This is a genomic window from Dorea amylophila (assembly GCF_025567265.1).
GTDB classification, from domain to species: domain Bacteria; phylum Bacillota; class Clostridia; order Lachnospirales; family Lachnospiraceae; genus Dorea_A; species Dorea_A amylophila.
The window spans coordinates 22,181-137,523 of the sequence record NZ_JAOQJW010000006.1 but is presented as its reverse complement, the minus strand read 5'-3'; the positions used below and the strand labels follow the sequence as shown (position 1 = coordinate 137,523).

Genomic DNA, 115,343 nt, shown 5'->3' with positions numbered 1-115,343 from the left:
GCCTGAATCTCTTTCAATACAATCCTTTTCAGCACCTCTTCCGGAATACTGTGTCTGGTGCAATCTCCACCTTTATTTTTTGTCTGGCAAATATAAAAGGCTTTTTTCTTTCCCTTATACTGATTTACCCTGCGTATCATCGGTGTATGACAATCTCCGCAAAATACAAAACCTGAAAAAAAGTTTGCACTGTCCGATGTTTTCGATGCCCTGCCATCATACTGAAGTAGCTTCTGCACCACATCAAAATCATTCTGCCTGATTATTGCCGGATGCGTATTTTCTACTTTCACCCATTCTGATTCTGGCTTATCCAGACGTTGCTTTACCTTATAGCTGATTCGTTCCTGCTTACCCTGTACCATGTTTCCAATGTAGACCTCGTTGGTCAGAATCCTTTTTATCTGCACTGCTGACCATTTCGGTGTGTCTGAACTATGGAATCCGGAATTGTAATTTTCACCATTTGCCTTTTTATATTCTTTTGGTGACTGCACATGACGTACATTCAATTTTTCTGCGATTGCTCCAAGACTGAACCCATCAATTTTCCATGAAAATATTTTTCTTACAATATCCGCTGCATAAGAATCAATCACCAGACAATTCTTATTCTCCGGATCTTTGCAGTAACCATACGGGGCAAATGCTCCAATAAATTCACCTTTTTCACGTTTGATTTTCTGGTGGCTTCGCACTTTACCGGAAATGTCCCGGCAATAGCTTTCATTTACAAAATTTTTGATTGGAACAACAAATGACTTTTCTGAAAAATCTGCTGTTTTACTGTCAAACTGGTCTGTAACTGAAATAAAACGCACATTTAAAGCCGGGTAGGTCTTTTCGATCCATCGCCCGGCTTCTATATACTCTCTTCCGAATCTGGATAAGTCTTTTACAATCACGCAGTTTACTTTTCCAGCTTCTATATCAGTTGTCATTCGTTTAAACTCAGGTCGGTCAAAATTTCCTCCTGAGTATCCGTCATCCACATATATATCAAAAATCTGAATATCCGGCTGGCTTTTTACAAAGCTCCGAAGTAACTCTCTCTGATTTGCAATGCTGTTGCTCTCTGACTTCGCATCGCCCTCTTCCATATCATCTTTCGATAATCGAAGATACAATGCAGCATCGTATATATCTGGCATATTCATTTGCATCTGTTCCATTTTACATCGCTCCCAACTTACTTATTCCATTGAATAGAAGTCAGAAACCATGTATCACGTTCATTTTCCCTGACCTCACATTAACATAACATCTGTAGCTTCGCAAGATGTTTTTTTCAAGACTTGCATCTAATACATCAACTCCGTTCTTTTTCTAAGATAATCGCTAATGGCATCTGTGGCATCCATTTCTCCTGTCATCTCCACAACCACTACATATCCTTCATTCATGTGGGCATACGGCTGATCGCCGGATTTATCCAGAAAAGTTTCCACTTTCTCAGAAATAGCTTTATCCATATCAGGAATTAAATCTTCAATGTCCTTTAACTGCTCCAGATCAACACTGGAGTCTATTACTGACTGATTCACCATGATGCTCACCTCTTTTCCAACATATTCTTTGTATCAGTTGTCCTATACCTGCAATTTTCTCAATTGCATCACCTTACCTTTTCGTATTTTGTTCTCACAGTTTATCTATTGTTATAGCATTGCATATTCCGTTCGGCGTGTTGGCTTCCATTCGTATAATCTGCTGTCAGCGTTACTGCCAACCTCTATCAGAATATTTCTGAATGCTGGTAGCTTCTTCGCAAACTTACCAGCCGTTTCCGGAGTATCTTTGACGCTCGCCCGTAAAATCCTTTACAGGGTTATGGCATCTGTGGAATCAGATTATACAGCTCATGTAATTTTCAAGGTACAAAAGAGAGTTTTTTGAATATCCTTTCACTTATTACAGCCTAGAAACACCAAAATGTTGTTCTCTTCAAAAAAATCCTCTCACTAATAAAGCCTGACAGAAGGATTTTACAACCTCATTTTGCAATAATTTGCAAATAGTATTTATCCTCATCTGTACATTCGCTTTCATGCGAACCTTTATCGTACTGTCATTTTAATTCGCATTCATGCGAATGTCAAGTGTTTTATTCGCTTCAATGCGAATCTTTCTGTTTACATTCACTGTTTTTGGTAGTAAAATGGATTTATCAAAAAGAAAGTGGGAAATCTGATATGACAATCGGTGATAAAATAAAAAAAATCCGGACATTCCGGAATATGACACAGGCAGAACTTGGTGCTGCCCTCGGCTGGGGCGATAAAGGTGCAAACCGCCTTGCCCAATATGAAACGAATTACCGGGTTCCCCGCAAAGATCTGGTAACTGAAATGGCTAAAATTCTGGATGTGAATCCACTGGCACTGCATGAGCCTACTACTATGGATGCTTCTGAACTTATGGAAATCCTGTTCTGGATTGACGAATTTAATCCGGCAGCTATCAATCTCTTTCAGTTAGAAACTTATCCCGGAGAGAAATGCAATTCCAGCGAAGATACCTCTGTCCGTTACCATGATTCAGATAACTGGCCTGCTCATCCACCTGTTGGTATGTGGTTCAATTATGGAGTTCTCAATGATTTTATGAAAGAATGGGTTCTCAGAAAGAAAGAATTAAAATCTGGCGAAATTACCAGAAATGAATATTTTGAATGGAAAATCAACTGGCCGCAGACCTGTGATGGGTGTGAGAAATTTGAGCCGAAAAGGCAGTGGCGATCTGTTAATGCTGAACTTAGTGAAACTTAGCAAAACTTAAATTTATTATGTTTTTTCTCGTTAGTCAAAGAGAAGGCACTGTAAAACCAATAATTCAGTGGTTTTCAGTGCCCTTTTTCATATTGCTCTATTGAATTTTCCTCATCCCGCCTATATAAGTGAAACTTAGCGAAACTTAAATTATGCCCAATATGGAATATACTTTTTATATCTTGGTGCAGTATCCGGATCCATTACTTTAATATAGCCTCCGTCAACAGCACTGGTAAGAAGTCGAGATGCTTTCGCTTTCTCTTTTTCTCCCAATCCAAATATTTTTCGAATATCTGAGTTAGAAATCCCCTCAAAATTGACATATGCCAGACATGCCTGCATATAACAAGTACGCATCCGATCTTCTTTCGTGGTTAATTCAAACGGTACTTTCGCAAACAATATTGCTTTTGTAAATTGATTGTTTTGATTTTCAATCCTCGGTGCAAGTAATTCATTTTTACCGGTTGCTTCAACAATCTTATCATATCCACTGCCACGTTCCTCACAAATACCACATTTATGCATAAATCCGGCAATATTTTCATTTCTGGACACCGGCACCGAATCTACAATTCTTTCAATTGCTACCAGTGGTGCGCCAGCATTTGAAAATTCAATTCGATTTTTAAATACTTCTACCATCGGATTTGTACCTCTTTGCTGCAGATCCTGATGTATCATAGCATTTGCCAACAACTCACGGATAGCAATTTCCGGAAAACTGACAACAGATTTCCTTGTTGCCTCTACAATAACCTCTTCCTGCGGAATAATTGTCATAATATACTGCACGATTTCTTCATGCGAAAATGCATAGCCCGCACAGAACTCTTTTTCTCTGATAGCATCCAGTCTGGAATTCTCCTTATACCATATCACCCTCACAGTTCTTCTATGCAAAGATTCAAATTTCTTCAAATCCTTTGCGATCATCAATGCTCCCATATTCGTGATATCCCATGTACCGGCATCATTTCTCTTTATGAACTTTTCATGCTGTAAATCTTCCAATACTTTATCCCTATTTCTCGGAATTGGCATTTCCAGTTTATCATAATACTTTGAGTAATCCAATAATAACACCATTTCATCTTCATCTAAATTTCCCATCGCAATTCGGAGTTCATATGGTGTAGAATCGAATGTTCTCCATAATTCTCTTTCTTTGTCAGGATACTCTTTTAAATTCTTTTTGTTCGTTCCAATTCTTATAAATTCCCCACCGGCGAACTGTACCGGCTGTTTTTCCGCACAAGGAATCTCCATCAGCACAACCATTCCTTCATCCATCGGAACCTCAAAAAATCGGAAATTAATTCTTGGTGAAAGCATTCTGGAAAGCCATGCTTCCAATTCCTCATTCCCTTTTTTCATTTTACGATACTGAAATTCAGTTCCTACAATTTTATGCGTTGCATCATCTACCCCCCAAACCAAATATGCTTTTGGTCGTTCGCACAACGCAGCTGAATTACTGAGAGCAGAAATATATTCGCCAATCATCTGTGGCTGCTTGTTATTACATTTAAATTCTACCCATTCAGTCTCATCTGGAAGCTTTGCAAGCTCTCGGACAAGACTTTGCAGATATTCTACTGATCGTATTGCCATAAAATCACCCTCTAACTTTGCAATTAAACATCATTTTGAAAGAACATCTCGAAAATTATCATGAACAATCTTAATAATGTCTGGTTCATTATAATACCGTGCAACTAACTCATATATTTTTATCAAATTATTAAATGTGTACTTTTTCCCATCAATCTTCGTGAACGGCCCATCACTTTCAATCAGTACTCTTGTTTTTGGTATCAAATACAATTTTTCTTTGCTTTTTTCATTTGTTACCATATTGGAATTGAGCGAAAAATAGCAGCCTATATCCAGTAATTGTTGCAATTGCTCTCTGCTCCCATTAAACCAATGAATAATACACCTACGAGGACGATATTCTTTTAAAATAGATATTGCTTCTTTTTCCGCTCTTCTAAGATGCACTGACATCAATTTATTCTTTTCTGCACACACTTTTGCAATTTTCTCAAAATATATACATTGTTTATTACACGAAATATAACTTTTTTTTGAGAAATCAAGTCCAACTTCTCCTACATAATTGGTTTCATTGATTAATTGTATAAAACTATAAAAATCTGTATCATTTAATGATGTCTCCTGTGGATGGAAACCAAGTGCAAATTTCAAGTATTTTGTTTCTGGATACATGCGTTTGCAAGACATATAGACCCCAGGTGAGTTCGTCATACACAATGTATATTGTTTTTTTTCATTAATTCCAGCATATATTTTCTGATGATCCTTGTAATGATCCAAATGGAAGTGTGTATCAATAAGATGTTGAATCATAACCCAAGATACTCCTTCATCCTCTGATCTCCAGAAAATAATTGTACCAAATCATCTATACTTTTCTTATATAAAACTAAAAATTTTCCAACTTCCTCTTCTGTTAATTCTCCGACACACCTAATATCTCTTTTTAATTCTTTATCTGAAGAATGTTTGCAACGATAAATACTTCCAAGTACTGCTCTTAAATCAGCACTTTTTTCACTTTCTTCATATGCCATAAGGAACTCATAAGCTTCTCCCTTATAGGAATATTTTTTTATCTCGTCTATATCCAAAAGTGAACTCTTACGAATCAAACAAGGATAACAATATCCACAATTTATAGGATATTCTTTTGAACCATTTTTATTGTACCGTGCTAAACAAGGATGTGAACATGAAATCGTATCTGCATAACAACTTTTAAATGCATTGGTATCTTTAACCTGCTGTACAATCTCTCTTTTAGTATTATAAGCAAAAAAATTTATAATAGTATTTTGTATTCCTACTTGCTTTAAAACGTCGTTAAATTGTCGCAAAAAGTACGGATGAGTGGTACGTGTACTACATGTTCCTTTTCTTCCTCCCGTCAACGGAATATTAAGTCCTATAAATCCATTTTCAGGAATATATACCGGAACATTTCTTCCTAAAATACCAGCTATACTAAGTGCTGCACATAAAAATAATAGTGATCTTCCTCGAGAGGTATTTTCGTTTCCCTTTAAACCGCCTTCTTTTTCGCTAATAGGAGCCCTGGAATTCGCCGTAAAACTAATAAATTTAACAGATTGTTCTGGATAAAAGTTCTGAAAAGTACTTGTAAATAACCTCTGTCTTTTGGCAAGTTTAGGATATTCATTATGTCCAACCAGGCAAGGAGAGCCCCCTTCTTCTAATAGTCTAATTGCACCACAAAAAGAATCCAAACCTCCCGAAAACAAACATACACAATCACAATCCTGAACATTCAAATGAATCCTATTTGCATGCTCTCTATAGCTATATATTACTTCACTTTTCCTAAATATAATATGCCAATGATCTCCCGTTAAAAATCCAAGTATTTTTTCCCATTGTAAGCTCGTATCCTTCCATTTATCATATTCCAATACCGGAATAGATACATTTATATCTCTAGTCCAACAATCTTTAAACCTTCTTCTGGATACTCTTTTGTCTAAAGCAAAAATACTCAAACCTATTATAAATAAATCCTCATATATTGCAGGAATCTGCATTTGATCCATCCGGTACCAGCTGTCTGTTATATTTGTAAATATCGTACTATATTTTTTTCGATTAATCGAAAAAACATATGCGTCTTTCCATTCGTCATCTGGCTTTTTCTCTTGTTCCTTATCAACCCAAAACCGCATTCCTAATCCTCCCCATAATACTTTTCAAACACAGATAACGCATCTCTCAATGCATCTTCTACTACTTGTGCTGTTCCCATATTAGAAAAATCAACTGTTCTCAAATTATCCAAGTTTAAATCACCATCAATGCTATTTTCTATATATTCATGCATGTCATTTAAAATTTCGGATGTTTGTGCCGGTGTTTTTCCTTTTGATATTTTTTCTTCATATCGAAAGTCAAAATTTTCTTTTATGTATTCCTTCAACATTTCTTTTAACAGTACATCAACTGAAACATTCCCTATATCTGCAATATCTTCAATTTCCAAATTATCCATAGCCTGTGACAATGCATCTGCTGCCATATTATCTTCTACCGATGCTCCAGAATTTGTAAATTCATGCAGTAATTCTGTCCAAACAACTTCTGACGGCTTTCCTACAAGGTCTTCCCTATTATATTCACGCAATGCATTGTCCAGTCCACCCGATGCAACTTTTTGTGCAAAACCTAAAGTTCTTGCAGCTGCTGATTGGAAACTACCACCTGTCGACATGTCTGTTTTCATTGCTGTAGCATATTTACTAGCAGCTTTTGCTTTCGAATCATAATCTCTATTATTTATAAATGACGTCACTGCTCTTTTCGCTTTTGACCAATGCAGTGTTGTTGGTGCTATATATCCTTTCGATGTACCCATATTAGCTTTTCCTCTGTTCTTTTATTTCTGTAATCTGCTCATCTGTTAACGTTCCTTTTTTTACCATTATTTCTAATACAGTATTCATACTTCCTGTATCACTATTATACATTGTTCTTAATGCAGCCATATCACCCGCTTTTATTGTGACTGTTGATTTTCCAATTGCCTCCACTATTTTTCCTTTATACGTATCAAAATTCAAAAATAAATCTCTTATAATAAAAAATTTCATTTCGCCTTTTTCGATCTTAGGTATAATAATCTTAAATGTATCTGCAACTTCTTCTGCATTTAATTCTTTCATATCTTTTATAATAGCCGCCATTTGGCCAGCTTTAGATCGTCCAATTCTTTCCAAAATTTCTTTCGTATTTTTACTGAATCCAGATTCATCAATGCTAGAACTTTTCAGATTTTCTCTTGTTAAATAAAAATATTTTTCTAAACGATATTTTTCCAAGTCAACAGGTTTACATTCTATCCACTTTTTCATTTGTGCCGTATTCCACGGATTTTGACTATCCATATTTCCTTCCTGGAATTCTGTACGAATTTGCTTGAATTTTTTATTTTCAGTATCAAATTCTTTACTCCATTCATTTAGCTGTATAAACAAGTCATTATCCAATTTTTGTAACACTAACAACTTCGCCAAAATAGAAATATCAATTTCATCACCATAATAAATTTTTGCCAACTGGCGTTTAGTAATAAATGTATTCAGAAAGCGTTTTGCCTGACGTGGATTCCCTTTCAGCGTAGAAGCAACAATTTCTCTTATTTCATCAATAATCTTTGCCGTTTCATTAAAAGCTGACTTATCCCCGTCCCTCCAACTCAGGTTTAATTCATCAATCAAATTATTAATTTCTTCTAATGTAATTACATCACCAGAAACTATCATTTTTTCTTCAAATATTTTAGCTATTAGGCGACTAAAACTTTCCTGTTCCAAATAACTTTGTGCAACCAGTAATAATAGATAATTTTGTATGTCCTTTGCAGATAACTCTGGAATATATATCGGCAATTGAATAATTTTTTCAATATATTCTTTGTCTAGTTCTACATCAAAACCATTCATCGGTGGATACTTTTCACGAATGGAATACTTTATAACATTTTCATCCGCAGCAATAATAAATGTTGTCCTATCAACAGCTAAAAACAACTTAATCACTTCCAATATTTCAATTATTCGTTCTGGGCGGCATCTGTCCAAATCATCTACCATTACAACTATATTTTCGATATTGTCATTTTTCAGCGCATCTGAAAACTCTTCTCTAAATTTTCTTATATTATTTATTGTACTTTCATCGGTCGAGTCATCTTCATCTTTCCAATATTCATCTTTCAACGATTGAATTGAATCTGCTGCATTTTTGACAGTATTCCCTATTTCTTCTGCACTTCCAGTTACGTTTAATAACATAGGTAATGGATTTCCTGTTGCTACACTTGCAACTACCGGTGCAAGTGTAGATACGGCTTTCGTTCCTAATTTAAACCAATTTACTCTTTTAATTAATTTTCCAAATTTCTTTTTTACCTCTGCAGGAACTTCTTCTTTTAGTTCCTGCAATAAGGCCTCCATAATTGCAGTTTTCGCATCATCATATGATTCAAACATCCATGCATTAATGGTCACACAAATAATACCTTCTTGATTTTCAAGTTTTTTATCTATTAACTTCAATAAAGTGGATTTTCCAGCACCCCATAGTCCAAACACTCCAATTGTCAATGGGTTATATTCTTTATTTTTAGCAATATCTGCAATTATTCTTGCATATGGTTCATAAAATAGAATATCAATATCTGACGCATTATCTAGCCACATAAAAACCCTCCCTTGTTTTGACACAATTTTATAACATCATATTTTCTTCACTATTTTCCATATTTAACTGGTTCTTCCGCTACCATTTGCACTTGCTCATCTCTCTCAATTTTCCGGTAATCCACAGTCTTTTTAGAACGCATTTCCCTGTAAATCACTCCCGCCAGTGCACTCATTACAGCATCATACTTACTTTTGTCCTCAAATAGAGAACCATAGCTGTCCTGCGCTTCCATATAACTTTCCATTGCTGCATTTCCAAAAGCAGAAGGAAAAATGCTTTCCGTAAAAATTCTTGGATCTGAAGTACGTGCAGAACTTGCCAGTCTATCATCAGCAATCAGCTTATCGTGTAACGCACCAAGCATCACCCGATCTCCATCCGTGAACTGCCCTTTATACTTCTCGTTAATCTTATCCAAGATTTCATCCAATGTGCTTTTCTGTCGGATCCCCTGTGCCCCCTGCTTTTTAGATGGAACATACTGCCCGTCAACTTTTTCCAGTTTTATTGCACCCTCAAAAGTCTTCTGCAATTTATAGTATTCCAATTTCAGCTTTCCATCTAAATCAATCGGTTCTTCCTTTTCTTCTGGCAAGAGTCCAATTAAATAGCTAAGGAAGAGATATTCCTTATGCATATCAGCGTCAAACATACGAACTACTTGTGTTATATAACTATACCATCGTAATAATTTTCTTACCTGTCTTCTGAATTGATACCGTTCTTCTGGGTTTTTCAAATTATATCTGTCCGCTACCGGTTTTAATACACTTGTCATTTTTCCCATTGCAGTTGCATCCTGCTTACCAGGATGATTCCATATATCAATAAATGCCTTGATATCATTCTCATTATAAATTGCATAATCCAAAAGTTCTTTTTCTGTCTGATAAATCAAATCTACATTTACTTCCTGCTCAAGGCTTGTCTCCTGATAAAATGGCTGAAATGCTTCCAGAATATCCTCTTTTTTGTTTGCAAAATCCAACACAAATGTGTCCACCTTTCCAGGGCATGTTCGATTCAAACGCGATAATGTCTGCACTGCTTTCACATTTTTCAATTTTTTGTCAACAATCATTGTATGTAACAATGGTTCATCAAAACCAGTCTGATATTTTTCCGCTACTACCAGAACATTAAAATTATCGTGGAATTCTTCCTTTGTCTGACTTTCTGATATATGGCTTCCATCTTTCCTTACGTTCAGCCCGGCTTCTGTATACTCTTCATCTCCATCCTGCACCGTTCCGGAAAATGCAGCCAAAATATCCATATCTACATAATGTTGTTCTCTTATATATCTTTTGATTTCATGGAAATATCGAACTGCTGCCAATCTCGAATCTGTGACAACCATCATTTTTCCTTTTCCACCGATTTTTTGTTTCGTAGTCTCTCTGAATGTTTCTACGATAATCTGTGATTTCTGGCTGATATTATATGGATGTAATTTTTCATATTTCTTTATAATTTTTGTTGCTCTGCTTTCTGGAAGCTCTGGATTTTCCGGCGTGTCTTTTGCAATTTTGAAACAGGTACTGTAAGTCATATAATTCTGCAAAACATCCAGTATGAACCCTTCTTCTATCGCCTGTCTCATGCTATAAATATGAAATGGATGGAAACTTCCATCTGTCCATTGACTTCCAAACATCTCCAATGTTGCTGGTTTCGGAGTTGCAGTAAATGCAAAAAAGGATAAATTTGGATGTTTCCCATGTGTCAGCATCTCCTGCACAAGTTTATCATTTCTGTCTATTTCATCTTCTGCTTTTCCTTCTATTTCTGCATATTCTCGCAATGCTGCTTCTGTATCAGCCAACGCCGCTTTCAGTTTCATTGCAGAACTTCCCGTCTGTGAAGAATGAGCTTCATCTACAATAATCGCAAAGTTTCTTCCGGCAACCTTATCTACTTCCTGATAAATCACCGGGAATTTCTGTAATGTTGTTACAATAATTCTTGCACCGTTATTGATGGCGTCTCTTAAATCTTTTGAGTTCTTTTTATCATCAATTGTCTCTACCGACCCTATCGTGTGATCAAACCCTGAAATGGTTTCCTGTAACTGTTCATCTAACACGGTTCGGTCTGTAACTACAACCACACTGCTGAAAACAGATTCATCATTCGAATCATGTAAGGAAGCCAGTCTATACGCTGTCCAGGCAATAGAATTGGATTTTCCAGAACCTGCACTATGTTGAATCAGATAATTACGACCTGCACCTTCTTTTTTCACATCTGCAATTAATTTACGTACAACATCCAATTGATGATATCTTGGGAAAATCAATCTTTTCTTCTTCGTGACCTGCTCTGATCCGTCAGGCATTTGTTTCTTTTCTTCCTTTACCTGCAGATGAATAAACTTTTGGATAATATCCATCATACTATCTTTCTGGAATACATACTCCCAGAAATATGATGTCGGATATCCGTCTGGATTCGCAGGATTTCCCTTACCGCCATCATTTCCTGCACCGTTCGATCCCTGATTGAACGGAAGAAAATATGTATTTTTTCCTTCCAACCGTGTTGTCATCCAAACTTCCAACTGATCAATACAAAAATATCCTAAGATTCTCTTATTGAACTGAAAACATATTTCTCTTGGGTCACGATCATACATCCACTGACGCTTAGCATTATCAACGTTTTGTCCTGTATACTGATTCTTTAATTCAAGGGCAAATACCGGAATCCCATTTACCGACAGAACCATATCAACAGAATTATGTATATCACTGGAATAAAACCATTGTCTGTTGCAAGTAATCTCATTCTTTTCGTACAGTGCCTCCGCTGTTTGATTCAGGCCTGATTCTGGTTTAAAATAACATACTTTGAACGGAATACCTCTATGTTTAAATCCGTGCCGCAGTACAGAAATGAGCCCATCCATATCACATGCATTGTTGAAAGCAAGGCAGAATTTTCGTTCTGGATCCACTTTATTCTGCAATAAAAAGCGTTTCCACTCTTTCGGCTGTGTTCTTTGTACAAATCTCAATAGAGTATCTTTATAAACGCCAAGCTGTGGATCATACATATCGTTATTATGTGTGTATCCACCTGCCGGTGATAGAAAAAATTCTTCAATATCTGCTTCGAAACGTTTCTCTGTTGTAACATCTATACTCAAAACTCTGGCACCTCCTTTTTTCCTGTGACATACTCATAAATCAAGGATTTTTTGTAATTTTCAAGTTCAACTAAAAACTGTTCTTTTTTCTGGATAATCTTATCCATTTCAAAAATTTTCCTGTTAAGATAAGAAGCAATTTCTATCTGTTCATCCCATGGCGGAATAGGGAATAATATAGAGAAAAACTGTTCAGGATATAGTCTCAATCTAGATGCTGTAATACCTGTTGAATAGGACGCATAAGTTGCAATCAACGGTGGAATTCTCAGAAGATACTCTAAATAATCCGATACATATTCATTATTCCGTTGGCGATAAGTATTGTATGAAGGACTTATCACTCCTTCATACTTTGAAACGCCAATTGCACCTTGCCACATCCACATTGTATTTGCTGCAAGATCCCCTTTGTGACAGATTTTGTAACCTACTAAAGATTCAGACATGAACATATTTACGTTTTTCTCACTCCTCGGTGTAATGCCTGTAATATGAGAAACCGTCAGCAGTTCTTCTGCTCCGGTATTTGAAATCTCCTTTGTCTCTATAAAAATGTTCTTTCCCCTCTCTACACGCCAGTCATCCGGGATATGTGTGAGCCAACTAATGCCACTATCTTTCATGAGCCGCTCTTGGCGAACACCTTTTGTAACAGCTTGGGTAATAACTGCCTGCTTCAACTTCTTATATTCTTCAATGCTATTGCGAGTCTTTTCAAGGACAGCATCAATATGAGCACATTTTTCATCAAGAAACGAAACTATACGTTCCTGCTCTTCAGCAGACGGCCATGCTATAACCTGTTTATTCCACAACGACGCTGACCATGTTGCAAGACTTACTGAATCCACTACTACTGACGCTATACTACATTGTAATCCGTATTGTACAAATCGCTTATTTACACTTGCATTCATAGTCACCCTTATAATATGGTCTGTATAGCAAGCATTTGGATACGGTATATAAATATAGGGTGTACCATTTCTAGCTAATAATAAATCATTTTCACTTGTATATTTCCATTCTGGGAAATCCTCATAGTTTGTCCTAATAGGATTTATTCCAGCGGTATAGAATAATCTGTCAGTTGGTTCATTAGACCAAAAATTTTTATCAATTCCTTCTCCTGTATTCATACCACCATGCAAATACTTAAATTTAATAGTATTCCACGGCATAGGAATACTTCCTATCCAATCAATACCTGACTCTTTCATCTTTCTACTCATATCATTTCTCCCCAAACAAAGCATCCAAACTGCTCTGAATATCCAACTCCAATTCATGTAAGCGTACCGCAATTTCTTCTACTGGTTCCGGTGCCTGATATTCATAAAAGTACCTTGTCATTGGAATCTCGTATCCTTTTTTCGTTTTCTTTTCATCTATCCATGCTTCTGGTGCATATGGTAATACTTCTCTCTTGAAATATTCCTCAATCTCTTCTGTCAGCGGTACCTTTTCCGTATCACGCAGGGACACATCTGCCACTGGTTTTCCCTTCTTTAATATGATTTCGCCATTTTCATCTTTCTGTGGCTGTTCTACTACAATCTTCTGATATCCAAATTCCTCTGTATCAAAAATCTTACTCTGACAGTAAATACCATCTTTCTCGCCATATATAGTTCCATTTTCAAATGCACCATATGCCTTTACAATCAGATCACGGCATTTATCAGTAATGTCATTTCTTTTTGTTCCGATACTTTTTCTTCTTGCTTCAAAACAATGCGAAGCATCAATCAACTGTACTTTTCCAGCTCTGTGTATTGGTTTGTCTTTAGAACAAATCCAAATATACGTGCTGATACCAGTATTCATAAACATATCTGTACCTAACTGCACAATCGCATCCAACCAGTCATTTTCCAGAATATATCTTCTAATCTCTGACGGTCCACTTCCTGCATCTCCTGAAAATAATGGTGATCCATTCTGAATAATAGCCATTTTCCCATTTGGAGCTAGCTTAGAAAGTCCGTTCAATACAAACAACTGCTGTCCATCTGATATCTTCGGAAGTCCGGGTGCAAATCTTCCCAATTCACCTTTTTTCGCTTCTGCTTCTACTGCTGCTTTTTCTCTTTTCCAGTCAATTCCGAATGGTGGATTTGAAATAATATACTGAAACTGATATCCGCTAAACTGATCTTCAGATAGGGTATCTCCAAATCTCATATTATTTGGATCACCCCCACGAATCATCATATCCGCTTTTGCAATCGCAAATGTAGAGGGATTAAACTCCTGACCAAAGCAGGTAACTCCAATCTCCGTGTTTAGTTCCTGAATTCTTTCTTCCATGCAGCTAAGCATCTGAGATGTTCCCATCGCCATATCATACACTGTTACATTTCCACCCTTACTCAGATCTGCATCTGATAAAAGTAAATCCGTCATTAAATAGATAATATCTCTACTGGTAAAATGTGCCCCGGCCTCTTCACCAAAAGATTCGGAGAATCGTTTTACTAAATCTTCAAAAATATATCCACAGTCTACTGCACTGATTTTATCTGGTCCCAGATATCCTTTTTGTGAATTAAATTCTTTTATGACAAGATACAAGGTATTACTTTCTACCATTCTGCGGATAATGTTATCAAAATCAAACTTTGCCAGCACATCCTGAACATTTGCAGAAAATCCATTCAGATAATCTCGAAAATTTGCTTCGATATTTTCCGGATCAGCTAATAAAGATTCAAATGTATATTTGCTGATGTTATAAAATTGATAACCGGAAGCCTTCGTCAGAAATCCATCAATTACAGCAAAATTCTTCACCTTTTCATACTGTTCCAATACTGCTTTGTGTGTCGGTAATAAACAATCATGAAATCTTTTTACTACTGTCATTGGCAAAATTACCAATCCATATTCATGCGGTTTAAATGGACCACGGAGCATATCTGCTACATTCCAGATCATTGTCGCTTTCTCTGCTATATTAGTTCCAACTACATCAAATTTATTATTTTCATCCATTTATTTTTCCTCCGTATAAATATGTTCTAATTCTGCTGTTGCCTTTTCTAATTTGTATTTCAATTCTTTTATTTCATTTATCTTGGCGTAATATTTATCTGCAATTATCTTCTGACTTTTTAAGTCAGGCAATGGAATTGTTATTTTTTTCAATCCTTCAACCGGCAGATTTAATAAAGTAGCCCCTACTGCTACTCTAGATAAGGCTGCTTTTCCATTTTCACTTTCCAAATATGCTTTCAAAAAGTAAGGATTTATCTTATCTTCATCTAACTCAATAACATAAAGATTACCATTTGCTAAAATCTTATTTCCTTCTTTTACGGATGCAATTGCCATTTTTACCGGAGATACATTTTTAGAAATTACGAGACTTCCATTTTTAATACAATATTTCTCGTATTTAGGATTCATTTCTTTCAAATAAGGAAGATCATCACTAATAATACCATCCTTTATATTTGCCAGCATCAAATACTGCATGTTCGTTGGTTCATCAGATACAATTTCATCTAAAATCGTTGCTTTAATCTGTGCTCCTCTTGTTATGTTCTTTATCACAGATTCAAATGCTACACCGTTTTTTATGGGCATCTCTTTTTGAAGATATCTTGACGGATTAAGAGTGTATTCATTTTTTGCCACCTCTTCACCCAAAACTAGCTTTGAGTTATCGTCATCTGTATTCAACAATTCAATAATTTTAGAAATATTTTCATCACTAAGAACATTCTGTCTTCGTCCAACTGAGACCATCTCCGTTGCATCTATCATTCTTATATTTTTATTATTTCTGCTTAATACCAGTAATGAACAGGCAATTCCAGTATTCGAATACAAATTGGATGGAAGTGCTATCACCGCCTCGACAAATCCTTTTTTTACAAATTTTTCGCGGATTACTGTATTGATTCCTCCGTTCCAAGTCACTCCATTACTCACCGAAACAACCGCTTTTCCATGTTTGTCGAGATGATTCATGACATTTATAATAAATACCCAGTCTCCCGCAGTTGCTTTCTGTACTTCCGGTATAATATTATATATCGCTTCTAATTCCTCGTTGTTTCCAATGCTCTCTTTCACCCTTATCCCCCAAGGATAATCACAGAATATTTTATCAAACATCAAATTGTCATCTATGTCCAGAACTGATTTTTGCTCAATTTTCACCCGATCAGAAATTAATTCCGTTCTAATTTCTGCTACTTCTTTGACCTCGGTTACAAGCTCTACGCCATAAAACTGTGATTCTGGGTTTCTTTCTATAGCATTCACTAGAAATGTTCCAATTCCACTACAGAAATCTGCTGTTTTATCATTTGAAATTTGAAGTATCTCATTTGCCAACTTTACAACACTCTGTGGGGTTTCGCATTCTCCCATAAATTTATTTCCTTGCAATGGCCACCACAATACTACTGCTAAAAGTGTTTCTTCTGAATATGCTTCTCCGATTTCTATTGCCACATTCCATAAATTTTCAATATTTCCTTTTATGAAACTGACTCTCTCCGGTGAAAAAGTCAGTTCCATATATTTTACTAACTGATATACATCGTTTATCTTATTTTTTAAAGATAAATACGCTACATACGCTAAGCAAAATCCTCCATACATGGATGTAGATGTATTTCCTAGTCCAAGTTCTCTCATCCTGTTTGAAATATTCCAACTAATTTCTTCAACTTTCGAGCCTTCTTTTTCTTTTAACTCTTTAACTGAAATATTCAACCCTGTTTCCTCCTTTGGTTATTCACAATCAATTTCCTTGTGTTCACTATAGCATTTGTTTATTTGATTGTCAATAATCAAATTTGATTTTTAATAACCATGACGCGTTTTAATATAATTCATTAGTGTCATGGTAATAAATTCTTATTTCCATGGTAACAATATTTATAATTCCTAAGAGTAATATAAGATTTATTGGAATATACTTTCTCACCACATCACCTGTTACAGCAATCGATGTCACGCTGATAAGCAGAATCCATATAGAATATTTATCCCATGCTTTTCGATACTGCTCTATCTTCCTCAACACAAATATCTCACCACTTATTCCTAGTCCAAGAAAAATAAGAATAGCCATAATTCTCAAAAACCACGACCATCCTGCTGAAAAATACTCTCGCTCACCTAAAATATTTAATTCTGATGGATGGATTAACCACTCTATATATCTATACCAAAACCTCAATGGAACAGTTATGCAAGCAAATAGATCTTTTTGAAATACTGTATTTTTTATTACTGTCAACAAAACCAAGATTATATAAGCTATCATCCAGAATGTTTCCTTTTCTTTCGCTTCATTTTTCAACTTTTTTATTTCACAATCTGTTTTTTTCTTCACAGTCTTTACTTCTTCTTGTGCCTTATTAAACTGGTATTCTATTGTTCTAGCCTTTTTCTTTGCTTCTTTCTGTTTCTTCTGTGCTTCATCTACTGCCTCAACAGATGATTTATTCACCTGTATCTGCAATTTAGAGTTCTGGTCCCGAACGTCTTTTATTTCTTCTTCGAGCTGCTCTTGTTCGCTCCTGCTCTTCAAGCCGTTTCTGTTCCTCAAATCGTCGTTGCTCTGCTGAAGCGATCGATTCAACTTCTGCGTTTCGGACAGTTCGGTTGTCAAACGATGAATTTCGTCGTTTAATTTCCGAATTTCGTCTTGCATTTCGTGATTCTCGAAGAATAAATTCTGTTTTTCCATTTTCAGCTTGTGTGTCCTTTCCTGAAATTTCTGGATAAACTCGTTCATCTTCTGATTTCTCACCTGTAACTCGTCTCTCTCTTCCGTCACTAGCTCCAGTGAAGCCGCCTGCTCCTTCGCAAGCCGCTTCCACTTGTCGGTAGTATCCGGCAAGCTCTTCATCTGCTCCGTTTGTTCGTTCTGCTTCGGCTCGTACCCTTTCGTAATTTCCATTAAATTCATTCTCTAGTCCCTCCTTGCTGATATCAAGATGAAATGTTTTTGACAGATTGCTGTCTCGCACTTTCTTTCCATCCTGATTCTGAAATGTGATGTGCTTCCGTTTATCTGTCCAGTTTACGTTCCATCCAAACTGTTTCATTTTTTCTATAAACTTTTCTTTGCTGATACAATTTTCCAGTGCCTTTAATACCGCCATTGCACAGTCCGCTACAAAACTTTCCTTTACCTGTTGACGGAACAAGTTATATTTATCTTTGCTCCATGCAATGACTTCCCCTTTTTCAATCTGGCTTCCATCAAAGTGCTTTCCTTTCTCGGCAACTGTCAGTCCACGTTCCCGGCACATCTGGTTGGTAAGCTGTTTCATACGTTCCAGATCTTTTCTGGTATTATGCAGTTTTCTTCCATCTTCATAACTCACTGAATTAGTAACCAGATGGCAGTGGATATGATCTTTATCCTTATGCACAGCCACTAAGGTCTGGAATCCGCTGAACCAATTTTCTGCAAACTCTTTTCCAAATTCTAATGCCTGCTCCGGAGTAATCTGCTCGTCCTTATGCCAGGAAATAATGTTGTGAGCGTACATTCTCCCAGAATCTTTATCCCACATCTTCTTTTCTTCTAAAAAGGTTCTATACACCAGATCATAGTTAATCTCATCATGGCAGTACGGACCTGTTACATAAGTAAGCAGTTCACTTGTCTTGTCCTGTCGCAAAACATATTCGATGCAGTTTCTCATTGCTCCATGTGAATTTGTCCGCTTATTAATCGTCTTATTAATAGCCATATCTTTTCACTCTCCTTCCGGTACTTAAGAATATTTTTATTGAGGAAATACAGTGTACTGTCATTTGGAACTTCTCCATCTGTATGCAGCTTTCTTGCAATCTGATTGATATTTGTAGTAGCTCCACGAAGCTGACTGAGAATATCTGCAAACATCTGGTTCAATCTTTTCAGTTCTTCCACTTCCTCTGTAGAAGCTATCTTCAAATCTGCGATTGCTTTTATTACAACTTCCTGCTGTGTTCTTCCGGATTCTTTCACTTTGTTTTGAAGCAGATTATATTCCTCGTTATTCCTCCGTATGGTTACTGTATGATTTCGTTTTCTCATAGGCTTTTGTCTCCTTTCTTGCTTCATTTTCATTCTTTATCAACAGACACAGCGTTTCGGCTAAAATTTACAGGGATTCCATAAGGGGCAACGCCCCTTTGGTGGGTGCAGGGTGAAACCCTAGTCAATCAGTAAGTGTTCCGTAGGAATGTCCGGTGGAGATTTCGCAGGGATACTTACGCCATTGACGTGCCGGGGTTCCAAGGGGCAGAGCCCTCTGGCAAGTTTAGGAACAGCCCAAAGGCTGGCTCCGGTGCAGAGTGGCTTGCCACTTTGCGAAACTTGCCTGTCATCTCCCCACCACTGAACCGACACCCACCAAGCCATATTTTCCACCCTACGTTATCAGATCAAAATGGAGATGACGGTGGTTTTGTGGTGCAGGGACAGCCTGTTTCAGAAAGAGAAAAGCTCCCATTTCGATAGATTTTCTCTTTCTGAAACAGGCTGTTCATGCATCACTCCGATGCGAAGTATCGGACAATCATGTGCCGTATCCGGCACTCTATATTTCTTCTTTGCCTTGCTTATACAACGTTTTCCATCTGCAAATGCCTCTCTGCCATATTTCGCTGTTATTTCTGCTTTTCTTTTTCTGAATCACTTTCCATTTCTGCTGAAAAGCATAAAAATAGCAGTCATGAACATTTCACTGATTTTTACCAATAGAAATGCCATCACTGCCATTACCTTTTTCTGCTATTCTGTTTCCGTAAAGCTTTCCTTACTGTCAGTCTATTTTTCTATTACTGCTATTTTATTTTGTCGCAAATTTCAAACAGGTCATGCAATAAATTCTCCAGTTTCATAAGTCTGCGATGCTGATACCAGATCAATCCGGGAAGTCCCACTGCAAGGAAGAACGAAGCACATAAAATCTTTATTGCCTGTCCTCTGCTGCTTATCCCTCCATATCCAAATCCACATACCAGATTCACGAATAAAACATAGAAATATCCACAAAATAAAACAAATTCAAAAATCCACACCAGCACCTTTTTCACTTTCTCTTTCACTCTGTACTTCTCCCTCCTGCATTTTTAAATTCAGTGTAGCGAATTTCTCGCTATATTTCAATAGTGAATATCTCGCTAAGTTATTATTATGCTAGAGGTGAAACGCATGTATCAGAGAATACGGGATCTGCGTGAAGATCGTGACCTTACGCAGAAGAATATGGGTGAAATTCTGAATTGCAGTCAGCGTATTTACAGTAATTATGAATGTGGTGATGTCGATATCCCTACTCACATTCTGATTAAACTGGCTGAATTTCATAACACCAGCGTTGACTATCTGCTAAACCTGACAGATGATAAACGTCCTTACCCAAGAAAAAAGAATAGCTCCACTTAAGGCAGTCCGATTTATTTTATGCAAACCGGACTGCTTTTCCTTTTTACAGACAGCTAAAAACTATCCGCAAAATCCAGTGCTGCATCCATATCAGCTTCTTTCTCCCAGTCCAGATTATCTTCTGCGATCTCTCCATCCGTTTTCTCCATTGTTAGTGTTCTGTCCGGCAGATTAATTTCTCCTACCGATTCTTTTACAAACGGTACAAGTATTTCCATCAGATTCTTCGCTATAGCCATCGGGACGGATTCTTTCACTCCATCCCGGATAGCTGTTTCCACCCTTTCCAGAAACACATCTTCCTTTTCTCTGGTTTCCAGATACGGATCTGCTTCATTCCTGTACTCTCTGGAAAAATAATCGTTTAAAGCAACTACAACTGCTCTGGTGTACGATTTATATTTTTCCCTGTCCATCGTCTGCAAATATTCCCATGCCTGCCTGTCCTGTTCATCACAAAGATTCAAACGGATATTTGTGTTGATGATTTTCCGTTCTTTTCTCATACAAGCATCCCTCCGTTTCTCTGGATTTTCCTTACGGTCATTGCTTCATAGCCTTTCGCTGTGGCACAGATGTCCCGTACAATTGTCACTCGGCTCTTCTCATATTCTCCAAAATTCTGGATCATACAACCGCCACCGCCGACCACATACAGACGCATCAGTTCTGGATTATATTCCCGATCTCTCAGCTTATGGAAGATTTCTTTTGTATAATCTCCGGCAGCTTTGCGAATGACTGCCAGATATTTCTCTCCAATATCTGCTGTCCCGATACGGATGACCTGCTCAATCACCAGATCGTCTACCACTGTTCCAAGTTCTTTCAGCAAAGATTCCCTGACTGCAAGCACACACTGGTGTGTTCCATATTTCTCTGTAAAGCATTTCTTCTCTAATGGACGGGAATTGTTGATATACATGATGTTCATAGTTCCGTTTCCAATATCCACAAGCATATTGATTCCTTTGAAATCCTGTAAGCGGTAAAAGGCTGCTGCAAATCCCTGTGGGTAAATATCAGCTCCTGCAAACTCCACATGATATTCTTTATTACGGAATGTGAAATCTACACATTCATTCTGGAGAAGATATTTCTGGAAATCTTCTTTCTGTGTAGCTACCCAGGTAAGGGGAAGTCCGGCTGCGATATGTACCGTTGCCCGGTTCATACCTTTCCCATCCAGTTCCCTTGCAATAGCTGCCAGTGTCAGCACATAATAGTCCTCATCCTGCGTTTTCTCTGCACAGAACTCCTTGTGTTCCTCTCCGATCTGGTAATACATGCCATTGTAAACAAGAAGATTGTTCTGAAAGATTGGCTCCTTGTCATATCTGGCTACACCGGATGGAAAACATCTGGTGGCAGTTTTCATGTTTCCATAACCATGATCAATCCCGATCACCATAACTGTTTCATTATTGTTGTTTTTCATCATTCTCATAATCATACCTCATACTTTCTTAATGTTTATTTTTGACTTTTTCCCAAATTCGGGAAAAACCTATATTTGTATCAGCTAAAATGTTGATACATAAAAAGGGCAGTCAGTGTAAAAAAAGCAAAATTTTATGTACTCTGGCAGCTATCTTTGTTATTTCTCCTGCTCCGGTAACATTTCTTTTTGCTTATTTTGCCCTAAATGCCCTTAATTCCCTGATTCATATTTAACTGTAACTGTTTATAATCTGTATCTGTTTCTTCAAAAGGTATTCTTTCTTCTGGATCTACAGGACAAAAATCTTCTTCCTTAACTGCAATATCCTGATAATAAAACTCACCATTGTACTGTTTCAGAAGGAAACCTTTATCTGTCATATTCCTGAAAAAGTTGGATTTACCATGCCCCTGTCGGCCATTCTCTTTGCAGTATTCCTCATACATATGGAACACTTCACTTCGTTTCAGACGTTTTCCTTTGGCACGCACCAATGACTCATCAATAAAAGCACAGATACTATCTGACATCCGTTGCACTTCTCTTACACATTCTTTGCTGTGTTCGCTCTCCGTGAACTTTCCCTGTTCGTACAGATTTTTCAATGCAATCGTCGCCATATGAATTGCATAATCGGATTCTGCCTGTACCTTTTCCTTTAAGTGCAGATCTTTTTCACCACTTTTTACTACCCGGTTCATATCAAGAATCAGTAGTCTGCGATAAAAAGCATCCGACTTATCCTCAAGATTCTGCGGCATTTCATTGGTAGAAAAGAGTAACTTTGCATAAGAGTGAAAATGGATTGCATCCTGTCCCTTTTTCTCATAGATCAGTGTATCTTCACCGACTGCTTTCTTTAATACATCTGTGTTCTCCATTGCTTTGCAGGGAATATCCGCACAGGCATTTAGTAGCTTTCCGTACATTCCTGTGGCATAGAATCGTTTGTTCAAATCCTGTAGAGAAATGCTGGACATATTGGTGATTCCAACCACATACTGGATCAGTGATACTGCCACAGACTTTCCGGTTCCACCATTTCCTTTCAGTGTAAGGAATTTCTGAAACTGCGTATCCTGTGTCATGCAGTATCCAAAATACTCCCAGAATGTCTGCTGTTCTTCTTTATTTGGAAGAGACGATGCAAGATACTTTTTGATATTTTCTCCACCTTGTAACACCTGCTCACAATCCTCTGGATAATAGGGAAATGGAATCTGATTGATTGTCAGATAATCCGGATTGTGTTCCAGCATTTCACCCGTAACCGGATCATAATATCCATTTTTGAAGTTGATCCACCGCACAGGTTGTTTATTTAGTTCATATGCCTCTCGGTGAACTTTTGGCTGTGCGATCAGCAGATTATAGATTCTTTTGATCACTCCACTCTGTATCTGGTCACGATAGATCAGCTTCTGGATACGGTATTTCATTCTTACCCCATCATGGTCTTCCAGGAAAACACCATGCTCATAATAATACGATGTGATTCCCACCACAAAAAACTGAACATTCTCCACCAGGTAATCTACAATCTCCATATCCCGGACACCTTTCACATTTCCTTTTGCATCAAATAAGTGAAAACGGCTCAGTTCCGGTTCTTCTTTCAGATCTCGCTCAAACCGAAGAATATACTTTTCTAGTAATTTCTCAACTTCTTTCTGATTATCCAGTTTGCCAAGGTACTCCTTCTCTTTGAACAACTGCCAGCCCGCTTTTCCATCAAGACCAGCGTTTTTGAAAAATGTCAGTAACTTATCATTTACCCACTTCACCGTACAGGAAGCCACATAATGATAGGCACACTGACAGCTGCCAGTAAACTGAATAGCTCTCATTTCCTCTATAAAAGAATCTGCACTGAAATAATACCCGTCATCTTCCTGCACCAGACAAAGTGCCTGATAACCTGACATTACAATATTTAACGCTATATCCTGATTGTCCACCAAAAAGATATAGGTCTGTGCTGTCCCTTCTGGATTGGTGTCCATATAATGCTTCAAAAACTTCTTGTTCAAACTTATCACTTCCTTTCAGGCAAAGAAAAAGACGCAAGCCATATTTTATGACTCACGCCTTACTTCACTCACAATATTCTATTTTTATCAGTTACCTGCCAGATTGATTACTGGCTATCCTTATACATAAATCAATTCTTTCAGGATAATCTCTTCTGCAATCGCTCTGTGCTGATTGGCAGCTCTTACCCATGCCATCTGATCTTTCTCCTTATCCGGCAGTGGTTCTTTTTCTTCCAACTGTTTCAAAATCACTTCTTCCCGTTCCCTGGCTGCCTTGTCCACTTCTAGAAGATGCTCTCCAATGGTATCCTGTAAAAGCATCACCTGATACGTTGAATTTCGATGGTCCTTCAGATAATCTCTGCGTAAAAATCCATATTTGCCAAGCTGCTCCATCTGCTCACCAGATTTATAGGTGAGATTGGGAATCAGGTATCCATTTACATTTGTATAAGTCAGTTTCATATCCCTATGACCTCTCTTTCGTTTAAACTGTTGTCTGTAACAGAACCAACTGTTCATGTTACGTCATTGCTACAAATCTTTCTTTCCATATCATTTTGAATCCAACCCGGGCAGATTTTCTTCAAAATCATGGTGAAAGTGCTTCGTTTCTGTGTTGGGAAAATGAACGGAAACACTTGATTTTACTGACTTTCTTCAATGTAACCTTATTATAACGTCCTCCCCATACCCCACTTCCTCATTCGGATACTCGTCAAATCCCGGTACTTTTTTCGCTCCACGTCTCAGATACGCCTTCACCTTTTCCCCATATAGATATGGATCGTTTCCTCTCACAATCCCCCATTCCATCAAAAGCGCTGCACTTCCTGTCACAAATGGCGTGGCAAAGGATGTTCCTGTAAATGCCGCATATCCTCCGCCCACTGTTGTTGTCATAACTTCCACTCCCGGTGCCACAAGATCCGGTTTCACCATATTTGTAAGTCTGGTAAATCCTCTTCCCGAAAAATCCGCATATGCAAATGTCCTTGCGTCATATGCTCCTACGGATATTGCACGGCTGGCAGAAGATGGAATTGTGAGCGTCGTAGCATCTGTTGGAAACAAGAATCCTGTTCCACGGTTCAATACATTGTCGCTTGGAAGCCACATTTCATATTGTCCTGTCACGATCTTCCCAGCACTTAGAACAATTCTCCATATTCCTTCTGTCAGATAACTTTCTACCGGAAGCAGATCTATATAGATTTCCTGGGAAATGCTGTAAGGACTTGGTTCCCCATAATAAAGCAGTATTTCTGTCTGACCAATTCGGAAGCGATGTGGTCCCAATATCTCCGGTACCGGTCCGACCCGCACTCCCGATGGATTGATGATCGAAATCTCTATTTGATCTGTATATTCTTTCCATATCTGGATACTGATCGATGACTGTCTGCTCTGAATTGCAAGCTGGATTGTCTCTTCTCCTTCTGAAATAATTCTACCGGAAGTATGCCCGGCACTTGCCGCTTCATTTCCGGTTCCGATGCAAAATACACTCTTCCATATATTTGACACATCATCGATATAGCGCTCCAGAAGTGTCGTCCCGTCATGTCCGCCGTATGTATTTCCAAAACTGATATTCACAGCTACAGGCATCCGAAGCTCCAGTGCCTTTCTTATTATATAATCGATCCCCATCATTAGCTCTGTCGTTCTTGGGAATCCTTCCTGTATGGGATTACCAAGTTTTACAACGATCAATTCACTCTGCATGGCAACTCCGGCATAACGTCCTCCACTGTTTCTTCCATTTCCTGCTGCTACTCCCGCCACTGCCGTACCGTGTCCGGAAATGTCCTGGCTTCTCACAAGCCTTCTCTGTTCTGATACAGTTTGTGCATTTAATGCTTCATCTATTTGTCCTTTCGTATACTCCACACCGATGCTGTATCCAACCGGTGCTGTTTCCCCATCTGCCGGATTCAGAGACTGATCCCACAGATACCGAATCCTCGTGCTTCCGTCCGCATTTCGAAAATCTATATTCGCATAATCGATTCCCGAATCTATGATTGCAACCAATATTCCCTGTCCATACAGAGAAAGGCGTGTATCCTGTACCGCATTGATACAAGACACACGCCTTCCTTCTGCTGCCTGAAAGAACAGCCGTTTTGGTTTTTCTACATATTCAACTTCCGGAATTCCTGATAAGATGTCGATTCTGGATTCTGTAATTCGGATGACTGCATATTCATTTTGAAGTTCTGTTACTTTGGATGCTATCTTCCTGACTCGGTCCAAATTTACGGAATATTTGATGATCAGATCCCATTCCCGGTCAAGCGGATCATATCCAACATTTAAATTCAAGGATTTTTCCCGCTCATCTTCCGCGGAATTCAGTGCAAGATTTAAAAGATTTTCTAGTTTCTGACTGGTCATACATTAACTCCAGATGCTTTTGTTATTAATATATGTGCTTTGTAAGCCATAGGGGACACTGAAAAAGCCACTTTTTCACGTCCCCTATGGCGTCATCACTTCTCCCAGCACTCGACCCACTGCCCCGGCAAAATCATTAATATTCTGAATCTGCACCAGTTCTCGGTCGAATATCTCTCTTGCTGCCTCTCTGGATTTTGCACTTCCCATGAAGATTCCTATGACCTGGATTCCTTTTTGCTTTAACCTCTGAACTTCCCTTGCTGTATCCTCTATTGCCGGCTGGTCAGTATATTCCTTGTTCGTATAAAAAGCTCCCTCACCGATATTCTGGTCGTCCATAGGGTTTGCATCCGTCAGTACAAGTAAAATTCTTTTTGCTTTCTTACTTGCTTCCATCAAATATCCTGCTGCACGCAGAGCCAGTCCGTCCCGGTTGTTTCCTGCCGCAACATATCCGAATAATTCATTTCCAACCTGTTCTTCTTCATAATCTTTAAAGATCCGCATCACCGTAAAGCCCCGGATACTGCAATAGGAATATATCTGTGCCGGTATTCCACACTCTTCCAAACTTTCTGCCAGGACATATGCCTGTGCCGCAATCTGTTCCTGCATCTGCTTTCTGGAAGACGATGCATCGATCAGCATATCGACTGAAAATCCCGGAATCTCCACTTCTTCTTTCCGTTCGAATACTCTTGGATTATCCAGATAAACTGCTTTCCATACTTTTCTCGGATTGATCTTCCCGTGCGTTGCCATTTCTGGAAATGTCTCGTCCTGTGTCTCCAGACAGATGCGTAATTTCTCTGTAAGTTTTCTTATACTGTTTCTGTATATTGCACGATTCTTCTCATAATACTGTTTATTTCTCTCATATTGCTGGGCAGATTCTTTTTGAAATTCAAGGATTTCCTGTCGTTCTCGTTTTCTTTCTATTTCCGAAAGTTCTTTTAATTTTGTTTTGCTCTTCTGCTTTTCTTTCCATCCTGATCTTCCTCTTGTAAAGAGTACATGACAATTCTTATGTTTATCCACACATATCTCCCGCTCTATTCTTTCCTGCTCAGTCTGCGGGTACATATTCTTGCCAAAGCAGGCTTCTACATATATTCTTGCCTCCCCCGGATCATTTTTTAATGAGAACTGCACCAGATAATGCTTTGAACGCTCTATAACTCCTGTTTTTTCCTCACTGCCAGCGTCTTTATCTTCATAATGCTTCGCCCGTACATATGTGGCACTCACTTTTCCAACAGAATGGAATGCTCCGGCAACTTTCTGAAGAAAGTAAACACCTTTTCTTTTCGCAGCTTTTGACGGACGATAAGAAAAATATTTCCACAGATTCTCTCGTGTCTGTTCCAGAATCTCATCCGTTGTCATCTCTTCCGTATAGGAAAATGCATGCAGAAGTTCTTCCTCTTCTGTAGTTAGTTCGGATGGCTGTCCCAAAATTTCTCTGCAATGTGCATTCCGGATTTGTTCTATCCTTGCATATTCTTTATAATTCCTGTAACGGTTCAGATTATCCAGCGCATACTCCCTTCGCAGTTCTTCCATTACTGATCTTATTTTTCTTTCTTTTTGGTACAATGCATTCTCAAGTCCGATCCAAAGAAGACCTTCATACAGTTCCCGGTCTTTTCCTCCCAGCTGATTAAAAAAATCATCTATTTTCTCCTGATCGTACCATTTGTAAGTCAGACCGATAATCAGATTCAGATACATATCTGCCGTTCCGTTCGATGCAAATGCAAGGAAAAGTGGTTCAAGTTCATAATTTTCTGCCGCCGCCCATATAAAATTGCGTGCTCTTTTTGCTTCTCTTAATTCTTGTTCTTCTATTTCCGCCATGCTATAACACACTACTTTCCTGCTACTTCACAAACAAATCTTTCTTCACCATTTTCTTCGAGATTCTTGTACGGATCGTATCACGAATCAGGGTCTGTTCATAGGCATCAAATGTTTTATTGGTAATTCCCATATCCAGTGCCGTAAATATATCAAGTCCTTTTTCCATCAGACCGACTGCTCCTAAGAGACCACGCAGATCCAGAGCCTTGGAAGATATCTCTCCATTTTCACATTTCTTATGTAATTCCAGAAACATAAATGTCAGTTCTCCTGCTCCTTCTTCCCTGATGTCCGGATAATGCTTTCTTATTAATTTAATCAGACTTTCCTTTGAAATCATCGGCATCTGGATTACGACAAATCTGGATACCAGTGCTTCATTCAGTTCTTTTGTACCCGCATATCCGTAGTTCATCGTTGCAATGAATCTTGTCGCCGGATGTAATTCCATACGTTCGTATCCTGGAACATCAATCGTCCGCCGGAAGTCCAGTGTCGCATGAAGTACTGCCATTGCTTCACTTTTTGCCATGTTGATCTCATCTAATATGGCAAATCCACCGGCTTTTGCCGCTGTATACACCGGCCCCGGTCTGAAAGATACCTCTCCCCCACGGAATGTATCCATACCAATCAATGAAGCTGCATCCATATTCACATGAAACGACACATCCCACCGTGGTCTTGCAAATACTCCCGCCAGATTCTCTGCAAACAGACTCTTTCCCGTTGCTTTCGGACCTGCCAACAGAATATTCTCTCCACACAAAATTGCGGTAATTGCCTGCTCCCAGACTTCTTTTCCATAGTAAAATTGTTCCAGTTTCGGAATTCTTGAACCATATTCTTGTTCTACCGGGTATGTTTCCCTATATTCTGTTATCTCACGGATCAGCTCATCTCTGATTCCAAGTTCTCTTAATTTTTCCAGCAATTTCTAAGGCTCCCTTTCTGAAATGTTGTTATTTATAGATATACACTATCCACTTCTCCATATTTTATTACTTAAAAATACACGAATCAAGGATTTTCCCTTTTTCTTACAAACTGCAGGAATTTCTTCACCGCTACCGAAGCATTCTTCTCATTCTTTACCGCGATCACAATCTCCCGGTGCAGCTCCGGTTTCAGACTTCTTGTTACGATATGATAATCGCATCTTTTCATCACCAGTTCCGACAGTATCCCGATTCCCAGCTCGTTTTCCACCATAGACATCACTGCATAATCGTCCCCGGAATAATAAGAAATGTGCGGTGCGATCTTATTCTTTTTGAAATGTTCTTCGATTTCCTGCTTGCCGCCTTCCTGAAGCAGTACAACTGACTCATCCTCAAATGCTTTTAATGGAATCTCTGTTTTTTCTGTCATTGGATGCTTTTCTGGAAGAACGGCCAGCATTTCATCCGTCATAATGTCAATGGTATCATAGTCCGTCCGCACCGGCCGGATCAGGAATCCGAAATCTACCAGCCCCTCAGCAATCCACTGCTCGATTTTGGAATAATCTCCCGTATGCAGTTCAAAATCAATTCCCGGATATAATTTTCGGAATTCTTTCATCACCCCCGGCAGATAGTGACACGCAATACTGCTGAATACCCCGATCCGGATCAGTCCCCGGTCCATTCCTGTGATTTCTCCGGCTTTTTCCCACATTCTTTCTTCTGCCATTGCCAGTTCCCATATATAGGGGATGAGCTGTTCTCCGTCTGAAGTCAGACACACTCCTGCGTGACTTCGTTTTAATAATGTCATCTGAAGTTCCGTTTCCAGAGACTTCACAATCTGTGTGACTGCTGACTGAGAGTATTTATAAAAATCTGCTGTTTTTGAAAAGCTCTCTAATTCCACTACTTTTAAGAAAATTGTATATTTTGAATATCTCATGATTCTACATTCTCCTTATGTCTTTTTTGATTATTTTTCAAAATATTTTGTTTTCTTATTCTCATCATGATAAATATGAATTTTACTTATATTCTATTCTACTATATAATAAAAAACAAGAAAACTATTACATAGGAGGAATCGCCGATTATGTCGACAAAAAAAGCCAATCTGATTCTTACAACCTGCTCTATGGCATGGGGAACTTCTTATATATTTATGAAACTTGGAATTGAGGGACTTTCCCCTCTGATGCTGATGGCTCTGCGTACAGGAATCGCATTTCTGATTCTGGTACTTATATTTTTCAAAAGGTTACTGAAAGTTAATAAAAGACTTTTACTCTACAGTGCCATCACCGGCTTTCTGCTTTTTACAAACCTTACGCCAATCCTTTACGGATTAAATACAATCACTGCTTCTCAGAGTGGATTCATCCTCAGCACCACCGTTGTGCTTGTTCCGGTCATTCATGCAGTTATTTCCCGGAGACTTCCGGAGCATCATGTCAGGCTTGGAATCATTATCGTATTAATCGGAATGGTACTGATCAACGGCGGTGATATATTTGCTGTCAAGCCCGGAACGTTGCTTTGTATGCTTTCGGCTTTCAGTTATTCAATCAATATTGTATTAAACAGCTATTTTACCAGACAGGTAGATCCACTTGCACTCGGAGTCTACCAGCAGGGCTTTACCTGTCTTTATTCCATAATCGGTCTGCTGGTGTTCGGATCCCCGATATTTCCGAGCACCGCGTTGGACTGGATCTCCGTTCTTGGACTTGCTCTCTTGTCCTCAGCTTACGGATTCGTTGTACAAACTGTTGTGCAGCAATATACAACACCGGAGAATACCGGATTCCTGTTCTCCCTGGAACCGATCTTTGCAGCGATTTTTTCCTTCATCTTCTTGCATGAGAAGCTCACGGAGATGGGATATCTCGGGGCCATTTTCATTCTTGCAGGAGTGTTTACCGCTATCGATGCCAAAAGTACGGTAATGGAATTAATCACCGGGAAATCCGTTGCAGAAGTTACATCCAAAAGATAGCAGAAAATCCGTTGTCTTATCCTGATATGTTCCCTTTACCGGAACTCCAGTAAAACAGGACATACCATTGACTGACAACGGATTTTTATCTTTTCTATAAAATCTCTGCTTCTAATTTTCTATAAATCGCATCTGCAAGAATCTTATGACTCTGTCCATCCATATGCTCCTGATCTGCTTCCGACGGACTCGCATAATCTGCTGCCCGCATGAATCGTTTGCCATACTTTCCGGCCACTTTTTCATATACCAGTTCTAATTTCTTTGATACTTCTACGGATTCTGGCGAAAATTCCTGATCATATCCGTCCTGCCATACCTTTTTTCCCAGATAGATCGGAGATATCACAAGAACCTTCATCTTATCTGCATACTGATTAATCTGTTCAAGTAGCCTGGCAATTCCTTTTCCGATGATTTCTGCTGACGCTCCGAATATGGTTTTGCAGTCATTCGTTCCAAGCATTAATACGACTGCATCCGGCGTGTGCGTCTCCAATAATGTCGGAAGCAATTCTGTTCCCCGTCTTCCCAGGCGAAGCGGATCTTCAAATATGGTCGTTCTTCCACACAGACCTTCCTCAACAATTCTAATATCCCGGTCCGCCAGTTTTTCCTGTAAGATTCCGGTCCATCGTTCTTCCCACGGAAAACGCTTTCCGGTCTCTCCATCTAATCCCCACGTATTCGAATCCCCAAAGCATAATATCTGTTTCATTACTTCCTGCACCTGCCTTCTGAGCTTTTATCTTTTAATAACTGGAGTTTAACACCATTTTCCTATTAAATCAATATGTTTTCTATGTTTTCTATGTTTTTGCTTTTCATTATGCTTTCTTTTATGTTATACTATCTTATAGTTTATTCGTACTGAACGCACAAGGAGGAATTATCATGGAGGAAAGATTAAAACAACAACTTGATTTCATTCTCGAAATTGATAAAGAAAAGAATATATTAAGACAAACCCACCTTTCCGGACACGGAAGACGTGAAAATGATGCAGAGCATGCCTGGCATATGGCAATCATGGCATACCTGTTAAAAGATTATGCCAATGAACCCGTCGATATCGCAAAAGTTATGATCATGTGCCTGATCCATGACATTGTGGAAATTGACGCCGGAGATACTTATGCCTACGATACAGAAGGATTAAAGACGCAGAAAGCACGTGAAGATGCTGCCAAAGAACGGATTTTCTCACTGTTACCAGAAGATCAGAAAAAAGAACTGACTGCACTCTTTGATGAATTCGAAAATTACCAGACACCGGAATCCAAATTTGCACATTCCCTGGATAACCTGCAGCCATTGCTTCTCAATAACAGTAACGGCGGTGGCGACTGGCGTGAGCATCAGGTTACTTCCGAACAGGTATACGGAAGACAACGGAAAACGCAGCTGGGATCTGAGACTTTATATAAAGTAACAGACCAAATACTCAAAGAAAATATAGAAAAAGGAAATATTAAAGAATCATAAGCAATGTTTTTCTTTCTGCAGGACCTGCCACCGGCAGTCCCTGTAGAATGCATAATAAACAAAACATCATATTATTTTTCTATTAATACCTTTTATTCTCTCCTATAATATTAATTTCTTCCTGCTCTCTATTAATTTAAAATAGAAAACGCCATAACCACAATCCCAAGAACCACTAATATCACACCCGTCGCCCGGTTCAATGTCTTCGGTGTTGCCTTATTCGCAAATACTGCCGCAATCCTTGCCCACAACAGTGTGAACACAATACATAAGATCCACACCGCTATATTCGGCATTCCCCCGATTGCAAAATGCGAAACTGCACCGGTAAAGGCAGTAAATGTCATGATGAACACACTCGTTCCGACCGCCGTCTTAAGCTCATAGCCCAGGACAGAGGTCAGGATCAAAAGCATCATCATACCGCCTCCGGCACCGATAAATCCACAGATTAATCCGATCATGACACCACAGATTAACGACTGCACCGCACGTTTCTTCGGCGATACTTTTTCCATGGCTTCTTTTGTTGTCATGACAGGTTTTACGATGAACTTAATGCCGAGCAAGAATGTCATAAATACCGAGAAATTTCCCATCGTTGTAGATGGTACCAGACTGGACACATAACTTCCCACAACGGTAAAGGTAAGTACGCTGACCATCATGATCAGACCATTCTTCACATCCAGATTCTTATTCTTTCCATATGTATAGGCAGATACTGCGCTTGCAAGTACATCTGATGAAAGTGCAATTCCGACTGCCATATATGGATCCATTCCAAGAAATGTGATCAGCATCGGACTGATCACTGCCGCCGCACTCATTCCTGCAAATCCGGTTCCGAGTCCGGCTCCCATCCCCGCGAAAAATGTTACGATAATCATTAATATTGTATTCATCTAGTTCTTTTCCTCCAACATCTTCTCTATATTCGCTTCCATATGCGCCATTCCTTTTTGAAGAGCTTTTCTTGTATCTTCATCCATTCCTTCAAATAGTTTTTCAACGAACGACTGCTGAAGTTTCTGTCCTTCTTGGATAATCTCTTTTGACTTTTCTGTACAGATCAGATTGACTTTTCTTCGGTCACCTTCTACACTTTTCCGCTCCAGATAGCCTTCATTCACAAGTTTATCCACATTTACCGATACAAGATTGGCTTTAATTTTTCGTATTTCTACGATGTCTCTGGCAGTTTTGTATTCTGGGTTGTTCGCCAGGAAAAGTAAGATGTCAAATGCGGTCTGTGGAATATTCAGTTCATGACATAACGGTTTGCAGGTCTCACTGTATGCCTTTGACAGCTTTTCTGCAAATTCGATTCCTGTGTTCATATATGTAGCTCTCCTTTTATTTCAATTTTGAACTATTCATTTTTGTATTAATATAACACTTAGAAATAATTTTGTAAAGTACTATCTGATATGCACTTATATGCCAGTGCAAAGCAAAAGCCTTCCGAGTACCGACTCAGAAGGCTTTCCTGCTCTTTTAAAAATGAGCTGTTTTATTTCGATTACTATATTTCCATCATCCCGGACATAATACATCCACCAATTGCTCCACATTTTTCCATATCATTCCACTGTTCTTCATCGAACTTTATTCCGCCGATTCCATATACCGGAATGCTGACTTCCCGGCAAACTTCTTTTAAGAATCCCAATCCTCTTGGCGGTAATCCCCTCTTACAATCTGTCGCATAGATATGCCCTGCCGTAAGATAGGAAGCTCCCAATTGCTCTGCTTCTTTCGCTTCTTCTACAGAATGTATAGAAATTCCAATCTTTGTAAATTTTTTCTTTTCTTCATCAGTTATTTTTTGCAAAATCGGAAGTGGCAGATGTACAGATGTACATCCCAGTTCTAGTGCAGTCTTCCAGAAATTATGAAGAATACAAGACACCTGATAACGGCTGCAAATATTCATTACTTCTTTTGCCAATGTCCCATATTCCTCTTCTGTCAGATCTTTTTCTCTTAAGATCACAGCTTCCGGATGTATCTTGCAGACTCTTTCTATCTGCTCTAAAAACGGGCGGTTGCATAATTTCCGATTGCTGACTGCAATGATTTTAAAGTCCTGATTGTTTACAGATTTTATCACTGACAACTCCTTTCAGCTGTATTCGGCATGTTTTTAACACAAGATGCTCCCTGTTACACATAGATATAATCACTCATCACCGGTTGAAGATTGTGTTTCAGAAGTGCCTGATAGACCTCATCCACCGAACGTCCATCCGAGATTTCAAACTGATCGTCACCCTTGTCTTCGATATCTTCTACATGACTTCCGATACCGGTACTTACACCAGCAGATATCTTCGTTGCTGCAATACTTACCAGATTATCGCGGACTCTTTCACACTCTCGTGTCGAAACCGTGATGCTTGCAAATGGCATAAACAGGCGGTATGCACACACTACCTGCAGAAGCTGCGGCTCATGCACATCCATCGGATTGATCCGGTCATTATTGATGATCGGACGAAGTCTCGGACAGGAAAATGCGATCTCTGCATGTGGATATTTTCTCTGTAATAAGTAAGCATGATATCCGGTCGCAAATGCATCTTTTCTGAAATCATCCAACCCCAGAAGTGCACCGAATCCGACTCCGCGCATGCCGCCTTTCAATGCTCTTTCCTGTGCATTGACACGATATGGATAGATTCTCTTATGTCCCGCAAGATGAAGTGTCTCATATTTATCCGAATTGTATGTCTCCTGGAATACCGTTACATAATCTGCCCCACATTCATGCAGATATGCGTATTCGTCTGAATTTACCGGATAAACCTCCAGACCAATAACTTTAAAATATTTTCTGGCGATCTTACATGCTTCACCGATGTATTCTACTGTAGATTTGTTACGGCTTTCTCCTGTCAGAATCAGGATTTCCTGCAGACCTGTCTCAGCGATCGCCGCCATCTCTTTTTCGATCTCTTCCGCATTTAACTGTGCACGGTTGATTTTGTTATGGCAATTAAAACCACAGTAAATGCAATAGTTCTCGCAATAATTTGCGATATAGATTGGTGTGAACATATAGACACTGTTACCAAAATGTTTTCTCGTCTCGATCTGCGCTGCCTGCGCTATTTCCTCCAGAAATGGCAGTGCTGCCGGTGACAATAACGCCTGAAAATCTTCCGGTGTGCGCTCTGCATGTGCCAGTGCACGTTTTACATCTTCTGCTGTATATGTATTATAATCATAAGCCTCCATGGCTGCCACGACCTGGTCGAGTATTTCTGATCCGATATCCTCCATGCCTGGAAGATAGGTCATGTGATCGATCCGGTTCTTCTTCTGGTCTTCCAGAATCTCCTCGCTTAAAATACTTTCATTAATATGTGTATCTTCATGATTTGTTCCCATTTGTCGTGCCTCCTAATCCTGCAGAAATCCAGTCAGCGGTGAAGATGCACTTGCACCACGCTCAATCGTTCTTCCAAGTCCGGAAAGGTACGCACTTCTGCCCGCTTCGATTGCTTTCTTAAATGCTTCCGCCATCGCCGGTACATCTCCCGCAGTCGCAATTGCTGTATTTGCCATAACTGCGGCTGCTCCCATCTCCATTGCCTCGCATGCCTGGGACGGACGTCCGATTCCGGCATCTACGATGATTGGCAGATCGATCTCATCGATCAGGATCTGAATAAAGTCTTTTGTGCTAAGCCCTTTATTTGATCCGATCGGTGCGCCAAGCGGCATGATACATGCTGCACCGGCATTTGCAAGATCTCTTGCAGCATTCAGATCTGGATACATGTACGGCATAACCACGAATCCTTCTTTTGCAAGAATTTCTGTAGCTTTGATCGTCTCATAATTATCCGGAAGGAGATATTTCGAATCTCTTACCACTTCCACTTTGACGAAATTGCCACATCCGACTTCTCTGGAAAGTCTGGCAATACGTACCGCTTCTTCTGCATTTCTGGCTCCTGATGTATTCGGAAGAAGTGTCACATCTTCCGGAATATAATCCAGAATATTTGCCAGACCGCCTTCATTTGCACGACGGAGTGCCAGTGTGATAATCTGTGCCCCTGCTTTTTCCACACATGCTTTCACCAGATCCAGTGAAAATTTTCCTGAACCAAGTATAAAACGGGACGTAAATTCTTTCCCTCCAAGGGTAAATGTATCCGCTTTCTTTATTTCTGTGTTGTCCATAATCCAATCCTTCTTTCTTATTATTTGTCTTTTCTATATGTTTTTTACACATCTTCTTCCCCAAGAATCAGACGTGTGATCATATTTGCTTCATGCGCTGCACAGATGGCCACTCTCGGTGCCATCAGGCCATTTCCATACGTTGGTGCCGTCTCGCGGTCTCCGCACAGGTAAAAGTTCTTCATTAACTTCTGTGTGCGAATCGTATTACTGCTTCCGTATCCTGCCATACCGGTTGCCGATACCAGTTTCTTTTCCGGAAAATGTTCCAGTATTCCATTTACCAGCATTGCTTTCGCTTCTGGATTATCGAATGCTTCACACACAATCGGTTCGTCACAAAATAATTTCGTAAGATTTTCTTCTGTGACTTTTACGCAATCTGTATCGATATCCAGATATGGATTGATCTTTAACAATAATGATTTCAGCGCATCTGTCTTATACATCCCGATATGCTCCATAAAATACTGCTGCCGGTTCAGATTCGTGATATCCACCACATCAAAATCAATCAAATGCAGATGGCCGACTCCGATTCTTGCAAGTGCATATGCCACGTTTGATCCCAATCCGCCAAGCCCGGCGATTGCAACCCTCCCCGCTGACAGAAGTTTCTGTTTCTCCGGAGAATGTCTCTCATTTAATGCTGCCACAATCTCTTCTTTACTAAGTACTTTTTCTTTCTCTGTATTCTCCGTCATATTTTCTAATCCGGTTTCTTCCATGAATGTTAGCCTCCTCCCACGAATGTCACAACTTCCAGACGGTCGCCGTCTTTTAACATGGTATCGGAATAGCTGTATTTCGGAAGAATATCTCCATTTAACTCTACAGCGATTCTTTTTACCTGATACTGATTCTGTTCCAGATATTCTGCAACAGTCGTATTCTCTGTCAGATTGATTTCTTTTCCATTTACGATAATCATGCGTTCTCCTTTCCCGGATCATACTTTCAAAAGTACTTGTCAGATAAAAAAGAGTTCACGAAGTAAATACACCCGTGGTGGTGCACCCCTTCGTGAACTCTCGTTCACTCTCAACTTATCCGATATTCTATTGTTCCTGATTTACGTCACATAGCAACAAAAAAGAGAGATACCAACTAAATGCATCTCTCCTAAAATCTACGTTATACATTCCTACGTTGGCATTATCCAAATCAGGTATATGGGTCGAAGTTCTTAACTTCCTCTCAGCCTGTACACAAGCTCCCCGTGTTTTATCTACATGTTTAAGTATAGAAACACCTGCACGAAATGTCAACTCATTTTTTCTGATTTCTGACTTTTTTCGAAACAACTATTTTTATTCATTCTATTTATTATCAAAAGTAATATTCCGTACCATATTTCTGTTAATCAGCTGTGTTCCCTTCTTGGTATCAACCTTTACCCACTGTATATCTGCGTCCATGAGCTTTCCTTTGATTGCTCCTACTTCGTTGAACAGACTTACCGTACAATCTTTTCCCATATACTGATCTAACATTGAACCATCCATATCTTCTTCCATCCTTTCTCCATTTACGATCGTGATTACATTATTTGCCGCCTGTACTGCCATCACCGTAACCATATTCAGGTTATTAATCGCTACCATCGTTGCAACATCCATGTAGTCCACCTCCATCTTTTTTGCAGGTCTTGTTATCAGTATATCATACTTCCAGATGATAGAACGATTTTTATTGCCTCCATAACGAATTGTACGTTTATGGCATCAGACCTTCTGTTCTGATAAATTTCAGAAATTTTCCTGCCACCGGTGACAGACTCTTCTCCCATGCAAGCCCGATTTCGATCAGCTCTGCTGGTACAAGTTTCCGGTGGCATACGCCCTCATAATCCGGCAGACTGTTGATCTGATTCGTAATGCTCACACCCATTCCCGCTGCCGCCATCGCATATGTTGCCTGAATATCCATTGTCGAAAACTGTACATTCGGCTTAATCCCATGCTTATCCAGATAACGTGTTCCACCAATATCTAATCCTGGACATGTTGCAATATAGGCTTCCGTCTCTGCAAATTTTGCCGAAAATGTCTTTCTTTTTGCCAGCTTGTGTCCCTCCGGCAATAATGCTTGTACAAGGTACGATCTGCGCTGTAACCCTGTACTTCGGTGCACCCGTTACCGTAAAAGCAATGTTAGGAAATGCCGCTTCTCACCCTGTCATGGCAAAAAGCGGCATCATATACCTGCAACTTATATCATTTTTCTATCCTTTGTGTTATACCGGCGGAACCTTCACCGGTACTTATAACGGACTTTGGAAAATGGTTCTGACGTTAGCCGGAAGTACGCTCCAGATTGCACTTCGCGTAATCTTAACCTGGTTCTTCTTCCCTCATTTCGGGCTGGCAGCCCCTGCCATTGCTACCAGTATCGGCTGGCTTATGGCCAATCTGTTCTGGCTTATCTGTCTGACCAGACTTCGTCGGCAATCTCTTTTACAAGCTTAAGCTTTGCCCACTGTTCTTCTTCTGTCAGCTTATTACCGATCTCGCAGGATGCAAATCCGCACTGCGGGCTTAAGTATAAGCGGTCAAGCGGAACATATTTTGCTGCTTCGTGGATTCTTGCGATTACTTTTTCTTTGTCTTCCAGTTCCGGTGTCTTGGTTGTTATAAGTCCAAGTACGACCTTCTTATCGCCGGATACCTTTGCAAGTGGTGCAAATCCGCCGGATCTCTTGTCGTCATATTCCAGATAATATGCATTTACATTTTCTTCTCCGAATAACAAATCCGCTACGGAATCATATGCTCCGGAACTGAAGAATGTAGAATGATAATTTCCACGGCATACATGTGTATTGATCACCAGATCTTCCGGTGCCTGTGCTACTACCTGGTTATTCAGTTCCAGAAGGAGTTTCTTGTAATCTTCCAGTCTCTGTCCTGTTCTTCCGGTCAATGCAACTGCCATCTTTGCATCTACCATTCCGCCCCATACGCAGTCATCAAACTGAAGGTTACGGCAGCCTGCTGCATAGATCTCCTGCACGAATTCACCGTATGCCTTGATCACATCCTCGGCAAATGCTTCTTCCGATCCATAGATTTCTAATGTTGTATTCAGAAGCTGTGCCCCGGTAAAGTATGCATAGAACTGTCCCGGTGACGGGATGGTCTGTTTTGCGACAGTATTTTCATCTTCTAATGCTTTGATGAATTTGAAATGCTCTAAGAAAGGATGATTCTTTACTGAAATCTTTCCCGTCATGTATGTATCATCAATCATTGCAGCTTCTGCGTCAAATGTTGTATTCCCCTCTACTGTCTTCTGATGCTCGATACCTTCAAATCCCCACATGAAATCCAGATGCCATGTCGATCTTCTGAATTCTCCGTCCGTGATCACATGATATCCAAGTTCCTTAATCTTTGCCACCAGTTCCAGGATGCATTCATCTTCTACTGCGGTCAGTTTTTCCTGTGAGATTGTCCCTTCTTCGAAATTCTTTCTTGCGTCTTTTAATTTCTGTGGGCGTAAAAAACTTCCTACAAAGTCGTAACGAAATGGTGTGTTCATGATTATTTCCTCCTTGCCGGCAGGGACTTAGGTTTTCTGTCTTTTTTGTTGTCCCTGATGGCTTTCTTTTATATTTTTCATATTCTTGATGATGTTCTCGATCGATGGATTTATTATAATTTGTTTTGATAAACTTGTATAATACAAAAAAATGTGTATTTGTCATAGTTTTAAACTATATCAAATATCCCTTTCAAATCATCAACCGACTATCTACAGAAGCTGCCACCGATAACTTCTCCGGCATACCATAATCATATATCCATTATATCAATTATAGTTTTCACTTATTTTTATCACAGTTGTATAATTTATTTGGATGAAAATATGAAAGGAAGCGCTTTATTATGGAGGAAAAAACACTTTTTCCCAGAGAAGAAAAATCAGAAATCTTATTTAAGAAAATATCCGAAGATAAATGGGCATGTGAAAAACTGATGGAAACATTCTGCAGTTATTTATTCAGTAACGATGGGGTAGACCTTCCCGATTCTCCGTCATCTACAGAATTCGCACAGGCTCTTTTTAATTCTTATCGCAATCGGGATTTATCTGCGTTTCTGATGGCTATCTGTCAGAATACAGTCTTTGATCTTTTAAGAAATGCATTCCTGATTCCCTATCGGTTCAATGCGGACGGAAAACAGAATCCGATGATCATGACAGATGAAAACGGAATGTTACTTCCTGAATATAAGAGATCGATTCATGAACGGGAATACCGTCATTTCCATGAGATATATACAGATCTCGGAGCTCCAAAGAATATTTTTCTGGCACAGGCATACCGCTACAGCCATTCTTATACATCTGACGATATGGAACCGGAACAAAACATTTTGGAAAAGAATAATGGTGTACTGTTGATCCGTGAATTACCGGATACCGTAAAATTAAAAGAAACCGAAGCAGAAGCTTATTCTGCTATTTTGGATATTGTCATAAAACTTCAGAAAGAGCTTCCTATGTCCTATGTATTCTATGGACAGGATTCTCTTGTTGAAGATAATACCCGTTATGATGAGATCGGAGTTTTCCTTCCGAATTCACATTTCTTAAAAAATCTGGAACGCCACGTTTCCAAAGCAGAGGCGATCATTTATGCAGACAACTAATTCTGACTTTATTGATATTATGGAAAAAAATCATATGGAGATTCCATGGCATGACTACGCCAATGATGACAGTAATGTGTTGATTGCAGAAGCCGGACTGATCGAGAAAGCTTCTGTCATCGGCCGTGTTGGGTTAATCATGCTCTCCTGTGGAACCGGCGCATGGCGTGTACGGACTTCCATGAACCGGCTTTCCAAAGAGCTTGGTGTAACCTGTACGGTAGACGTGGGATTGATGTCCATTGTATTTAACTGTTTTGATGGAAACGATTGTATTTCCCAGTCGTTGAGTATTGCCAATACGGGAGTGAATACCTCCAAGCTTTACCGCATGGAACAGTTTGTAGATCATTTTCCGGAAGAAGAAGCACATATGACCGGTGAAGATATCCATAAACGACTGGATGAAATTGAAGAAATCCATGCTCTTTATTCACCTGCAAAGCTGGGGCTTGCCGCAGCTCTTGCCTGTTGCGGTTTTACTTTTTTACTCGGAGGCGGACCGGTTGAGATGGCTCTTGCTTTTATTGCCGCCGGGATTGGTAATCTGATCCGTACGAAACTGATCAAACACCATTACACACTGTTTTTGAATATAGCAGTCTCTGTTTCAGCAGCATGTTTTACCTATGCAGTCTTTCTGAAACTTGCGGAACTTGTCTTTCACATTCCGGAATTTCATGAAGCTGGTTATATCTGCTCGATGCTGTTCATCATCCCGGGATTTCCATTTATCACAAGCGGGATCGACCTTGCAAAGCTGGATCTGCGTTCGGGACTGGAGCGGCTTACTTATGCAATCATTATCGTTATGGTTGCCACTTTATTTGCATGGATCATGGCTTTACTTCTGCATCTGGAACCGGCCGATTTTACGGCACTGCATCTAAGTGCCGCTGCCCGTCTGATTTTCCGTGTGATTGCAAGCTTTTGCGGAGTATTCGGTTTCTCGATCATGTTTAACAGTTCTCATTCGATGGCGGCAACGGCTGCATTTATTGGTGCCATTGCCAATACACTCCGGCTTGAACTTGTTGATTTCACACATATGCCTCCGGCCGCCGCCGCATTTATCGGGGCTCTGATTGCCGGATTGCTTGCTTCTTTTATTAAAAAGAGTAATGGATATCCAAGAATCTCGCTTACCGTGCCTTCTATCGTGATCATGGTTCCAGGACTTTACCTGTACCGTGCGATTTATAATTTCGGGATTATGTCCCTGACGGATGCGGTTTCATGGTTTACTTCTGCGATTATGATTATTGTGATGTTGCCGCTGGGACTTATATTTGCTAGAATTTTGACGGATCATACGTTCCGGTATTGTACGTAAAATCTTTCATTTTATAGAATTTATTTACGCTCTTCTTAAAGCCAACAGGGACAGGAAAAAAACCATTTTTCCTGTCCCTGTTGGTATTACAGCATATGTGCTCTTAACTCTTCCGGTGTCATCTGAGACAACATAGCCGGTGCGATATCAAATACGCTTCTTGCTCCTGATTCACCTTTCTGTGAAAGTCTGTGTGCTGCACGTGCATAAGCCACCAGAACACTTCCTGTGAATTCCGGGTTGGAATCCAGTTTCAGAGAATATTCGATCACATGCTTGTTGCCTTCGCATCCTGTCTCACCGGTACGGATCACGAATCCACCGTGAGGCATCTTGCTGTGGTTTTCTTTTAATTCTTCTTCTGTGATAAATGTTACCGTTGTATCATATTCATCAAAGTAGTTCGGCATTGTCTTGATTGCCTCTTCAATGGCTGCTTTATCTGCTCCTTCTTCTGCTACTACATAACACTCTCTTAAATGTTTCTGTCTTGTTGTCAACTCCGGTTCGCTTCCGCTTCTTACCTGGTCAACCGCTGCTTCGATCGGTACCGTATACTGGATTCCGTTCTTCACACCTTCGATACGGCGGATTGCATCAGAGTGTCCCTGGCTGACCCCTTTTCCCCAGAATGTATAAGTGCTTCCCTGTACCAGGATAGACTCTGCATACAGACGATTCAGAGAGAACATTCCCGGATCCCAGCCTACTGAGATAATACTTACATTCTTTCCTTCTTTTGCTGCTTTATCTACATTTGCAAAATACTCAGGGATCTTAGCATGTGTATCAAAGCTGTCAATGGTATTGAATGATGCTGCTACCTTCGGTCCGATTACCGGAAGGTCTGTTGCTGATCCGCCGCAGAGGATCATTACATCGATCTCATCTTTCATAGCTTCCATATCATCAAAGTGCTTTACTTCTGCCCCTTCTGTCTGGATCTTTACACTTGCAGGATCTCTTCTTGTAAATACTGCTTTTAATTCCATATCATCATTACGCTTGATAGACTGCTCTACTCCGCGTCCGATGTTACCGTATCCAACGATACCAATTCTGATTTTTCCCATAATTCTACCTCTGTTTCTTATGATTTGCCGCCTTATTCTGTGGCCGTTTTTATTCACTGATATCAATCATTTCTACTGTTCCTTTACAGTTTTGCACTGTCTTTTCTGCCGCTGATATCTTTGTAAATTATATCATATATTCTTTTCACGACAATCTTTTTCTTTTGCAAATTTCTTTATTGATAATTTTTATGTTTCTACTCACAGAACAGCTTCCGTTTTTCTTATCTTCTGCCTATCCCATCTCATTATAATGCGCATAGATTCCGCCCTGTTTTAACAGTTCTTCATGTGTTCCACGCTCTGCGATTCCATTATCTGCCACTACAAGGATCTCATCCGCATTGCGGATTGTTGATAATCGATGCGCGATCGTAATCGTTGTCCGGTTCTTTGCAAGCTCTTCCAGACTCTTCTGGATCCAGCGTTCGCTCTCATTATCCAGTGCACTTGTCGCCTCATCTAGAATCAGGATTGACGGATTCTTAAGAAATACTCTTGCAATCGAGATTCTCTGTTTCTGTCCGCCGGAAAGTCTTGTTCCACGTTCACCAACAAATGTATCATATCCGTCCGGCAGTTCCATAATAAAATCATGAATGTTCGCTTTCCTTGCTGCGTCTTCAATCTCTTCCATAGATGCTCCCGGCTTCCCATATGCGATATTCTCTTTAATACTTCCACAGAACAGATACACATCCTGCTGTACCAGTCCGATCTGATTACGCAGACTTTCCAGTGTCAGATCCCGGACATCTTTTCCGTCAATCGTAACACGTCCGCCTGTTACATCATAGAATCTCGGAAGCAGAGAGCAGATCGTCGTCTTACCACTTCCCGAAGGTCCGACTAAAGCCACGGATTTTCCTGCCGGAATGTCGAATGTAACATTAGAAAGCACCGGTGTATCATCGTCGCTATAATGAAACGATACATTTTCATAAGAAATGTGTCCGTTTACTTCATCTATTGATTCTGCGTCCAGTGCATTCACGATCTCCGGCTCGGTCTCTACCACATCCAGAAATCTGCGGAATCCGGACAGTCCTTTCTGCATCATCTCAGTAAGCTCGACTAGAATCTGTATCGGGCTGATAAAGATCCCAATATAGAGTGCGTACATCGCAAGATCCGCTGCCTCCATCTTCCCATGTGCGATCAGCCATCCTCCGAATACCAGCGTTACCAGATACATCATCCCCTGAAAAAACAGGTTGCCGCTCATAAAGCTTCCCATACATTTATAATTGGCATCCTTGGAACGCAGAAATCCCTGGTTGCTTTTTCGGAACTTCTCCCGTTCAATCTCTTCATTTGCAAAGGACTGTACAACACGGATCCCGGCCAGTGTATCCTGAAGACTCGAATTAACATCCCCGATCTTACGCCGGTTGTCCATGAATGTCGCCTGCATCTTCTTATTCTGCCCGTACGAGAAGAACAACATGAACACTACCAGAACCAGAAGCGGTATTGCCAGTCTCCAGTTGATCAGAAACAGGAATATGAACGAACCGATAATCTTGATCAGTGAAATAAATAAGTTCTCCGGTCCATGATGTGCAAACTCCGAGATATCGAAAAGATCCGATACCAGCTTACTCATCATCTGCCCCGAATTATTCTGGTCATAATATGAGAATGACAGTTTTTCATAGTGATCAAAAAGCTGCTGCCTCATATCACGTTCCATATTGGCTCCCATCATATGTCCCTGATAGCTTACATAATATTTACAAAGCGCCTGTAATATATAAATTACAAGCAATCCTGCCCCAATCGGAAGCAAGGCATGCAGTATGTGATCTGCTGATTCTGTAAACAACGTCTTCGTAAGCGTACGTAAAATCTGTGGAAATGCGAGATCCACCAGACTTATGACTGCCGCACAGATCAGATCCAGAAAGAATACCGCCTTATACGGGGCATAATACCGAATGAATTTTTTCATTGTATGCATTGTATATTCCTACCTTTTCCTCTAAACTCAATCATTTATATTATAAGATATCCCAGATGAATTTGAAACCATTAAACACCTTTATAAGAAATTTTCTCTATCTCATCATACTCCAAGTAATTTCAAAAGCTCTGTATGCGGATATTCCTGATTCTTCTGATATACATCCACATAATTCATGGCCGCCCCGCCGTCCATATATGCCGGAAATAAGAATCCACATTCCGGTTCTCCCGGTTCGTAATCTCCACTTACCGGACAGATAGCACAGATTAAGTATTCAAACATTTCTTCAGATTCACCCTGACGGACATGATCTTTTCCTTTTGCCGGAATATCGTATCGGTCATGAAATACGAAAATGGCATAGTCTCCCTCTGACTGATATCGTTCACCAACAATTTCATAAAAAGTCTCCATCAGTGCATCATTTTTCAGACCGCACGCACGCATTCCCATTAACAGTTTCCACATACTGTCGCCTTTCGTCTTCTCATCGGAAAATGCATATTCTTTCAGATTTTTATTCGTATCTGCAAATGGAATGGATTTTGCTATCTGTAAATTTTTTTCTTTCTCATCCGGACTCAATTTCAAAAATCCAGTGTTAAATGTTCCGTCTATATATCCATCCCGGTCCAGATATCCTCCTGCAATTCTTGTCATGGATGTTCGCTTTACTGTCATTCTTCTGGTCAGTGCCAGCATATCTTCTCTGTTAATCATTTTATTTTCCACCGCAATCAATCATTTAATTCTACTCTTATAAGATCCTGATGTGGATTGGTCTTCGCCAGCCCGATCTCCGATACCGTAACTTCCATCGGTACGAATTGTTCCTGCATAACTGCAAATGCTTCCTGCATCTGCTCTTTTGAAAGCTTCTTTCCCAGTGTGATATGAGGAAGGCACTGCATTGGCTGATAATACCGGCTCATCCTGACTTCCGGAATATTCTTTACCATATCATGTACCTGTTCGATCATATCTTCCAGATACAGATTCAGGACCGGTGTCACATACAATACATATGGCAATAACACTCCGACAGAGACCAGCTGGATCTGTCCTTTTGTCAGATATCTCTCCACCTTTCCCATCACCTCTGTCAATTTATCTTCCTCCCTTGCCTCTACTGACATTATCGTCAGATGAGGTGGAACGTGATTGTCCGTCATAAAAGTATTTCCTGTCTTTTGTGCAATCTTATTGATATAATCAGAAATTATTTTATTACTTTTATCATCAAAATACACCGATACCAGATACATTTTATCTTTCACCTCTTATTTCGAAGTTATTTTTTCATAATATAGTTTACAACGTATATTTTAAAATGTAAAATGCTTATGCTCGATAGTAAGATATAGTTAAAACATATATTCTTACCTCCATTTGTAACCTTTCCATATTTTCATTTGTATTATAAGTGAAAGGCCTTAAGAAATGAATATCTGTTTTCCCACTAACACCAAAAAGGAGTACTCATGAAACCAGCAACACAAGTTTTAATCGAACGATATCAAAAGCATCTGTATGCGATTGCATTTAATATATGCAGGAACCAACAAGATGCAGAAGATGTCGTTCAGGATACATTTATTCAGTATCACACATATAAAAAAGAGTTTGATACAGAAGAACATATCCGTGCCTGGCTGATCCGGGTTGCGATCAATAAAGCAAAGAATATCACCCGCTCATTCTGGCACAGAAATAAATGCAACTTAGAAGAATATATGGAAACATTAACCTTCGAAACACCGGAATCAGAAACTCTGTTTGATACAGTAATGAAACTTCCTGAAAAATACCGAATTGTCCTGCATCTCTTTTACTATGAAGATTATACAACACAAGAGATCAGTGATATCCTGCATCTTTCTGTCAGCAATGTAAAGACCCGGCTTTCCCGCGGACGTGCTCTTCTCAAAGAAACCTTAAAGGAGGAATGGAACGATGACGAATAAAGAAAAATACAAGCAGACTTTTGATACACTTTCCGCCTCCGTCAATTTTTCCCTGGAGGTAGACAAAATGAGTATCTTAAATAGGAAGCACAAATTAAAAACAATAGCAGCCGCAGTTGCCGCATGCCTGATCGTAACAGCCGGAACCGGAACAGCCTACGCATCCGATCTTGGCGGAATTCAACGTAAAGTCCAGCTCTGGATCCACGGAGATCAGACAACTGCTACTTTAACAATCAATTCTGACGGTTCTTATACCGGAACTTATGCAGATAAAGACGGAAAAAATAAAGAATTTGGCGGAGGCGGCATTGCATTTAACCAGGATGGCTCCGAACGCAGCCTTACACAAGAAGAAATTATGGAAGAACTAAATGCTCCGGATATAGAATATGAAAAAGATGGTTCCGTCATCCTGTATTACAAAAATCAGTCCATCGATATCACACACAAATTCAACAAAGATAATATCTGCTATGTGAAACTGGTTGATGGTGATGACTCTTTATATGTCACAGTGAAATATAACAATGGATATGCTTCATCTCCAAATAAATATATTTCTCCATGGGAGTTCAATTAGCTTGCTCTTCCAACTGAAATACTTTATATTAATATACGGATGGCTCTCCTGCTGTCCGTATATTTTTATACAAAAATATGCAAGCGAGGCTGTCATTGACAGGTTCTCTGTATCCATTATCTATCTAGAAAGGATTTTGCACAATTATGAATGACCATACACATACCGATAAAACTTTACAGGGCAATAACAAGATTGAATCTGCCATTGCAGCTCTTCAACAGGAACCATCTCAGGAAATGCTTGCTCACGTCCTGACCGTCATCCGCAGACGCATGAATGAACATGGCGAACTGATCATTGCAGTAGATCCCTCTTCCGCTGCCTCCGGCCTCCAGATACAGGCAATCCAGACCGATGATGGCCGCAAATGGTGGGCGGCATTTACCAGCTTCGATGAAGAACTCAAAGGTTCCGGAAGCGTAATGTCTACATTTCTTACCGATATGAAACAGTTATTTAATTCTGCTATTACAGCTGATAACATTCAGGGTATCATCATCAATCCTTGGAACCGGACGATTATGTTGGATAAAGTACTATTGAGAATTATTTTAGGGTAGATTTCTATTTAATGCACTAAGCCAAATCCCCGAACCGTAATAAAAGGTTAGTTCTCCATTTAATTATTATGGCATGCGAAACCGCAGGAATAAACTTCCAAGGTCCTATCCTGTGCATACGGACTCATGGTTGGTAATTCTTAAGTAAAAAAGTTGACCGTTTGCTCACAAAAAATCCACTGTCTGAGACGAATGTCGAGTTTGGATTTTTTGTGAGCTCGTTTTTAGGTCAACTTTTTTGCTTTAGAATTTCCCCATGTTGGAGTCAGCACAGGATAGGACCTTGTAAGTTTATTCCGATCGGTGATAGCCACCATAATGCATTAAATAGAAAATTAATTAAACCCGATCAAACGTCTTGCAACTGTATACGCCAGCGATGATATCTTACGTCCTGATTTTCCCGGAATATTCATAGTCTGCCCGAGAATTCCATAGCGGATCTTTATAAAACTGCGCAGATCTTTCTTCTTCAGATACTGCCATAATTCCTTTTTCTTCTCCAGATTTTCTTTATTCTTGGAACGGATACAAAGAATAGAAGAAACTGTCATCATGATTGCCAGATAATTCAACATATACTGTCTTAATTTCTTACTTCCGATGTTTTTCAACTGATACATATCAATCATTGTCTTTGTGACAAATATCTGCTGATCCAGCCTTTTGATCATTACTTTCTCATTAACCGACTGATCCTCGCGTCCGATAAAATATCTGTAAAAATCTACATCCATATAGTAAATCTTTCGCACATGTGGAAGTGGATAATATACATAAATATTGTCCACATAGAATGTATGCTTCGGCAGATGAAGCTGGATTAATTTCAACATATCGGTGCGATAGATAACTGAATGCATCAGAATATACTGATCCAGATGAAAATGTCCCATATCATCCCAGCGGAAAATCTCATCCTGAGGCAATACATTACGGTAATGGATTACTTTCTTGTGTGCTGCTCCAACTTTCTCATATACGTAGTTGGCAATCAACATATCCAATTCCATTGCATCTTCTTCCATATGGCGTAACACTTCCAGAATTTTATGAAGCGCATCTTCATCCACCCAGTCATCACTGTCTACAACCTTAAAATATTTACCGGTGGCATGTGTCAGTCCGGAGTTTACAGCATCTCCGTGTCCACCATTTTCCTTGTCTACTACTTTAACAATTGTAGGATATTTTTCCATATAGTCGTGAGCAATCTCTGATGTTCTGTCTTTTGATCCGTCATTTACGATAATAATTTCAACGTCTTCTCCACCCGGAAGAATACTTTCTATCGCATGAGCCATATAGTCCTGTGAATTGTAACACGGAATGGCAAAAGAAATATATTTCATTCTTCTTTTCTCCTCTTTCTTCAAAATTGACTTCTATTAGTATAATCTATTTTCCTCTGTTTTCCAACAAAATCTTTGTAAAATCCCGTGTTCACAATTTGTTCATTTATCCTTCAAAATTCTTTCACTACTTTAACATTCTTTCTTCATAGGTCTTTTTTATACTATAATCATCAAAGAAATACACAAGACATTATCTAGTATGTAAATACTATTTGGAATAAACTTTTTCATAATACATGCCGGGAATCGCGAAAGCGGTTACCCGGCATCCTCCCTTTTATGGAAAGATTCTACTTGTTTTTGTTGTCTGGCTGCATTTTTTTCAATATATTCCCCAATCTTTCTCTTTTCCAGAAGCCAATTCCCGTTAACATACCTGTGAGCATAATACCTGAACACAATATACTTTTACCATTTCTTTTGTTCATCTGTTCTTCTTTTAACTGCTCTTCTTTTTTTACCGCTTTCTCATTTCCATAAAAAATATATTTCTTTACAGGCTCTGTTATCTTCTGTAATAATGTTTTTTCCTGCTCTATCTGAAATCCAATCCGTGAGATCTGTTCATTGCCCGCAAAATCTTTTGCCTTTACTTCAACTTCATATGCTTTTGCTTCATCTACTTTACATTCATAAAATCCCTTTTGCTTTTCACTCTTTTGCTTCGCTCCATTAATCTTAATGTATTCAATCTGATCTTCCGGATTTTCCGTTCGGATATAAAATTTTCTTTCCTTTTCATAGCTTTCTCCTTCTCTGATATTTTCAAATCTGATCACCGGCGGGGTATGATCAATCGTAAACCTTGCCCTTGCATCACTCTTATTGCCTGCAGAATCTACCGCTTCCACAACCAGTGTATGCATGCCTTCTTTCTCGATCTTCTCTCCCGGACGGTATACTGTATCATCTAATTTCATGGTGTACGTATAACTGGTAAAATCTTTGACCGATTCTCCGGCCGAATAATCCCATCGGAAGTATTTTAAATATTTTCCATCAAGTTCATCCACATGAACAATCACCGGATTTTCTTTGTCAATAATCACCTGTCGCTCCACCTGATTTTCATGTCCTGCCATATCAGCTGCATTTATTCTCAGTTTATATATTCCGTCTTCTGTAAGTGTCTGACTGCTTTCTTTTCTCATCTTTCCTGACTCATCCGACTTTCCTATCCGCCACTCTGTGATCTCTGTTTCTTCTTTTCTTCCGGTGATATCTTCCTTCGAAATATGTGCCTGCACAACCTGAAATATATTTTCCTCTTCTGCCAGATAGTTCACTTTAACCGGTTTACTGGTGATCATATAATCCTGCACTCCTTGTATAGCTGCCTCCGGAACATTCCTGTCAATATAGACCTTATCTGTCACTATCGTCTTATTTCCTGCAATATCTTTTACAATAAAAGTTACAGGAATTCCTTCACCATTCTTCGATTCTTCTTCCATTCGAAATATTTCTGTTTCTTTATTGCTTTTTCCAATTACTTTTTCTCCTGTTTTACAGATAATTTCCGCAATCTGACTTCCATTTAGCCCATCGGAAGATTCTACCCGGACTTCCGCAACATCTTTGTGCCATATCTCCGAACCTCCTGTTATTTCATAATGTACTACAGGTTTACTGCTATCCAGCCAGAATTCTTTTTGACTTTCTGAATTTTCTACCCGGTGTCCTTTTTCATCTTCCATCCATATCTTCAATTCATTTCCGCCGTCTGTAAAATTCAATTGTTTCAACAGGAAGCTTTCATTTTGTCTGTCCAATATTCCTTCCTGCTGTTCATTATTTCCATTTTTGAAGAGATATCTTGTTGTCCCTCTTTTGCTCATATGCGTAATTCTTCCATCCGGACGATGAATATAGTATCCGTTTTCCCCATCTGATTCGTTATATACAATCTGATAAGGTTTTATCGCTTCTTTTTCAGAGTCTTCTTCCGGATCTTTATCCTCTTTTTCAGAGTCTTTATCCGGATCCTTATTCTCATCCTTGTCTTCTTCCGGATCCTTGTCTTCTTCCGGATCCTTGTCTTCTTCCGGATTTTTATTCTCATCTTTGTCTTCTTCCGGATCCGTTTCTTTTTCTGCTTCTCTGTGATCTCCAGCCTCTGCCTGTACAATGCTTCCAACTGCTGACATATCTGCAAACTGTGAGCCTATGATCATTCCTGCTATTACAACAGTGATTGCTTTTTTTATCTTCCTACCCATACCTCTTCTCCTTCCATCTTGATCGCATATTCTTTCTGCAGCTTTTTAAATTCCTCCTGATCCGGCAGTTGTCCGTCATCTCTTACATACTCTTTGATCTTCATGGAACATTCTTCCCTGCTGACGGACGGATCTGCACACATGAATCGGATATGCATCAGTTTTAGCTCCTGAGATTCCTTCAATTCTCCGATTCCCTGAATACAGATATCCATTGCCATATCGCACCTGCCTGCTGCTTCATATAATTGTGCAATTTTTTTATACAACATTTCTCTGTTTCCGTCCTCCTGCTCCATCTCCAATAGCTCTGTATATATCTTTGCCGCTTCCTCCTCCGTCTTCTTTTTTTCACAGGCGGCCGCCTGGTATTCTAACATTTCTTTTTTTACCGAATCATTCAGATAATCCGTCTGCATCCCCCTCTTTACCAGTTCTAATACCTTTTCTACACTGTCCTCGTCATCCAGAAGTCCATATCCTCTGATCAGGCACTGGATTTCCTGTTTTTGCTTCTCCTCGGATATCTTGCTCCTTTTTTTCCATACCTTTTCCAGATATGCAAGACTCTCTTTATATTTTCCTACATCTTCCGGACATTCCTGTTTTTCATATGCGCCGATCAACATTTTCAGATTCTCCGCAAGTTCTTTATTGGTCAGTTCATTCAGACAAATACGGCTTTTCTCCACATTCCCGACATTTAAGAAATACGCAAGTGCCAGTTCCAGATATTCTTCGTCCCGTTTCTCATTCTCCTGACTGTCTGTGCGTAATTCTGTATTGGCATTACTGGTTGCTTTCTGTTGTTCCTTTATTATTCCGTCAGGTACATTTTTTCTTTGCTGTATCAACATGTACCCTGCCACCACCACTGTGAAAAATAATGCGATATATATCTTCCACCTGCGTTTTCCTTTGTCTCCCGAACTTTCTTTATTAACTTTTTCTTTCCATTTTGGGATTTGTTTTTGAATTTCTGAAACGCTTTGATAATAAGACCCTTTTGTTCCCATTGTTTTTGAAATGATACTCTGAAGTCTGTGTTCTTCCCACCGGTTCAGATGCGGTTCTGTTTCTGACGAAGCGAGAATATATTGAAATGTCTTTCCCAATCCATATATGTCCAGCTCTTTACTGGCATTTTGATAATAATTCTCTTCCGGAGGGAGAAAATATTCCCGCATGTCCCTCCTTTGCATAAATACTACCTGTTTCATGTTTGTCTCGGCTTTCATATCCAGAAAATAAACCCTGCCGTCCTCCGCCAGAATAATACTGTATGGATTCACATACTGATAGCATGGATTCCCTCTGCATCTGTGGATCAGTTCCAGCTGTTCTGCAATTGCCTTTAACAACAGGAACATTTCCTTCTTCTCCATTACCGGATGATACTTCAAATATCTGGCAAGTGTTCTTCCCTGTACATTTTCAGAACTAATATAGCAGATCTGTCCATGTTCGATCAGACGCAGTACATCATAGCTTTCCTTTTGCTGCAATGCATTCCACCTCAATTCTATTCTTCAGTTTTTTTACAAATGGTAATTTTTTGAACCCTCACACAGGTTATAGAATCTTTATAGATTGATTAACCGAATCTATCTTGAAAATATAGATTAAGCATATACTACCTGATTATTTTCAAAATTTCAAGACTTTTTTTACTTTTCATGCACTTTTTTATCGCAGAAAATTAGACGTCCCGATAAAAAAACGTCCTGACATGAGATATCCTCATGACAAGACGTTCTTTTATCTTCTCTCTGATTTTAAAAGGATTATCTGTGGCTGAGTTCTTTCGGTGTATACAGATGTCTTGGAATTCCATCTACCATAACCGGTGATACATCTCCCTGGATCAACGGACGTACATATGAAATAAACTCATTTGTTACATAAGTGCCTTCTTTGTTTACCCAGCTTCTTGGAACCAGCTTCTCATCATTGGCAATCTTATGTACATCTTTCACTTCCGTTCCGCACTGATACGGATCATCGGACAGACGTTTTAAGACAACCATCTTTCCGGTATCTCCTTCGTCTGCTGCTTTTACTGCAGCTCCTCCAACCTGATATGCCTCCAAAATATCTACTCTTGAAGCCGCATGCGATGCAGCTCTCTGCAATGTACTTAATTCAATCGCACGTGTCTTACATCCGATCTCACCTGCAATATAACTCGCCAGATAAGATGCCGTTCCTGATAACTGTTTGTGTCCGAATGCATCCACAAAATCAATACTGTTGCCAAGTTCACATACATATGTACCATCTGCTGTACGGATCCCTTCTGATACCGCAACTACGATGGATGTCTTTTCCTGTAATAACTGCCTGATCTTTTCCCCGAATAACTGAAGATCAAACGGCAGCTCCGGCAGATAAATAAGATCCGGACCTTCACAATCCTCTCCCTGTGACAGTGCTGTGGAACCTGTCAGCCATCCTGCATTTCTTCCCATAATCTCTACAATAGATACTACGCCCTTTTCATATTCCAGGCAGAAGCTGTCACGGATAATCTCTTTCATCGATGTTCCGATATATTTTGCCGCACTTCCGTATCCCGGTGTATGATCTGTCAACGCAAGATCATTATCAATTGTCTTCGGACATCCTATAAACCGGATGGAATGTCCAAACACAATTGCATAATCCGATAACTTTTTAATCGTGTCCATAGAATCATTTCCACCGATATAAATAAATGCTTCAATATCCAGTTTATCCAGAATTTCAAAAATCTTATCATAAACTTCCCGGTTCTCATGTATCTCCGGAAGTTTATACCGGCAGGAACCTAAGAATGCAGCCGGTGTTCTCTTTAATAACTCTGCATCCAGCTCTGTCTTGATGTGATCTGACAGATCAATATATTTTTCCTTTAATAATCCCTGAATTCCATGAAGCATTCCGTACACTTTATTCGCTCCACGGTCTTTTGCTGTCCGGTATACACCGGCAAGACTCGCGTTGATCGCTGCAGTTGGTCCCCCAGATTGTCCTACTATTACATTTCCTTTCATTCGCTTGTTTCCTTCCTGTTTTTATTACATTTTGCTGTTGATTTAATATTAGTATATTTTAACATAAAAGTCTAGTAAATATTATATTTTTTATGCATTTTCACCATTGCAAATAAATAAAAAAATCTCTTATCCTTCACATATACACTTTGTATAATAATATGAAAGACAAGAGATTTTATGATCAATTGATATTTATTCAGCTTTTACAGGATTGGAAACACTTACTTTATGATTATACCACTTTCCTTTTGTTCCGATCAGTGCCAGATCAAATTCTTTGTCCAGTGCCGGCACCGGAACATCAAAACCGTATACTTCTTTCGGCTTACCCTCTATATCTGTTACGACATTACCATTTTCATCTGTTATAGTATCTGTCGTCGGCTGCAAAAGTTTTGCTCCCTTTTTCTTGGCATCTTTTATTGTACCAGGAAACAGATTTACAATATTTTTTGATACAAGACTGATATGAATCGTCATCTTTCCGTCTTTTACCGTCAATGTCCCCTTATCATCATATGCATCATTTACATGAAACATGGAACTGTCCGTTTTAAACTCTGCTGTATAGGTTCCATCTTCAATCGGAGCTTTTGTCTCTTCCTTTTCTGCTGCTTTCTCTTTTTTCGCATCAGACTTCTGCTGTTCTGTCTTTTTGCTCTCTGACCTAGATGTCTTACTGTCATCTTTACTGCCGCATCCTGTAAATACAGACACGGTCATCACTACCGCTAATGCAAGCGTCATCAGTCTTTTTCTTAACATTGTTCTCTCCCTTTAATATTTTTTACTGTGCATCCATGGCTGCTTTTGTATGAGCTGCATATAACTGCTGGATTGCATCGATTTCTCCAAGACCTGCAATTTGTGTTTTCACACTGTCAAAGTTCTTAGATGCCTCGAACTGGCTCAGCCATGAATCATCATCATCTCCGGCCATGTCATTGTTCGCATGATCACCTGCCACAACCATCAGTGGACGAAGAATGACATTCTTATATCCGGCATCTTTTACTTTTTCGATAACAGATTCACACGAAGTTTCCTCCGGTTCTCCTTCTACTGTTCCGATAAATACATTCTTATATCCCAGCTTTTCCATCTGTGTCTGCATCTGGGAATAGCTGATCTTTGCTTCATCTGATGTTCCGTGTCCCATGAATACAAATGCTGTACTGTCTGCTGCAACTGCATCAAGGCTGTCATATTCTGCTGTCTTAACAGCTTCTGCTGTAATTGCTTCTGCTACTGCTGCTTTATCTGCATTGATCACTGTCGCATCCGATCCGACTTCTCCGAGAAGCGGTTCTGCGATCTTGACAGATTCAAATTTATCTTTGTAACTCTCCACTGCTTCTGTTAACTCTTTATATTCTGCACCATGCATTAAGTGTGTTGGCTGTATAATCAGTTGCTTGACACCGTTTTTTACGGCACGCTCTAAAGCCTGATCCACATTATCAATCTTCTCGCCATCTCTTGCCTGCACATGGTTAATGATGATCTGAGCTGTAAATGCTCTTCTTACAGACCAGTCCGGATTTGCTGCCTGGAGTGCTTTCTCTACTCCACCGATATCGGCTGCACGGCTCGCATTAAAGGAAGTACCGAAACTTACTACCAGAAGTTCCTTTTCTCCGATATCATCTCCATTTAACGGGTCATCCTGGGAAGCATCTCCTGTATCTCTTCCGAAGTAATCCGGATCTGCATTGTCTCCTTCTACCAGTTCTTTCTGCGCATCTGTCAATTTATCCCACGCTTCTTTTGCTGCTTTACACTGTTCATCCGTCTTGTCTGTTCTTTCCTGAACGTAGATCGCATCAATCTTTTTTGCAACTGCATCCGCTGCTTTCTGATCTTCCTTTTTTGAAGAAGTCTCTGTCTTCTTGTTACTGCTGCTGTCTGAGCTGTCTGATTTTGCTCCACATCCGCCAAATGCCGCTACACACATAGCTGCTGATAATAATACTACTACCAGTTTCTTTTTCATTTCTTTCTACCTCCTGTTTTTTGATTGTCAATACATGAGATACAAGATCTCTGCCACCGGCGGTTCCTTCCGGACACATAATATCAAAAAAGCCTCCGCCAGGAAACGAAGACAACGAAAATAAAACTGTATTACATAATATCTACATATCACATACAGTTCTGTGACTTATTTCGTACTGCCAATTCCTCGTGGCCTGAACTTTTACGTTCCTGTACTGCGAAAGGCAGGTCTCCCGGCTTATTGCTCTGGCGCTTCAGCTCCCTTCCCGGTCATCCCAGTGGGTATGCAGCTTCCGCTCGCAAAATACGGTGACGAGTTCGTACAGGATTCTCACCTGTTTCCCTTTTCACCAGTCAGATCATTCTTTCTATAAAATAATTCCCATAAATTATCCTTGATATCCTGACTGACACCTCACACAATCATGATTTAATTTACCTTGTAACCTTACCACAATTGCCCAATCTGTGTCAATACTGCCCGGTCTACCGTGTACGAAACCGTGTATAAAAAATATGACTCGCCGGACATGTAACAGCAAAAAACCCTCGTCTGACTTTATATCAAACAAGGGTTTCTCCTACGTGCGCGAGAAGATTCGAACTCCCGACCTTCTGGTCCGTAGCCAGACGCTCTATCCAGCTGAGCTACGCGCACATATTCATTTTATTGTTTCCGAAGTTTTTGTACCTCAGCAACGAAATTAAGTATAGCGCAATGTATTCCATCTGTCAACAACTTTTTCAAACTTTTTTATTATTTTTTACCCGGAAGATTTCTTTCTTCTTTTGTTAAGGCAAAAAAACCCAACTATGATATAATCAATACATGTTTGTAAATATATTAGGAAACGAGGATTTCTTTATGACAATGACAAAAAAAGTTGCTGTAATCAATGATCTGTCCGGTCTTGGACGATGCTCCCTGACTGCCGCCATCTCTGTATTATCTGCGATGGGCATCCAGACATGTCCACTCCCGACAGCCATCTTAAGTTCTCAAACAGAATATCCAAGCTACTACTGCTATGATTTTACCGATAAGATGGATTATTTCCGTCAGGAATGGAAGAAACTCGGCACTTGCTTTTCTGGGATCTACACCGGTTACATTGCCAGTGTACCTCAGATTGAAGAGATTTTTCATTTTCTGGATACGTTCCAGACACCAGATACTTTTCTTCTGGTTGATCCTGTAATGGGTGATGACGGCATGACCTATGATATGTATACTTCCGAATTCCTGTCTGCCATGAAGGAACTAACCGCACGTGCAGATGTTATCACTCCAAATATTACAGAGTTCTGTCTGCTGACAGATATGGATTACAATACCCTGCAGAACTCCTCTTTGTCCCTGCATCAGCTCATTTCATGCCTCAAAGATGCAAGCCATACATTAACAGCAGAACGTGCGAAAAAGATCCTTATCACAGGAATTCGCTTTACTACAGATGATGGAATCCCTAAGATTGGGAATCTCCTGTTAGACGGCTCTTCGCATTTTCTGTCGGCATTTCCCTGCTGCGATGGAAGCTATTCCGGTACCGGCGATCTCTTTGCCTCCTGTATCACAGGTGGACTTGCCCGCGGAACTTCCCTTACAGAAATGATGCAGACTGCCGGATCTTTTCTCGAAAAAGCATTAGCTGATTCCGTAAAAGAACAGGTCCCTGTAAACGAAGGAGTTAACTTTGAAAAATATTTATATCTCTTACATTAAGAAAAATCACCATATATCCCGATAAAATTTCTCTACTGAAATTTTTCCTTTTGATATATGGTGATTTTCTTTCTATAATGATTCGTATCTTAAATTCATATTTCGTTACATAATTTCTGACAATCTAATCTGTGCTTCCACAGCTTCTGCCAGTAATTTATGATTTTCCGGATAATATCTTGTCGAAAATACATACTCTCCATCATTCACAAATACTTCTACCGATGATCTATCAGCCAGAATCCTCAGATCCTTCACTTCATCCACTTCCACATAACGCATGCTTCGTCCTGCAGATATAGAAGTCTTGTCCTGACTTATAAAATGCATCCGGAATCTTCCGTCTGCATAATCCAGGATCAGTTCATTCGACAGGATGACTTTAAAATGGTTTTCTGCAATATTCGAAATCTCCAGTTCATACACCGGATAACCGTCACTGGACAGCATACCTTTTACATCACTTACCAGATGTTTCTTCTCATCCAGTTCGCGAATCGGGCGCTGACAGATCTTCCCATTTTTCTCGAAGATTTCTCTCGGAAATGTAAAGCAGTGCTGCCATCCCGTCTGAATCGTCGAATTTGTATACTCTTCACAGTCCGGCATTCCCATCCAGCTGATGTGAATTCTTCGTCCGTCTTCTGTCTCAAAGCTCTGCGGTGCATAATAATCAAATCCATAATCCCATAAGTGATATTCTGACAACTTATATTCTCCAAGAATATCTCCTTCTATCTCAAAATATCCGGACTGATATACATTGCAGTCATCCCAGATACCGCCTTCCAGCCCCTGGATCGATGTAGAAAGAAGCTTCTTCGTACCAATCTCAAAGTAATCCGGACACTCCCACATATAACCGAATGGATTTTCCGATTCTACCCGGTTTCTGAATTTCCAGTTTATCTTGTCTTCTGATTCAAATACAAGCACCTGTCCGACATCTTCATTGGTTCTTGCTCCCTGTACCATATAATAGATATCATTTTCTTTCCATACCTTGGGGTCTCTCACATGACAGGTCAGATTGTCCGGATAATCGGAATTGCGCATCAGTTCTTTTTTCTTTCCAAATGTCTTTCCATCTTCTGTCATAACCAGAATCGTATTGCCCTCACGTCCGGTTCGGATGTAATCATATTCCCCGTCTTCTAATTTGACATTTCCTGTATAGTACAGATACATTTTCCCATCTTCGATAAATGCGGATCCGGAATATACCCCGTGACAGTCAAACGGCTGATCCGGATAAAGTGCGGTACCCTGATATTCCCAGTCAATCATGTTCGTGCTGGTGTAATGTCCCCACATCTTCACGCCGCCTTCCGCATCAAATGGCGAATACTGAAAAAATGCGTGATAGATCCCCTGGAACTGGCAGAGTCCATTTGGATCATTCAGCCAGCCGACCGGCGGCATCAAGTGTAGTTTTTCACGAAATTTTCTATCTGATACGGATAACTCTTCTCTGGTTTTCTGGCTTTGTTCTGCTGTCTCTACTAATTTCGCAAGATCTCTTGTTAATGCGTTCATAAATCAATCTTCTCCATCTATAAGCATTACTTTGTAAGTGTCATAACTTTACTTGTTGTTTTAACTTCAGCAGGTTCTGCCTTTGTTACATTTCCAAATTCATCTGTATTTGTCAGAATCATCATGGTTGTCGTCTGATATCCTGCATTCTTGATTTCCTCAAGATTTGCTTCTACCAGAATATCCCTTGCATGTACTTTGTCGCCATCAGAAACTTTCTTCGTAAATCCTTTTCCATCCATCTTCACGGTATCGATACCGATATGGATCAGGAGCTCACCTCCGGACTCTGTTGTGATACATACAGCATGACCTGTTTCGAAGATATTGGAAACTTCTCCGTCACATGGAGCTACAATCTTGCCATCTGCAGGCTCTACCGCAACGGTTGTTCCCAGCATTTCGGATGCAAATGTCTCATCCGCAACCTCAGATAATGAAATTTGTGTTCCATTTACCGGACTTGTCAATGTCTCTTCTGCTTTATTGTTGTCTGCTATTTCGATATTTTCTACTGTCTCTGTTGTTCCAGTTGTCTCTGTCACATCTGCCGTTACTGCCTTTGGTTCTGCATCCTTATAGATTACAAATGAGATTGCGAATGCAACACCAACTGCGATCACCATCTCGATCAGATACTGAAGCGGCTGATTCAGGCAGAGCAGGATACCGAAGATACCTGTCACACCGGTTCCCTTAGCTCCGAGATGTACCAGGGATGCATACAAAGCTCCACATCCTCCACCGATACATCCGGCGATGAACGGCTTGAAGAATCTTAAGTTTACACCGAAGATCGCCGGCTCTGTAATTCCCATAAATGCACTGAGTGATGACGGAAGTGCCAGAGATTTGATCTTCTTATCTTTGGATTTGATACCTACTGCTAATGCTGCTGCTCCCTGTGCTACGTTTGCTGCACTTGCAAGCGGAAGCCAGTATGTAACACCGTATTTTGCAATCTGTCCGATATCAATTGCTGTATACATCTGGTGGATACCGGTTACTACGGTTGGTGCGTACAGACTTCCCATGATCAGACTTCCGATTCCAAGAGGAAGTGTTAACATCCACTGGATTGCTCCGAGGATTGCATTTTCAGCCCATACAAAGATTGGCCCTACGATTGATAATGTAAGGTAACCTGTTACGAATACGCTGACCAGAGGAGTCACGAATAAGTCGAGCACTTCCGGAACAATCTTATGTAACTTCTTCTCGATCACTGCCAGGATCCATACAGCGATGATAACCGGAATGACATGTCCCTGATATCCGACCATGTCAATCTTGAACAGTCCGAAGAATACGCTCTGTGTCTGCTGTACACCTTCGGTTGCTACCGTATAAGCGTTCTGCAGTGACGGATGGATCATGATCATACCGATAACTGCGCCAAGATACTGGTTAGCACCAAACGCTTTCGCTGCTGAGAATGCAATCAGGATCTGCAGAAATGTATATGCAATGTTTCTTATTGTCTGCAATGACAAGACGCAGTCTCGTTGCACAATGTGCTGCAGATGCAATGTTCTTACTTCCACCGACATGATCCAGGATATCCTGTGCGGTCTTTCTGTAATCCATAATAACTCTCCTTCCTTGTTTTATGTGTAATCGTTTTCATATTTTGTAATTTTATAATAAGAAAAAAAATGCCATTTGTAAAGATGGCATTTTTACTGATATTTCATATTCATTTTTGTGCGCATTGCACGAATTTAGTTGTTTTTGACCGATTTCGAATTTATTTACACGTATTATACACTGATTTTCTACTCCGGCAGCTCTTATTCTTCTATATTTTCTTCCGGATCATCAATTTCAGCAAGCCGAAATCCAAGTTTGATCTCCATCGGAATATTTTCGCCCCGTTCTATCACATCCAACAAGAGTTCTGCACCCCTGATACCACTGGTTTTAAAACCGAAATGTACAGTTGGAATTCCACCGGTTACTGCCTTTAAAAGCTGATTATCACCAAATCCCGTAACCTGGATTGCTGTATTTTCCAATATATAACGGAATCTGGAACCCGTATCTTCCACATTCTTCGGTATCTGACTTCCTACATAAGTATGAATCGCTTCAATTGCTCCGGCCGCAATCGTATCTGTAGCGCACGATATGATATCGATGTCATTCTTTTCATTCAACAATTCCAGAACTTTCTCGTATCCGGACTCTGTAGTGAACTCCGCCACCTTATAATATCCGTCTTTTAATTCCCGTCCCGACCTTTTCAGACCTTCCCGGAATCCATCTTCTCTGGCTGCTCCGGCTGCCTTGTCTTCTCTTGAAACTCCGATATACGCGATCTCTTTTCTGCTCTTCGCCGCAACCGCACGTCCCATGGCCTCTCCTGCACCGTAATCATCATGATAAATGCAATTTGCATACTTTGTATGTTGTCCGATCACGACAACAGGAACCTTGGATTCTTTCAGAAATCTTCTGTGCTCTGCTGTGATCATCGTACCCACAAGAATAATCCCGTCTACCGGATAATTCTCAAACAGACGCATATATTCTATTTCCTTCACCGGTGTATTATCCGTTCCTGCAAGCAGCATCTGGTAATTACGCTCTGAAAGAACTTTTTCAATTCCAGCTGTGATCCGGCTGATTGATTCAGAGTTAATCTTCGGTACAACCACACCGATCAGACACGCTTTCTTTGTCCTGAGCATACGCGCCTGCGCCGACGGCTGATATCCCGTCTCTTCGATCACTTTTTTAATCTGTTCTTTCTTCTCGTCACTTACATATCCACCATTCAGATATCTTGATACTGCTGCACTGGATACCCCCGCCAGTTTGGCAATTTCTTTGATCGTCATCTGACATTTACTCCCCCTGTTATAATGTACTTCCATTCTCTTTAATTATTTTCTGATACCAGTAAGCGGAATCTTTCAAGATCCTCTTCTGTGTCGGATAGTCTACATATACCAGTCCGAATCTCTCAGAATAACCTTTTGCCCATTCAAAGTTATCCATCAGCGACCACTGGAAGTACCCTCTCAGATCAATCTCTCCTGCTGCCTTTTTTAATTCATGCAGGTATCTTGCCAGAAAATCAATTCTGTTCGGATCATGTACTTTTCCATCCAGTGAGATCACATCATGGCATGACAGACCATTCTCTGTAATATAGATTGGCTTCTGATAACGTTCATAAAGGAATTTCGGTCCCCAGTACAGACACTCTGGTGTTACCGGCCAGTCAATCGCTGTTTTTGGGAATCCTTCATAGCGGCTTACTGTTTCCGACCTTCCGTCTTCTCCCATCCGCACACAATATCCATTATATATATTCTGTCCATATATATCGATCGGCTGTGAGATCAGGCGCATATCTTCTTCTGTGATCTTAGGAAGATATGGCTCATACTTTGCTAGACCTTCTTCCGGATATTTTCCAAGAAGAACCGGATCTGACCACCAGGTCACATTCCAGTGCCAGTTTGAGAACTCATCCGGCAGAGCAAAGAAACTCTTCTTTGCCGCTTCGATATCTTCTGCTTTTTCCGTTGCCGGATAGCATACAGAAGCTGTCGGTGCATATCCGATCACAAGTGGCTGCTTCCCATGTGTTCTTAACATCTGCACAGCTCTTCCATGTGCTTTCATAACGTTATGTGCCATCTCAAAAGTATCCCGGATCGGTGCTTTTATCCCCGGCGCATGTTCGCCATTTACAAAACCGAGTCCGACAAAGCACTGTGGTTCATTCAACGTAAAGAAATGTGTGACTCTGTCACTGAATCGTTCCGCCAGAAGCTTTGCATATTCTCCGAACCACTCCACGATCTTTGGATTCATCCATCCACCGCGTTTATACAATTCATATGGAAGTTCCCAGTGATACATGGTAATATATGGTTCAATATCATTTTTTAATAATTCATCGATCAGATCATTGTAGAATGCAATGCCGGCTTCGTTCACCCTGCCAGCTCCTTCCGGCATAACCCTGGACCAGTCTATCGAAAAACGATATCCTTTCAGTCCAATCTCTTTCATAATCCGAACGTCTTCTTTATATCTGTGATAATGATCACATGCTACTTCTCCCGTATGTCCTTCGAATATCTTCCCCGGTTCCTTTGTATATACATCCCATATATGCTCGCCTTTTCCGTCTTCTTTCACGGCACCTTCTATCTGATATGCACTTGTTGCTGCTCCCCATACAAAATCTTTTCTAAAATCCATGCTTATTCTCCCTGTTTTCATTATACTGTAATTGTATTATACCGCAAAAATTCATACTGTGCATTATAAGTGAGGCCGGAGATTTCAAAAACCTCCGGCCTCACTTATGTTACATTGATATATTAACTTTCAAACTGGCTGTGATACAGTTTATGGTAAAATCCACCTTTTTTCAGCAGTTCTTCATGATTGCCCTGCTCGATGATCTTACCGTCTTTCATAACTAAGATTAACGAAGCATTCCGTATCGTGGAAAGTCTGTGTGCTACGATAAAGCTTGTTCTGCCCTTCATCAGTTTATCAAATGCTTCCTGTACCTGCAGTTCGGTACGGGTATCAATACTTGATGTCGCCTCGTCTAAGATCAGCATCGGCGGCAGACAGAGCATGACTCTTGTGATACACAGAAGCTGTTTCTGTCCCTGGCTGATGCTGTCTTCATGGAGCACCGTGTCCAGACCTTTCGGAAGTCTGCGAATGAATTCCCAGCTTCTTGCTTCTTTCGCCGCACAGATGATCTCTTCATCAGTTGCATCCGGCTTTCCAAAACAGATGTTGTCTCTCACGGTTCCGCTCTTGATCCAGGTATCCTGCAGTACCATGCCAAAGCTGCTTCTGAGCGCATGTCTGGATACTTCCCGGATGTCTTTTCCATCCACCAGGATCTTTCCTTCATCTACGTCATAGAAACGCATCAGCAGGTTAATAAATGTCGTCTTACCGCATCCGGTCGGACCAACGATTGCGATACACATACCTGGTTTTACATCCAGATTGAAATTCTTAATCAGTTCTTTTTCTTTATCATAACTGAATGCCACATCATCAATTGTAACATTGCCATCGACTGTAGCAAATACTCCTTCTGCATCCGGTGTCTCTTCTTTCTGCTCCAACAGGTCAAAGATACGGTCCGCACACGCCAGCGCATTCTGCATCTCTGTAATTACCGAACTGATATCATTGAACGGCTTCATATACTGGTTCGCATAGGATAACAGTACAGAAAGTCCTCCAACCGTCAGCGTTCCGCCCGGTATCAGAAAAGCTCCGAGTAGTGCTACTCCGGCGTAAATGATATTGTTGACAAATCGTGTAGATGGATTCGTTAAACTGCTGTAGAATACCGCTTTCTGACTATAATTTTGCAGTTCTTTATTGATCTCATCAAATCTTCTGGATGATTCTTTCTCGTAACCGAATGCTTTGACTACCTTCTGTCCGCCGATCATTTCTTCGATCAGTGCAGTCTGGCGTCCTCGGGTCTCGCTCTGCTTCCGGAACATCGTATAAGATCTGGAAGAAATGAATTTCGCTACTACGAAACTAAATGGTGTCAGAACGATCACTAAAAGCGTTACCCACACATTCTTGGAGAACATGAAAATTAGCGTCACAACGATCGTCACGATCCCGGAAAATAACTGTGTAAATCCAAGTAACAGACCATCCGATAAGATATCTGTATCTGCAATGACACGGCTTACGATATCTCCGGTGCTGTGCTGATCCAGATAAGATAACGGCAATACCTGGATGTGGCGGATCGCCTGTGAACGGATATCCTGTACGATCCGGTAAGTCATACGGTTGTTCAACAGATTCATGAACCAGGTAGCAAGTGCCGATATCACGATGAATACCAGAATCTGTCTTAGATAATACCACATCATATCAAAGTTCACCTGATGTGCTGCCACGACTTCATCGATCGCATCTCCGAATAAGACCGGCACATACAACTGCAATACTACAGAGATCGCAGCAAAGATGACACTGAATCCAAGGAAAATCTTATATTTCCCTATGAGCTTTAATAATTTCTTCATTACTCTGCCGCTCCTTTCTCTGTCTTCTCCGAAGTCTTCATTACAACCGGATGTTCTTCCGGGAACTGTGAATAATAGATTTCCTGATAAGTCTCGCAGGTTTTCATCAGTTCTTCATGTGTCCCCTGACCTGCCAGTTCACCGTCGTCCATAACCAGGATCTTGTCCGCCTGCCGGATGCCGGAAATTCTCTGGGATACCAGGAATGTTGTCACATTGCCTTCCAGTTCACCGATTGCTTTACGAAGCGCTGCGTCTGTCGCAAAATCCAGTGCACTTAAACTGTCATCCAGTATCAGTATATCCGGCTTGCTGACCAGTGCACGGGCGATCGTAAGACGCTGTTTCTGTCCTCCGGACAAGTTGCGTCCGTTCTGTTCCACTTCAAAATCAAGCTTTCCAGGCTTAGATTCTACAACATCTTTTGCCTGAGCGATTGTGATCGCTTTCCACAGATCTTCATCTGAAGCCTGATCATTGCCCCACTTTAGATTATCACGGATACTTCCTTTGAACAGGATGGAACGCTGCTGAACCACTCCGATCTCACGGCAAAGTTCTCCCTGCGGATAATCCTTTGCATTGGCGCCATTTACCTTTACCGTACCTTCCTGTGGATCATAGAATCTCGGGATCAGGCTGACCAGCGTACTCTTACCACTTCCGGTTCCTCCGATGATTCCAATCGTCTGTCCTTTCTTCGCCCGGAAGGAGATGTCCGATAAGCTGGATGCTCCGGCACCTTCGTAGGTGAAGGTGACGTGATTGAACTCAACTGCCATATTATCAGCAGCTTTATCATTTCCAGCCACTGCTTTGTATTCCATGCTGGACTTCACATCCAGAATACCGGCCACACGGTCTGCACACGCCATTGATTTATTCAACGTAATGATCAGAGATGCCAACTTGATCAGCTCTACGATGATCTGTGCCATATAGTTATACAGTGCTACCACCTGCCCCTGTTGCAGATTCCCGATATTCACCTGCACTCCGGCACGCGCGATCAGTAACACAGTTGCCACGTTGATCAGTACATACGTGAGCGGATTCAGAAGAGCAGAAATTCTTCCTACGAATTCATTCAGTCTCGTAAGTTCACGGTTTCCTTCTTCGAATTCCTCCACCGACTGTTCTTCCCTGCAGAACGCACGGATGACACGGACACCTGTCAAATTCTCTCTTGTAAGTCCTGTCACACGGTCCAGTCCTGCCTGTACTTTCTTGAACAGCGGAATACTGATCAGCATAATGGAAAATACAACTACAAACAGGATTGGCACTGTCACGACAAAGATCAGTGCGCAGCGCACATTGATGGTAAATGCCATCACCATCGCACCGATCACGACAAACGGACTTCTCAGCAACAGACGCAGTCCCATGTTAATTCCGTTCTGTACCTGATTCACATCGTCCGTCAGTCTTGTGATCAGCGTGTCTGTTCCAAGCGTGTCCAATTCTGTAAATGACAATCCCTGGATATGGTCGAACATGGCCTGTCTGACACTGGTCGCAAATCCAACACTCGCCTTTGCGGCAAAGAACTGTGCGGTAAAGCTGCACAACAGTCCGACTGCTGCCATAAGCAGTAATACGAAGAACATTTCCACAATATATCCACGATCATTCTTCGCAACGCCCACATCAATAATCTGAGCTACCACAACCGGAACCATAAGATCGAATACCACTTCCAGCAATTTAAAAAGCGGTGCCAGGATACTTTCCCTGCGGTATGGTCTCAGAAATTTCTCAAGACGCTTCATTTCTTTCACTCCATTCCTTTTTCTATCCGATAACTAATAAATCATCTGTTATCTACTTATCATAATGTTCCTTGACTGTTTTATTATAGTCCGTTATCATTGATATGAATAATATTGTTTTTATAGCTTTGCAATACAAAAAATATATAAGGCAGGTAATCCAACATGGAACTCAGACAGTTAGAATATTTCCGCGAGATTGCATCCACCGGCAGCATCAACGAAGCTGCAAGACACTTAAATATGTCCCAGCCGCCGCTCAGCTATCAGATCCGCCAGCTGGAAAATGAATTAAATGTAAAACTTTTCGACCGCACCAGCAAGGGTGTTACCCTGACTGAAGCCGGCAAGCTTCTCTACGACCGCTCCGGTAACCTGCTGGAATACGCCCGATCTACCGAACTGGAAGTCTCAAAAACCGGTAAAAAACGTATCTTACGTATCGGCCTGACTCCGACAACGGTAGATACCATCATGCCTTATATTTCCCAATTTTCGAAAAAAAATCCCGATGTGAACTTTGAAGTCCACGACGGGATTACTTATTCGCTTTATCAGTATCTTCTGGACGGGATCATCGATATCTCCGTTGCCAGAACACCACTGCGTCTTGACGAGGTGTCTTATATGGAATTGTGTTCTGAGCCGATGATCGCGGTATCTGCGCCAGAAAATACTGCCTCTTCCTTAAAACTCGCTGATCTTCTACATAGACCATTAATCTTATACCGAAGATACGAAGAACTCATCATGAATACCTTTCATGCCCAGAATATGAATCCGGACATCTTCTGTGTCTGCGACGATCCGAGAGGTGCAATGCTCTGGGCAAAGGAAAATCTTGCAACTGCCATCTTTCCACAGTCCATGGCAAGCTTGTGTGATGGCCTTTGTATACAAGAATTGGATGAGCCGGATCTTGTAACCAAGATTCTTCTGATCTGGGCGAAAGGAAAGAAACCAGTGCCGCTGGTGCAGGAATTTCTGGATGTGTGTGGTGAGCATTAGCACATTAGAGCTTACGGCTCACCCACCATATTCCAACCACAATATATGCCGCCATCACTCCTAATATGGCAGATGCTGCAACCGGTTGATTCCTGTTTTCCAAAGCAAATACTAATAGCAGAAATAGAATTTCGTCACACCGATACCAGATGCATCCGGATACTTCCCTTTCTCCAAATAATCTTTCTATATAATCTCTATTCTATTTTATTTTTCTTACTCCACCTTCGCTTTCTTCGGCAAAAACAGACTCAAAAGCAGCGATACCACGAACACGCCTGCCACTGCATTTCCATTAAACACATCTCCTACTGCACTTGGAAAGGCTGCGAAGAAGTTCCCTGATGTCTGTGTCAGACCAACTCCGATACTGAATGACAGTGATACGATGATCATCGTTCTGTCATCGAATTTACATTCTTTCAGCATCTTGATTCCTTCATACATGATTGATCCAAACATCATAACCGTACATCCGCCAAGCACCGCCTGTGGAAGTGAATTGAAGAATGCTCCAAGCGGCGGGAATAACGATGCAAGAATTAAGATCAATGCTCCCATCAAAATCGTAAAACGGTTGATTACCTGTGTCATCGTCACAAGTCCGATATTCTGACTGAATGATGTCAGCGGCAGACATCCGAAGCATCCGGAGATTGCACTGGAAAATCCATCAACTGCCAGTGAACCGCGCAGTTCTTTCATCTTAAGATCACGTCCAAGTGCTCCCGTACAGACTGCCGTCGTTGCACCTGTCGTCTCTGCTGCCGATACCAGGAATACGATTGCGATCGTAAAAAATGCTCCCAGGTTGAATACCGGCTTATGACTGGTCAGGAACACAAGCTTCGGGATACTGAACACACCAACCTCCTGAATCGTCTTATGGATACCTGAAAAGTCAACCATCGGTGCGATTCCCGCTACAGTAAATATAATTGCAAGTACATAACCAAATACCAGTCCGACCAGCACATTCAGATTCTTATAGACACCTTTCAACACTTCTCTGGATACCAGACATACGATCAATGTAAATGCACCTACTACCAGATGATACCAGGAACCGAAGTCTTTCACTCCGCTTCCGCCGCCCCAGGAATCCATACCTACCGGCAGAAGTGATAATCCAATCGCGATAACTACACATGCCGATACAACCGGGGTCAGATATTTTCTCCAATACTTGGCACTTAGTCCGACAAAACCTTCAAAAATACCACCCAGAATAACCGCGCCTACCATACCTTCATATCCAAGATCCGGATTCGTCGCAATGACCAGCAGACTTCCAAGGAACGTAAAGCTGACTCCCATAATAATCGGTAACCCGGAACCAATGATACCAACCGGATATAACTGCAAACAGGTCCCGATTCCGGCTACGAACATCGCACACTGCAATAACTGTGTGATCTCCGCAGAACTTAAATGTGCTCCGTTGCTTCTAAGTACCGCCGCACTGCACACGATCAGCACTGGTGCCAGATTCGACACGAACATCGCCAGTACATGCTGTAATCCAAACGGGATGGCTTTTCTAAGTGGAACCCTGCCGTTCAGCTTATAGATATTCTCTTCACTGACCGTCGTTATCTGTTCTTCTTTGTTGCTTTCCATGATATTTCCTCATTCTCTCTATAAAATTTCATTTATTATAAGTTTAACTTATATTTCATAAGAAATCAACACGAGAATTAATAAATGCATTTATTACTTTAATACAATCCGAAAATATTCTACTGTCGTTGAAAGAAGAAATATTCCACACACTGCCATTTGCAGATATTCTTTCTTAATTACACTTTCAATAAAATCTTTTAAAAATGTAAAATCAATCACAATACAAATAAGAATGCTCCCCACATCCATGATACTGTTTATTGCTTTTATCGAAAACACCTGGAACATCCATATCAGACTGGCTGCTCCCAGACAGCAGATAAGCGAAAAATAAAATTCTCTTTTTTCACGAATTTTCCAATGCTGCCGTAAAAGAACCACACATGTAGTACATCCTATGATGCAAGCATAAAATACAATCGAAGAAAACACTTTTGTTGACTGTGTAACCATCACTCCCAGCACTGCTACTACAAAGCAAATTCCGCCGATCAACCATTTCATCTTCTTCATTTTATGATATTCCGCTATCTCTGCTGTTGATTTCATAATCTCGGTCACACATTCTTGATTTATTTTATCTTCTCTTTTTTCTGTGTTGATTTCCGATCTCATAAGTTCCACCACTCCTATCTCGAGTGCATCTGACAGAGGTTCCAGTGTATTAATATCAGGGAAGCCCAGTCCAGTTTCCCTTAGTTAAAGATATTGTTGGGTATCTCAAGATGTGTCATTCGATTTTGCCGATAAAGCGGTAGAAGATTTCTACCTCCTGTTCCCGGCTTCCGTCCTCACCTTTGACCGCTTCATGGACAACGATTTTTTCAATCAGCGTATTCAAAAGTTCGGCGGTCAGTTCTGTTGGATTGACGCACTCTTTCATCAAGGCAATCCATTTTTCTGCGTCTGCGGCGTTCTGGCTTTCAGTGGCGATAGCGGATTGAAGCTGTTCAATCTTTGTGTCCAGTTCAGCCTGTTCGCTCTGGTACTTCCCGGACAGCATAGAGAAGTTGTATTCCGTGATACGCCCCGCCGCCCAGTCCTCATACATCCGGGCAAACAGGGTATCGACTTCGGCTTTCCGCTTCTCCGCTTTGTTCAACTCTGCGGCTTGCTTCTTTCCTGCGGCGGCCTGTCCCTTGTCATTGGCATTTAACAGCCGCTTCAAAAGCCGTTCTTCATCATGCTGTACCAGCCCCGACCAGTATTGCAGACGGGAGAGGACATAGGCGTAAAGCACATCATAGCGGATATAATGCATGGAGCATTGGCGTGTGCCCTGTCCGTACTTGCTACAATGATAATGGCCGTAAGGCTTGCTGTTCTGCCTGTTCTCCCCATAGGACAGCGACCAGCCGCAATCCGCACATTTTACCAGCCCGGAAAAAATCTGCGTCGTACCATCCTTGCACTTTCTGCGGCGGTTTGCTATCTGCTCCTGTACCTGCCGGAAAACCTGTTCGCTGATAATCGGCTCCTGCGTATTCTCCACCCGTACCCATTCACTTTGGGGTTTGCGTATCCTTCGCTTGTTCTTAAAGGAAATGTTTGTTTCCCGGTAGTGGATGGTATGGCCGATATAGGTTTCATCTTTCATAATGCTCTTGACCTGCGCTATCGTCCATGCGTAGCTTTTTTCCTCTGGCGCACCCGCATAGATGTTTGCGAAAGTCCCGTCACGCTGGAAGTTGATAAATCCCGGCGTAGGAACCTTTTCCGCAATCAATATTCTTGTGATACTGGCCGCCCCTCTGCCATGAATGGCAAGGTCAAAAATCTTCTCCACTATCCAGCGGGTTTCCTCGTCGATTATCAGCTTGTTTTTGATTTCCGGGTGTTTCCTGTACCCGATGGGAGCATAGGCGCCGATACGCTGTCCTGTGGCAAACTTTGCTTTGAAAGCGGCCTTTACCTTGCGGCTTGTATCTTTCGCAAACCATTCATTGAACAGGTTTTTGAACGGGACAAAATCGGAAAGCCCTTTCTCTGTGTCCTCATTCTCCGCAACGGCGATGTAGCGCACCCGTTTTTCCGGGAACAGAAATTCCAGATAGTAGTCCATCATCACATGTTCCCGCCCGAAACGGGAAAGGTCTTTCGTGACAATGCAGTTTACTTTTCCAGCTTCCACATCGTCCATCATGCGCTGAAAATCCGGGCGTTCAAAGTTCGTCCCCGACCAGCCATCGTCCACATACTCACCGACTACATGAAGCCCCTGTTCCTTTGCGTACTGTTGCAGGATTGTCCGCTGTGTTTCAATGCTTACGCTGTCACCATAGTTTTCATCGTCCCGGCTCAATCTCATATAAAGCGCCGTGTTGTAAATCGTAGTATTGTAAGGTTGTTTCACCGTTAAAAATCCTCCTTCTAAAGAAACAACCCACGCTTACAATACTTTTGCTCTATGGCAATTATATCATAAGCGTGGGCGTGTTATCAATGATGGGCTATCAGGTTGAAGCGGCTTTTTCTGCGGTATGCCGCACCACATCTACAATCAGATCACCGAGGGGCTTCCCGCCTGCGGCGAAGTGTTCGGAGATTTTTATACGGTTGTTCCCACATACAAAATACTGCGTGCCGTTCTCTGTTTGTATGACCTGCCCTGTCCGGGGCGTAAAAATATCGCTTTCGCTTTTTGCCATCCAGTGTCCTCCATATTCAGTTTTCAAGGTACAATGCCGCACAAAGGCGGCGAAAATTTCTGCTTATATCTATCACCTTTCCTTTACCGTGTGCCGCTGCTGACGTTTCAGTTCCGCCAGTATATCCGGCGGGATACGGTCAACCAGCCGCTGTAAATTGTCCAGTTCGCTTTTCAGCTTTGCCCGTTCCATCGTATCTTTCATCTTTCCTTTTTCGCTGGCCTTTGCCCTTGCTTCCAACTTCTCATTCTCCGCCAACAGGTCATTGATTGTGACCTTGTACTTTTTCAACTGCCCGGAGAAGTTCTCCATCTGCGGGAACCACTTTTTTAGCATGGAGAGGGCTTCCTCTTTTTTCTTTCCGGCGTTCAGCGGGTTAATGCCGTCAAGGGCGGCTTCAATGGCTCTGGCCTGTTTGGAGAGGGAAACCGCCTGTTTGAAAAGCCGGGTGGGGATATGCTTCCGGCCTGTCTTGCTGGCACTCTCCCCACGCTCCAAGTCGGGATATTTCACCACCATATAGGCGTGAAAATCGTCCTGCCACTTCGTCAGGTTTGCCCGGTTGCCGATAATCTCTTTAGCGCACAGGCGGTTGTCCTTTGTCAGCGGAACAAAGGTCAAATGCAGGTGGGGCGTTTTCTCGTCCATGTGTACCACCGCCGACACGATATTTTCACGCCCTACCCGCCCGATGAGAAAGTCCGCCGCCCGCTGGAAAAACGCCTGTATCTCCTTTGGGGATTTCCCCTTGAAAAACTCCGGGCTGGCGGTTATCAGCGTGTCCACAAACCGGGTGCTGTCCTTGCGGGTGCGGCAACCCGCCTGTTCAATACGGTTTTGAATGAAATGGTAGTATCTGCCCTCCGGTTTGACGATATGGAAGTTGTATTTACTCCGGCTGGTGTCAATGTCGGGATTGCTGGCATACTTCTCCTTTTGCCGTTCGTGATGGGCTTCCAGCGGCCTTGCCGGGTTGCCCTTGTGTTTCTCGAAACGCAAAATTGCGTGTTGTGCCATGAAACTCCTTTCCCCATTCCTTTCCCATCCGGGGTTTTCCACAGGGAAAATCCCGCCGGAAATAGCTCGGATAGGATTGGAATGGATAGAATCTAAATCAATCTTTTAATCTTTGTATTTCTATATACCGTCCGGTTTCCGTACTTCTCACGGGTGATTTCCGTACTTCATGGGTACGGTTTTCAGCCCTCCGGCGTACCATAACCGGATTTCTTGAAGTCGGTGTTTGAAACCGCTTCATAGGATTTTGGGTAAATGCGGTTGGGCTTTCCACAGCCCTGCTTCTGGATCTCCACCAGTCCGGCATATTGCAGTTCCCGCAGGGTGTTCACCGCTTTCTGCCGCCCACAGTGAAGCAGGTCAACCACCTCGCAGATGGGGTAATACAGGAAAATCCGTCCGCAGTCATCCGCCCACCCATTCTTGCGGGATAACTCTGTCCGGCGCAGGATAAAGGCGTACAGAACCTTTGCCTCGTTGGACAGGGGCTTGAATGTGGGGGCTTCAAAGAGGAAATTCGGGAGCCGGGTGAAGCTGAACGCCTTTTCCGGCTGATGGATATAGATTGTATTTGTCATAGTGCGTTTTGTGGACGGTTAGAAGCCTGTTTTCCGGGGTAGGCGATACTTTATACCACCTGCCCCGGTTTGGGGCTTGCGAAGCCTGATAAATCAAGGCTTTTTCCGCTCCTAACTGTCCACAGCAGACCTCCTTTTCCGTTCACTTTCTGTTTTCTGCCGCCTGTGAACTCTGGCGGCGCAGCCGGGGCAGTATTTTGCCCGGTTGGATTTGGGGACGAACATACCGCCACAGACCACACAGCGTTTCAAGTCCTTATCCCGGAAAATCTCCGCTTCCAGCGTTCCGTCCAGCGGCAAGACCGCCCAGCGGAACCACTTACAGCAGACCGAGAAAGAAACCGTCTGCGGGCAGGTGCAGGTGTCCCCATCGTCAAGGACAATGCAGTTGCCGCCTTCGCAGTTACAGCACGCCCGGCGTATCAGGGGGCTTGCCCGTTTCCGCTGCGCTGGTGTCATGCGGTAAAGGGAACCGTCCGGCTTGCGTTCCAGCGGCGGCAAGTCTTTATAGGGGTTATCTCTCATGCGTTCCCTCCAGTTTGCTTTCCGTTGCCGTTCTCCCCGAAAAGGCTTCCTGCCCCATTCCTGCGGCGTGTTCCGGCATTGGCACGCTCCCCATAACTTCGGGACAACTTGTCCCGAAGTGACCTCTGGACAAAGTGTCCAGAAGTTGGCTCCTTGCGGTGCTTCCCCAGCCAGGGTATTCCTTTTCGGACGGTCATTTGGTTTTCAAGGTGCTGTCCATCGATGAACTAATCTAAGTCTACACCTAAATGACCGCCCGTCCCGTATATCCGAAAGGTGGGAAATTGGCTTCAAAAACAGGCTATTTCCACGCTCTCGGAATTGTGGTAGAATGGAAGAAACAGAACGGTAAATCGGTATTTGCAGGAGGAGTTGTTATGTTTAGAAAAGTAAGAAAGATTAAGAACGAAATAGCGATTGAAGAAGCAAAAGATTTGTTGAGAAATAATAAGAGAGCGGCTTTCTCCGTAAACGGAGATGGCGGATATCCTTATACAATCCCAATAAATTTTTACTATGATGAAAATGAAAATAAAATTTATTTTCATAGCGCAAAAAAAGGACATAAGATTGATTCCATTATAAATAACGACAAAGTTTGCTTCACGACATGGAATGATGGATATGTAGATGATGGAGATTGGGCTTATCATGTTTCAAGCTGTGTGGTATTTGGCAGAGCAAGGCTAGTTGAAGACTGTAAGACTACGGAAGAAAAAGTGAGAAAATTTGCACTTAAATATTATCCGTCAGCGGAGGAGGTTGAAGAAGAAATCAGAAAGGGAATTAAAGGCGTACAGTTGATAGAAATAGAAATAGAACATATTTCCGGAAAAAAAGTACACGAAAAATAACAATAAGAATTGTATTTAGAGCGACAACTTCCCATTTATCGGGCAGACAAGGAGGGAGAGGGAAGCATGGAATTATCCATACCAGAACGGTTAAAAGACCTGCGTGTAGAGCGTGGCTTGACGCTGGAACAGCTTGCGGAACAGACCCACCTTTCTAAGTCTGCGCTGGGAAGTTATGAGGGGGACAATTTCAAGGACATCAGCCACTATGCCCTTATCCAGCTGGCGAAGTTTTATGAAGTGTCCGTTGATTATCTTCTGTGCCGCTCTCACACAAAAAATCACCCAAACGCCGATCTTGCCGACCTGCGTTTGAGTGATGAAATGATTGAATTATTGAAAAGTGGGCTGGTGGATAATTCCCTCTTGTGTGAACTGGCGGCACACCCGGATTTCCCTCGGTTGATGGCTGACCTTGAAATCTATGTAAACGGTATCGCTGGCAAACAGGTGCAGGGGGCAAACGCCATTGTGGACGCTGTGAGCGCAACCATTATGAAGCAGCACAATCCCGGTCTGACCGACCCGCAGTTAAGGCAGCTGATCGCCGCCCACATTGACGATGACAGCTTTTGCCGCTATGTGTTACAGCAGGATATAAACAAGATAGCCCTTGACCTGCGGGAAGCCCACAAGGACGATTTTTTCAGCGTCCCGGAGGACAATCCTCTGGAAGATTTTTTGCAGACCGCAGAGGAAACCACCAGAGAGGACAGCGACCCGGAGCAGGCGGCTATGGCATTTATCTGTAAGCGGCTCAAGCTGAACTATGGGAAACTGTCAGAGGAAGAAAAGAAGTGGTTGAAAAAGATTGCACAGAAATCGGATTTGCTGAAAAATCCAAAGCCGCAGCGGGGACGCAAGTAAGAGAATAATAAATCAGATTATATGGAGGTATTGGTTATGAAAAAGTGGTTACTGATAATTTCAGCGACTGTTATTTGCGTTGCTGCCGCTTTTTTATATTTCTTTAGTTTAACTCCCAAAAGAGATACCATTACCAGCAGAGAAAGCATATTGAACACCGCAATTTCAAAAGGGAATGAATGGACTATCGCAAAAGAACTGGAACTTGGCGGTTATATCGTGAGTGGAGCATACAGTACAGATAATAAATCTACACTTGCTATCTTTGAACCAACAGGAAATGGAGACTACAAATTTAGTACATCAACAAACCGAAATAGTGATGAGATTATTGTCGGTGGCGTTGCAATAAACGGAGAATGGTATGATTTAATTTGGTTTAATGGTGCTAAAACAGAGTATGCTGAAATCACTTATACAATAAATGGACAAGTGCAAGATACATTGAGATACAACACAGATGATATGGATATTATCTCAATTAAAAACCCAGAAAAAGAGTATTCCATTCATGTGGCTTACTATGACAATGATGGAAATAAATACGAATAAATTGTTTTTCATCGAGAAAATAGCAAAGCCAGCCGAGCCAGTCAACGGTCAAGATGAACGGCGCATTTCATGCGCCGCCGTTGACAGTCCCGCCCGTCTTTGCTAAAGGGTAATCAAGGCGGGAAAGCCCTAAAATGGCTTCACACCTATTTCAATAATTGGAGGAGATAAAAATGAGATCAGAAAAGGAAGTTTATGATATTGTTTTGAATTTTGCAAAAACAGACAAACGCATTCGCATGGTTACTTTGGAAGGATCTAGAACAAATACAAATATTCCGCCTGATGATTTTCAGGATTTTGATATTACTTTTTTTGTTACGGATATGGACAGCTTCACAAGTGATGATAAATGGCTAGATATATTTGGTGAAAGGTTGATTCTGCAAAAGCCGGAAGATATGGAATTATTTCCAGCTGTAGAAAAGGGATTTTCATATTTAATGCTGTTTACTGATGATGTTAAGATAGATTTAACTTTGCTGCCGCTGGAACTGATAGACGAGTATTTTACATGGGATAAACTGGTAAAGTTACTGTTGGATAAAGACAACCGTATCGTAAAGCCGCCAATACCAACGGATATAGACTACCACTTGCAGAAGCCTACTCAAAGAATGTTTGACGATTGCTGTAATGAATTTTGGAATACTACAACATATGTAGTAAAGGGCTTATGCCGCAAAGAAATTCTTTTTGCTATTGACCATATGAATGATATAGTACGAAAAGAATTGCTTCGCATGATTTCCTGGCTGATTGGTATCAAACAGGGATTTCATTTCAGTTTGGGAAAAAACTATAAATTTATGAAGCAATATGTCCCAGAGGAATTGTGGGAACGACTTATGTCCACTTATAATATGGATTCCTATCCCCATATGTGGGAATCCTTTGAACAATGTATGGCATTGTTCCGGGAGGTTTCGTCAGAAGTGGCATGCCAGTTGGATTACCAGTATCCACTATATGATGAAAAAATCAGTAATTATGTGATTCGGCAAAAGAAAAAATATGGCATTGAAGATGATAACAAATAAAATTTTTTCAATCGAAAAAATTTATTTTGATTATTCAATTTTGAAAAACTGAATACCTCAAAATCAGAAAGAGCGCGGCCAAGCACTTTGAGGGATTGGCCGCCTTGTCCACCCATCCAGCGGGGCGGCGGGCGGCGGTCAAGGCCGGGTGTAACCCCGTTCATTTCAGCCTTGACGGTTGCCCGCTGTCCTGCTACTTTTCCGGGAGTGTGGCCACAACTTCGGGACACTTTGTCCACAAGTCGGAGCGTAGGACGAGGGACGGGGGCTTTCATATACGCCCTGTCTGCTGATGAAACCAGACCTGCGCTTGCGGCTCCACGCCACGCAAGCACAGCCCTGTTTTCTTGCCGCTTCAAATCTTGCCGCTTCAAATGCCCTTGCCCTCCCCGGCGGCAACGGCATTTTCACGACAACGCCGACAGAGCGTATAACACACTACACTTTGCTTCGCAAAGTCGTGTGCCAAATGGGGGCGTTGCCCCCTTTGGAAACCCCCACAAGAAAAGGCGATATGCTACCCCTCCACGGGGCGCATACCGCCTTTTCTTGTTATCCAGCCCTCCGGCTGTATTGGTTGAGCAAAAGTCAGCGTGGGATTGGTGTGGTATCTTTATCTAAGTGAACCCCCTCTTTCCCACCTGCTGACCGCCTTATCCGTTACATTTATCTTTCCTGCTAATTCCGCCTGTGTCATACCCAGCTGCTTTCTCCGCTCCATGATAAATTTTCCAAATACTTTTGCATCCATGTAATTCACTTCCTTTTTCCACTCTTTGAAGCCGAATGAACTTCTTTGTTTAATTACATCATATACATTTTTTGTTAAATACGTCAATCGACGAATCCTTTACTTTTTGAATTTTAAGGTAAAAAGCTCTGAATCGTAAAAGAAGACTATTGCAGACGCAACAGCCTTCCTGATCATATACTTATTTTTCTTTTTTTATTTCTTCTATAATTCGTTGAATTGTAGTTACTTCTTCTTCCAATTCATCCGCAATTTGTTCTATAGACTTTCCTTTTTTCAACTTCTTTCTAATCTGATTTTTCAGAAGACTCCGTTCTCCAAGTTCAATTCCAGCTTCTACTCCAGCCTCCACACCAGCTTCATACTCCGTTTTCCGTAATTTTTTCTCTTCAAATTCTTTATCATACTCATAGATGCTCACTTTGATCACCTCTGCCTTATTCTTCACCAAAAATTCTGCCAGAATTCCTTCCTCTATGCATTCATCTACCGCTCGCGTAACTGCCTCTTCCAGAGGAATATTCTGCGTCACATATTTTCTTACCCTCGCAACATATTTGGCATATTCCTTTAATGTTCTGCAGTGTTCCATCAGTTCTAGGTTATGACCATCATTTACATTCAACATAGTCACCTTTAATTCCAGATCCGGATCATCCATCGGATTCTCATAAGCTGAAGATAATCGGAATTCATTATAATCGTCTACCTTTTTCGTTCCATTATAAAATACAATAAATCTTGGTGTCGGTATCTTTTGTATTACCGTGGAATATAAAGATTTCCGAACTACTAATCTTTGATATTCATCCGCAATATAGAATAAATTTCTAAGCGGAATATTCGGGTTATACGTCGACTGGTGCTCATACAAATATAAATTCATATCCATAATAAACGCCAGATCATTTTTCATTCCCATATAAATTGCATTTTCTAATGTGACAATCTGCAAATCTTCTGCATTATACAATGATAGCAGATTTTCTTTATCATGATACAACATTCGAAAAATCGTATCTTTGTATGGCCGTTTTGCCTTTAACTGACGGTTGCTTACCTGATACTTTTTGTTACGTCTCTTCTGACTTTTTCTTCTCGCCATATTTAATTCCTCCTATGTGCAGGAGGATATCTTACTTACACGTTCAGTCCTCTCCTGCTTTTTACAATTGATTGGTATAAAAAACATAGATTCCTGAAATGCAATTAGAATGTAGATAGTATATGATTCAATATACCTTAGATTTCTTTTGAAGTATGCTTTTATATAGATTAACATATAAATAAATATTATTCAATATATTTTCAAACAAATTTTGTTGCTGTTTATTACATGAAGCGGTCATTCCGTGGGTATCGCATGCTGTAATGATTCAACAGCGGAACCATAACTGCTGTGATACCGGAAGTGTACAAAAAAAGCCGGAAAGTCAAGGCTTCCGCCACAACTTTTCGGCCATACACAGGTTACAATTCCGCTATTGAATTCAGTATCATTGGCCAGTCTTTCTCATGGACCGGGGTAAGCCACAATACTGTATTAAACAGCAAAAAAATTCAACTTCGTCTCATCAAACTCTATCTTCTGCCCTTTCCTTCTAAAATACTCCTCCACAACCTGATACATCTCCTCATACCGTCCCTCGCATGCACAGTTTCCTAACGGTTCAATCCAGCAGGACTGTTTTCCACAGGCATCTCTCAAGTGAACCTTAAAATTCAGCCCTTTCTCCTCCAGCAATCCGTTCACTTCAATCATCTCATTAAATGTAATATAATTCATATCCGCTATCTCCTCCAGTTCTTTCCACTATAGTATCCGGCTGCATTGAATATCGTTGCGAATACATTGATCATCTTGTTCGACGTATACACTGCATGATACCGGTTATATTTTCCCCAGTCTGCATTCGCCAGTGTCCATGTTCCGGATACTGCGACCAGATAAATAACCGCACACAGGAATCCGACGATAAGTTCACCGGTTGCCATCAAATGGTCATACTTCTGATTCAGCATCTGCGCTATCACTACTGCCATGATCAGGCTGGCAAACATACTGATCCAGAGTTTGTTCAGGATATAGCGGTTCAGCTTTGAGCCCATCCACAATATGATTGCAAGAATAAATACCCCGCCATACAGATAGATTACATACTGCTTCAATACCGCTGTATCACGACACACAATATATCCTCTTCCCATCAATGTTCCGATTGTAAAAAGTCCGACAGGCTGTACAACCGCCCCCAAAAGTAACAACGCCAGATGCACTTTCATATTCGCCGAACATGCTCCTATGATCAACAGACCAACCACAGCTGCAAGTGAAATCATTCCAACATAAAGATGTGTTCCGATATAATCCTTCGGGAGCAGCCATATAGATATCACACTTAAGATCGTTCCTGCAATAAAAAAGCATGCAATCTCATTGTTCATCTCATCCCTGCTTAATTTTTTCTGTACAATATCCTCTTTCAAAAGGATTGCCAGACGTACCTGCCACTCTTCTTTTTCTTCCTCAATCTCAAGCTGATCGATCGATGTAATATCAAGCTTACTTTTCAGTGCTTTCTGGCAGGTCAGTTTCGTTTCCTTTAATGTACGTTCTTCTTTTTCGATCTCGTCCAGTCTGCGGGATAAAGCTTCCTGCAAGGTCAGTCTGTCTTCATAGATTTCTTTGATCTCCTGTACCGGAATACCGATCAGACGCAACTTTTTGATTTCCTGAAGTTGTTCTACATCTGCTTCTGAATACTCCCGGTAATTATTTTCCTGATTACGTGCCGGATGGATCAGTCCTTCTTCTTCATAAAATCTTATATTCGCCTTGGAAATGCCAACCTGTTTTTCTACATCTTTAATCTTCATAAAGTGACACCTTCTTTCCATTCTTCCAGTCTGCCTCTGTAATGATCTCTTTGCGGTGTTTTATCGTCTTGTATTTTACTTTACCAAATAAACCTTTCTGCTCTTTACAATAAATGATATGAACTGCCATATGAAACTTCTGGTTCTCGTCTTCCAACTCATGACTGTATTCCAGATGAGTCGCACTGTAACGAAGCAGAAGCACTTCACCGGCTCCCACCGGTACATTCCCACCATCCACAGACATAACCTGAAATGTAATGGTTCCCGGTATTTCGATTTCTTTTAATTCAACCTGTTCTTTTATTACTGTCTGAAGTTCAGAAATGATTTTGTTTCTTTCTTCACTTTTTTCCATACTGTCACCTTCCCTCATTCCGGATATCTACATCCTTCTCCCTCTTTGTTAAGATGATTATATTCCTTCAAGCCGCTTGAAGGTCAAGAGATTCACCATATTTTTCTTCCATTTTTTGCCTTTACTCGTATTCCCTCTCGATTTTTTTCTCTGCCAGCCGCTCTGTCTCTTCTATTGCTTCTTTATAGCCGGTCAGTGCCGCAAATGGTGCAAACTGAGCCGCTCGGTCTGCTATCGGCATCGGCGGATGTGTCTCCGATACATGATGCGGAAGGTTCAGAATATCTCCATACTTTTGCTGCACTTCGATCACCGATTTCTGTAATTTCCCCGAAACCTGTGTAACATTTTCTTTCAAAACATTATCATTTCTCACGCTTTATGTCCTCCGATCTGCCGGTTCCGTTCCATCGCAGTTCCATCCTCCTGCAGATTCATTCCTTTTAAGATTGCATTCTTTCCATATTTTTTCTTAATATCTAGCATCGCTTTCTGCATCTTCTTTTCCCGTTCCAGCTTCTCATTCTTCTCTTCTTTTTCCTTCTTTGCAGTGCCAAAATCTGTAAAAAGATTCATCTGTTCATACTGCTGTTCTTCCCGAACCTTTTTTTCACTGATCACATGATTCGCCGCCATCGTAATCCTGCGGATCAGAAGATTCTGATTCACAATTTCATTATACAGCTTTACAACCGCCTGTGTCATCAGCCTCGATGAAGAAGTATGCTGCTTCAGATTAGCGGTTCCGTGTGCATGTTTCGGCAGCTTCCTGCCATACCAGTCCGTCGTGATCTCTCCTACATTTTTCTTCATTCCTTGTTCCAGATTCTTGATGTCATATCCGATCGTCAGAACGATCTGATCTGTCACAAGACATTTATCTACCAGATCCAGCGCCAGCTGGTCAATCATTTCCTTTACCACGATCTTTGTCTGTTCGAAATCATATGGACAGTGCAGTACCTGTCCCGCACCCATACTGTTATTCTCAGGCTTATACGCCTTCACATCTGTGATCGTGCAAGGCTCCCATCCCCATGCATGATCGATCAGAAGTTCTGCATTGATGCCAAACAACCGGTACAGCAGATCTTCATTATAATAATCTCCTGTTTTCCCAAGCGAGCATCTTGCCACATCTCCCATGGTGAATAATCCGACTTCCGCAAGCTTCTTCGCATACCCCGGGCCCACACGCCAGAAATCCGTGATCGGCTGATGTGCCCATAAAAGCTTCCTGTAAGAAATTTCTGTAAGTTCTGCAATCCTCACCCCATTCTGGTCCGGCTCGATATGCTTCGCAACAATATCCATGGCAACTTTACACAGGTACAGATTCGTTCCGATTCCGGCCGTTGCCGCAATCGACGTCTCCTGCTGGATCTCCCGAATAATCTTTCCAGCCAGCTCTCTTGCCGTCATCCGGTAAGTATTCTGATAATCAGTCACATCCATGAATACCTCATCGATGGAATAGACATGGATATCCTCCGGTGCAACGTATTTCAGATAAATGTTGTAGATCTCCGTACTGCATTTCATATATAATGCCATTCTCGGAACCGCCGTAATATAATCCAGTTCCAATTCCGGATGTAGTTTTATTTCTTCATTATCTACGGAAGCTCCTGCAAACTTCTTTCCGGGTGCCATGCAGATCCGTCTTTTATTCACTTCTTTCACCTTCTGCACAACCTCGAAAAGTCTGGCACGGCCCGGTATCCCGTAGGATTTCAAGGAAGGAGACACTGCCAGACAGATAGTCTTTTCCGTACGGCTTTTGTCCGCTACTACCAGATTGGTCGTCATCGGATCCAGTTCTCTTTCTTTGCATTCTACCGATGCGTAAAATGATTTCAGGTCGATTGCGATATAGCTTCTCTGTCCTTTGTCTGCCATGCCTGTTCTCCTCCTTCCTTTACTCACAAATTCATTCACAAAGTTGTCTTTTCTTATTTCGAATGTATGTTCTCATTATACCAACATTCTGATTTTTCCACAATACCGAAGCAGTTACAAAATATGGCTGGCATATATTCTTTGATGATATATGCCAGCCATATTTCAAAATCCGTTTACCATTATTTTATTTATAATCCATCACCAGAAACATCGGTTTAATCGCTACCACTTCGTCATACTCTTCTTTCTCGACGACTACGCTGGAATTCAACGCTTTCAGATCTTTTTTCAAAACCTGCAATGCTTCCGGAATATTTCTCGCACGCCCTTCTTTCATAATTTCCTGCATTCTCTTTAGCACAATCGGATGTGCATAGTGAGCCGGTACCGGAAAATCTGGATACACTCTGATATACTCTTCCATCTGACTGATCGATTCCGTCAGCCGCTTCTCAATATAATTCTTATTATTCTTCGAAGTCGGAAGTACATTCGCTCCGGCAAATAAGAAGATTGCAGCCAGACCAAACAAAAGGAAATACATTCCAAATCCTGCATGGGTCGTCAATGCATAGATACCATAGACGAATGCCGCACCGCCCATCAGTACGATTGCAAGAGCTACCCATTTATACGCCGGGTTACTTCTGTCATAAGTACGCTTTTTCTTCGCCGACTGACTCAAGTCCATATAGATATCCGATTGCTTTTTCAGATACTGTTCTGCCTGTTCCAGCTTCACGAGACATCTTTTTGTTTCTTCCGATACATTTCTTTCTCTTTGCTTTTCTGCCAGCCATCTTTCCTTCTCTGCCAGCTTTCTCTCAGCCTCAAGACTGTGTACCGGAATATCCGGATATTCTTCTATGTACGCAAGAAATCTGTCCACATCTTCTTCATGTTTGAAATTACATTGCTTTTCTTTTCCGTCCTCGTATACGACCACAAGATAGGATAATGTACCGAATACTCCTTTTCCTGTAAATCCACCCTTACTCATGGCGATTCTTTTGAAGATCCTTTTTACAGAACTGATCGGTATGTAATACCTTCTGTCAATATAAAAACTACTAAGATACACTGCCTTTTTTCCAATGCCACAAGGTCCGATCTTCTTACATTCTTTTTTGTCTTTTACCAATTCTTCATCCGGAATCGATACATTACCCAGTCTTTGTGGTTTCATCTTTTCATCATCTCATTTCTGTCAATTCATTCTGCCTTTTTATGTATTAAAATTACACTGTCTTACAACTATGCTTTCATTGGTTTCTTTGTCGCACGGATAAAGATTCCAAGGAATGCTGCTGCCAGGATAATTCCTACCGGATAAGCAACCTTCGTAGAAAGTCCCAGACACTCTTCTGCACAGAAGAAATAGGTCATGGAAACTGCACTCATGAATGTTGCCGGTACCGCTGTGATCCAGTAATTCTTCTTCTCGCGGAACAGATACATACTTGCTGTCCACAGAACGATCATTGCAAGTGTCTGGTTTGTCCAGCTGAAGTATCTCCATACGATTGCATAATCCAGATGTCCGACAAATGCTCCGACTGCCAGAAGCGGAACACATAACATCAGACGTTTCTGCATCTTATTCTGATCAACTTTGAACCAGTCTGCCAGTACCAGACGGGCACTACGGAATGCAGTATCTCCGGAAGTGATCGGGCATACGATAACTCCGATCATTAGATCTGTGTGCATTTTCCACAATGCTATCATCTCGGGAACTGCATGCTTAAAGTCCAATACAGAAAACTCAAATGAAAAATGCCGGCACCCCAAGATACCGGCATTTTCCACTCATAGGAATCAATCATTTAGTTTTAGTTTCTTCTTATTACAATAGCGATTCAATTAACATACAGTTCTGATATCTGTGTATTCATAGCAGTCAAAACTGTCTGCTACGTTCTTGCATGTTAATTTTCCATCGTATGTATTTACAGCTGAATAGATAACTTCGTTATCTTTGCATGCCTGCTCAAGTCCTTTTCCTGCAATCTGCAGTCCATAAGACAGTGTAGCATTTGTCAGTGCAATTGTAGATGTTCTTGGAACTGCTCCAGGCATATTTCCTACACAGTAGTGAACAACACCATCTTCAATGAAGATCGGATCATCGTGGTATGTAACTTTTGTTGTCTCACCACATCCGCCCTGATCAACAGCTACGTCTACAAATACAGCACCTGGTTTCATCTCTTTGAGATATTTTTTCTTGAAGATCTTAGGAGCTGATTTTCCTGGAATCAGAACACATCCGATTACGAGGTCTGCTTCTTTTACAGCTTTTTCGATATTTGCATCATTAGAAACAAGTGTCTGGATACGTGCTCCGAAGATATCATCCAGATAAGCAAGTCTCTGAAGATTGATGTCCATGATTGTTACATTAGCGCCCATTCCTACAGCGATCTTACAAGCGTTTGTTCCTACAGATCCGCCTCCAAGGATTACGATGTTAGCCTTTGGTGTTCCAGGAACTCCTGCTAAAAGAACTCCCTCTCCTCCAAATCTCTTCTCAAGATATTTTGCACCTTCCTGAATACTCAGACGTCCTGCGATCTGGCTCATTGGAGCAAGCAGAGGAATACTTCCGTTTCTTTCGATCAGTGTCTCATAAGCAACACCTTTTACCTTTGCTCCGAGAAGAGCATCTGTCTGCGGCTTGTCTGCTGCAAGGTGAAGATATGTATAAAGGATCAGTCCTTCATGGAATAATGGATATTCTTCCGGAAGCGGCTCTTTTACTTTGATCATCATCTCTACAGTATCCCATACTTCTTTTGCTGTATCAATCACCTTAGCCCCAGCTGCCACATATTCGGCATCTAAGAATCCTGATCCTTCTCCGGCACCTTTTTCAATATAAACATCGTGTCCTGCGTTCACATAGCTCTTAACATTGTCAGGTGTCATACCTACACGGAACTCGTTGTTTTTAATTTCTTTTACACATCCTACTTTCATTTTGAAAAACCTCCTAAAAAATTTTAATCCGTTTGTTTTTTGAAGTGAAGATTATTTTTCTTCTTGTTATTTTGTTGAAGAATATTCTTCATTTCTGTTTGAACTCATACTAACACACTCAAGTTGTTAATGCAATAAAAGTTATTTTTTTCACTAGTAAGTTATTTTTTTGTCTTTCTAATTCTTTTTCTCTTGTTTTGCAAAGTAATCTTTTACCAGTTTTGCCACTGTTCCTGACAACAGGAATAATGCGATCAAGTTAGGGATAGACATCAGACCATTACAGGTATCTGCAATTCCCCAGATGATACCAAGATCCACTGTTGCACCAAGGATTGCGACCAACGCATACACGATCATAAATGGTTTCACAACCTTTGTTGTAAATACAAACTCGACACATCTTGCTCCGTAAAGTCCCCATCCAAGAATCGTTGAGAATGCGAAACAGCACATTGCAATTGCAGTAAAGATCGTCACCCAGCTTCCATACGTTGTTACGAATCCTGAGATGGTAAGCTCCGCACCTGCTGCCACGCCGTACTGGATTCCTTCGCCGCCACAAAGGATAACCAGTGCTGTCAGTGTACAGATCACGATTGTATCTGCAAATACTTCAAAGATACCAAACATACCCTGTTTTACAGGCTCATCTGTATCTGCACATGCATGTGCGATCGATCCGGTACCGATTCCGGCTTCATTTGAGAAGATACCTCTGGAAACACCACGTCTCATAGTCATAAACATGCTTCCAACCACACCGCCGGTAAATGCGGACGGGTTAAATGCTCCTACAAAAATCATCTCAAATACATGTGGAACTTTGTCTGCATTCAGTGCAACTACTCCGATTGCAAGGATGATATAGAATACTGCCATGAATGGAACCAGCTTCTCTGTTACGGTACCGATACGTTTTACTCCGCCAAGTAAAACAACCGCTACCAGTGCTGCAATCACAATTCCGATCACCAGATTCACCATACTTATCTGTGCGTCATCAATCACATTGTAGCTTATAAGTGCTGAATCGATGGATGTCGTAATGGTATTTACCTGTGTTGCATTTCCTGTTCCGAGTACTGTCAAACTTCCAAGGATCGCATAGACCGAAGCCATCCAGTACCATTTCTTGCCAAGACCGTTCTTAATATAATACATCGGGCCCCCAACATAATCTCCCTCTGCATTCTTCTCTCTGTAATGAACCGCAAGTGTAACTTCTGAGAACTTCGTACACATTCCAAGCAATGCGGACACCCACATCCAGAACACTGCTCCTGCTCCTCCGATTGCAATCGCACCGGCAACTCCGGCAATATTTCCCGTTCCTACCGTTGCCGCAAGCGCCGTACACACTGCCTGGAATGGAGTGATACTACCTTCTTTCGCTTCTGACTTTGTGAAGATACGTCCGATAGAATTCTTAATGGCATACCCAAATTTTCGGAACTGTATAAATCCTGTACGAGCTGAAAGTACAAGCCCTACACCGATGATACAGACCATTGCCGGAACCCCCCAGACGAAATTGTTAACGGCCGCATTCACGTTTTCAATTGTTTGTAACATTTCTTTTCCTCTCTTTCGTCGTTCGTTGGTTTGATAATAACATACCATTATTTTTTTGTACACAATTATTTTTGCACTTTATCCATATGTGTTATTATTTTCACACATATTTTTGTGCAATATGCACATTTTTTTCTCCTTTTTTTACGATTTTCATTCAAAAAGATTGGAGTATACTTCATTTGTGTGATATATAAATAACGAGAAAAAATCATCATTATCTATAAGTTCTATCTTCTTTTCCCCATATCCACACGTTTTTTTCTTTTTTCATGCTCTCCGTCTTGCAACTTTCCCAGATTCATGTTTTAATCTAATTATCAATATCACTTTCGGAGGAACTATATTATGAAAGATATGAAGGAATTACTCCATTCTGCACATCTTACCAAAACGCAGAGGATCATTGCGGAATATGTTCTGGATAATGCTTCGGAAGCCTGTTTTATGACATCTACGGAGATTGCTTTAAAGCTCGGGGTGAGTGAGTCTTCCGTAATCCGTTTCAGCCGTACGATCGGATTTGACGGCTTTATGGATTTTCAGAAGGCACTGCGGAAAGATTATCAGGACAAAGTACTCAGCATTTCCAGCAGTATCACAATCCCATCCCAGCGGATTGCAAAGCAGGCAAAATTAGACAACTCTTCTGATTACATCAACCGGCATTTTAAGAATGCTGCTCATAACCTTGAAGAGATATTTATCCAAAACTCCATTGAGACCTTTGAGAAGGCTGCGGATCTTATTGTTTCCAGTAAGCACAAATACATTGCTGCAACGAGAGGAAATATCTGTCTTGCAGATTTCTTCCTCCTGTATTTAAAACAGATGGTTCCGCATGTAACCATGACAACCACAACTTCCATGAGCCCGATTGATCATATGTGCAATATCTCGCAGACCGACTGTCTGGTATTATTTAGTTTTCCAAGATATTCTTCTCAGGACGAAGTGACCGCCGAGATGGCACGCGATGCCGGAGCTTCAATAATTGTGATCACTGATAAACCGAGTTCCCTGCTTGCACAATATGCCGACATTCTTCTTACAGTCCCGGTAGACAGTAATACATTCTTCAACTCTATGATCGGTCCGCAGTTCGTAACAGAGTCTTTGCTGGAAATCATCAGCCATAAGGCCAAGGGAATTGAAAAAAGACTTAATACGATTGACAAATATCTGAATAAACTCGGAAATTATTAACAAAGAAAACCTGCCGCAGATTTTCTCCAAGTCTCATCAATGATTATGACTTGTCGGAAATCTGTGACAGGTTTTCTCTCTCTTCTATCTGCGCTGTCAGGATTTTTACCAGTCTGCGCTGTTTTGCATATAATTTGATCATGTTAAATACCCGTTGATATACGATCCGCATATCAAACGGACGCCTAATATAATCCACGGCACCGGCTTCGTAAGCTCTCCAGATATATTCTTCCGAATCCTCTCCTGATATTACAATTACCGGAATGTCATCTATCCACTGTTCCTGATTCATATATTCCAGTACTGCAAATCCATCCATCTTCGGCATCACAATATCCAGAAGTATCAATGCTATATCATTTCCATATTTCTCCAGCTTCTCTACACATTCGTTCCCGTTTTCCGCTTCTATGATCTGGTACTTATCCTGCAGAATTTCTGTCAGAAGTTCTCGGTTGATCTTAGAATCATCTACAATAAGAATCCGTGGCTTTAGAATATCCGTATGCTCATCATGATCCTCCTCCGCTATTTTCTGATCCATTCCCTCTACCATTGCAGTATTTTTATACATTTTAGCAAGGTACATCCGTTTATCCGCTCTCTGGACAGCCTCTTCCACTGTCTCTTCTGTCGCTGACACACCTCCGATGCTGACTGATAACTTAATCCGCTCATATCCTGGAACACTCGTTTCAGCAATTTTTTTCTTAATCTTATTCAGCTTCCGCGCAAAGTTCTCACTGTCGATCTCCGGCAGTAAAAGCAGAAATTCATCCCCTCCGTATCTGATCAGTTTATCTGTCTTTCTGATATATTGCCGTATTACTTCTACCACTGTAATCAGTGCCATATCTCCTGCGTGATGACCACGCATATCATTATATAACTTAAAATCATCTACATCAAGAATCGCAACCCCTGCTTTTCCCTTTACATGCTTAATCTCATCTTCATAGTATCTCCGATTATAAGCCCCTGTCAGCGCATCTCTGTAAAGCTTGTCATTATAAACAGAAAGCTTCTGGACCATCTTCCCATATCCAACCGCATCAATCAATGTGTCTTCATCCAGCTTCTTCAACATCTCCATTACGTACGGTTTTCCATCAATCTCCACATATCTTGAAAACACCTGAAAAATATCCGAATCCAGAAATTCCAGCTTCGCTGCCTGTTTTTTTTCTCTCAGCGATTTCATAGATATGCAATTCTCACACGGCTTTGCCTTATTCCAGAATGAATAGCACTGACACATCTCCATTACATCTGCATCCGCACTGTGCTCCGCTCTCTTCTCCAGCATCTCACCATCAACCAGGCGTACAATTGAGAACACTTCTCTTAGGCACTCCATCTTCTGTTCTGCCTGCTCCATTGTCATACAGTCCTTCTTATCCGTCATCGCACACCTCATTCTTTCTGTCCTTTCCTGCTACTCTTTTCTCCAAACATACTGTCTATATTTTAACATATAATCTATGATTTTTGAAGATGAGATCCATATGTACTCATTCTTCTTTTCTTCCGCCAGAAATAGTACGGGATCAGACAAAGTAACGTTGCCCCCCATGCCAGCGGATAACTGATCAGCAGAATCTCCACCTTATGATGAATCTTCGTAAGAATTATGATCCACGGAAGCCTTACAAAGAACAGACCTCCGAATGTAAATATGGTCGGCCAGAGGACATCTCCCAGACCACGCAGTCCTCCAGACAGATTCTCAAGCAGCACACTCAACAGATAACTCGGAATCAGGAAACGTAACATATATACTCCTATCCCGATGACCTTTGGATCTGTCGTGAACATATGGTATAACGGTTCGCAGAATGCAAACAGGACTATAATAATAGCTCCTGTAAATATATAAGAGATCACTACATTCACCCGGATACTTTTATATACCCTGTCCATCTTTCCTGCCCCGTAGTTCTGTCCGGCGAATGTGGTCACTGCCGCACCAAGCGCGCTCGATACTGTCCAGAAGATCATATCAAGCTTTCCGTAAGCTGCCCATCCTGCAGCGGTATCTGTACCAAAACTGTTGACGGATGCCTGAATCACTACATTTGTCACACCGTAAGCACATGCCTGAAGTGCCCCCGGAACACCGATTTTCAATTCTTTTCTCAATACTCTGGCATCCATCCGGAGTTCCCGGAACTTTAATTTCATAGCATCATATGCCCTGGTCAGCGACCAGGTAACCAGAACTGCACTGACACATTGTGAAATAACCGTCGCGAGTGCTGCCCCCGCAATCCCCATCTTCATTCCTACCACCATGACAATGTCCAGTATGATATTCATCACACAGCAGATCAACAGATAGAGAAGTGGTCTTCTGGAATCTCCGACCGCCCTCATGATTGCCGATCCCATATTGTAGACCAGCGTAAACAGAATTCCCATAAAGTAAATTCTGAGATAAGTTATAGAATCCGCCATCATATCCTGTGGTGTATTCATGATTTTAAGCAGCCATGGTGTCAATACTGTACCGGTCAGTGATACGATCAGACTGATCACGACAGAGAACAGATATGCCGTATGTACCCCCACATGCAGGCTCCTCCTGTCCTTTGCACCATAATATTGTGCGATAATAACTGCTGCCCCGTTCGCCAGCCCATTAAAGAATGTAACAACAATTGTTGATAAGACGGCTGCCGGTCCTCCGACACTGGCAAGTGCCGCTTTTCCCACAAAGCGTCCTACAATGATCGTATCCACAGTTGTATATAACTGCTGGATCAACGTCCCAAGCATGATCGGGAAGAAGAAGATCAACAGTTGTTTCCAGATAACTCCTTCTGTGATCGCATTTTTCTCAATTGTTTTTTTCCCCATTTTTTTGTCCCTCTCCTACTTTTTCCACATTTTTTGTTTTTTCCCTATGTAATTTCCCCTTTATTCAATTTCAAATGAGTGATATTCCCACTTTCATCACTCCGGCCAGGACCATCACCCATATTGGATTCATTTTCACTTTCCGAAGTAATATCATACAAACTACAAAAATCACTACCAGACTCCATTTCGTCCCTGCAAGTGCGATCAGATCCCTGTTTCCCCAGAATGCCGTGATCAGGATTGTGATCCCTGCTGATGCGATCATCGCCACAACGGCAGGTCTTAAAGATCCCAGTACACCTTGCAATACCTCCATACTGCGATATTTTAAATATAGTTTTGCAATAACAGTTACGATAATACAAGAGGGCAGAATGCATCCAAATGTTGCTGCCAGGGCACCCGGTATCCCCGCAATCTTGATTCCGACAAAGGTTGCCGAATTCACCGCGATCGGTCCCGGTGTCATCTGGGAGATTGTAATAAGATCCGTAAATTCCGACATACTAAGCCAATGATGTCCCGTCACAACCTGTCCCTGTATCAGGGGCATCGCCGCATAACCGCCGCCAAAACTGAACATTCCAACCTGTAAAAAGCTTAAGAAAAGCTGCAGATATATCATTTGCCTGCTCCTTTCCTGCTCATACATGTGCGTAAGACACCCAGCAATCCACATATGATCACAATATACACAACATTTACTTCAAATACACAGGATGCCGCAAATGCACCTGCCATGATCAGCAGCGAGATTCCGTCCTTTTCTTTCACTATGCCCACGCCCATCTCATAGGTTACTGACGCGATCACCGCTCCGACTCCCGCCTGCATGCCTTCCAACATCTGACTTACCAGTTCATTAGTGCGAAACGCATTATAACAGACAGAAAGTAACGCTATAATGACAAATGGCGGAATGACTGTTCCAATGATCGATACCAGTACACCAACAATTCCTGCAAGCTTATATCCTACAACAATTGCTCCATTTATCGCGATTGCCCCGGGTGAAGACTGTGCAATCGCAACCAGATCCAGCATTTCCTTTTCTTCGATCCAGTGAAGCTCATCTACAAATTTCTTCTTCATCAGGCTCACGATCACATAGCCGCCGCCGAATGTAAATGCACTTAAATATAATGTTGAAATGAATATCTTCCATAAGACTTTTTTTCTGCTGTTCATATTCGATTTTCCTTTTCTCCTGTGGTTTCAATTCTAATGTAACACATGTCATATTTATATTATACACTCTTTAAGATAATAAAAAATTTTTAAATATCCACAAACAGCAATTTTGATCTTCTTTTTCATATGATATAGTTTAAAACTATACCCAACCCACAATTTTAAGTATTATGCAAAAAACTATTACATCTGGCATAATAAAATCATCAACTAAGCAAAGACAAATAATCAAAAAATCGGAGGTTTTCATATGATAAAAGACACATTAACTTATGACATCGTAGGTTCTTTTTTACGACCTGCAGAAATTAAAGAAGCACGTAAAGCTTATAAAGACGGTAAGATTACAAAAGAAAAATTAACACAAGCCGAAGATCTTGCAATCGCATCACTGGTAGAAAAGGAAGTGGCACACGGTTTGAAATATGTAACAGACGGAGAATTCCGCCGCAGGTGGTGGCATTTGGACTGGCTCAAAGAATTTGATGGATTCGATACCATTCATTTCACAAAAGAAATCAATGGAACCAGTAATGAAATTGAGCTTGGAACCGTTACCGGTAAGTTCTTCTATGATAAGAACAAGGCACATCCTGAGCTTTGTGCGTGGGACTATCTTCATTCTCTGGCACAAAAATATGACGGTATTACGGCTAAAAAATGTATTTCCGGTCCGAATATGATTCTGATTGATCACTTCCTTCAGCTTGGTAATAAAGAGACACCTTATTACGGAACAGACATCCATGCACTGATCGATGATATTGCAAAAGCCTATCAGGATGCAATTTTAGATTTCTACGACCATGGCTGCCGTTATCTTCAGATTGATGATACATCATGGACTTATCTCATCGATGAGAACTTCCAGAAAAAGATAACTGCTCTTGGATATACAAAAGGACAGATTCTGAACTGGTTCCAGCTTGTATCAACAAAAGCTCTGGAACACAAACCGGAAGATTTCTTTATTGCAACACATTTCTGTAAAGGAAACTTCAAGGGAAATCCTCTGTTCCATGGATTTTACGATTCCGTTGCCCCGGTAATCGCTGAAATTCCGTATGACGCATTCTTCGTAGAATACGACGATGCCCGTTCCGGTTCCTTTGCTCCATGGTCTGTCCTGAAAGATAAGGATGCTATCTTTGTCGCAGGATTAATCTCTACCAAGAACCCGATTCTGGAAGATCATGATTTTCTTAAAAAACGTTATGCCGAAGCCCGCTCCGTAGTCGGAGAGCAGATCGCACTTTCTCCGCAATGTGGCTTTGCTTCCGTTGAAGAGGGCAACTGTATTGATGAAGAGACACAGTGGAAGAAGATTGATCTTCTGGTATCTTGTCAGGATTTTCTGTAAAAACGCAAGAGAAGCTGCCAGTGGCAGCTTCTTTCAAATGCATGGCAATCAAAACCAGTGCTTCTTTACTTCTTTACATAGTAAGAAGCCAGCTATTCATAACTTCCTTCTATATTCCCGCATTTCATACTATTTTTCAAATGGAATACAATTCCACAATTCCAATAATTTTATTTTTCCTGTTTCGTTTTCCCATTGTTCCTTACTCAGTATCACTTTATCAATTTTTTCCGTTTTAAGTTTCTCCGTCCCATAATGTCCCTGTTGTCTCTTACAATAAAGCATTTCAATCTTTCCAAAATACTCCGAATGTTCTTTCCCTGTTACAACTGCATCTAATGCCACATCCCTGGCTTCTGAACCATCAAAACTAATCAACAGAACATGATCACTCACAATATTCCGTCCAGCGATACTTTTTACTCTAAATTGATCAATACCATTTCGTTTTCCCCAAAATTCCAACTCCACAGGCTCTTCTACTGCTTTTGAAATAACGGAAATTTCTGAATTGTACTTTGATGTTAATTTTTCCGTTTCCTTCTCAGGTGTTTTTATTGACTTATCATTTTTCCCTGAAATCATCCAGGTTAACATCACCATGATTCCCAATATGACAATAACACCTATCAACCAGCCAGGTATTACATGCCACGATGATTTTACTCCTGCTGTTCCTGCAGCTCCCATAAATATCCCCCACACAATCAACATTGGATATCTTACTTTTCTCATTTTCTCTTTCATACTCTTACGCCCGCCTTTCTTCTACTTAATCTTTACACTTGCCTCGCTTTCATTGCGAGAAACTTCTTTTTCTTGCTTATAATGTAAACGATCAAGTAACTTGAAGGTCAATATTTTTCGAGAAAATTTCTTTGCATTTTTCTATTTTACAGTGTCAAAATATCCAACAATTCCTATATATCCATCTTTCTTTAAAGGCGACCATAACGTATGCAGTTTCAGATGATACATCTGACTGTCGTTCTTCACCTTCGCTTTTATCTGCAATGTAATTTCATTATTTTGTACAGATGTCTGATTTAACAAAAATCTAATGTGTTGAATGTCTTCCATGCTCACTTCGAACACATTGAATATATCAAATTTAGGATCATCTCTCTGACAAAGTATCTGCTGCTCCTCGTTTATTATGATTAGCTGCCCTGAAATTGCATTATACTCGATAGAATTTTTGCCACTGTGCGATCTGAAAAAATCTATCTTTTCCTGCATAATTTTAACGACATTCTGCGAATAATTTTTGTTCGGCAAAGATTTTTCACTGAGTATTTCATTCGAAAGTCTCTGCGCCTCATAATAATATTTATTACTATCCATCTCTTTGCTGAGCATTTTTGAAAACTGAAGGCTCAATTCTTCCAAACATTTGAGAAGGATCGGATTAAACTGTCCGCATTGCCCGTCCAGGATCATCTTGATTGCCGTATCATGATCAAATGCTTTCTTATAACATCTTTCACTGGTAAGAGCATCATAAACATCCACAATAGACACCACCTGTGCAGAGATTGGTATTTCTTCTCCTTTCAGGCCATCCGGATACCCATTTCCATCCCATCTTTCATGATGCCATCTGCAGATTTCCCATGCGGTATGCACCAGTGGATGATTTTGCAAAAAATGCATGTCCCGGATCATGGATGCTCCAATCTCACTATGGGTTTTCATAATTTTAAATTCTTCATCGGTCAGTCTTCCGGGTTTATTCAGTATTTCTTCCGGAATGCGTATTTTACCAATATCATGAAGCGAAGATGCAGTTGTAATTATAGCAATATCAGTCTCCGTCAGATGATATGCATCCGTTGTTTTTACCAGTTGCCTCAGCATCATTTCCGTCGCAGTACGGATATGTAAAATATGTTCGCTGCTCTCACTGTTGCGTGATCCTAATACATTGCTCAGAATCCTGATCATAATATTATTATTTTCTTCTTTTTCATAAACCTGATCAACGACCACATTGATCAGGCGCTTTTGATTTGCATATAGCCCCAAAGTATTTTGAACTCTCTTTTTTACGATAACAGAGTCAAATGGCCGTGTAATATAATCTGTGATTCCCATCTCATATGCTTTACGCATAGTCTCAACAGATTCTTCCGAAGATATCATAATTACAGGGGTTTCTTCAATGCATTGGCTTAGTTTCATCCATTTCAGGACTTCAAATCCATCCATCTGTGGCATGTTGATGTCTAAAAGCATCAGATCGATTCCCGGATTCTCTTCCATAATCTGGACTGCCTGATTTCCATTTTCAGCTTCCAGATAATCATAGGTTTCTCCAAGAAATTCTTTCAATATATCCCTGTTGAACTTTGCATCATCGACAATCAGTATTTTTTGTCTTTTATTCATATTTTCTGTTTCCTTTATATTTCTTGCATAACTGTTTATTTTTATACATATAAGTATCTGCATCATCCAATAACATCTGCATTGTACACGACATATCATCGGAGGATAATGCCCATCCGCATGCATAGTCGATTGGTATTTGATTTTCATAACTATTTAATCTATCTTTTTCTCTGTACAAGGATTTCAATATTTCCTTAATTTCCGCCTATATTAGGAACAAATACTTTTAATAGTCTTTTTCATCTTTTCAATATCCAAAGGTTTCGCCAAATGAGCGTTCATACCCACGGCAATGCACTTTTCAGCATCTTCCTGGAATGCATTTGCTGTCATAGCTATAATCGGTACTGTTTTTGCATCTGAACGTTCTAATTCCCTGATTTTTCTCGTAGCTGTATATCCATCCATAACAGGCATCATCAGATCCATCAAAATTACATCAAATGTTCCTGCCGGTTTCTCTTTAAATAGTTCCAGTGCCTGCTGTCCATTCTCCGCTCTGGTAATTAACGCTCCGACATCTTCGAGAACTGTCTTTGCTATTTCCGCATTCAGCTCATTATCTTCTACAAGGAGAATTCTTTTCCCTTTTATTGTATGAATTGCAGATGACTCTATGGTATCCTCACTTCCATATACCTCTTCTTTCAATGCTATGTCAAAAGAAAGATCTATCGTAAATTTTGTTCCAATACCCTGTCTGCTTTCTACCTGAATACTTCCACCCATCAGCTCTATCATAGATTTGATAATAGGAAGTCCCAACCCGGTTCCCGGCACTTTGTTTTCTGTTGTACTATGTTCTCTGGAAAATTCTTCATAGATATGTGGAAGATATTCTTCACTCATACCAATGCCCGTATCTTCACATGAAAAAATATAGCGTATCTTTGAAGGATTCTCTGATACCGCCTCATGTACTTCTACATAGATTGAATGTCCCTCCGGGGTATACTTTATAGCATTGCTGATAATATTCAGCATGATCTCCTGTAACTTTGTCTGATCACAGACAACATAATGATGTCTTACATCTAAAACAGCATGATACTGCAGGTTCTTCTTTCTGACATCCTCTTCAAACACTGTATTTACTCTGTGAAATAATGCATCCATATCTTCAGCTTTTAACTGCAATACCGCAGTACCACTTTCAATCCGGGCCATCTCCAGAACCTGATTGATGATTCTCAGCAAAAGATTACTGGAAGACTGTATCTTTTCCAGATATTCTTTTGCCTTTCTTTCATTTTGCAGATTCTTCTCCAACAAACCGGAAAAACCTACAATTGCATTCATCGGAGTCCGGATATCATGACTCATGTTAAATAAAAATCTTGTTTTTGCCTCATTGGCATTTTTCGCCTGCTCAGCAGCTTTTTCCAGTTCTGCTTCATATTGTCTTTCCCTGTGTTTTTTACTGGATATTAAATAAAATACTGTAGCAATCAATAATGAGAATACATAAGAAATGACAATACACATAATCCAGTAAGAACGTGGACTCCATCCCTCTGAGGGTATAATATCAAAATACCATGTGTTATTGGGAACTGCACATTCTACTGTCAGAATATTATCCGACATATTATCCTGGCTCTCTGCTAAAATAATCTTGTCGCTGCTGCCTCTGTCATATGTCCAAATTCTGTAACAGAAATCTGCATCGCTTAAATAATCAAGATTTATCTCTCCAATGAAACGATCCCAGTCAATCACCAGAATCACAAAGCCCCAGAACTCCTCCTGTTCTGAATTATTGTCCTGATAAACCGGATTAAAAAGCAATGCTCCTGTCCCTCCCTGCTTTAACTGGTATGGTCCTCCAAGCGTATATTTCCCGCTATCCCTTGCCAGAATTGCATCCTTTTTCCGTTCATGTTCCTGCAGCATATCCAGTCCAAAAGCCCCCTCATTTCCCTGTTTCGGATAAATGTCTGTAACAATCCCTTCAGGTGCCAGTTCAAATGCCTTTATCACTCCATCTTCATTAGGAATCTTTTCTGCCAGTTCAGAAAATGTATTCTCATCCAGATTCTCTCCTGCACTGATATAATTTCCCAAAAGAGCAGAGAGCATGCTATACTGATCCAGTCTTGCCCTGACTCTTTTCTCAGTAATCTGCGCCATATATTTTCCGGTTGTCTTTTCATCCTTTTCCAAATTATGAAGCAGAAAAACGCCAACAATCAATGCTGTCAGAAAAGCAATCAATCCAACAATATAGCAATGTACTCTTATTTTTTTATATAGTTCGCTGTCCTTTTTCATTCTGCTATCCCTCTGTTATTCTCTTCTCGGTCACTGACATATCTGTTTACCAGCACAGAATTTTCGGATTGTATCCATCAGTTCCTGTACATTTAAAGGTTTTGACAGGTGTGCATCCATCCCTGCCTCCATCGTCTTTCTTTTATCTTCAGCAAAAGCATTGGCTGTTATGGCAATGATTGGAATCATTTCTGCATCTTTCTTTCCACTGCCACGAATCGCCCTGGCTGCCTGATATCCGTCCATCACAGGCATCATGATATCCATTAGAACCGCATCGTAATATCCTTCCGGCATTTTTAGGAAACATTCCACTGCCTGCTGTCCATCTTCCGCCTCTGTGACGGAAATTCCCTCATCTTTCAGAAGGAATGCCGCAATTTCCCTGTTGAGCTCGTTATCCTCTGCCAATAGAATACGGCACCCGGACAGATTTTCCTTTGGTAATTCAGACATTTCCTGTACAGCTGCAGGTTCTTCTGCTATTTCAAAAGGTATGACCACACGTATGAAAGTGCCCTGATTTTCCACACTGTCAATCTGAATGGTTCCATCCATACGATCAAGCAGCTCTTTTACAATCGCCATTCCAAGTCCGGTACCTTTATAGTGTGATCTGGCGCCCTGATCAGCCTGAACAAATGGCTGAAATATATTCTTCAGGAAATCCTCTGACATTCCGATTCCCGTATCTTTTATAGTCACATCTACCAACACTCTATTATCGGATTGCTTCTCTTCTTTCAAGAAGCAATCCACTGAGCCATTTTTACGGTTGTATTTAATACTGTTTGTAATCAGATTTAAAAATATCTGTTTTACACGCAGGGAGCTTCCGGTAAGATTCGGATATGGAATCGAATAAGGATCATCCATAAAATGAATCGTAATACACTCTTTATCTGCCATCATCTGTGCAATGGTTTCCACCTCATGAAGCAGATCCGGCAGATAAAAATCTTCTTTCGAAATTTTTGTTTCTTCATTTTCCAGTTTACTCATTTCCAGTGTGTCATTGATCAGCGACAACAGATGGTCTGCCGCTACTCTTGCCTTAAGACGGCTGGAATCCACCAGTGTTCTGTCCTCCGGGTGCTTCATGCAGATATCCATAAGCCCGATAATTCCATTCAATGGTGTACGCATATCATGGGACATCCTGGAAAGAAAATCCGATTTACTCTGGTTTGCTTTTTTCTCGCTCTCCAGGGCAATGGTTTTTTCCACCAGTTCATTTTTATCCAGAATCAGATTCCAGTGTTCGATTACTCCATTCGGTTTGCAAATTTTGTGTCCCCTGTCCTCAATATATTTCCAGGATCCATTTTTGCATTTCATTCGATATGTGATTTCATAATGATCCGATTTACTATACTGCTCCAACGCCTGTGCAATTCCCTGTTCCAGATCGTCCGGATGCGCCAGGTCAACAATCGTCCCTCCGGAAGCTTCCATCAATTCCTCCGGAGTATCATATCCCAGCATCTGTGCAAAATGCTCTGAAACATACTTAAAAGAATATTCCGAATCATCATTGCTGATTTTCACACCACCCGGCAGTGCAGATGTGATCATGTCCAGCTGATTCTTAAGTTCCTGGTTTACTTTTTGCAAAGAATCTTTATAAAACCGCTCTTTCTGTACGATCTCATCTATACTTCGGAAACCAAGGAACGCAAAATGGCTGCCTTCCTCGTACTCTTTTACAATATGTGCCTGAAAACAGGACAGACCTGCTGCATTTGGTGACGTCTCAAAAGAAAAATGATATTCGTCTTCTGTTTCAAAATGCTTTTTAATCACATTACTGTCCAGTTCCCGACGCATTACGTCACGAAATTCCGGAAGTGCAAATGCAGAAGCATAGGCATCCACATAATCTGAAAATGCTTTGAACTCTTCATGTTTCTGGGCATGATTTGTCTCCTGATTAAATACAAACTCATACTCATCCGTATCCAGATTCAAAACAAAAGCTGTCGTATAATCACGGCTTAGTCCTGACAAAATCCTGTTCTTTTTTATCAGTTCCTGCTTATAAGTAATTTCAACCTGTTTTTCTTTATCAATCTGCCGGACAACATACAGAACATTTGTAACCTTACCAGATGGGTTCCGTTTTTTTACAATAAATCTTGCCAGATGCCAGGATCCACTTTGTGCCCGGTATTCGACCGCAATACTTTCCGTGTCTTTCAGCCTGTCAGCCAGAGTCGATGTATCAAGGAACTTTTTCATCATTTCCTGATGCTCCCCATCAACAATTGTATTGATAGCATGCCGGAAAGCTTCTTCCGTTTTTCCATGCTTGCCTGTAAGTTTATGCATCTCGTTGCCGGCAGATATTTCTTCATAAGTTCCTGTTTCCAGATTCATTCGGTAAATCAGCCAGTATAATTTACTGATGGAATCAATGATTTCTCCATTCAGATTTGCAGTTTCCAGTGCATCCTCAAGTGCCTTCATCATTCTCAGGTTTTCACGGACACTTCCCATATGGCACCCCACATCAGATAACAGATTCATGGACACCATATTCTGATTCAGATCCGGGTTATCCAATCCAATGAAGCCTATAAATTTATGATTTGTATAAATCGGCACAGCAATCAGAGCATGAATATTCTGAGGCTTTAAAATTTCATATTCCTGTGGGGTTTCTTCTGCTATTTCTTCCAGGTCATAAATGATGATATTTTTCTTCTGGATAAATGTTTCCACCCAGTTCTGCATCAGGCAGACGGGAATTTTCTGCAGATTCTGTATCTGCGGTTCGATTCCCGAGGCACACCATTCAAATGTATTTTTAAAACTTTCTTTTTTTTCTGAACTCCATTCAAAAATATACGCTCTATCTGCTGCTGTATATTTTCCAACGCTCTTCAGTATAGATGGCGTAATGTCATCCAGTTGTTTTTCATTCTCTGCCTGACTCATGGAAGAAATCTTATGAAGGATTTCATCCATGTAATACAATTTACCTTTTTTATCATCTCTGTATTCTTCCATATCACTTTTCCCCAGTTTATAATTATTAGCCGCCTGTCTTCTTGCTACTTACGTATGCTCCAATTGGGAAACAATAACTTCTATACACCAAACACCTGGTCAAAAACAGCAAGTATTGTATTTATATCAATTGGTTTTGCAATATGAGCATTCATACCTGTTTTAAATGCCTTCTTTTTATCTTCTTCGAATGCGTTTGCGGTCATGGCAACGATTGGAATATTTGCTTTCCTGTTATTCCTCAGAGTGCGGATTTCCCTGGTTGTCATATAACCATCCATGGCAAAGAAACCGACTTTGACAGTTTCATGCTGCGAACTGTCCTCGGCCGCATATGCAGTCAGGGGAGAAAATATCATACACACGCATACAAAAACCAGTAACACTGCCACATATTTCTTTGCTCTCGAAATCATATTAAATCTCCTGTCTGTCAAATATATTTCTCTATACGTCTCCTTGTCAACCTCCTGGTTTAATAAATTTTCACCTGTCCCTACTGCTTCTCAATTCTTCGCATATAGTCTGCTTGATTGTTTTATCATCTAACGGCTTTGCAAGATGTGCGTTCATTCCTGCTTCCATACACTTTTCTGCATCTTCCCTAAATGCATTTGCAGTCATAGCAATAATAGGGATTGTTTTTGCATCCTGCCGTTCCAGGGATCTTATTGTTTTTGTGGCAGTAAGCCCATCCATCACCGGCATCATGACATCCATTAAAATAACATCGTATGTTCCTGATTCGCAGGCTTCAAAGTGCTGAACAGCTTCTAACCCATTTTTCACTGTTTCTACTTTAGCCCCATTTTCCGTCAGTATAAATTCTGCTATTTCCGCATTCAGCTTATTATCTTCAACCAATAATATCCGGACACCTGATATATCTGCATCAAAATCTTCTTTTTCTTCCGGTCGTGCATTCGTATCAATTTTAAATGGAAGTATTACAGTAAAACAGCTTCCTTCACCAAGCTTGCTTTCAACTGTTATGGTTCCGCCCATCTTTTCTACAAGTTGTTTCACAATAGGCATTCCCAGACCTGTCCCATTATAATCAGAACGTGGGGAATTATCTGCCTGTACAAATGGAGTAAACAATTCATTTTTTATAAATTCTTCTGACATTCCAATTCCATTATCTTTTATTTTAAATTCACATGTCATGTAATCTTCTGATCTTTCAATCGTTCTCATACTCATGTAAATAGAACCATTCACCTTATTGTACTTCATACTGTTTGTAAACAGATTCATCAATACTTTTTTCAGATGAACTGCATTGCTCCAAACATATATACCACTGTAATCATCATGTTCTCCTATAACATGAAGTCCTTTTTCTTCTGCCTGAAAAGATAGTGACTCCGTGATTTCCTGACATACCTGATCCAGATTGATGGATTCATCACTAAAAACCACGGTATCCGATTCTAACTTTGCCATATCCAAAACATCATTTACCAATGATAATAGCAGTTTCGAAGACTCATTTATTTTATTCAGGCAATCTTTTGCCCGCTCACCATCACTTCCGCTTTTTTCAAGAATTGTAAGCATGCCCATAATACCATTGATCGGTGTCCTGATGTCATGAGACATGTTATTTAAAAAGGAAGTCTTAGCCTTATTGGCACTCTGTGCTTCTACAAGTGCATTTTGTAATTCCTGCTGTTTTTCTTCAAGCTCCTGATTCAGCTTCAATGCTTGCTCAGCAGACTTCTTGGATTTTTCTTCCGCACGTTTTGATTTTTTCAAAGAATCAAGAATTATACACAGAACAACAAAAATAGAGATTCCAACTATGAGTGAGACAGCCAGTAAATTGTCCTGAATAAAATCCTTCGCTGTAACTTTTCGTGAAGAAGCATTATACGAAACTACTGCACCCGAAAATTGAGCTGTAGGCATAGATGTCAGTGTTTTATTCAGAATGGACAAAAGAACCGGTTCTCCCTGCTGAACAGCAAATGAAATATCAGCCTCTTTTGTCAGAAAAACGCTATGAAGCTTATTATTTTTCAAATAGTCTGAAACAGTACCTGAATTGCTTACAATACAATCTGCCTCCCCTTTCTGCATTGCTTTTACTGCTGCATCTGATGTCTCATATTCCATAACCTCCCATTGTGGATAATTGTATGAAAGATATGCTTTCAATGCAAAATTATCTTTTTCAACAGCAACTATATTCTCTTTATTTTCATCAAAAGAATCCTTTGCCGTAATTGCTGCCATATTGAGAGTCAATAGCGTATCCGACAAAGCAAATCCATTTGTTTCTGCAAAGTATGGATTCTGGTTTGCGTGAAAAATCAGGTCTATTCTTCCATCCTGCAATGCCTGAAGCAGTTCACTTCTTGTATCATACCCCTTTAATTCAAATTCCAGCGCCTGACCTTGCAGACAATTTTCTGCAAGATCCACATAATCTGTAATAACACCTGTCAGTTTACCTGTTGATGGATCTACACTGCTGATACCTCCATCCTGATTCAGATACCCTATCCGGATTGCACCATGCTGCCCGATCCACTCCCTTTCTTCTTTTGAAAGAAACGAACTGCTCTGTGCAGAAAGATAACGCCTGTAGAGATCATCTGTGTAAAATGGGTTGTCATCCTTGATTCTTCGCATAGCACTATCCAATGCTTCTTTGATATCCGGACGTTCTGGATTTATAGCGAAATAGATTTCTGTCTCTCCAATACTTGTAATCGGCGAAATCTCCGATTCTTCCCAACGGGGTTCTTCTACCGAAACGAAGCAGTCAATTTCATGTTTCGACAATTTGTCCATAACTTCTGCGGTATTAGAAACATTGACATGCTGCGTATGCAGACCATACTTTAACTCCCATTCGTTAAGCACATCCTCCGTTATATTATCTTTAAACACACCAATATTTTTTTCCTCAAAAGAATCCAAATTTCCTGCTGTAAGATCCATATTGGATGCATCCGTATAGATGTAATATTTCTCTTCCCCCATAGGCATATCGGAAAAAAGCATATTTTCAGCACGTTCGTCTGTATAGGAAATGCCACCAAGAATATCAATCTCTCCATTTTCCAACTGTGTAAAGCAGTTTTTCCAATCACTTGTTATGTATTTATATGTCCAACCTGCATAACCTGCAATATCTTGAAGATACTCATAACCATAGCCGCTTCTTTCTCCCTTTTCATTGACGGTATTATAAGTTTCTTCAAAAGATCCTACCCGGATAACATTGTCAGAGTTTTCTTTGGCAAATGTAGGAACGGATAAAACAATAAAACATATAATTGTGCAAAATATAATGTAACAAAATTTGAAATTCATTATATTCTGTACTAATTTGCACTTCTTCATCTTTCTCCCCTCCTCTAGGCTACAGTTGCTTGCTTCCAGATTTTAATTTTACATTCATTAATTATCAATAACCTCCCCACTATTTTTCACAATATTTTTCCAAACAGATTCTGTATTACTTATTCAAGTGCTCTACCATAAAAAAGCACTGCCAAGCAGACAGTGCACCTCATTGCATGCAACTGGCTGCCATTTTACAGGCCCTGTAGCTTTGCGTCCTAGATTTTCATCTGGTTTGCCGATTTCCATATTATAACTTTAATACTTATGCAAAAAAAACTGGTTTTATTATACTATAGCACTCTACTGTACACAAGAAAACATTACCGTTTTAACGCCAAAAAATAAAAAAAGAACAGCCGATACATATACTCGAACTGTTCTTCTACTTCCGAAGTCCTTAACTGCTGTATTTACTTCTTTTTCTGAAACAGTTCTCCGTTTGTTTCTTCCCCAGTCATACATGACATAATAATTAACCACTACCCCATATTATAAATAACACCCAGAGATACTTATTTCAGACTGATAATCAGATTTTTATTGAATTTATTAATCTATATGTTATGACAACATCTCTTTCACACAAGTACTCCGGTAGTCACTCGGTGATATTTTATATCTTTCTTTAAATACTCGGTTAAATGTTCTCTGACTTTCAAATCCACTATCCAGACAAATTTTTGTAATAGAATCACTCGTATTTTCCAAACGCTGGCATGCATAGTTCAGCCTTACATCGTTAAGATATTGATTAAAGTTTCTATGGAATGTTTTGGAAAAGAGTCTGGATAAAACATATTTACTCACCCCCAGATCTTTTGCCATCTCTTCCAGCGAAAATTTCTTCTTAAAATTTGCTGATATATAGGAAACTGTCTGGTAAATAAGATCGTTGCTCCCCACATTACTCTTTTCTACCAAATTTAATTTTCCTATGCAGCGTGCCAACACAATTTGAAGATATGCCTGTGCAACAGTAATATCCGACTGTTCTGTCTCTAAAATTGCATTTATAACCCTATATACCTCCGGTTCAACCTTTTCCGCTTTGATGATTGGGTATTCAGGAGCCATGGATTGCATGATATCTGCAAATTTGGCTATCGTAAATGGCGATGCAATCAGATAAGTCGCTTTATTTACACCGGGTGTCAGTACCTGATAGTGATGAATAACATCTGGAAATACAAAGCCTATATCTCCTTTTTCCATATGGTATAGTTCCTGTCCGACACCAAGTTCTAATGCTCCACTTGTTACACAAACGATCTCCAGTGCATTATGAAGATGTGGTTCAATATGTTTTGACTTCCTATTTATTGCTATGATTTCCTCTTTTGTGTCAACATATTTTAACTGCATGAAATACTCCCCTTTGCAACATTTGTCTATATCTTCTTTCGATTTGGCAAGCAATCCTTTTACACCTATCTTATAATCAACTTGTAAATAAGGAAAGGAGGAATTGCAAATGAGCAACCTAAAAAAATATCTGAATGACCTTTTAGTATTCTACATTGAATATTTTGAGCATCCTTACCATGTATAAATACTAAAAGGACTATTTTGTGAAAACTGAATATTTTCTTAAGGCCATTTCACAAAAATGAAGTGGTCCTTTTTTATTTTCAAAATACAGTTCAATCACTTTATATATAGAAAAAAGCACTGTCTCATCGAGCAATGACCAGACAACGCTTTCTCCTGTCAATTCTAATTTATGTCTGATGCATCTGTTACTTCATCTGCAGCAATTCCTTTTTCTGCTTTCAGTTTTTTATTTGCATCTTCTACATTCATTCTTGAAAGTACAAACATAATCAATACATCAAAGATTAACGGAAGCCAAAGATACATAAACTGCATCATATCAAGTGCAGACTGCGGCTGAGTTGCATTTGTTCCGATATATCCACTGAACTCAAGCAGCCATCCAACAACAGCGGTTCCAATACCTCCACCGATTTTTACGCCAAGAGAAGTACAAGAGTACATCGTTCCGTCAATTCTCTTTCCCTGTGTAAGATAAGTGTACTCAGAGCAGGATGCGATAACTGCATTCATATCTCCCTGCCATGGTCCCTGACCTAAGGCTGCAAGAGCTGTAAATGCCATCATCAGCGGAACACTGCCCATATATCCTGCAACAACAACAAGTGCTCTACCGATGACTGCTAAGACATAACCTCTTAAGTTCAGTTTATACATACCTTTCCACTTACCAACTAATGTCGGTGTGAAAATCAGGGCAATGATCAGTGGAATATTTACTGCCCATGCAAATTGTCCAAACAAATTCTTATTTTTCAGTACCCATGTCATGTAATAAATGCCAGCTCCAATCATGGCACCATATAACTGCTGTAAAATATATGTTCCACAAATCATCATGTAATATTTGTTTTTAACAAGAAGCTTGAATGCCTGTACCATTCCGTACTTTTCATTATCAGCCTTTACTTCTCCTTCGTTAAGTTCTTCCTCAGGAAGTTCCTTAACAGAAAGTGCTGAAATCGTATTTATGACAAGACCAATGATTGCATAGATAATAGCAACCGTTCTCCATGCTGCAGCATCTCCACCACATTTATCTACAAATCCAACTGTAATTGCCTGAATCAGAAGACTTGTTGAAAACGCAAAAATAAAACGGTAAGATCCCATCTGCACACGCTCTTTGCTGTTCTTTGTAATCAGTGACGTAAGTGCTGAATAAGCAATATTGTTTGCTGTATAAAACACACCATTTAACAGTGTGTAAGAGATAAAAAACCATGCATATTTAGCCGTTGTTCCCAAGCTGACTGGTACTGCAAAACAGCAGACCAGCGTAATGGCACAACCAATATATCCATATAACATCCAGGGTTTCGCTTTTCCCATTTTACTGTGTGTTTTGTCAATCATTGATCCAAAAAATATATCCGTAAAACCATCAAATAGTTTTGATACGGCAATCAGGCTACCTACGACACCTGCAGCAAGTCCTACTGAGTCCGTCAAATAGACCATCATAAAAGATGTCAGGAACGCATAGACTACATTACCTGCAATATCGCCTGATCCATATCCAATTTTGTTATACCATTTCAAATACTTTTTTTCTTCCATCGAATTTCTTTGCTCCTCATCTTCATCGCACTTAGAATTTCAAGATGTCTAACAGAGTATGATGTCTAATTCTAGTTTTTTCTCTGTTTTGTCTGATTGCTCTGTATATCCGGACTTTACATAACAATCAGACTCTCTTTCCTTGTTTACGGGTTACATGAAACTTTATTATCCCTTTATATACGGTATCAGTGTAAACTGGAACCGGAATAATACATCATCAAATCGGTACTGCTCCAATACAACTGGACCACAACTGTTAGAACCAATGCCATTTAGTGCATAGTCAACACAAAATACTACACTATCTGATTCTGTCAGTTCATAATTATGCGTTTTCTCCTCAAGTTCTTCCTGCGTATAATAAGAAGCATTGAATGAGAAGGCATTTTCCGCAGAGACCACAATTCCATATCGGCTGTTGTTAAGCTCTACATATTCACAATCATAACGGCTTCCATTTTCCTGTGGGCGAATATAATCCTCATGCAAATCATCTACATTTGCCTGATACAAACCGTGGCTCGCAGCCTGATGTTTGTCACAATAGCTTTCCTGTGGTCCCATTCCAAAGTATCGTGCAGCTGAAAGTTTTTTATCCAGGAACATCCTCACACCAAATCTTGGCAGGTCCGGAAATTCATCATCTTTCGTTACTTCAATATCTGCATCAATCTTTCCGGCAGCTTCTATTTTCCATGTGATCGTCACATCAAGAATCTTCTGTACTGTCTCTGCCACAACGGAAGCATGGCTTGTAATCTTCACACCATGTTTTCCCTGCACAACCTCTGTCGTATAGGCTCTTGTGTAAGCCTTATCATAGTGGGCTTTCTTCCATTCAGACTTAATGTACATATCGTTATCTGTTGGAGCTCTCCAAATATTTAATTCCATCGGATGGTTCAAGTATTCCCGCCCTGCGAATTTCATCTCTGTAAAGAGTGCAGTACGTTTGTCTATGGTATAAGCAAATTCACGCCCCTTGATATGGATCTGTGTATCATTTTCATTTACCTGTAACTCAGAGTCCACTGCTGTTTTTTGTAGCCATTTCTCAGCAAGTTTACATTTTGCACCGTCTTTGCTTACCTCAATTTCATCGAATCCAAGAATATGGTCTTCATCCAACAGTGGCAATTCCTTTTTCAGATGGTAAATAAATTTTAAATAACATTTTCCACTCTCTGGCACATTGATTTTAAGGTTTATTTTTCCTTCACTGTGTGGTGCTGCTGAAACTTCTGGAAGTTTACCTTTGCTGATTACAAGCCCGTCCTGCGTCAGTTCATAACTGATCTTCACATAATCTTTCAAGTCATCAAAATCCATGTAGTTATGAAGCACCAGTTCTCCGCTTTCTTTGTCATAGGAAATAACCCTTGCCGGGCGGTAAACATTCTTGTATTCCAAAAGTCCTGTATGTACCGTTCTGTCCGGATATACTAATCCATCCATACAGAAGTTGCCATCATGAATTTCTTCGCCATGGTCGCCCCCATAAGCATATATAATCTTTCCATTCTCAGCAGTTCCATGAGCAATCGCATGGTCACACCATTCCCAGACAAAGCCGCCACACATTTTATCATTATCCTGAATCATCTGGAAGTAATCTTCAAAATCTCCAGGTCCGTTTCCCATGCTGTGACAGTACTCTACCAAAAGGAAGGGTTTGCTTCCATCTTTATCCAGATATTCCTGAATTTCGGAAAGCGCTGGGTACATCCGGCTGTACACATCCAGATTGCTGTAATCATATGTTTCATCATAATTACGGTATCTTGCACTCTCATATTGTGTGATGCGGTCTGGATCAAAATTCTTTGTCCATTCCAGTGCTTTTTCAAAGTTGCAGCCATAAGCACTCTCATTTCCCATTGACCACATAACAATACAGAAACGGTTTTTGTCACGTTCCACCATGAGTTTTACGCGATCAACGATTGCCTCTTCCCATACCGGATCATCTGCAATCTTCTCATTCCATCGTTTGAACCGATTGTAATCAGTATCTTCTTTTCTGTAGATCATAAATGGACCATGAGCTTCAATATCTGCTTCATCTATTACCATGAATCCATACTTGTCACACATTTCATAGAAAAATGGTGCGTTCGGATAGTGGCTGGAACGGATCGCATTAAAATTATGCTGCTTCATTAACGTAAGATCGGTTGTAATCTGTTCCGGATTGATTGTAAATCCAGTAACCGGATCAGAATCATGTCGATTGACACCACGGAATTTAATCTTCTGTCCATTTAAATAAATAACCTGGTCTTTAATCTCTATCTTTCTTAATGCAATGTGATCTACAATTACTTCATTCTCTGTTTCAAGAATCAGTTTATATAGATATGGATTTTCTGTATTCCAAAGTTCCGGACTTGCGATTTCTAATACAGCTGTTCCTTCTTCAGCAATACTTCCTAGTGCTACAACTGCTCCGTTTCTATCTTCAATCGAAATTTTTACATTTAACGGAGAGTAGAATTTCATTTCAATTTCTACTTTCGCAAGCATATCCTCAATTCTTGTTTTAATATGATAATCACTGATTGCCTGTTTTGGGCGTTTCAAAATGTACACATCCCGGAAAATACCACTCATACGGAATTTGTCCTGATCTTCCAAATAGGAACCATCACACCACTTCATGACCAGAACCGCTATGCTGTTCTCTCCGTCCCGAAGGAGGTCGGTGATATCAAACTCACTGGTCATATGAGAAACCTGGCTATACCCTACATAAGAGCCATTGATCCATACATAAAAGCAACTGTCTACTCCTTCAAAATTCAAGAAAGCTTTTGGTGCATTTTCATCTTTGTGATAAACAAAGGTATGTGCATATGTTCCACATGGAATATCCTGTGGTACATACGGTGGATCAAATGGGAACGGATACCTGATGTTTGTATACTGATGTGTGTCATATCCTGCCATCTGCCATACACTCGGAACCTGAATCTCATCAAAATTTTCTGTATCATAATCTTTCTCAAAGAAGGGTTCCTGAACATCATAGATACTGTTAAAATACTGGAACTTCCAAGTTCCGTTCAATAACTGCATTCGGTCTGACTCTTCCCTGTGCTCCACCAGGTTATCCATTCTTCTGGATGCCGGAATATAATAGGCTCTGGCTGGCATTGTGTTTTCGTGCAGTACGCTTAAATCCTCATAATAACGTGGTACAATCATAAATAACTCTCCTTTAATACATATACATTTTTTTGCACTTTGTTTTTCCACAGCAAACCTTGTCTTTTACTTTTATGTTTACGCTTCTCTGTTTTGCTATATATATCTTATCCTAATCTGCAAAACATGTCTATGAATTGGATTAGACAAAATATGCACTAAATGATACAATAACCAAAAAAAAGGAAAAGAGGTGCTACCATATGTATATGAATACCGGTTATTTAAACCACTCCCATATGGATTTCAAAGACAAAAGTCACCCACTGGTTGTAGGAAGTTGCGGTACTTACCGCCTTTCCAGCCATCCAAAGTTACCAACCTACCGTCCAAGGGGACGCCTGGATTATCAGATTATCTATATCACTGCTGGTTGTGGGCATTTTCATTTTGACAATGTGGATAACGAAACGATTGTCCCCGCCGGTAATATTGTACTGTACAGACCGAAGGAACTTCAGAAATATGAATATTATGGAAAAGATAAAACAGAAGTATACTGGATTCATTTTACAGGCAACAATGTAAAAAATATCCTACGGCAATATGGATTCCTGGATAAAGAGCGTGTATTTCAGGTCGGAACCTCTATGGAATACGAACAGATTTTCAAGCGTATTATCATCGAGCTTCAGCGTTGCCAAGATAATTATGAGGAAATGCTTGTCCTTCTGCTCCGTCATCTTCTTATCATCTTTCATCGGGAACTGATCAGGGAACATATCTCGAAAAATGAATACCTGGATCACGAGATGGATAACGCAGTTACCTTTTTTAGTGAAAATTATAACCAGAATATTAGCATAGATGATTATGCTGCCTCACGTGGAATGAGTGTCAGCTGGTTTATCCGAAACTTCAAAAAATACACAGGTTCTACACCAATGCAGTTTATTGTGGGAATCCGAATTAACAATGCCCAGATGTTACTTGAAACAACAACTTATTCCATCAATGAGATTTCTAAGATTGTCGGATATGATAACCAGCTTTATTTCAGCCGGCTTTTTCACAAGCTGAAAGGATATTCCCCAAGAGAGTACCGAAAGATAAGAAACAAGTTCTAAAATCCACAATATCATAAATCCAGTTTCCCCTCCAAAAGAGGATGCCACGGAATCATCAAATCAACGATTCCATGGCATCCTCTTCTCTCTTTTTGCTATTCTTATTTTACAAACTCAACCGAATAATAATACATATACTCATTATCTGTATCTATGTGTTCTCCTGTAATGTCCTATATCGGCAACGAACTCACTCCTTGTTCGCCATAGATTAGTGCTGGCAATCCTTTTTACAGCATACGCACCGAAAAACTTCCAGAAGCCGGAATTGCTATTCTGAGAAAAATGAAAGAACAAAATCCGCTTTACCAACGCCTCGATGCTTTTTGATGCTGGTGTAAAAGCAATTGACATCCAGCCACTGTTGG

General features: G+C 40.6%; 99 protein-coding genes, 1 tRNA gene, 2 pseudogenes and 3 riboswitches (1 of these 105 cut by a window edge). Of the genes and pseudogenes, 18 read left to right on the top strand and 84 right to left on the bottom strand.

Annotated elements, in window-relative coordinates:
* Together OCV72_RS05320 and OCV72_RS05315 are read right to left on the bottom strand one after the other, a co-directional pair.
* Positions 1 to 1,172, bottom strand: the 5' portion of a protein-coding gene (locus OCV72_RS05320; protein ID WP_055282408.1) for a recombinase family protein. It extends 502 nt beyond the left edge of the window; the window shows 1,172 of its 1,674 coding nt (coding positions 1-1,172); it begins with the start codon at positions 1,170 to 1,172; its stop codon lies off the left edge, out of view.
* Positions 1,173 to 1,301: 129 nt separating this feature from the next.
* Positions 1,302 to 1,547 (bottom strand): DUF6870 family protein, encoded by a 246-nt coding sequence (locus tag OCV72_RS05315; protein WP_008369874.1) that lies wholly within the window; start codon positions 1,545 to 1,547, stop codon positions 1,302 to 1,304.
* A 645-nt stretch (positions 1,548 to 2,192) separates the two neighbouring features.
* Here OCV72_RS05315 and OCV72_RS05310 point away from each other — a divergent pair.
* Positions 2,193 to 2,768 (top strand): helix-turn-helix domain-containing protein, encoded by a 576-nt coding sequence (locus OCV72_RS05310; protein WP_055282406.1) that lies wholly within the window; start codon positions 2,193 to 2,195, stop codon positions 2,766 to 2,768.
* Positions 2,769 to 2,918: 150 nt separating this feature from the next.
* Here the strand turns inward: OCV72_RS05310 and OCV72_RS05305 are convergent, their stop codons facing one another.
* The 13 genes from OCV72_RS05305 to OCV72_RS05245 all read right to left on the bottom strand — a co-directional run bounded on the left by OCV72_RS05305 (position 2,919) and on the right by OCV72_RS05245 (position 20,268).
* Complete coding sequence (locus tag OCV72_RS05305) at positions 2,919 to 4,385, bottom strand: RNA-binding domain-containing protein (RefSeq protein ID WP_055282405.1); 1,467 nt, start codon at positions 4,383 to 4,385, stop codon at positions 2,919 to 2,921.
* Positions 4,386 to 4,415: 30 nt separating this feature from the next.
* Positions 4,416 to 5,144 carry a TatD family hydrolase gene (locus OCV72_RS05300; RefSeq protein WP_055282404.1) on the bottom strand — a complete coding sequence of 243 codons (729 nt, stop codon included), beginning with the start codon at positions 5,142 to 5,144 and terminating at the stop codon, positions 4,416 to 4,418.
* The gene (gene qatC / locus OCV72_RS05295) at positions 5,141 to 6,511 is read right to left on the bottom strand and encodes a Qat anti-phage system QueC-like protein QatC (RefSeq protein WP_055282402.1); all 1,371 of its coding nucleotides are present in this window, start codon (positions 6,509 to 6,511) and stop codon (positions 5,141 to 5,143) included. Before qatC ends, OCV72_RS05300 begins: the two co-directional genes overlap by 4 nt.
* A 2-nt stretch (positions 6,512 to 6,513) precedes the next feature.
* Positions 6,514 to 7,197, bottom strand: coding sequence for a hypothetical protein (locus OCV72_RS05290; RefSeq protein WP_055282399.1), 684 nt, complete (start codon positions 7,195 to 7,197; stop codon positions 6,514 to 6,516).
* A 1-nt stretch (position 7,198) separates the two neighbouring features.
* Complete coding sequence (locus OCV72_RS05285) at positions 7,199 to 9,043, bottom strand: KAP family P-loop NTPase fold protein (RefSeq protein WP_055282397.1); 1,845 nt, start codon at positions 9,041 to 9,043, stop codon at positions 7,199 to 7,201.
* A gap of 50 nt (positions 9,044 to 9,093) precedes the next feature.
* Positions 9,094 to 12,195, bottom strand: a complete 3,102-nt coding sequence (locus tag OCV72_RS05280; RefSeq protein ID WP_070098885.1) for a type I restriction endonuclease subunit R — start codon at positions 12,193 to 12,195, stop codon at positions 9,094 to 9,096.
* Entirely contained in the window at positions 12,192 to 13,430 is a 1,239-nt protein-coding gene (locus OCV72_RS05275; RefSeq protein WP_055282396.1) for a restriction endonuclease subunit S, read from the bottom strand. The genes OCV72_RS05280 and OCV72_RS05275 overlap by 4 nt, the downstream gene beginning before the upstream one ends.
* 1 nt (position 13,431) lies before the next feature.
* Complete coding sequence (locus tag OCV72_RS05270) at positions 13,432 to 15,192, bottom strand: type I restriction-modification system subunit M (RefSeq protein WP_055282394.1); 1,761 nt, start codon at positions 15,190 to 15,192, stop codon at positions 13,432 to 13,434.
* The gene (locus tag OCV72_RS05265; RefSeq protein WP_055282391.1) at positions 15,193 to 16,926 is read right to left on the bottom strand and encodes an N-6 DNA methylase; all 1,734 of its coding nucleotides are present in this window, start codon (positions 16,924 to 16,926) and stop codon (positions 15,193 to 15,195) included.
* A 109-nt stretch (positions 16,927 to 17,035) separates the two neighbouring features.
* Entirely contained in the window at positions 17,036 to 17,668 is a 633-nt protein-coding gene (locus tag OCV72_RS05260) for a DUF6040 family protein (RefSeq protein ID WP_155515207.1), read from the bottom strand.
* 13 nt (positions 17,669 to 17,681) lie between these two features.
* Positions 17,682 to 18,923, bottom strand: a complete 1,242-nt coding sequence (locus OCV72_RS05255; protein ID WP_242859217.1) for a relaxase/mobilization nuclease domain-containing protein — start codon at positions 18,921 to 18,923, stop codon at positions 17,682 to 17,684.
* On the bottom strand, positions 18,872 to 19,252 hold the full coding sequence (locus tag OCV72_RS05250) for a plasmid mobilization protein (RefSeq protein ID WP_055282385.1): 381 nt from the start codon (positions 19,250 to 19,252) through the stop codon (positions 18,872 to 18,874). Before OCV72_RS05250 ends, OCV72_RS05255 begins: the two co-directional genes overlap by 52 nt.
* A 752-nt stretch (positions 19,253 to 20,004) precedes the next feature.
* Positions 20,005 to 20,268 carry a hypothetical protein gene (locus OCV72_RS05245; RefSeq protein ID WP_055158244.1) on the bottom strand — a complete coding sequence of 88 codons (264 nt, stop codon included), beginning with the start codon at positions 20,266 to 20,268 and terminating at the stop codon, positions 20,005 to 20,007.
* A 106-nt stretch (positions 20,269 to 20,374) separates the two neighbouring features.
* On the opposite strand from OCV72_RS05245, the gene OCV72_RS05240 reads away from it, so the two are divergent.
* Positions 20,375 to 20,608, top strand: coding sequence for a helix-turn-helix domain-containing protein (locus OCV72_RS05240; RefSeq protein WP_015540886.1), 234 nt, complete (start codon positions 20,375 to 20,377; stop codon positions 20,606 to 20,608).
* A 53-nt stretch (positions 20,609 to 20,661) separates the two neighbouring features.
* Here the strand turns inward: OCV72_RS05240 and OCV72_RS05235 are convergent, their stop codons facing one another.
* The 8 genes from OCV72_RS05235 to OCV72_RS05200 form a co-directional block, all read right to left on the bottom strand.
* The gene (locus tag OCV72_RS05235; RefSeq protein WP_055282381.1) at positions 20,662 to 21,114 is read right to left on the bottom strand and encodes a hypothetical protein; all 453 of its coding nucleotides are present in this window, start codon (positions 21,112 to 21,114) and stop codon (positions 20,662 to 20,664) included.
* The gene (locus OCV72_RS05230) at positions 21,111 to 22,055 is read right to left on the bottom strand and encodes a ParM/StbA family protein (protein ID WP_055282379.1); all 945 of its coding nucleotides are present in this window, start codon (positions 22,053 to 22,055) and stop codon (positions 21,111 to 21,113) included. Before OCV72_RS05230 ends, OCV72_RS05235 begins: the two co-directional genes overlap by 4 nt.
* Before the next feature lie 194 nt (positions 22,056 to 22,249).
* Positions 22,250 to 24,088, bottom strand: a complete 1,839-nt coding sequence (locus OCV72_RS05225; RefSeq protein ID WP_242859216.1) for a DNA primase family protein — start codon at positions 24,086 to 24,088, stop codon at positions 22,250 to 22,252.
* Positions 24,089 to 24,199: 111 nt separating this feature from the next.
* Positions 24,200 to 24,547, bottom strand: coding sequence for a TnpV protein (locus tag OCV72_RS05220; RefSeq protein WP_070098884.1), 348 nt, complete (start codon positions 24,545 to 24,547; stop codon positions 24,200 to 24,202).
* A 195-nt stretch (positions 24,548 to 24,742) separates the two neighbouring features.
* Positions 24,743 to 26,482 (bottom strand): S8 family peptidase, encoded by a 1,740-nt coding sequence (locus tag OCV72_RS05215; protein ID WP_055282376.1) that lies wholly within the window; start codon positions 26,480 to 26,482, stop codon positions 24,743 to 24,745.
* Positions 26,483 to 26,566: 84 nt separating this feature from the next.
* Positions 26,567 to 28,342, bottom strand: coding sequence for a vWA domain-containing protein (locus OCV72_RS05210; RefSeq protein WP_172677207.1), 1,776 nt, complete (start codon positions 28,340 to 28,342; stop codon positions 26,567 to 26,569).
* A 22-nt stretch (positions 28,343 to 28,364) separates the two neighbouring features.
* Complete coding sequence (locus tag OCV72_RS05205) at positions 28,365 to 29,279, bottom strand: AAA family ATPase (RefSeq protein WP_055282374.1); 915 nt, start codon at positions 29,277 to 29,279, stop codon at positions 28,365 to 28,367.
* A gap of 86 nt (positions 29,280 to 29,365) precedes the next feature.
* Positions 29,366 to 30,235: a LysR family transcriptional regulator gene (locus OCV72_RS05200; RefSeq protein WP_055282372.1), complete on the bottom strand. Its 870-nt coding sequence runs from the start codon at positions 30,233 to 30,235 to the stop codon at positions 29,366 to 29,368.
* Between the two features lie 150 nt (positions 30,236 to 30,385).
* Here OCV72_RS05200 and OCV72_RS05195 point away from each other — a divergent pair, with 150 nt between their 5' ends.
* Positions 30,386 to 31,288: a DMT family transporter gene (locus tag OCV72_RS05195; protein ID WP_055282371.1), complete on the top strand. Its 903-nt coding sequence runs from the start codon at positions 30,386 to 30,388 to the stop codon at positions 31,286 to 31,288.
* Positions 31,289 to 31,382: 94 nt separating this feature from the next.
* Here OCV72_RS05195 and OCV72_RS05190 read toward each other — a convergent pair whose 3' ends face one another.
* A complete protein-coding gene (locus tag OCV72_RS05190) occupies positions 31,383 to 32,006 on the bottom strand; it encodes a GDSL-type esterase/lipase family protein (RefSeq protein ID WP_055282367.1) in 624 nt (207 codons plus the stop codon).
* A 176-nt stretch (positions 32,007 to 32,182) separates the two neighbouring features.
* Between OCV72_RS05190 and OCV72_RS05185 the strand changes: the two genes are divergently transcribed.
* Positions 32,183 to 32,773, top strand: a complete 591-nt coding sequence (locus OCV72_RS05185; protein ID WP_055282365.1) for an HD domain-containing protein — start codon at positions 32,183 to 32,185, stop codon at positions 32,771 to 32,773.
* A gap of 131 nt (positions 32,774 to 32,904) precedes the next feature.
* Here the strand turns inward: OCV72_RS05185 and OCV72_RS05180 are convergent, their stop codons facing one another.
* From OCV72_RS05180 to OCV72_RS05135, 10 genes are all read right to left on the bottom strand, one after another.
* Positions 32,905 to 33,681: a sulfite exporter TauE/SafE family protein gene (locus OCV72_RS05180; RefSeq protein WP_055282363.1), complete on the bottom strand. Its 777-nt coding sequence runs from the start codon at positions 33,679 to 33,681 to the stop codon at positions 32,905 to 32,907.
* A complete protein-coding gene (locus OCV72_RS05175; protein ID WP_006426432.1) occupies positions 33,682 to 34,116 on the bottom strand; it encodes a MarR family winged helix-turn-helix transcriptional regulator in 435 nt (144 codons plus the stop codon).
* 185 nt (positions 34,117 to 34,301) lie between these two features.
* On the bottom strand, positions 34,302 to 34,889 hold the full coding sequence (locus OCV72_RS05170; protein ID WP_242859215.1) for a thiamine phosphate synthase: 588 nt from the start codon (positions 34,887 to 34,889) through the stop codon (positions 34,302 to 34,304).
* 53 nt (positions 34,890 to 34,942) lie between these two features.
* Positions 34,943 to 36,169 (bottom strand): 2-iminoacetate synthase ThiH, encoded by a 1,227-nt coding sequence (thiH, locus tag OCV72_RS05165; protein ID WP_006426434.1) that lies wholly within the window; start codon positions 36,167 to 36,169, stop codon positions 34,943 to 34,945.
* Positions 36,170 to 36,181: 12 nt separating this feature from the next.
* Positions 36,182 to 36,970: a thiazole synthase gene (locus OCV72_RS05160; protein ID WP_044924315.1), complete on the bottom strand. Its 789-nt coding sequence runs from the start codon at positions 36,968 to 36,970 to the stop codon at positions 36,182 to 36,184.
* Between the two features lie 44 nt (positions 36,971 to 37,014).
* Complete coding sequence (gene thiF / locus OCV72_RS05155) at positions 37,015 to 37,698, bottom strand: sulfur carrier protein ThiS adenylyltransferase ThiF (RefSeq protein ID WP_081021006.1); 684 nt, start codon at positions 37,696 to 37,698, stop codon at positions 37,015 to 37,017.
* Positions 37,699 to 37,703: 5 nt separating this feature from the next.
* Positions 37,704 to 37,901, bottom strand: a complete 198-nt coding sequence (gene thiS / locus OCV72_RS05150) for a sulfur carrier protein ThiS (RefSeq protein WP_055282361.1) — start codon at positions 37,899 to 37,901, stop codon at positions 37,704 to 37,706.
* 193 nt (positions 37,902 to 38,094) lie between these two features.
* Positions 38,095 to 38,200: riboswitch (TPP riboswitch) on the bottom strand.
* Positions 38,201 to 38,289: 89 nt separating this feature from the next.
* Positions 38,290 to 38,589, bottom strand: a complete 300-nt coding sequence (locus OCV72_RS05145; RefSeq protein WP_055194852.1) for a hypothetical protein — start codon at positions 38,587 to 38,589, stop codon at positions 38,290 to 38,292.
* Positions 38,590 to 38,686: 97 nt separating this feature from the next.
* Positions 38,687 to 39,103 carry a LysR substrate-binding domain-containing protein gene (locus OCV72_RS05140; protein ID WP_081021005.1) on the bottom strand — a complete coding sequence of 139 codons (417 nt, stop codon included), beginning with the start codon at positions 39,101 to 39,103 and terminating at the stop codon, positions 38,687 to 38,689.
* Positions 39,104 to 39,391: 288 nt separating this feature from the next.
* Positions 39,392 to 40,510, bottom strand: coding sequence for a 5-methyltetrahydropteroyltriglutamate--homocysteine S-methyltransferase (locus tag OCV72_RS05135; RefSeq protein WP_055282359.1), 1,119 nt, complete (start codon positions 40,508 to 40,510; stop codon positions 39,392 to 39,394).
* Positions 40,511 to 40,857: 347 nt separating this feature from the next.
* Between OCV72_RS05135 and OCV72_RS05130 the strand changes: the two genes are divergently transcribed.
* Together OCV72_RS05130 and OCV72_RS05125 are read left to right on the top strand one after the other, a co-directional pair.
* A complete protein-coding gene (locus tag OCV72_RS05130) occupies positions 40,858 to 41,625 on the top strand; it encodes a DUF4866 domain-containing protein (RefSeq protein ID WP_055282358.1) in 768 nt (255 codons plus the stop codon).
* On the top strand, positions 41,612 to 42,958 hold the full coding sequence (locus OCV72_RS05125; protein WP_055282356.1) for a threonine/serine exporter family protein: 1,347 nt from the start codon (positions 41,612 to 41,614) through the stop codon (positions 42,956 to 42,958). Before OCV72_RS05130 ends, OCV72_RS05125 begins: the two co-directional genes overlap by 14 nt.
* 86 nt (positions 42,959 to 43,044) lie before the next feature.
* Here the strand turns inward: OCV72_RS05125 and OCV72_RS05120 are convergent, their stop codons facing one another.
* From OCV72_RS05120 to OCV72_RS05105, 4 genes are all read right to left on the bottom strand, one after another.
* Positions 43,045 to 44,031: a diaminopimelate dehydrogenase gene (locus OCV72_RS05120; protein ID WP_055282355.1), complete on the bottom strand. Its 987-nt coding sequence runs from the start codon at positions 44,029 to 44,031 to the stop codon at positions 43,045 to 43,047.
* Positions 44,032 to 44,266: 235 nt separating this feature from the next.
* On the bottom strand, positions 44,267 to 45,991 hold the full coding sequence (locus OCV72_RS05115; protein WP_055282354.1) for an ABC transporter ATP-binding protein: 1,725 nt from the start codon (positions 45,989 to 45,991) through the stop codon (positions 44,267 to 44,269).
* 105 nt (positions 45,992 to 46,096) lie between these two features.
* The gene (locus tag OCV72_RS05110; RefSeq protein WP_055282468.1) at positions 46,097 to 46,717 is read right to left on the bottom strand and encodes a DUF4317 family protein; all 621 of its coding nucleotides are present in this window, start codon (positions 46,715 to 46,717) and stop codon (positions 46,097 to 46,099) included.
* Between the two features lie 17 nt (positions 46,718 to 46,734).
* A complete protein-coding gene (locus tag OCV72_RS05105; RefSeq protein ID WP_055282352.1) occupies positions 46,735 to 47,262 on the bottom strand; it encodes a 2'-5' RNA ligase family protein in 528 nt (175 codons plus the stop codon).
* 216 nt (positions 47,263 to 47,478) lie between these two features.
* On the opposite strand from OCV72_RS05105, the gene OCV72_RS05100 reads away from it, so the two are divergent.
* The 3 genes from OCV72_RS05100 to OCV72_RS05090 all read left to right on the top strand — a co-directional run bounded on the left by OCV72_RS05100 (position 47,479) and on the right by OCV72_RS05090 (position 49,107).
* Positions 47,479 to 47,961, top strand: coding sequence for an RNA polymerase sigma factor (locus OCV72_RS05100; RefSeq protein ID WP_028086125.1), 483 nt, complete (start codon positions 47,479 to 47,481; stop codon positions 47,959 to 47,961).
* On the top strand, positions 47,951 to 48,544 hold the full coding sequence (locus OCV72_RS05095; RefSeq protein WP_055194859.1) for a hypothetical protein: 594 nt from the start codon (positions 47,951 to 47,953) through the stop codon (positions 48,542 to 48,544). Before OCV72_RS05100 ends, OCV72_RS05095 begins: the two co-directional genes overlap by 11 nt.
* Positions 48,545 to 48,690: 146 nt before the next feature.
* A complete protein-coding gene (locus OCV72_RS05090; protein ID WP_055282351.1) occupies positions 48,691 to 49,107 on the top strand; it encodes an SseB family protein in 417 nt (138 codons plus the stop codon).
* Between the two features lie 335 nt (positions 49,108 to 49,442).
* Here OCV72_RS05090 and OCV72_RS05085 read toward each other — a convergent pair whose 3' ends face one another.
* The 7 genes from OCV72_RS05085 to OCV72_RS05055 form a co-directional block, all read right to left on the bottom strand.
* Positions 49,443 to 50,459, bottom strand: coding sequence for a glycosyltransferase family 2 protein (locus tag OCV72_RS05085; protein WP_055282350.1), 1,017 nt, complete (start codon positions 50,457 to 50,459; stop codon positions 49,443 to 49,445).
* Positions 50,460 to 50,752: 293 nt separating this feature from the next.
* Positions 50,753 to 52,681 carry a hypothetical protein gene (locus OCV72_RS05080; RefSeq protein WP_155515206.1) on the bottom strand — a complete coding sequence of 643 codons (1,929 nt, stop codon included), beginning with the start codon at positions 52,679 to 52,681 and terminating at the stop codon, positions 50,753 to 50,755.
* Complete coding sequence (locus OCV72_RS05075) at positions 52,666 to 54,186, bottom strand: protein kinase family protein (protein WP_055282346.1); 1,521 nt, start codon at positions 54,184 to 54,186, stop codon at positions 52,666 to 52,668. Before OCV72_RS05075 ends, OCV72_RS05080 begins: the two co-directional genes overlap by 16 nt.
* A 279-nt stretch (positions 54,187 to 54,465) precedes the next feature.
* Complete coding sequence (locus tag OCV72_RS05070; protein WP_055282344.1) at positions 54,466 to 55,713, bottom strand: 6-phosphofructokinase; 1,248 nt, start codon at positions 55,711 to 55,713, stop codon at positions 54,466 to 54,468.
* 195 nt (positions 55,714 to 55,908) lie between these two features.
* Positions 55,909 to 56,481 carry a VOC family protein gene (locus OCV72_RS05065; RefSeq protein WP_028086118.1) on the bottom strand — a complete coding sequence of 191 codons (573 nt, stop codon included), beginning with the start codon at positions 56,479 to 56,481 and terminating at the stop codon, positions 55,909 to 55,911.
* A gap of 22 nt (positions 56,482 to 56,503) precedes the next feature.
* Positions 56,504 to 57,709, bottom strand: a complete 1,206-nt coding sequence (locus OCV72_RS05060; protein ID WP_055282342.1) for a sirohydrochlorin cobaltochelatase — start codon at positions 57,707 to 57,709, stop codon at positions 56,504 to 56,506.
* A gap of 208 nt (positions 57,710 to 57,917) precedes the next feature.
* Positions 57,918 to 58,090, bottom strand: a riboswitch (cobalamin riboswitch).
* A gap of 205 nt (positions 58,091 to 58,295) precedes the next feature.
* A tRNA-Arg gene (locus OCV72_RS05055) sits at positions 58,296 to 58,369 on the bottom strand.
* A 213-nt stretch (positions 58,370 to 58,582) separates the two neighbouring features.
* Here OCV72_RS05055 and OCV72_RS05050 point away from each other — a divergent pair.
* Positions 58,583 to 59,434: a pyridoxamine kinase gene (locus OCV72_RS05050; RefSeq protein WP_055282466.1), complete on the top strand. Its 852-nt coding sequence runs from the start codon at positions 58,583 to 58,585 to the stop codon at positions 59,432 to 59,434.
* A gap of 105 nt (positions 59,435 to 59,539) precedes the next feature.
* On the opposite strand, the gene OCV72_RS05045 is transcribed toward OCV72_RS05050, so the two are convergent.
* The 6 genes and pseudogenes from OCV72_RS05045 to OCV72_RS05020 form a co-directional block, all read right to left on the bottom strand.
* Entirely contained in the window at positions 59,540 to 60,970 is a 1,431-nt protein-coding gene (locus tag OCV72_RS05045; RefSeq protein WP_055282340.1) for a glycoside hydrolase family 32 protein, read from the bottom strand.
* Positions 60,971 to 60,996: 26 nt separating this feature from the next.
* A pseudogene (locus tag OCV72_RS05040) lies at positions 60,997 to 62,557 on the bottom strand (glucose PTS transporter subunit IIA).
* A 203-nt stretch (positions 62,558 to 62,760) separates the two neighbouring features.
* Complete coding sequence (locus OCV72_RS05035; RefSeq protein ID WP_055282338.1) at positions 62,761 to 63,810, bottom strand: LacI family DNA-binding transcriptional regulator; 1,050 nt, start codon at positions 63,808 to 63,810, stop codon at positions 62,761 to 62,763.
* A 19-nt stretch (positions 63,811 to 63,829) separates the two neighbouring features.
* Positions 63,830 to 65,188, bottom strand: a complete 1,359-nt coding sequence (locus tag OCV72_RS05030) for a GH1 family beta-glucosidase (protein ID WP_055282336.1) — start codon at positions 65,186 to 65,188, stop codon at positions 63,830 to 63,832.
* Between the two features lie 122 nt (positions 65,189 to 65,310).
* Positions 65,311 to 67,017 carry an ABC transporter ATP-binding protein gene (locus OCV72_RS05025; protein ID WP_055282333.1) on the bottom strand — a complete coding sequence of 569 codons (1,707 nt, stop codon included), beginning with the start codon at positions 67,015 to 67,017 and terminating at the stop codon, positions 65,311 to 65,313.
* The gene (locus tag OCV72_RS05020; RefSeq protein ID WP_055282331.1) at positions 67,017 to 68,789 is read right to left on the bottom strand and encodes an ABC transporter ATP-binding protein; all 1,773 of its coding nucleotides are present in this window, start codon (positions 68,787 to 68,789) and stop codon (positions 67,017 to 67,019) included. Before OCV72_RS05020 ends, OCV72_RS05025 begins: the two co-directional genes overlap by 1 nt.
* A gap of 165 nt (positions 68,790 to 68,954) precedes the next feature.
* Here OCV72_RS05020 and OCV72_RS05015 point away from each other — a divergent pair, with 165 nt between their 5' ends.
* Entirely contained in the window at positions 68,955 to 69,797 is an 843-nt protein-coding gene (locus OCV72_RS05015; protein WP_055282328.1) for a LysR family transcriptional regulator, read from the top strand.
* A 216-nt stretch (positions 69,798 to 70,013) separates the two neighbouring features.
* On the opposite strand, the gene OCV72_RS05010 is transcribed toward OCV72_RS05015, so the two are convergent.
* The 7 genes from OCV72_RS05010 to OCV72_RS04980 form a co-directional block, all read right to left on the bottom strand.
* Entirely contained in the window at positions 70,014 to 71,417 is a 1,404-nt protein-coding gene (locus OCV72_RS05010) for a uracil-xanthine permease family protein (RefSeq protein WP_055282325.1), read from the bottom strand.
* Positions 71,418 to 71,510: 93 nt separating this feature from the next.
* Positions 71,511 to 72,035: a hypothetical protein gene (locus OCV72_RS05005; protein WP_055282324.1), complete on the bottom strand. Its 525-nt coding sequence runs from the start codon at positions 72,033 to 72,035 to the stop codon at positions 71,511 to 71,513.
* Between the two features lie 115 nt (positions 72,036 to 72,150).
* Positions 72,151 to 73,728: a recombinase family protein gene (locus OCV72_RS05000; RefSeq protein ID WP_081021010.1), complete on the bottom strand. Its 1,578-nt coding sequence runs from the start codon at positions 73,726 to 73,728 to the stop codon at positions 72,151 to 72,153.
* A 145-nt stretch (positions 73,729 to 73,873) separates the two neighbouring features.
* Positions 73,874 to 74,068 (bottom strand): hypothetical protein, encoded by a 195-nt coding sequence (locus tag OCV72_RS04995; protein WP_015536347.1) that lies wholly within the window; start codon positions 74,066 to 74,068, stop codon positions 73,874 to 73,876.
* A gap of 72 nt (positions 74,069 to 74,140) precedes the next feature.
* Positions 74,141 to 75,085 (bottom strand): MobV family relaxase, encoded by a 945-nt coding sequence (gene mobV / locus OCV72_RS04990; protein WP_055282320.1) that lies wholly within the window; start codon positions 75,083 to 75,085, stop codon positions 74,141 to 74,143.
* A 182-nt stretch (positions 75,086 to 75,267) separates the two neighbouring features.
* Complete coding sequence (locus OCV72_RS04985; protein ID WP_055282318.1) at positions 75,268 to 75,663, bottom strand: replication initiator protein A; 396 nt, start codon at positions 75,661 to 75,663, stop codon at positions 75,268 to 75,270.
* A 111-nt stretch (positions 75,664 to 75,774) separates the two neighbouring features.
* Positions 75,775 to 76,188, bottom strand: a complete 414-nt coding sequence (locus OCV72_RS04980; protein ID WP_055282316.1) for a cysteine-rich VLP domain-containing protein — start codon at positions 76,186 to 76,188, stop codon at positions 75,775 to 75,777.
* 284 nt (positions 76,189 to 76,472) lie between these two features.
* On the opposite strand from OCV72_RS04980, the gene OCV72_RS04975 reads away from it, so the two are divergent.
* The 4 genes from OCV72_RS04975 to OCV72_RS04960 all read left to right on the top strand — a co-directional run bounded on the left by OCV72_RS04975 (position 76,473) and on the right by OCV72_RS04960 (position 79,501).
* The gene (locus OCV72_RS04975) at positions 76,473 to 77,042 is read left to right on the top strand and encodes a pyridoxamine 5'-phosphate oxidase family protein (protein ID WP_242859214.1); all 570 of its coding nucleotides are present in this window, start codon (positions 76,473 to 76,475) and stop codon (positions 77,040 to 77,042) included.
* A 66-nt stretch (positions 77,043 to 77,108) separates the two neighbouring features.
* Positions 77,109 to 77,909 carry a helix-turn-helix domain-containing protein gene (locus OCV72_RS04970; RefSeq protein WP_055282314.1) on the top strand — a complete coding sequence of 267 codons (801 nt, stop codon included), beginning with the start codon at positions 77,109 to 77,111 and terminating at the stop codon, positions 77,907 to 77,909.
* 36 nt (positions 77,910 to 77,945) lie between these two features.
* Positions 77,946 to 78,461 carry a hypothetical protein gene (locus OCV72_RS04965; RefSeq protein ID WP_021434973.1) on the top strand — a complete coding sequence of 172 codons (516 nt, stop codon included), beginning with the start codon at positions 77,946 to 77,948 and terminating at the stop codon, positions 78,459 to 78,461.
* Between the two features lie 173 nt (positions 78,462 to 78,634).
* A complete protein-coding gene (locus OCV72_RS04960; RefSeq protein ID WP_001255868.1) occupies positions 78,635 to 79,501 on the top strand; it encodes an aminoglycoside 6-adenylyltransferase AadE in 867 nt (288 codons plus the stop codon).
* On the opposite strand, the gene OCV72_RS04955 is transcribed toward OCV72_RS04960, so the two are convergent.
* The 12 genes from OCV72_RS04955 to OCV72_RS04900 all read right to left on the bottom strand — a co-directional run bounded on the left by OCV72_RS04955 (position 79,450) and on the right by OCV72_RS04900 (position 89,943).
* A complete protein-coding gene (locus OCV72_RS04955; protein ID WP_032548332.1) occupies positions 79,450 to 79,875 on the bottom strand; it encodes a hypothetical protein in 426 nt (141 codons plus the stop codon). The genes OCV72_RS04960 and OCV72_RS04955 overlap by 52 nt on opposite strands.
* Positions 79,876 to 80,114: 239 nt before the next feature.
* Positions 80,115 to 80,252: a helix-turn-helix domain-containing protein gene (locus OCV72_RS04950; protein WP_055282312.1), complete on the bottom strand. Its 138-nt coding sequence runs from the start codon at positions 80,250 to 80,252 to the stop codon at positions 80,115 to 80,117.
* A gap of 181 nt (positions 80,253 to 80,433) precedes the next feature.
* Complete coding sequence (locus OCV72_RS04945) at positions 80,434 to 81,357, bottom strand: RpnC/YadD family protein (RefSeq protein ID WP_055282309.1); 924 nt, start codon at positions 81,355 to 81,357, stop codon at positions 80,434 to 80,436.
* 438 nt (positions 81,358 to 81,795) lie between these two features.
* Entirely contained in the window at positions 81,796 to 82,038 is a 243-nt protein-coding gene (locus tag OCV72_RS04940) for an RDAC family protein (RefSeq protein ID WP_028086101.1), read from the bottom strand.
* Between the two features lie 5 nt (positions 82,039 to 82,043).
* Positions 82,044 to 83,129, bottom strand: a complete 1,086-nt coding sequence (locus OCV72_RS04935; protein ID WP_055282307.1) for a MerR family transcriptional regulator — start codon at positions 83,127 to 83,129, stop codon at positions 82,044 to 82,046.
* Positions 83,119 to 83,487 carry a hypothetical protein gene (locus tag OCV72_RS04930; protein WP_155515204.1) on the bottom strand — a complete coding sequence of 123 codons (369 nt, stop codon included), beginning with the start codon at positions 83,485 to 83,487 and terminating at the stop codon, positions 83,119 to 83,121. Before OCV72_RS04930 ends, OCV72_RS04935 begins: the two co-directional genes overlap by 11 nt.
* A gap of 121 nt (positions 83,488 to 83,608) precedes the next feature.
* Entirely contained in the window at positions 83,609 to 83,863 is a 255-nt protein-coding gene (locus tag OCV72_RS04925) for a hypothetical protein (protein ID WP_055282301.1), read from the bottom strand.
* On the bottom strand, positions 83,860 to 85,386 hold the full coding sequence (locus OCV72_RS04920; RefSeq protein WP_055282299.1) for a Y-family DNA polymerase: 1,527 nt from the start codon (positions 85,384 to 85,386) through the stop codon (positions 83,860 to 83,862). The genes OCV72_RS04925 and OCV72_RS04920 overlap by 4 nt, the downstream gene beginning before the upstream one ends.
* 187 nt (positions 85,387 to 85,573) lie before the next feature.
* Positions 85,574 to 86,575: a hypothetical protein gene (locus OCV72_RS04915; RefSeq protein ID WP_055282297.1), complete on the bottom strand. Its 1,002-nt coding sequence runs from the start codon at positions 86,573 to 86,575 to the stop codon at positions 85,574 to 85,576.
* A gap of 68 nt (positions 86,576 to 86,643) precedes the next feature.
* On the bottom strand, positions 86,644 to 87,198 hold the full coding sequence (locus OCV72_RS04910) for a carbon starvation CstA family protein (RefSeq protein WP_055282295.1): 555 nt from the start codon (positions 87,196 to 87,198) through the stop codon (positions 86,644 to 86,646).
* 54 nt (positions 87,199 to 87,252) lie between these two features.
* Positions 87,253 to 88,368, bottom strand: coding sequence for an alanine dehydrogenase (gene ald, locus OCV72_RS04905; RefSeq protein WP_055282293.1), 1,116 nt, complete (start codon positions 88,366 to 88,368; stop codon positions 87,253 to 87,255).
* Positions 88,369 to 88,545: 177 nt separating this feature from the next.
* Positions 88,546 to 89,943 (bottom strand): alanine/glycine:cation symporter family protein, encoded by a 1,398-nt coding sequence (locus tag OCV72_RS04900; protein WP_028086092.1) that lies wholly within the window; start codon positions 89,941 to 89,943, stop codon positions 88,546 to 88,548.
* 348 nt (positions 89,944 to 90,291) lie between these two features.
* Here OCV72_RS04900 and OCV72_RS04895 point away from each other — a divergent pair, with 348 nt between their 5' ends.
* On the top strand, positions 90,292 to 91,149 hold the full coding sequence (locus OCV72_RS04895; protein ID WP_028086091.1) for a MurR/RpiR family transcriptional regulator: 858 nt from the start codon (positions 90,292 to 90,294) through the stop codon (positions 91,147 to 91,149).
* Between the two features lie 43 nt (positions 91,150 to 91,192).
* Here the strand turns inward: OCV72_RS04895 and OCV72_RS04890 are convergent, their stop codons facing one another.
* From OCV72_RS04890 to OCV72_RS04875, 4 genes are all read right to left on the bottom strand, one after another.
* Positions 91,193 to 92,557 (bottom strand): diguanylate cyclase, encoded by a 1,365-nt coding sequence (locus OCV72_RS04890; RefSeq protein WP_055282291.1) that lies wholly within the window; start codon positions 92,555 to 92,557, stop codon positions 91,193 to 91,195.
* Between the two features lie 74 nt (positions 92,558 to 92,631).
* A complete protein-coding gene (locus OCV72_RS04885) occupies positions 92,632 to 94,008 on the bottom strand; it encodes an MATE family efflux transporter (protein ID WP_055282289.1) in 1,377 nt (458 codons plus the stop codon).
* A 70-nt stretch (positions 94,009 to 94,078) separates the two neighbouring features.
* Positions 94,079 to 94,636 (bottom strand): chromate transporter, encoded by a 558-nt coding sequence (locus OCV72_RS04880; protein ID WP_055282287.1) that lies wholly within the window; start codon positions 94,634 to 94,636, stop codon positions 94,079 to 94,081.
* Positions 94,633 to 95,199 (bottom strand): chromate transporter, encoded by a 567-nt coding sequence (locus tag OCV72_RS04875; protein ID WP_055282285.1) that lies wholly within the window; start codon positions 95,197 to 95,199, stop codon positions 94,633 to 94,635. Before OCV72_RS04875 ends, OCV72_RS04880 begins: the two co-directional genes overlap by 4 nt.
* Positions 95,200 to 95,452: 253 nt before the next feature.
* Between OCV72_RS04875 and OCV72_RS04870 the strand changes: the two genes are divergently transcribed.
* On the top strand, positions 95,453 to 96,562 hold the full coding sequence (locus tag OCV72_RS04870) for a uroporphyrinogen decarboxylase/cobalamine-independent methonine synthase family protein (RefSeq protein WP_055282282.1): 1,110 nt from the start codon (positions 95,453 to 95,455) through the stop codon (positions 96,560 to 96,562).
* Between the two features lie 129 nt (positions 96,563 to 96,691).
* Here OCV72_RS04870 and OCV72_RS04865 read toward each other — a convergent pair whose 3' ends face one another.
* The 10 genes and pseudogenes from OCV72_RS04865 to OCV72_RS04820 form a co-directional block, all read right to left on the bottom strand.
* Positions 96,692 to 97,252 carry a hypothetical protein gene (locus tag OCV72_RS04865; RefSeq protein ID WP_242859212.1) on the bottom strand — a complete coding sequence of 187 codons (561 nt, stop codon included), beginning with the start codon at positions 97,250 to 97,252 and terminating at the stop codon, positions 96,692 to 96,694.
* Positions 97,253 to 97,450: 198 nt separating this feature from the next.
* Positions 97,451 to 98,950 (bottom strand): HD domain-containing phosphohydrolase, encoded by a 1,500-nt coding sequence (locus OCV72_RS04860; protein ID WP_055282277.1) that lies wholly within the window; start codon positions 98,948 to 98,950, stop codon positions 97,451 to 97,453.
* A pseudogene (locus OCV72_RS04855) lies at positions 98,943 to 99,158 on the bottom strand (GGDEF domain-containing protein); the annotation flags it as partial. The pseudogene OCV72_RS04855 and the gene OCV72_RS04860, both read right to left, overlap by 8 nt.
* Positions 99,159 to 99,163: 5 nt before the next feature.
* Entirely contained in the window at positions 99,164 to 101,224 is a 2,061-nt protein-coding gene (locus OCV72_RS04850; RefSeq protein ID WP_055282273.1) for an ATP-binding protein, read from the bottom strand.
* Between the two features lie 30 nt (positions 101,225 to 101,254).
* Positions 101,255 to 104,233, bottom strand: a complete 2,979-nt coding sequence (locus OCV72_RS04845) for an ATP-binding protein (protein ID WP_055282271.1) — start codon at positions 104,231 to 104,233, stop codon at positions 101,255 to 101,257.
* An 80-nt stretch (positions 104,234 to 104,313) separates the two neighbouring features.
* Positions 104,314 to 104,649 carry a response regulator gene (locus OCV72_RS16590; RefSeq protein WP_055282268.1) on the bottom strand — a complete coding sequence of 112 codons (336 nt, stop codon included), beginning with the start codon at positions 104,647 to 104,649 and terminating at the stop codon, positions 104,314 to 104,316.
* 70 nt (positions 104,650 to 104,719) lie between these two features.
* Positions 104,720 to 107,587 carry a response regulator gene (locus OCV72_RS04835; protein ID WP_055282264.1) on the bottom strand — a complete coding sequence of 956 codons (2,868 nt, stop codon included), beginning with the start codon at positions 107,585 to 107,587 and terminating at the stop codon, positions 104,720 to 104,722.
* A 174-nt stretch (positions 107,588 to 107,761) separates the two neighbouring features.
* Positions 107,762 to 107,837: riboswitch (cyclic di-GMP riboswitch) on the bottom strand.
* A gap of 314 nt (positions 107,838 to 108,151) precedes the next feature.
* A complete protein-coding gene (locus OCV72_RS04830; protein ID WP_055282262.1) occupies positions 108,152 to 108,952 on the bottom strand; it encodes a helix-turn-helix transcriptional regulator in 801 nt (266 codons plus the stop codon).
* Between the two features lie 351 nt (positions 108,953 to 109,303).
* Entirely contained in the window at positions 109,304 to 110,701 is a 1,398-nt protein-coding gene (locus tag OCV72_RS04825) for an MFS transporter (protein WP_055282260.1), read from the bottom strand.
* A gap of 168 nt (positions 110,702 to 110,869) precedes the next feature.
* On the bottom strand, positions 110,870 to 113,908 hold the full coding sequence (locus OCV72_RS04820; protein ID WP_055282258.1) for a glycoside hydrolase family 2 TIM barrel-domain containing protein: 3,039 nt from the start codon (positions 113,906 to 113,908) through the stop codon (positions 110,870 to 110,872).
* A gap of 203 nt (positions 113,909 to 114,111) precedes the next feature.
* Here OCV72_RS04820 and OCV72_RS04815 point away from each other — a divergent pair, with 203 nt between their 5' ends.
* Complete coding sequence (locus OCV72_RS04815; protein WP_055282256.1) at positions 114,112 to 114,975, top strand: AraC family transcriptional regulator; 864 nt, start codon at positions 114,112 to 114,114, stop codon at positions 114,973 to 114,975.
* Positions 114,976 to 115,343 lie beyond the last annotated feature (368 nt).

Bases quoted from the DNA above. Each gene is read 5' to 3' on its own strand.
- OCV72_RS05275 (WP_055282396.1), bottom strand. From the start codon at position 13,430: ATGAGTAGAAAGATGAAAGAGTCAGGTATTGATTGGATAGGAAGTATT.
- OCV72_RS05215 (WP_055282376.1), bottom strand. From the start codon at position 26,482: ATGACCAGTCAGAAACTAGAAAATCTTTTAAATCTTGCACTGAATTCC.
- OCV72_RS04970 (WP_055282314.1), top strand. From the start codon at position 77,109: ATGGAATTATCCATACCAGAACGGTTAAAAGACCTGCGTGTAGAGCGT.
- OCV72_RS04915 (WP_055282297.1), bottom strand. From the start codon at position 86,575: ATGAAACCACAAAGACTGGGTAATGTATCGATTCCGGATGAAGAATTG.
- OCV72_RS04950 (WP_055282312.1), bottom strand. From the start codon at position 80,252: ATGGATGCAAAAGTATTTGGAAAATTTATCATGGAGCGGAGAAAGCAG.
- OCV72_RS05130 (WP_055282358.1), top strand. From the start codon at position 40,858: ATGGAGGAAAAAACACTTTTTCCCAGAGAAGAAAAATCAGAAATCTTA.
- OCV72_RS05090 (WP_055282351.1), top strand. From the start codon at position 48,691: ATGAATGACCATACACATACCGATAAAACTTTACAGGGCAATAACAAG.
- OCV72_RS05230 (WP_055282379.1), bottom strand. From the start codon at position 22,055: ATGAGAATGATGAAAAACAACAATAATGAAACAGTTATGGTGATCGGG.
- OCV72_RS05015 (WP_055282328.1), top strand. From the start codon at position 68,955: ATGGAACTCAGACAGTTAGAATATTTCCGCGAGATTGCATCCACCGGC.
- OCV72_RS05045 (WP_055282340.1), bottom strand. From the start codon at position 60,970: ATGAACGCATTAACAAGAGATCTTGCGAAATTAGTAGAGACAGCAGAA.
- OCV72_RS04900 (WP_028086092.1), bottom strand. From the start codon at position 89,943: ATGTTACAAACAATTGAAAACGTGAATGCGGCCGTTAACAATTTCGTC.
- OCV72_RS05025 (WP_055282333.1), bottom strand. From the start codon at position 67,017: ATGAAGAAATTATTAAAGCTCATAGGGAAATATAAGATTTTCCTTGGA.
- OCV72_RS04940 (WP_028086101.1), bottom strand. From the start codon at position 82,038: ATGAATTATATTACATTTAATGAGATGATTGAAGTGAACGGATTGCTG.
- OCV72_RS05080 (WP_155515206.1), bottom strand. From the start codon at position 52,681: ATGGGTAGGAAGATAAAAAAAGCAATCACTGTTGTAATAGCAGGAATG.
- OCV72_RS04860 (WP_055282277.1), bottom strand. From the start codon at position 98,950: ATGAATAAAAGACAAAAAATACTGATTGTCGATGATGCAAAGTTCAAC.
- OCV72_RS05085 (WP_055282350.1), bottom strand. From the start codon at position 50,459: ATGAAATATATTTCTTTTGCCATTCCGTGTTACAATTCACAGGACTAT.
- OCV72_RS05095 (WP_055194859.1), top strand. From the start codon at position 47,951: ATGACGAATAAAGAAAAATACAAGCAGACTTTTGATACACTTTCCGCC.
- OCV72_RS05135 (WP_055282359.1), bottom strand. From the start codon at position 40,510: ATGAACACACCATTTCGTTACGACTTTGTAGGAAGTTTTTTACGCCCA.
- OCV72_RS04875 (WP_055282285.1), bottom strand. From the start codon at position 95,199: ATGAACAGCAGAAAAAAAGTCTTATGGAAGATATTCATTTCAACATTA.
- thiH (WP_006426434.1), bottom strand. From the start codon at position 36,169: ATGGGAACAAATCATGAAGATACACATATTAATGAAAGTATTTTAAGC.
- OCV72_RS04890 (WP_055282291.1), bottom strand. From the start codon at position 92,557: ATGACGGATAAGAAGGACTGTATGACAATGGAGCAGGCAGAACAGAAG.
- OCV72_RS05195 (WP_055282371.1), top strand. From the start codon at position 30,386: ATGTCGACAAAAAAAGCCAATCTGATTCTTACAACCTGCTCTATGGCA.
- OCV72_RS04880 (WP_055282287.1), bottom strand. From the start codon at position 94,636: ATGATATATCTGCAGCTTTTCTTAAGCTTTTTACAGGTTGGAATGTTC.
- OCV72_RS05105 (WP_055282352.1), bottom strand. From the start codon at position 47,262: ATGTATCTGGTATCGGTGTATTTTGATGATAAAAGTAATAAAATAATT.
- OCV72_RS04870 (WP_055282282.1), top strand. From the start codon at position 95,453: ATGATAAAAGACACATTAACTTATGACATCGTAGGTTCTTTTTTACGA.
- OCV72_RS04965 (WP_021434973.1), top strand. From the start codon at position 77,946: ATGAAAAAGTGGTTACTGATAATTTCAGCGACTGTTATTTGCGTTGCT.
- OCV72_RS04845 (WP_055282271.1), bottom strand. From the start codon at position 104,233: ATGGAAGAATACAGAGATGATAAAAAAGGTAAATTGTATTACATGGAT.
- OCV72_RS04960 (WP_001255868.1), top strand. From the start codon at position 78,635: ATGAGATCAGAAAAGGAAGTTTATGATATTGTTTTGAATTTTGCAAAA.
- OCV72_RS04820 (WP_055282258.1), bottom strand. From the start codon at position 113,908: ATGATTGTACCACGTTATTATGAGGATTTAAGCGTACTGCACGAAAAC.
- OCV72_RS04930 (WP_155515204.1), bottom strand. From the start codon at position 83,487: ATGGAAAAAAGTGAAGAAAGAAACAAAATCATTTCTGAACTTCAGACA.
- OCV72_RS05255 (WP_242859217.1), bottom strand. From the start codon at position 18,923: ATGGCTATTAATAAGACGATTAATAAGCGGACAAATTCACATGGAGCA.
- thiF (WP_081021006.1), bottom strand. From the start codon at position 37,698: ATGGAAGAAACCGGATTAGAAAATATGACGGAGAATACAGAGAAAGAA.
- OCV72_RS05000 (WP_081021010.1), bottom strand. From the start codon at position 73,728: ATGAGATTGAGCCGGGACGATGAAAACTATGGTGACAGCGTAAGCATT.
- OCV72_RS05035 (WP_055282338.1), bottom strand. From the start codon at position 63,810: ATGACGATCAAAGAAATTGCCAAACTGGCGGGGGTATCCAGTGCAGCA.
- OCV72_RS05175 (WP_006426432.1), bottom strand. From the start codon at position 34,116: ATGAACACAGGAATCGAATTTGCAGAAAAGCTGTCAAAGGCATACAGT.
- OCV72_RS05120 (WP_055282355.1), bottom strand. From the start codon at position 44,031: ATGGGAAAAATCAGAATTGGTATCGTTGGATACGGTAACATCGGACGC.
- OCV72_RS05185 (WP_055282365.1), top strand. From the start codon at position 32,183: ATGGAGGAAAGATTAAAACAACAACTTGATTTCATTCTCGAAATTGAT.
- OCV72_RS04920 (WP_055282299.1), bottom strand. From the start codon at position 85,386: ATGGCAGACAAAGGACAGAGAAGCTATATCGCAATCGACCTGAAATCA.
- OCV72_RS05200 (WP_055282372.1), bottom strand. From the start codon at position 30,235: ATGAGATATTCAAAATATACAATTTTCTTAAAAGTAGTGGAATTAGAG.
- OCV72_RS05270 (WP_055282394.1), bottom strand. From the start codon at position 15,192: ATGGATGAAAATAATAAATTTGATGTAGTTGGAACTAATATAGCAGAG.
- thiS (WP_055282361.1), bottom strand. From the start codon at position 37,901: ATGATTATCGTAAATGGAAAAGAAATCAATCTGACAGAGAATACGACT.
- OCV72_RS05160 (WP_044924315.1), bottom strand. From the start codon at position 36,970: ATGGACAACACAGAAATAAAGAAAGCGGATACATTTACCCTTGGAGGG.
- mobV (WP_055282320.1), bottom strand. From the start codon at position 75,085: ATGGCACAACACGCAATTTTGCGTTTCGAGAAACACAAGGGCAACCCG.
- OCV72_RS04835 (WP_055282264.1), bottom strand. From the start codon at position 107,587: ATGAAGAAGTGCAAATTAGTACAGAATATAATGAATTTCAAATTTTGT.
- OCV72_RS04830 (WP_055282262.1), bottom strand. From the start codon at position 108,952: ATGCAGTTAAAATATGTTGACACAAAAGAGGAAATCATAGCAATAAAT.
- OCV72_RS05020 (WP_055282331.1), bottom strand. From the start codon at position 68,789: ATGAAGCGTCTTGAGAAATTTCTGAGACCATACCGCAGGGAAAGTATC.
- OCV72_RS05290 (WP_055282399.1), bottom strand. From the start codon at position 7,197: ATGGGTACATCGAAAGGATATATAGCACCAACAACACTGCATTGGTCA.
- OCV72_RS04995 (WP_015536347.1), bottom strand. From the start codon at position 74,068: ATGGCAAAAAGCGAAAGCGATATTTTTACGCCCCGGACAGGGCAGGTC.
- OCV72_RS04815 (WP_055282256.1), top strand. From the start codon at position 114,112: ATGTATATGAATACCGGTTATTTAAACCACTCCCATATGGATTTCAAA.
- ald (WP_055282293.1), bottom strand. From the start codon at position 88,368: ATGAAAGTAGGATGTGTAAAAGAAATTAAAAACAACGAGTTCCGTGTA.
- OCV72_RS04850 (WP_055282273.1), bottom strand. From the start codon at position 101,224: ATGAAAAAGGACAGCGAACTATATAAAAAAATAAGAGTACATTGCTAT.
- OCV72_RS04945 (WP_055282309.1), bottom strand. From the start codon at position 81,357: ATGGCGAGAAGAAAAAGTCAGAAGAGACGTAACAAAAAGTATCAGGTA.
- OCV72_RS05300 (WP_055282404.1), bottom strand. From the start codon at position 5,144: ATGATTCAACATCTTATTGATACACACTTCCATTTGGATCATTACAAG.
- OCV72_RS05285 (WP_055282397.1), bottom strand. From the start codon at position 9,043: ATGTGGCTAGATAATGCGTCAGATATTGATATTCTATTTTATGAACCA.
- OCV72_RS05030 (WP_055282336.1), bottom strand. From the start codon at position 65,188: ATGGATTTTAGAAAAGATTTTGTATGGGGAGCAGCAACAAGTGCATAT.
- OCV72_RS05060 (WP_055282342.1), bottom strand. From the start codon at position 57,709: ATGAAAAAGAAACTGGTAGTAGTATTATTATCAGCAGCTATGTGTGTA.
- OCV72_RS05240 (WP_015540886.1), top strand. From the start codon at position 20,375: ATGTATCAGAGAATACGGGATCTGCGTGAAGATCGTGACCTTACGCAG.
- OCV72_RS05110 (WP_055282468.1), bottom strand. From the start codon at position 46,717: ATGATTAACAGAGAAGATATGCTGGCACTGACCAGAAGAATGACAGTA.
- OCV72_RS05310 (WP_055282406.1), top strand. From the start codon at position 2,193: ATGACAATCGGTGATAAAATAAAAAAAATCCGGACATTCCGGAATATG.
- OCV72_RS05305 (WP_055282405.1), bottom strand. From the start codon at position 4,385: ATGGCAATACGATCAGTAGAATATCTGCAAAGTCTTGTCCGAGAGCTT.
- OCV72_RS05210 (WP_172677207.1), bottom strand. From the start codon at position 28,342: ATGGCGGAAATAGAAGAACAAGAATTAAGAGAAGCAAAAAGAGCACGC.
- OCV72_RS05050 (WP_055282466.1), top strand. From the start codon at position 58,583: ATGACAAAAAAAGTTGCTGTAATCAATGATCTGTCCGGTCTTGGACGA.
- OCV72_RS05070 (WP_055282344.1), bottom strand. From the start codon at position 55,713: ATGAAAGGAAATGTAATAGTAGGACAATCTGGGGGACCAACTGCAGCG.
- OCV72_RS04885 (WP_055282289.1), bottom strand. From the start codon at position 94,008: ATGGGGAAAAAAACAATTGAGAAAAATGCGATCACAGAAGGAGTTATC.
- OCV72_RS05315 (WP_008369874.1), bottom strand. From the start codon at position 1,547: ATGGTGAATCAGTCAGTAATAGACTCCAGTGTTGATCTGGAGCAGTTA.
- OCV72_RS05220 (WP_070098884.1), bottom strand. From the start codon at position 24,547: ATGAAACTGACTTATACAAATGTAAATGGATACCTGATTCCCAATCTC.
- OCV72_RS05190 (WP_055282367.1), bottom strand. From the start codon at position 32,006: ATGAAACAGATATTATGCTTTGGGGATTCGAATACGTGGGGATTAGAT.
- OCV72_RS05010 (WP_055282325.1), bottom strand. From the start codon at position 71,417: ATGGAAAGCAACAAAGAAGAACAGATAACGACGGTCAGTGAAGAGAAT.
- OCV72_RS04985 (WP_055282318.1), bottom strand. From the start codon at position 75,663: ATGACAAATACAATCTATATCCATCAGCCGGAAAAGGCGTTCAGCTTC.
- OCV72_RS16590 (WP_055282268.1), bottom strand. From the start codon at position 104,649: ATGATTTCGAGAGCAAAGAAATATGTGGCAGTGTTACTGGTTTTTGTA.
- OCV72_RS05065 (WP_028086118.1), bottom strand. From the start codon at position 56,481: ATGTTAAGAAAAAGACTGATGACGCTTGCATTAGCGGTAGTGATGACC.
- OCV72_RS05005 (WP_055282324.1), bottom strand. From the start codon at position 72,035: ATGAGATCGGAAATCAACACAGAAAAAAGAGAAGATAAAATAAATCAA.
- OCV72_RS04865 (WP_242859212.1), bottom strand. From the start codon at position 97,252: ATGGGAGCTGCAGGAACAGCAGGAGTAAAATCATCGTGGCATGTAATA.
- OCV72_RS05235 (WP_055282381.1), bottom strand. From the start codon at position 21,114: ATGAGAAAAGAACGGAAAATCATCAACACAAATATCCGTTTGAATCTT.
- OCV72_RS05125 (WP_055282356.1), top strand. From the start codon at position 41,612: ATGCAGACAACTAATTCTGACTTTATTGATATTATGGAAAAAAATCAT.
- OCV72_RS05145 (WP_055194852.1), bottom strand. From the start codon at position 38,589: ATGGATGTTGCAACGATGGTAGCGATTAATAACCTGAATATGGTTACG.
- OCV72_RS05250 (WP_055282385.1), bottom strand. From the start codon at position 19,252: ATGAGAAAACGAAATCATACAGTAACCATACGGAGGAATAACGAGGAA.
- OCV72_RS04825 (WP_055282260.1), bottom strand. From the start codon at position 110,701: ATGGAAGAAAAAAAGTATTTGAAATGGTATAACAAAATTGGATATGGA.
- qatC (WP_055282402.1), bottom strand. From the start codon at position 6,511: ATGCGGTTTTGGGTTGATAAGGAACAAGAGAAAAAGCCAGATGACGAA.
- OCV72_RS05180 (WP_055282363.1), bottom strand. From the start codon at position 33,681: ATGAATACAATATTAATGATTATCGTAACATTTTTCGCGGGGATGGGA.
- OCV72_RS04980 (WP_055282316.1), bottom strand. From the start codon at position 76,188: ATGAGAGATAACCCCTATAAAGACTTGCCGCCGCTGGAACGCAAGCCG.
- OCV72_RS05115 (WP_055282354.1), bottom strand. From the start codon at position 45,991: ATGCATACAATGAAAAAATTCATTCGGTATTATGCCCCGTATAAGGCG.
- OCV72_RS05100 (WP_028086125.1), top strand. From the start codon at position 47,479: ATGAAACCAGCAACACAAGTTTTAATCGAACGATATCAAAAGCATCTG.
- OCV72_RS04895 (WP_028086091.1), top strand. From the start codon at position 90,292: ATGAAAGATATGAAGGAATTACTCCATTCTGCACATCTTACCAAAACG.
- OCV72_RS04935 (WP_055282307.1), bottom strand. From the start codon at position 83,129: ATGAAGATTAAAGATGTAGAAAAACAGGTTGGCATTTCCAAGGCGAAT.